Origin of the sequence: Catellatospora methionotrophica (assembly GCF_011297335.1) — a bacterium.
Classification (GTDB): Bacteria; Actinomycetota; Actinomycetes; order Mycobacteriales; family Micromonosporaceae; genus Catellatospora; species Catellatospora methionotrophica.
Map to the genome: position 1 here is coordinate 1 of NZ_JAAOTJ010000018.1, position 112,920 is coordinate 112,920.

The 112,920-nt window shown below is 72.0% G+C and carries 105 protein-coding genes (1 of these 105 only partly in view); 43 read left to right on the forward strand and 62 right to left on the reverse strand.

Annotated elements, in window-relative coordinates; translation table 11 throughout:
• The 3 genes from HAV40_RS29605 to HAV40_RS29615 form a co-directional block, all read right to left on the reverse strand.
• On the reverse strand, positions 1-398 hold a 398-nt coding region (locus HAV40_RS29605; protein ID WP_166387030.1), incomplete at its 3' end, for an ABC transporter permease family protein.
• Positions 395-1,396, reverse strand: a complete 1,002-nt coding sequence (locus HAV40_RS29610) for a carbohydrate ABC transporter permease (RefSeq protein ID WP_166387032.1) — start codon at positions 1,394-1,396, stop codon at positions 395-397. The genes HAV40_RS29610 and HAV40_RS29605, both read right to left, overlap by 4 nt.
• Before the next feature lie 49 nt (positions 1,397-1,445).
• On the reverse strand, positions 1,446-2,738 hold the full coding sequence (locus HAV40_RS29615; RefSeq protein WP_166387034.1) for an extracellular solute-binding protein: 1,293 nt from the start codon (positions 2,736-2,738) through the stop codon (positions 1,446-1,448).
• Between the two features lie 280 nt (positions 2,739-3,018).
• Here HAV40_RS29615 and HAV40_RS29620 point away from each other — a divergent pair, with 280 nt between their 5' ends.
• Positions 3,019-4,644: a glycoside hydrolase family 43 protein gene (locus HAV40_RS29620; RefSeq protein ID WP_166387036.1), complete on the forward strand. Its 1,626-nt coding sequence runs from the start codon at positions 3,019-3,021 to the stop codon at positions 4,642-4,644.
• Positions 4,645-4,656: 12 nt separating this feature from the next.
• Here the strand turns inward: HAV40_RS29620 and HAV40_RS29625 are convergent, their stop codons facing one another.
• Both HAV40_RS29625 and HAV40_RS29630 read right to left on the reverse strand, forming a co-directional pair.
• The gene (locus tag HAV40_RS29625; RefSeq protein WP_166387038.1) at positions 4,657-5,250 is read right to left on the reverse strand and encodes a pentapeptide repeat-containing protein; all 594 of its coding nucleotides are present in this window, start codon (positions 5,248-5,250) and stop codon (positions 4,657-4,659) included.
• A gap of 81 nt (positions 5,251-5,331) precedes the next feature.
• Positions 5,332-6,603 carry an MFS transporter gene (locus tag HAV40_RS29630; RefSeq protein ID WP_166387040.1) on the reverse strand — a complete coding sequence of 424 codons (1,272 nt, stop codon included), beginning with the start codon at positions 6,601-6,603 and terminating at the stop codon, positions 5,332-5,334.
• Positions 6,604-6,737: 134 nt separating this feature from the next.
• Between HAV40_RS29630 and HAV40_RS29635 the strand changes: the two genes are divergently transcribed.
• Positions 6,738-7,286 (forward strand): DUF4352 domain-containing protein, encoded by a 549-nt coding sequence (locus HAV40_RS29635; RefSeq protein WP_166387042.1) that lies wholly within the window; start codon positions 6,738-6,740, stop codon positions 7,284-7,286.
• On the opposite strand, the gene HAV40_RS29640 is transcribed toward HAV40_RS29635, so the two are convergent.
• Together HAV40_RS29640 and HAV40_RS29645 are read right to left on the reverse strand one after the other, a co-directional pair.
• A complete protein-coding gene (locus HAV40_RS29640; RefSeq protein WP_166387044.1) occupies positions 7,271-7,792 on the reverse strand; it encodes a pyridoxamine 5'-phosphate oxidase family protein in 522 nt (173 codons plus the stop codon). The two genes, HAV40_RS29635 and HAV40_RS29640, sit on opposite strands and share 16 nt — an antisense overlap.
• A gap of 78 nt (positions 7,793-7,870) precedes the next feature.
• Positions 7,871-8,470 carry a cadmium resistance transporter gene (locus tag HAV40_RS29645; protein ID WP_203672079.1) on the reverse strand — a complete coding sequence of 200 codons (600 nt, stop codon included), beginning with the start codon at positions 8,468-8,470 and terminating at the stop codon, positions 7,871-7,873.
• A 165-nt stretch (positions 8,471-8,635) separates the two neighbouring features.
• On the opposite strand from HAV40_RS29645, the gene HAV40_RS29650 reads away from it, so the two are divergent.
• Positions 8,636-10,552 (forward strand): M28 family peptidase, encoded by a 1,917-nt coding sequence (locus HAV40_RS29650; protein ID WP_239087018.1) that lies wholly within the window; start codon positions 8,636-8,638, stop codon positions 10,550-10,552.
• A gap of 172 nt (positions 10,553-10,724) precedes the next feature.
• Here HAV40_RS29650 and HAV40_RS29655 read toward each other — a convergent pair whose 3' ends face one another.
• The 6 genes from HAV40_RS29655 to HAV40_RS29680 form a co-directional block, all read right to left on the reverse strand.
• On the reverse strand, positions 10,725-11,312 hold the full coding sequence (locus HAV40_RS29655; RefSeq protein WP_166387046.1) for a GTP-binding protein: 588 nt from the start codon (positions 11,310-11,312) through the stop codon (positions 10,725-10,727).
• Positions 11,293-11,700, reverse strand: a complete 408-nt coding sequence (locus tag HAV40_RS29660; RefSeq protein WP_239087010.1) for a DUF742 domain-containing protein — start codon at positions 11,698-11,700, stop codon at positions 11,293-11,295. Before HAV40_RS29660 ends, HAV40_RS29655 begins: the two co-directional genes overlap by 20 nt.
• The gene (locus HAV40_RS29665) at positions 11,697-12,104 is read right to left on the reverse strand and encodes a roadblock/LC7 domain-containing protein (RefSeq protein WP_166387048.1); all 408 of its coding nucleotides are present in this window, start codon (positions 12,102-12,104) and stop codon (positions 11,697-11,699) included. Before HAV40_RS29665 ends, HAV40_RS29660 begins: the two co-directional genes overlap by 4 nt.
• A 2-nt stretch (positions 12,105-12,106) precedes the next feature.
• A complete protein-coding gene (locus HAV40_RS29670; RefSeq protein ID WP_166387050.1) occupies positions 12,107-14,863 on the reverse strand; it encodes a sensor histidine kinase in 2,757 nt (918 codons plus the stop codon).
• Positions 14,864-15,035: 172 nt separating this feature from the next.
• Positions 15,036-16,301 (reverse strand): M20 metallopeptidase family protein, encoded by a 1,266-nt coding sequence (locus tag HAV40_RS29675; protein WP_166387052.1) that lies wholly within the window; start codon positions 16,299-16,301, stop codon positions 15,036-15,038.
• A 53-nt stretch (positions 16,302-16,354) separates the two neighbouring features.
• Entirely contained in the window at positions 16,355-17,416 is a 1,062-nt protein-coding gene (locus HAV40_RS29680) for a saccharopine dehydrogenase NADP-binding domain-containing protein (protein ID WP_166387054.1), read from the reverse strand.
• 104 nt (positions 17,417-17,520) lie between these two features.
• Between HAV40_RS29680 and HAV40_RS29685 the strand changes: the two genes are divergently transcribed.
• The 3 genes from HAV40_RS29685 to HAV40_RS29695 all read left to right on the forward strand — a co-directional run bounded on the left by HAV40_RS29685 (position 17,521) and on the right by HAV40_RS29695 (position 20,307).
• The gene (locus HAV40_RS29685) at positions 17,521-18,477 is read left to right on the forward strand and encodes a helix-turn-helix domain-containing protein (protein ID WP_166387056.1); all 957 of its coding nucleotides are present in this window, start codon (positions 17,521-17,523) and stop codon (positions 18,475-18,477) included.
• An 85-nt stretch (positions 18,478-18,562) separates the two neighbouring features.
• Positions 18,563-19,045: a cation:proton antiporter regulatory subunit gene (locus HAV40_RS29690; RefSeq protein ID WP_166387058.1), complete on the forward strand. Its 483-nt coding sequence runs from the start codon at positions 18,563-18,565 to the stop codon at positions 19,043-19,045.
• 5 nt (positions 19,046-19,050) lie between these two features.
• Entirely contained in the window at positions 19,051-20,307 is a 1,257-nt protein-coding gene (locus HAV40_RS29695; protein WP_166387060.1) for a cation:proton antiporter, read from the forward strand.
• A gap of 151 nt (positions 20,308-20,458) precedes the next feature.
• On the opposite strand, the gene HAV40_RS29700 is transcribed toward HAV40_RS29695, so the two are convergent.
• From HAV40_RS29700 to HAV40_RS29720, 5 genes are all read right to left on the reverse strand, one after another.
• Positions 20,459-20,974, reverse strand: a complete 516-nt coding sequence (locus HAV40_RS29700) for a DinB family protein (protein ID WP_166387062.1) — start codon at positions 20,972-20,974, stop codon at positions 20,459-20,461.
• 19 nt (positions 20,975-20,993) lie between these two features.
• Positions 20,994-21,182, reverse strand: coding sequence for a LysM peptidoglycan-binding domain-containing protein (locus HAV40_RS29705; RefSeq protein ID WP_166387064.1), 189 nt, complete (start codon positions 21,180-21,182; stop codon positions 20,994-20,996).
• Between the two features lie 76 nt (positions 21,183-21,258).
• A complete protein-coding gene (locus HAV40_RS29710; protein ID WP_166387066.1) occupies positions 21,259-21,480 on the reverse strand; it encodes a hypothetical protein in 222 nt (73 codons plus the stop codon).
• The gene (locus HAV40_RS29715) at positions 21,480-21,803 is read right to left on the reverse strand and encodes an ArsR/SmtB family transcription factor (RefSeq protein WP_203672090.1); all 324 of its coding nucleotides are present in this window, start codon (positions 21,801-21,803) and stop codon (positions 21,480-21,482) included. The genes HAV40_RS29710 and HAV40_RS29715 overlap by 1 nt, the downstream gene beginning before the upstream one ends.
• 211 nt (positions 21,804-22,014) lie before the next feature.
• A complete protein-coding gene (locus tag HAV40_RS29720; protein WP_166387070.1) occupies positions 22,015-22,815 on the reverse strand; it encodes a helix-turn-helix domain-containing protein in 801 nt (266 codons plus the stop codon).
• 108 nt (positions 22,816-22,923) lie between these two features.
• On the opposite strand from HAV40_RS29720, the gene HAV40_RS29725 reads away from it, so the two are divergent.
• From HAV40_RS29725 to HAV40_RS29735, 3 genes are all read left to right on the forward strand, one after another.
• Positions 22,924-24,189, forward strand: coding sequence for an alpha-L-fucosidase (locus HAV40_RS29725; RefSeq protein WP_203672091.1), 1,266 nt, complete (start codon positions 22,924-22,926; stop codon positions 24,187-24,189).
• 140 nt (positions 24,190-24,329) lie between these two features.
• Positions 24,330-24,956, forward strand: a complete 627-nt coding sequence (locus HAV40_RS29730; RefSeq protein ID WP_166387072.1) for an aspartate/glutamate racemase family protein — start codon at positions 24,330-24,332, stop codon at positions 24,954-24,956.
• Positions 24,957-25,030: 74 nt separating this feature from the next.
• Complete coding sequence (locus HAV40_RS29735) at positions 25,031-25,258, forward strand: hypothetical protein (RefSeq protein WP_166387074.1); 228 nt, start codon at positions 25,031-25,033, stop codon at positions 25,256-25,258.
• On the opposite strand, the gene HAV40_RS29740 is transcribed toward HAV40_RS29735, so the two are convergent.
• Positions 25,249-26,061 (reverse strand): TIGR02452 family protein, encoded by an 813-nt coding sequence (locus HAV40_RS29740; RefSeq protein WP_166387076.1) that lies wholly within the window; start codon positions 26,059-26,061, stop codon positions 25,249-25,251. The two genes, HAV40_RS29735 and HAV40_RS29740, sit on opposite strands and share 10 nt — an antisense overlap.
• Positions 26,062-26,194: 133 nt before the next feature.
• Positions 26,195-27,193: an aldo/keto reductase gene (locus HAV40_RS29745; protein WP_166387078.1), complete on the reverse strand. Its 999-nt coding sequence runs from the start codon at positions 27,191-27,193 to the stop codon at positions 26,195-26,197.
• A gap of 52 nt (positions 27,194-27,245) precedes the next feature.
• Between HAV40_RS29745 and HAV40_RS29750 the strand changes: the two genes are divergently transcribed.
• Positions 27,246-27,617 carry a MerR family transcriptional regulator gene (locus HAV40_RS29750; RefSeq protein WP_166387080.1) on the forward strand — a complete coding sequence of 124 codons (372 nt, stop codon included), beginning with the start codon at positions 27,246-27,248 and terminating at the stop codon, positions 27,615-27,617.
• Between the two features lie 3 nt (positions 27,618-27,620).
• Here the strand turns inward: HAV40_RS29750 and HAV40_RS29755 are convergent, their stop codons facing one another.
• The 8 genes from HAV40_RS29755 to HAV40_RS29790 all read right to left on the reverse strand — a co-directional run bounded on the left by HAV40_RS29755 (position 27,621) and on the right by HAV40_RS29790 (position 37,734).
• Complete coding sequence (locus tag HAV40_RS29755; RefSeq protein WP_166387082.1) at positions 27,621-28,367, reverse strand: GntR family transcriptional regulator; 747 nt, start codon at positions 28,365-28,367, stop codon at positions 27,621-27,623.
• Positions 28,368-28,536: 169 nt separating this feature from the next.
• Positions 28,537-29,340 (reverse strand): tryptophan synthase subunit alpha, encoded by an 804-nt coding sequence (gene trpA, locus HAV40_RS29760; RefSeq protein WP_308441076.1) that lies wholly within the window; start codon positions 29,338-29,340, stop codon positions 28,537-28,539.
• The gene (gene trpB, locus HAV40_RS29765) at positions 29,337-30,494 is read right to left on the reverse strand and encodes a tryptophan synthase subunit beta (protein ID WP_166387288.1); all 1,158 of its coding nucleotides are present in this window, start codon (positions 30,492-30,494) and stop codon (positions 29,337-29,339) included. The genes trpA and trpB overlap by 4 nt, the downstream gene beginning before the upstream one ends.
• 144 nt (positions 30,495-30,638) lie before the next feature.
• Positions 30,639-33,785, reverse strand: coding sequence for an ATP-binding protein (locus HAV40_RS29770; RefSeq protein WP_166387084.1), 3,147 nt, complete (start codon positions 33,783-33,785; stop codon positions 30,639-30,641).
• The gene (locus HAV40_RS29775) at positions 33,782-34,444 is read right to left on the reverse strand and encodes a hypothetical protein (protein WP_166387086.1); all 663 of its coding nucleotides are present in this window, start codon (positions 34,442-34,444) and stop codon (positions 33,782-33,784) included. Before HAV40_RS29775 ends, HAV40_RS29770 begins: the two co-directional genes overlap by 4 nt.
• Positions 34,441-35,520, reverse strand: a complete 1,080-nt coding sequence (locus HAV40_RS29780) for an endonuclease domain-containing protein (RefSeq protein ID WP_166387088.1) — start codon at positions 35,518-35,520, stop codon at positions 34,441-34,443. Before HAV40_RS29780 ends, HAV40_RS29775 begins: the two co-directional genes overlap by 4 nt.
• Positions 35,521-36,160: 640 nt before the next feature.
• On the reverse strand, positions 36,161-36,859 hold the full coding sequence (locus HAV40_RS29785; protein WP_239087011.1) for a M23 family metallopeptidase: 699 nt from the start codon (positions 36,857-36,859) through the stop codon (positions 36,161-36,163).
• Positions 36,860-37,002: 143 nt separating this feature from the next.
• The gene (locus HAV40_RS29790; RefSeq protein ID WP_166387090.1) at positions 37,003-37,734 is read right to left on the reverse strand and encodes a hypothetical protein; all 732 of its coding nucleotides are present in this window, start codon (positions 37,732-37,734) and stop codon (positions 37,003-37,005) included.
• Positions 37,735-37,948: 214 nt separating this feature from the next.
• On the opposite strand from HAV40_RS29790, the gene HAV40_RS29795 reads away from it, so the two are divergent.
• The gene (locus tag HAV40_RS29795) at positions 37,949-38,320 is read left to right on the forward strand and encodes a TraR/DksA family transcriptional regulator (protein WP_166387092.1); all 372 of its coding nucleotides are present in this window, start codon (positions 37,949-37,951) and stop codon (positions 38,318-38,320) included.
• 52 nt (positions 38,321-38,372) lie between these two features.
• On the opposite strand, the gene HAV40_RS29800 is transcribed toward HAV40_RS29795, so the two are convergent.
• From HAV40_RS29800 to HAV40_RS29880, 16 genes are all read right to left on the reverse strand, one after another.
• The gene (locus HAV40_RS29800; protein WP_166387094.1) at positions 38,373-39,881 is read right to left on the reverse strand and encodes a sugar ABC transporter ATP-binding protein; all 1,509 of its coding nucleotides are present in this window, start codon (positions 39,879-39,881) and stop codon (positions 38,373-38,375) included.
• Positions 39,878-40,894, reverse strand: a complete 1,017-nt coding sequence (locus HAV40_RS29805; protein ID WP_166387096.1) for an ABC transporter permease — start codon at positions 40,892-40,894, stop codon at positions 39,878-39,880. Before HAV40_RS29805 ends, HAV40_RS29800 begins: the two co-directional genes overlap by 4 nt.
• Positions 40,891-41,934: an ABC transporter permease gene (locus HAV40_RS29810; RefSeq protein WP_166387098.1), complete on the reverse strand. Its 1,044-nt coding sequence runs from the start codon at positions 41,932-41,934 to the stop codon at positions 40,891-40,893. Before HAV40_RS29810 ends, HAV40_RS29805 begins: the two co-directional genes overlap by 4 nt.
• 97 nt (positions 41,935-42,031) lie before the next feature.
• Positions 42,032-43,081 carry a sugar ABC transporter substrate-binding protein gene (locus tag HAV40_RS29815; RefSeq protein WP_166387100.1) on the reverse strand — a complete coding sequence of 350 codons (1,050 nt, stop codon included), beginning with the start codon at positions 43,079-43,081 and terminating at the stop codon, positions 42,032-42,034.
• A 207-nt stretch (positions 43,082-43,288) separates the two neighbouring features.
• Entirely contained in the window at positions 43,289-44,788 is a 1,500-nt protein-coding gene (locus HAV40_RS29820) for a glycoside hydrolase family 99 protein (protein ID WP_203672082.1), read from the reverse strand.
• Positions 44,789-44,814: 26 nt separating this feature from the next.
• A complete protein-coding gene (locus HAV40_RS29825) occupies positions 44,815-47,643 on the reverse strand; it encodes a PQQ-dependent sugar dehydrogenase (RefSeq protein ID WP_166387102.1) in 2,829 nt (942 codons plus the stop codon).
• Positions 47,644-47,720: 77 nt separating this feature from the next.
• On the reverse strand, positions 47,721-49,835 hold the full coding sequence (locus HAV40_RS38700) for a ThuA domain-containing protein (protein WP_166387104.1): 2,115 nt from the start codon (positions 49,833-49,835) through the stop codon (positions 47,721-47,723).
• A gap of 64 nt (positions 49,836-49,899) precedes the next feature.
• A complete protein-coding gene (locus HAV40_RS29835) occupies positions 49,900-53,175 on the reverse strand; it encodes a discoidin domain-containing protein (protein WP_166387106.1) in 3,276 nt (1,091 codons plus the stop codon).
• Positions 53,176-53,499: 324 nt separating this feature from the next.
• Positions 53,500-56,643: a fascin domain-containing protein gene (locus HAV40_RS29845; RefSeq protein ID WP_239087012.1), complete on the reverse strand. Its 3,144-nt coding sequence runs from the start codon at positions 56,641-56,643 to the stop codon at positions 53,500-53,502.
• Between the two features lie 216 nt (positions 56,644-56,859).
• The gene (locus HAV40_RS29850; protein ID WP_166387108.1) at positions 56,860-57,942 is read right to left on the reverse strand and encodes a polyprenyl synthetase family protein; all 1,083 of its coding nucleotides are present in this window, start codon (positions 57,940-57,942) and stop codon (positions 56,860-56,862) included.
• Complete coding sequence (locus tag HAV40_RS29855; protein ID WP_166387110.1) at positions 57,939-59,312, reverse strand: alkaline phosphatase family protein; 1,374 nt, start codon at positions 59,310-59,312, stop codon at positions 57,939-57,941. Before HAV40_RS29855 ends, HAV40_RS29850 begins: the two co-directional genes overlap by 4 nt.
• Positions 59,309-60,427, reverse strand: a complete 1,119-nt coding sequence (eboE, locus tag HAV40_RS29860; protein WP_166387112.1) for a metabolite traffic protein EboE — start codon at positions 60,425-60,427, stop codon at positions 59,309-59,311. Before eboE ends, HAV40_RS29855 begins: the two co-directional genes overlap by 4 nt.
• Positions 60,427-61,275, reverse strand: a complete 849-nt coding sequence (locus HAV40_RS29865) for a TatD family hydrolase (protein ID WP_166387114.1) — start codon at positions 61,273-61,275, stop codon at positions 60,427-60,429. The genes eboE and HAV40_RS29865 overlap by 1 nt, the downstream gene beginning before the upstream one ends.
• Positions 61,275-62,579: a TIM barrel protein gene (locus HAV40_RS29870; protein WP_166387116.1), complete on the reverse strand. Its 1,305-nt coding sequence runs from the start codon at positions 62,577-62,579 to the stop codon at positions 61,275-61,277. The genes HAV40_RS29865 and HAV40_RS29870 overlap by 1 nt, the downstream gene beginning before the upstream one ends.
• A complete protein-coding gene (locus tag HAV40_RS29875) occupies positions 62,576-63,418 on the reverse strand; it encodes an SCO3242 family prenyltransferase (RefSeq protein ID WP_166387118.1) in 843 nt (280 codons plus the stop codon). The genes HAV40_RS29870 and HAV40_RS29875 overlap by 4 nt, the downstream gene beginning before the upstream one ends.
• On the reverse strand, positions 63,415-64,614 hold the full coding sequence (locus HAV40_RS29880; protein ID WP_166387120.1) for an inositol-3-phosphate synthase: 1,200 nt from the start codon (positions 64,612-64,614) through the stop codon (positions 63,415-63,417). Before HAV40_RS29880 ends, HAV40_RS29875 begins: the two co-directional genes overlap by 4 nt.
• 415 nt (positions 64,615-65,029) lie before the next feature.
• Between HAV40_RS29880 and HAV40_RS29885 the strand changes: the two genes are divergently transcribed.
• The 4 genes from HAV40_RS29885 (at position 65,030) to HAV40_RS29900 (ending at position 69,214) form a co-directional block, all read left to right on the forward strand.
• Positions 65,030-66,199 carry a ThuA domain-containing protein gene (locus HAV40_RS29885; RefSeq protein WP_166387122.1) on the forward strand — a complete coding sequence of 390 codons (1,170 nt, stop codon included), beginning with the start codon at positions 65,030-65,032 and terminating at the stop codon, positions 66,197-66,199.
• 46 nt (positions 66,200-66,245) lie between these two features.
• Positions 66,246-66,596: an STAS domain-containing protein gene (locus tag HAV40_RS29890; protein ID WP_239087019.1), complete on the forward strand. Its 351-nt coding sequence runs from the start codon at positions 66,246-66,248 to the stop codon at positions 66,594-66,596.
• A complete protein-coding gene (locus HAV40_RS29895; RefSeq protein ID WP_166387126.1) occupies positions 66,593-68,047 on the forward strand; it encodes a trehalose-6-phosphate synthase in 1,455 nt (484 codons plus the stop codon). The genes HAV40_RS29890 and HAV40_RS29895 overlap by 4 nt, the downstream gene beginning before the upstream one ends.
• 126 nt (positions 68,048-68,173) lie before the next feature.
• A complete protein-coding gene (locus tag HAV40_RS29900; protein WP_239087020.1) occupies positions 68,174-69,214 on the forward strand; it encodes an ADP-ribosylglycohydrolase family protein in 1,041 nt (346 codons plus the stop codon).
• On the opposite strand, the gene HAV40_RS29905 is transcribed toward HAV40_RS29900, so the two are convergent.
• A complete protein-coding gene (locus tag HAV40_RS29905; protein ID WP_166387130.1) occupies positions 69,180-69,638 on the reverse strand; it encodes a carboxymuconolactone decarboxylase family protein in 459 nt (152 codons plus the stop codon). The genes HAV40_RS29900 and HAV40_RS29905 overlap by 35 nt on opposite strands.
• 149 nt (positions 69,639-69,787) lie before the next feature.
• Between HAV40_RS29905 and HAV40_RS29910 the strand changes: the two genes are divergently transcribed.
• Complete coding sequence (locus HAV40_RS29910) at positions 69,788-70,666, forward strand: sigma-70 family RNA polymerase sigma factor (protein WP_166387132.1); 879 nt, start codon at positions 69,788-69,790, stop codon at positions 70,664-70,666.
• 14 nt (positions 70,667-70,680) lie between these two features.
• On the opposite strand, the gene HAV40_RS29915 is transcribed toward HAV40_RS29910, so the two are convergent.
• The 3 genes from HAV40_RS29915 to HAV40_RS29925 all read right to left on the reverse strand — a co-directional run bounded on the left by HAV40_RS29915 (position 70,681) and on the right by HAV40_RS29925 (position 72,772).
• Positions 70,681-71,904, reverse strand: a complete 1,224-nt coding sequence (locus tag HAV40_RS29915; RefSeq protein WP_166387134.1) for an RNA polymerase sigma factor — start codon at positions 71,902-71,904, stop codon at positions 70,681-70,683.
• A gap of 7 nt (positions 71,905-71,911) precedes the next feature.
• A complete protein-coding gene (locus HAV40_RS29920; protein WP_166387136.1) occupies positions 71,912-72,307 on the reverse strand; it encodes a YciI family protein in 396 nt (131 codons plus the stop codon).
• Between the two features lie 198 nt (positions 72,308-72,505).
• Complete coding sequence (locus HAV40_RS29925) at positions 72,506-72,772, reverse strand: DUF4235 domain-containing protein (protein WP_166387138.1); 267 nt, start codon at positions 72,770-72,772, stop codon at positions 72,506-72,508.
• A 255-nt stretch (positions 72,773-73,027) separates the two neighbouring features.
• Between HAV40_RS29925 and HAV40_RS29930 the strand changes: the two genes are divergently transcribed.
• The 4 genes from HAV40_RS29930 to HAV40_RS29945 all read left to right on the forward strand — a co-directional run bounded on the left by HAV40_RS29930 (position 73,028) and on the right by HAV40_RS29945 (position 77,517).
• The gene (locus tag HAV40_RS29930; protein WP_166387140.1) at positions 73,028-74,281 is read left to right on the forward strand and encodes a glycoside hydrolase family 16 protein; all 1,254 of its coding nucleotides are present in this window, start codon (positions 73,028-73,030) and stop codon (positions 74,279-74,281) included.
• Between the two features lie 754 nt (positions 74,282-75,035).
• Positions 75,036-76,202 carry a helix-turn-helix transcriptional regulator gene (locus tag HAV40_RS29935; RefSeq protein ID WP_166387142.1) on the forward strand — a complete coding sequence of 389 codons (1,167 nt, stop codon included), beginning with the start codon at positions 75,036-75,038 and terminating at the stop codon, positions 76,200-76,202.
• 11 nt (positions 76,203-76,213) lie between these two features.
• Positions 76,214-76,756: an NUDIX domain-containing protein gene (locus HAV40_RS29940; RefSeq protein WP_166387144.1), complete on the forward strand. Its 543-nt coding sequence runs from the start codon at positions 76,214-76,216 to the stop codon at positions 76,754-76,756.
• Positions 76,757-76,848: 92 nt separating this feature from the next.
• Complete coding sequence (locus tag HAV40_RS29945; protein WP_166387146.1) at positions 76,849-77,517, forward strand: hypothetical protein; 669 nt, start codon at positions 76,849-76,851, stop codon at positions 77,515-77,517.
• A 58-nt stretch (positions 77,518-77,575) separates the two neighbouring features.
• Here the strand turns inward: HAV40_RS29945 and HAV40_RS29950 are convergent, their stop codons facing one another.
• Complete coding sequence (locus tag HAV40_RS29950; protein ID WP_239087014.1) at positions 77,576-78,121, reverse strand: VapC50 family PIN domain-containing toxin; 546 nt, start codon at positions 78,119-78,121, stop codon at positions 77,576-77,578.
• A gap of 25 nt (positions 78,122-78,146) precedes the next feature.
• Positions 78,147-78,593: a helix-turn-helix domain-containing protein gene (locus HAV40_RS29955; RefSeq protein WP_166387150.1), complete on the reverse strand. Its 447-nt coding sequence runs from the start codon at positions 78,591-78,593 to the stop codon at positions 78,147-78,149.
• A gap of 96 nt (positions 78,594-78,689) precedes the next feature.
• Here HAV40_RS29955 and HAV40_RS29960 point away from each other — a divergent pair, with 96 nt between their 5' ends.
• The gene (locus HAV40_RS29960; protein WP_166387152.1) at positions 78,690-79,253 is read left to right on the forward strand and encodes a P-loop NTPase family protein; all 564 of its coding nucleotides are present in this window, start codon (positions 78,690-78,692) and stop codon (positions 79,251-79,253) included.
• On the opposite strand, the gene HAV40_RS29965 is transcribed toward HAV40_RS29960, so the two are convergent.
• The 3 genes from HAV40_RS29965 to HAV40_RS29975 form a co-directional block, all read right to left on the reverse strand.
• A complete protein-coding gene (locus HAV40_RS29965; protein ID WP_308441077.1) occupies positions 79,228-79,908 on the reverse strand; it encodes a GNAT family N-acetyltransferase in 681 nt (226 codons plus the stop codon). The two genes, HAV40_RS29960 and HAV40_RS29965, sit on opposite strands and share 26 nt — an antisense overlap.
• Positions 79,909-80,041: 133 nt before the next feature.
• Positions 80,042-80,503, reverse strand: a complete 462-nt coding sequence (locus tag HAV40_RS29970; protein ID WP_166387157.1) for a hypothetical protein — start codon at positions 80,501-80,503, stop codon at positions 80,042-80,044.
• 59 nt (positions 80,504-80,562) lie between these two features.
• Positions 80,563-81,132 (reverse strand): hypothetical protein, encoded by a 570-nt coding sequence (locus HAV40_RS29975; protein WP_166387159.1) that lies wholly within the window; start codon positions 81,130-81,132, stop codon positions 80,563-80,565.
• A gap of 406 nt (positions 81,133-81,538) precedes the next feature.
• Between HAV40_RS29975 and HAV40_RS29980 the strand changes: the two genes are divergently transcribed.
• Positions 81,539-83,161: a TROVE domain-containing protein gene (locus HAV40_RS29980; protein WP_166387161.1), complete on the forward strand. Its 1,623-nt coding sequence runs from the start codon at positions 81,539-81,541 to the stop codon at positions 83,159-83,161.
• Between the two features lie 114 nt (positions 83,162-83,275).
• Entirely contained in the window at positions 83,276-84,742 is a 1,467-nt protein-coding gene (locus tag HAV40_RS29985; protein ID WP_166387163.1) for a hypothetical protein, read from the forward strand.
• Positions 84,743-84,793: 51 nt separating this feature from the next.
• Here HAV40_RS29985 and HAV40_RS29990 read toward each other — a convergent pair whose 3' ends face one another.
• Complete coding sequence (locus HAV40_RS29990) at positions 84,794-85,267, reverse strand: SRPBCC family protein (protein ID WP_166387165.1); 474 nt, start codon at positions 85,265-85,267, stop codon at positions 84,794-84,796.
• Between the two features lies 1 nt (position 85,268).
• Complete coding sequence (locus tag HAV40_RS29995) at positions 85,269-85,607, reverse strand: ArsR/SmtB family transcription factor (RefSeq protein ID WP_166387167.1); 339 nt, start codon at positions 85,605-85,607, stop codon at positions 85,269-85,271.
• Between the two features lie 105 nt (positions 85,608-85,712).
• Here HAV40_RS29995 and HAV40_RS30000 point away from each other — a divergent pair, with 105 nt between their 5' ends.
• Both HAV40_RS30000 and HAV40_RS30005 read left to right on the forward strand, forming a co-directional pair.
• Positions 85,713-86,762: a suppressor of fused domain protein gene (locus HAV40_RS30000; RefSeq protein ID WP_166387169.1), complete on the forward strand. Its 1,050-nt coding sequence runs from the start codon at positions 85,713-85,715 to the stop codon at positions 86,760-86,762.
• A gap of 44 nt (positions 86,763-86,806) precedes the next feature.
• On the forward strand, positions 86,807-87,031 hold the full coding sequence (locus HAV40_RS30005; protein WP_166387171.1) for an MDR/zinc-dependent alcohol dehydrogenase-like family protein: 225 nt from the start codon (positions 86,807-86,809) through the stop codon (positions 87,029-87,031).
• Between the two features lie 72 nt (positions 87,032-87,103).
• Here HAV40_RS30005 and HAV40_RS38705 read toward each other — a convergent pair whose 3' ends face one another.
• Positions 87,104-89,032: a fibronectin type III domain-containing protein gene (locus HAV40_RS38705; RefSeq protein WP_166387173.1), complete on the reverse strand. Its 1,929-nt coding sequence runs from the start codon at positions 89,030-89,032 to the stop codon at positions 87,104-87,106.
• Between the two features lie 163 nt (positions 89,033-89,195).
• Positions 89,196-90,611: a coiled-coil domain-containing protein gene (locus tag HAV40_RS30015; RefSeq protein WP_166387175.1), complete on the reverse strand. Its 1,416-nt coding sequence runs from the start codon at positions 90,609-90,611 to the stop codon at positions 89,196-89,198.
• 252 nt (positions 90,612-90,863) lie between these two features.
• Between HAV40_RS30015 and HAV40_RS30020 the strand changes: the two genes are divergently transcribed.
• The 9 genes from HAV40_RS30020 to HAV40_RS30060 all read left to right on the forward strand — a co-directional run bounded on the left by HAV40_RS30020 (position 90,864) and on the right by HAV40_RS30060 (position 100,183).
• A complete protein-coding gene (locus HAV40_RS30020; RefSeq protein WP_166387177.1) occupies positions 90,864-91,385 on the forward strand; it encodes a toxin-antitoxin system HicB family antitoxin in 522 nt (173 codons plus the stop codon).
• A gap of 41 nt (positions 91,386-91,426) precedes the next feature.
• The gene (locus tag HAV40_RS30025) at positions 91,427-92,317 is read left to right on the forward strand and encodes a DUF4097 family beta strand repeat-containing protein (RefSeq protein WP_166387179.1); all 891 of its coding nucleotides are present in this window, start codon (positions 91,427-91,429) and stop codon (positions 92,315-92,317) included.
• A 12-nt stretch (positions 92,318-92,329) separates the two neighbouring features.
• Positions 92,330-93,292, forward strand: a complete 963-nt coding sequence (locus HAV40_RS30030; RefSeq protein ID WP_166387181.1) for an ATP-binding cassette domain-containing protein — start codon at positions 92,330-92,332, stop codon at positions 93,290-93,292.
• Complete coding sequence (locus HAV40_RS30035; protein WP_166387183.1) at positions 93,289-94,074, forward strand: ABC transporter permease; 786 nt, start codon at positions 93,289-93,291, stop codon at positions 94,072-94,074. The genes HAV40_RS30030 and HAV40_RS30035 overlap by 4 nt, the downstream gene beginning before the upstream one ends.
• A 364-nt stretch (positions 94,075-94,438) precedes the next feature.
• The gene (locus HAV40_RS30040; protein ID WP_166387185.1) at positions 94,439-95,710 is read left to right on the forward strand and encodes a hypothetical protein; all 1,272 of its coding nucleotides are present in this window, start codon (positions 94,439-94,441) and stop codon (positions 95,708-95,710) included.
• Positions 95,711-96,047: 337 nt separating this feature from the next.
• Entirely contained in the window at positions 96,048-97,364 is a 1,317-nt protein-coding gene (locus tag HAV40_RS30045) for a DUF1800 domain-containing protein (RefSeq protein WP_203672085.1), read from the forward strand.
• A 15-nt stretch (positions 97,365-97,379) separates the two neighbouring features.
• On the forward strand, positions 97,380-98,612 hold the full coding sequence (locus HAV40_RS30050) for a DUF1501 domain-containing protein (protein WP_166387187.1): 1,233 nt from the start codon (positions 97,380-97,382) through the stop codon (positions 98,610-98,612).
• 57 nt (positions 98,613-98,669) lie between these two features.
• Positions 98,670-99,344 (forward strand): copper resistance CopC family protein, encoded by a 675-nt coding sequence (locus HAV40_RS30055; RefSeq protein ID WP_166387189.1) that lies wholly within the window; start codon positions 98,670-98,672, stop codon positions 99,342-99,344.
• A 131-nt stretch (positions 99,345-99,475) separates the two neighbouring features.
• Positions 99,476-100,183: a pyridoxamine 5'-phosphate oxidase family protein gene (locus HAV40_RS30060; RefSeq protein ID WP_239087015.1), complete on the forward strand. Its 708-nt coding sequence runs from the start codon at positions 99,476-99,478 to the stop codon at positions 100,181-100,183.
• Here the strand turns inward: HAV40_RS30060 and HAV40_RS30065 are convergent.
• Complete coding sequence (locus HAV40_RS30065) at positions 100,167-100,823, reverse strand: response regulator (RefSeq protein ID WP_166387298.1); 657 nt, start codon at positions 100,821-100,823, stop codon at positions 100,167-100,169. The genes HAV40_RS30060 and HAV40_RS30065 overlap by 17 nt on opposite strands.
• On the reverse strand, positions 100,823-102,016 hold the full coding sequence (locus tag HAV40_RS30070) for a sensor histidine kinase (RefSeq protein ID WP_203672086.1): 1,194 nt from the start codon (positions 102,014-102,016) through the stop codon (positions 100,823-100,825). The genes HAV40_RS30065 and HAV40_RS30070 overlap by 1 nt, the downstream gene beginning before the upstream one ends.
• Before the next feature lie 132 nt (positions 102,017-102,148).
• Between HAV40_RS30070 and HAV40_RS30075 the strand changes: the two genes are divergently transcribed.
• From HAV40_RS30075 to HAV40_RS30105, 7 genes are all read left to right on the forward strand, one after another.
• Positions 102,149-103,054 carry an ABC transporter ATP-binding protein gene (locus HAV40_RS30075; RefSeq protein ID WP_166387191.1) on the forward strand — a complete coding sequence of 302 codons (906 nt, stop codon included), beginning with the start codon at positions 102,149-102,151 and terminating at the stop codon, positions 103,052-103,054.
• Positions 103,051-103,902, forward strand: a complete 852-nt coding sequence (locus tag HAV40_RS30080; RefSeq protein ID WP_166387193.1) for an ABC transporter permease — start codon at positions 103,051-103,053, stop codon at positions 103,900-103,902. The genes HAV40_RS30075 and HAV40_RS30080 overlap by 4 nt, the downstream gene beginning before the upstream one ends.
• Before the next feature lie 392 nt (positions 103,903-104,294).
• Positions 104,295-104,963 (forward strand): hypothetical protein, encoded by a 669-nt coding sequence (locus tag HAV40_RS30085; RefSeq protein WP_166387195.1) that lies wholly within the window; start codon positions 104,295-104,297, stop codon positions 104,961-104,963.
• Positions 104,964-104,977: 14 nt separating this feature from the next.
• On the forward strand, positions 104,978-105,949 hold the full coding sequence (locus tag HAV40_RS30090) for an ADP-ribosylglycohydrolase family protein (protein ID WP_166387197.1): 972 nt from the start codon (positions 104,978-104,980) through the stop codon (positions 105,947-105,949).
• 113 nt (positions 105,950-106,062) lie between these two features.
• A complete protein-coding gene (locus HAV40_RS30095; RefSeq protein WP_203672087.1) occupies positions 106,063-106,941 on the forward strand; it encodes an aldo/keto reductase in 879 nt (292 codons plus the stop codon).
• Between the two features lie 56 nt (positions 106,942-106,997).
• A complete protein-coding gene (locus HAV40_RS30100; protein ID WP_239087016.1) occupies positions 106,998-108,257 on the forward strand; it encodes an MFS transporter in 1,260 nt (419 codons plus the stop codon).
• Positions 108,258-108,511: 254 nt separating this feature from the next.
• Positions 108,512-109,813, forward strand: coding sequence for a carbohydrate-binding protein (locus HAV40_RS30105; RefSeq protein ID WP_203672102.1), 1,302 nt, complete (start codon positions 108,512-108,514; stop codon positions 109,811-109,813).
• A gap of 57 nt (positions 109,814-109,870) precedes the next feature.
• Here the strand turns inward: HAV40_RS30105 and HAV40_RS30110 are convergent, their stop codons facing one another.
• From HAV40_RS30110 to HAV40_RS30120, 3 genes are read right to left on the reverse strand one after another with little or no spacing between them, the layout of a single operon-like run.
• Positions 109,871-110,287 (reverse strand): GNAT family N-acetyltransferase, encoded by a 417-nt coding sequence (locus HAV40_RS30110; RefSeq protein ID WP_166387201.1) that lies wholly within the window; start codon positions 110,285-110,287, stop codon positions 109,871-109,873.
• 58 nt (positions 110,288-110,345) lie between these two features.
• Positions 110,346-111,002 carry a response regulator gene (locus HAV40_RS30115; protein WP_166387203.1) on the reverse strand — a complete coding sequence of 219 codons (657 nt, stop codon included), beginning with the start codon at positions 111,000-111,002 and terminating at the stop codon, positions 110,346-110,348.
• Positions 110,999-112,177 (reverse strand): histidine kinase, encoded by a 1,179-nt coding sequence (locus HAV40_RS30120; protein WP_203672088.1) that lies wholly within the window; start codon positions 112,175-112,177, stop codon positions 110,999-111,001. Before HAV40_RS30120 ends, HAV40_RS30115 begins: the two co-directional genes overlap by 4 nt.
• Positions 112,178-112,309: 132 nt before the next feature.
• Between HAV40_RS30120 and HAV40_RS30125 the strand changes: the two genes are divergently transcribed.
• Positions 112,310-112,873, forward strand: coding sequence for a hypothetical protein (locus HAV40_RS30125; protein ID WP_166387205.1), 564 nt, complete (start codon positions 112,310-112,312; stop codon positions 112,871-112,873).
• A gap of 31 nt (positions 112,874-112,904) precedes the next feature.
• A protein-coding gene (locus tag HAV40_RS30130; protein WP_166387207.1) for a serine/threonine-protein kinase crosses the window boundary here: on the forward strand, positions 112,905-112,920 show its 5' end (the start). The gene runs 1,421 nt beyond the window's last position; the window shows 16 of its 1,437 coding nt (coding positions 1-16); it begins with the start codon at positions 112,905-112,907; its stop codon lies beyond the right edge, outside the window.

Here is a 112,920-nt window from a genome sequence, read left to right on the forward strand (position 1 = left end):
AGGAGGATGAACAGGGGCAGGATGGCGACGGCGAAGGGGAACATGAGGCCGATGGCGAACAGGGTGAAGATGAGTTCGCGGCCTGCGAAGGCGAAGCGGGCGAAGATGTAGGCGGCCATGGCGGAGGTGGTGACGACGACGGCCGCGGTGGCCAGTGCGATGAGGGTGCTGTTGGCGAGTTGTCGCCAGAAGACGGTGTCGGCGAGGATGCTGGTGTAGTTGTCGGGTTGCCAGGGGTCGGGCCAGCCGAGCGGGTTGGTGGACAGTTGGCCGTTGTCTTTGAAGCCGCCGAGCACGCCGAACCCGACGGGCACCACGATCAGCGCACCGATCACGATCGAGATCAGGTGCAGCAGCGTGCGCCGGGCGCGGACGACGGCGGCGACAGGTCGGCTCATCGCTGGTCTCCCAGGGTGGTCAGCGCGCCCTCGGTGTCGCGGCGCAGCACGTAACGCTGGTAGAACAGCGCGAAGATGAGGCTGATCCCGAACATCACGATCGAGATGGCGCTGGCGTAGCCGACTTCGAAGCGGCGGAAGCCGCGGTCGAACATGGTGACGGCCATGGTCTCGGAGGCGTGGATGGGTCCGCCGCCGGTGAGGACCCAGACCATGTCGAACAGCTGGATGCTGCCGATGACCGACAGGAACACGCTGATCCGGATCGTCGGACCGAGCAGCGGCAGCGTGACGTGCCGGAACACCTGCCACGGCCCCGCCCCGTCGGTGGTGGCCGCCTCGGTCAGCTCCTGCGGGATGCCCTGACGGCCCGCCAGGTACAGGATCATGTGGAAACCGAAGTACTTCCAGGAGATCACGAAGAACAGCGCATACAGCACGGTGCCGGGGTCGGCGAAGACCGCGCCGTCGAGCGCCTCGATGCCGAGCCACCCGGCGATCTGCTGGCCGAGTCCCCGGTTCGGCGACAGCACCAGGGTGAACAGCACGGCGGTGGTGACCTCGGACAGCACGTACGGGGCGAAGAAGATGACGCGGTAGATGCTGCGGCCCTTGAGCTTCTGGTTGAGCAGCATCGCCAGGGCCATCGACACCGGGAGCTGGATCAGCAGCGACAGGCCGATCAGGACCAGGGTGTGCCACAGGTCCCCGAGGAACGTCGGATCGGTGAACGCGCGGGTGAAGTTGTCGACGCCGACGAAGTTCTCCGGCAGGCCGAAACCGTTCCACTTGTACAGGCTGGTGTAGCCCGCGACCACGATCGGGGTGACGACCAGTAGCAGGAACAGCACCAGCGCCGGGGTCAGGAACAGGGCGATCGTGACCAGTTGCTGCCACCGGGGCCGGCGGCCACGCCTGCGCGTGGCCGCCGGAACCTCTGCCGCGGAAAGCGTCTCCTGGTCACCCGGACGCTGTCCGGGCACCGTGGAAAGCTTCATCGTGCCTGCTCCCGTCGTAGGAGACGGCCTGCCATCCCGCGGCGGCCGGTCACTGGCTCTTCGCCACCTTGGTGATGTCCTTGACGATCTGCTCCGGGGTCTTCGAACCCGCCACCAGTTCGGCGACGCTGTCGTTGACCTGCTGCCCCACGGCGGGCGGGTACGCCTGGTCGAGGTAGAGCTGGAACCCCGTCGCGCTGGCCAGGCTGGTCGCCACGACCTTGCTGTTGGGGTCCTTGATCGCGTCCGCGGCGTCCTTGACCGTCGGCAGCACCGCACCCGTCGCCGCCGACTTACGCTGATTCGCCGCGTCCAGCAGCACCTTCAGGAAATCGGTCGTCGACGCCGGAGCGTCCTTACCGACCACGAACCCGTTACCACCACCGAACGCCTCCGCCACGGTCCCCTTGCCACCATCGACCGCAGGAAAAGCGAAGTAACCCAGCTTGTCCCCCAGGCCCTTCTTACTCGTCGACGACGACGCCTGCACCGACGGAGCCCACTGCCCCATCAGCTCCAGCGCCGCACCACCATTGCCCATCGTCGCGGCCTGACCATCCGGCGACCCGTACTCCGCCCCCAGGAAACCCTTCTGGAACGGCTGCAGATCCACCAACTCCTTCAACCGCTGACCAGCCGCGATGAAATCCGGCGTATCGAAATTGTTGTCCTTGGCAGCCTGCTGAAGCGCTCCCAGACCACCGATGCGCATAGCCAGGTACGCCCAGTAGAAGTGCCCCGGCCACTTCTCCTTGCCCGCCAGGGCGATCGGCACGATGCCCTTGCTCTTGATCGCCGACACCGTGGTCAGCAACTGCGCCCAACTCACCGGCAGGTCCGTGATACCCGCCTTGGCGAAAAGGTCCTTGTTGTACCAGAACCCGACCATGCCCACGTCGAACGGCACCCCGTAGATCTTCCCGTCGATCGTGAACGGCTGCACCGACGCGGGCAGCAGGCTGCCGATCCACGGCTGCACATCGGCCGTGATGTCCTTGACCAGTCCCGCGTCGACCTGCTGCTTGAGGACACCGCCACCCCAGGACTGGAACAGGTCGGGCGGGGACCCGGCCTGGGTCGCGGTGGTGAGTTTGGCCTTGAAGGCCTCGTTCTCCAGCGGCTGGATCACGACCTTGACGTTCGGGTGCGCGGTCTCGTACTCCTTGGCCATCGCCGCCCAGACCGGCAGCATCGGCTCCGTGTTCTGAATGTGCCACCAGTTGATGGTCTGCGGACCATCCGGATTGGTCGGCTCGTCGCTGCCGCAGGCGCTCAGCAGGTACGCGCCGGCGCCCGCACCGGCGATGCCCAGCAGCGTTCGGCGGGAGAGGTGCGCTGTCATGAGGCGTCCCTTCGCGATACGAATCAGGTGCTCGGGTGTGCCGAACGAGTCGGCGGGAGGTGCCCGGAGCCGGCCCGAAAGTTTCTGCCCGGGGGCCGGTATTTTCGCTTGATGGCGCGCACGTTACGACGTGTGAACGTGGTAGGTCAAGGGCTGTCGCATCTCTACACGAACAGATACCGTGGGCGAGAATCCCATCGCCGGTACACCTGTTCTTTCGGCCTGTTTCCGGAAGGTCGCGAGGTCGCCGGAGAGACCAGGCGTCGCAGAGGAGCCGAACATGTCGACCGAGATCGCAGACGTGGCCACCGCCGCCCGGTCGATCCGCAACCCCGTCCTGACCGGATTCCACCCCGACCCCTCGATCCTGCGCGTCGAAGACGACTACTACCTGGCCACCTCCACCTTCGAGTGGTACCCCGGCGTCCGCGTCCACCACTCCCGCGACCTCATCCACTGGCGACCCCTCGGCGGCATCGTCACCGAACGACGACTACTCGACCTACGCGGCTGCGGCGACTCCAACGGCATCTGGGCACCCGACCTCACCTGGCACGACGGCCAGTACCACCTCGTCTACAGCGACGTCGCCAGCTTCGCCAGCGGCTACTGGGACCCACAGAACCACCTCACCACCGCACCCGACATCACCGGCCCCTGGACAGACCCCGTACGGCTGCACGCCCACGGCTTCGACGCCTCGCTGTTCCACGACGACGACGGCACGACCTGGCTGCTCAACATGAGCGCCGACTGGCGGCCGGGGCGCAACCGGTTCGGCGGCATCGAGATCCAGCAGTACGACCGCAGCGCGAAGCGCCTGGTCGGCGAGCGGCGGATCATCTTCACCGGCACCGCGGCGGGACTGACCGAGGGCCCGCACCTGTACCGCCACGACGGCTGGTACTGGCTGGTCACCGCCGAAGGCGGGACGAGCTGGGATCACCAGGTGACCGTGGCGCGTTCCCGGGACCTGTTCGGGCCGTACGAGGTCGATCCGGCGGGGCCGCTGCTGACCTCGGCCGGGCGGCCGGACCTGGCGCTGCAGAAGGCCGGGCACGGCAGCCTGGTGCGCACCCAGCACGGCGGCTGGTACCTCGCGCATCTGGTCGGGCGGCCGTACACGCCGCTGGGCAACTGCGTGCTCGGCCGGGAAACCGCGATCCAGCAGGTCGACTGGCCGTCGGGCGGCTGGCCGAGCGTCCCCGGCGGCATCCCCGCCGACGAGATCAGCGCGCCCGGCCTGCCGGAGCACCCGTGGCCCGCCGAGGAGGTGACCGACCACTTCGAGGCACCGGAACTCGGCACGGCCTGGTCGACGCTGCGCCGCCCGGCGACGCCGGACTGGGTCGACCTGCGTTCCCGGCCGTCCCACCTGCGCGTCTACGGCGGGCAGTCACCGGTCGGTAAGCAGACCCCGAGCCTGGTCGCCCGCCGCGTCGGCGCGACGCGGTGCTCGCTGGAGACCGTCGTCGCGTTCGACCCGGCCGACCACCGGCAGCTGGCCGGGATCACCGGCTACTACAACACGCAGAACTGGTACTACGCCTACCTCACCCGGGCCGACGACGGCAGGCGCACGCTGGAGGTGCTCAGCTCGAACAGCGGCAAGCGCACCGCGCACCCGGCGCTGGCCGTCGACGTGACCGGGGTCGACCGGGTCGGGCTGCGGGTGGTGTTCGACGGGCCCGCGCTGCGGTTCGCGTACGACAGCGGCTCCGGCTGGCAGGAACTGCCGATGACGTTCGACGCGACGATCCTGTCCGACGAGCACGCCGCCCGAGAGGTCGACGGCGAACCCGCCGCGTGGGGCTTCACCGGCGCGTTCCTCGGCCTGTGGGTGCAGGACCTCGGCGCCGACGGCGCGTACGCCGACTTCGACCACGCCACCTACCTGGAAAGCTGACGCGCGGGCGGTTCAGCCGATGCGCAGGCCGAGGGCCTGGGCGATGACCAGCGCCTGGGTGGCGTCGATGACCGCGTCGCGGAACTCGACCTCGTTCGGCTGCACCGCGGTCAGGTCACTGCCGCGCAGGTCGCAGCGGTTGAACTTGGCGCGGGTCAGGTGCGCGCCGGACAGGTCCACGGCGCTGATCGTCGCGCCGTCGCAGAGCGCGGAGGTCAGGTCGGCCTCACGCATGCGTACGCCGGAGAAGGTGACGCCACGCAGGTCGGCGTCGGACAGGTTGACGAACGACCAGTCGCCGCCGGTCACCCGCAGCGGGCGCAGCGTGCACTGCTCGAACACGCTGCCGGTCAGCTTGCAGCCGGTGAACTCGGCCTCGAACAGGTTGCAGCGCAGGAACTGGCAGCGCAGGAACGCGCTGTCGGCGTGCCGGGAGGCGTTGAACTTGACGTTGCCGAACACGCACTCCTCGAACACGGCGTTGCGGCTGGACAGCTCGGTCATGTCGACGTCACGGAAGGTGCACCGCACGAAGTGCCGGTCGGCCAGCTCGTCGCCGTACCAGTCCTCGCCGGAGAAGCTCGCGTCCTCGGTCACCTCAGCCATCCCGCCACCCTACCCAGCCGACAGGCGCGGGCCGGACCGGCTGCCCGTGCCACCGCCGAGGGTCGGCGGTGGCACGGCTCGTCACACGGCGGCGGGCTGCGCCGCCGGGGCGGGGACCTGCTTCGCGGACGGGGCCGGGGCACGCAGGTGACGGACCGCCGGGATCGCCAGCAGGGCCAGCGCGGCGGGCACGCCCAGCAGCGTCATGCCGTACAGCGTCTCGCGCAGGCCGATCGCCTGCGCGACCGGACCGGCGACGGCCAGGCCCAGCGGCATCAGGCCCGCGGTCAGCAGGTAGTCGTAGGAGCTGACCCGCGACAGCGCGGCCTGCGGCACGTTGGCCTGCAACGACGTCTCCCACAGGGTGAACGCCAGCGACACCGCCACGCCGGTCACGGCTTCCAGGGCGGCGATCACCGGGATCGTCGGACCGGCCCCGATGATCAGCGCCTGGCAGGACGCCACGGCCAGCGCGGCCGCGGCGATCACCAGCGGGCGGCTGAACCGCACCCGCAGCGCGACCACGTCACCGACGATGGAGCCGACGCCGAACGCCGCCACCACCACCGACCAGGCCGCCGCGCCGCCGAACTCCCGCTCCGACAGCACCGGCCCGAGCACGAACACCGACGGCAGCACCACCACGTGGTATGCCGACAGCGCGCCGAGCATCGCCCATACCCAGGTGCGCGACCTGACCTCGGCGAAGCCCTCGCTCAGCTGCGCGAAGAAGCCGCCCTGCGGCGCGTCGGCGGGGTCCGCGGCGCGCGGGGTGAGCCGGGCCAGGAACGCGGCGCTGACCACGAAACTCAGCGCGTCGAGGGCGATCGCGCCGCCCGGCCCGAGCACCAGGATCAGGCCACCGGCCAGCGCCGGTCCGGCGACCAGGCCGGTCGACATGATCAGGCCGCGCAGCGCGTTGGCCTCCTGGAGCCGTTCGGGCCCGACGATCAGCGGCATCAACCCGGCAGCCGCGGGCGCGAAGAACGCGTCGGCGGTGCCGAACACGGCCATCAGCACGACCAGATGCCAGACCTGTGCGGACCCGGCCAGCAGCAGCGCCGCGACCAGCGCCTGGGTGACGAAGCGGACCAGGTCGGAGACGAGCATGACCCGCTGGCGGGGCAGCCGGTCGGCCCATACGCCACCGGCGAGCGCGAAGACCAGGAACGGCACCAGCGTCGCCGCGCCGACCAGGCCCACGTCGGCCGCGCCCGCGCCGTCGATGGACAGCACCGCGAACGGGATCACCACGAAGCTGATCCGGTCGCCGACCATGGACAGCGCCTGCCCGTAGAAGTAGCGGGCGAACTGGCGTTCCTCGCGCAGCACGGCCGGAATCAGCGACCCCATGACGACCCTCTTCTCCGCTTGCGAGGACGGGCGGATGCGGCCGCGTACCTGCTGGTGACAGCCCCAGGCTAGGAGTCCGCGGGGTTGTCCGGCAACGTATTTCCGCGCGCCGCCGGGCCGTCTACGATGCGACGATGGCCTCCCCGCGCCGCCACGTGGCGACCGTCACCCTGGTCCTGGCCGCCGCCGTCGCGCTGGCCTGCGGCGTCAAGCCGCAGCGCGCGGACGTCACCGGCAGCGCCGCCCCGTCGGCACCCGCCGCCTCCGTAGCGTCCGCACCGACGGCGAAGCTCGGCCAGAGCATCGAGACCAGCGGCGGGCTGGGCGACAACCGGGTCGCGTACACCGTCAGCAGGCTGGCCCGGCACACCGTCGCGCCGGACAGCGCGCTGGTGCGCCCGAGGAAGGGCGTGTTCGTCGCGATCACCGTCGAGGTGAAGGTGAGCGCGGGCAAGACGTACGCCTGCTTCTGCGACTTCGCGCTGGTCGCGGTGGACGGCACGCTGTTCGAGCCGGTGCTGCCGTTCGGTTTCGACGCCGGGATGCAGTCGGTGACCCTCAACGCCGGGGAGAAGGCGGGCGGGGTCGTCGTGTTCGACGTGCCCAAGGACGTCACCGACGGGGTACGCGTGCAGCTGCGCCCCGACATCACCAACGACGTACGCGGTTACTGGGCCGCCTGACGCCGCCAGAACTGGCGCGGGGCATAACCGTCGCGGCGCAGCCAGTGCTCGGTGTACACGATGCGCTCGGCCTCGACGAGCACCAGCGGCCCGGCGGGCGGCTCGTCCAGCGGCCGGGACCGCTCGACGTGGTCGCTCTGCCAGCGGAACGCCTCCCAGAAGTGGCCGAACTCCGCGTCGCCGGGCTCCAGCGACCGTGCCCGCCCGAACACCTGCGCGCCCCGGCTGCTGGCCTGCCCGACCAGCGGCGCGAACACGCCGATCGACACCCGTGGGTCGGCGGCGAGGTTGCGCATCTTCGGCGAGGTCGCCACCGCCGTGAACATCAGCGCGAAGTCCAGGTGGTAGTAGCGGACCGGGGTGGCCAGCGGGCCGTCGGGGCCGGTGGTCGCCAGCACGCACATGTTCTGCGAGGACAGCAGGTTGAGGATGCGCTCTTCCAGCCGTACGCGGGGCAGCCGTTTCGTGGGCGACGGTCCGGCCAGCCAGGGGTTCGTCACAGCCATGATCGAGTCTCGCACGGCCCCGGCCTGGCGGGGACACCGGTGCGCGGCGCAGCCGCCCCGCACAGGACGAGAGCGCGGTCAGCCGCCGGTGAGCAGCGGAGACTCCAGGATGATCAGTAAGCCGATGGCGATGAAGACGGCCGGCACGAGCCAGTGCCCGAAGCGCTCGATGAGCGGCACGACGCGCGGATGCGAGCCCAGCCACGCCGACGCGGCGCACCAGACGGCGACGAGGACGGCGAAGACCGCGACCGTGACGAGGCTGTCGGTCATGCCGACCGTGCGGAAGACGGGGGTGTAGACCGCGATGTTGTCCGCGCCGTTGGCGAGGGTCACCCCGGCCACGGCCAGCGCGCTGGTCGCGACGGTGGGCGGCGGGCCGCCGTCGCCACGGGAGCGGATCGACTGGACCAGGCCGCGCACGCCCAGTGCCAGCGGGATGAGGCCGAGCAGCCCGACCCAGCGGTCGGGGATCACTGTGAGCCCGGCGGCGGCCAGCGCGGACGCGGCGACCAGGACGGCGATCCCGGCGTACTGACCGGCCCAGATCTCCCAGCGGCGCGGACGGCCGGTGGCGCGGCTGCCCAGGAACAGCACGGTGAGCACGATCAGGTCGTCGACGTTGGTGCCCGCGAACAGCACGACCGCCGCGCCGACGGTTCCTGCCAGATGATCCACACCGGAAGCCTACGGCCACGGGCACCCAGCGTGTCGAGTTCCACCTATTCAAATCTATCTACATTACGTTCTATCCTCCTCAGGACCGGCAACCCCGGCGCACTCGATCCCGAGGAGTACGGCGTGAGAAGAAACCCCCTCGTCCGCGGCATGGTGGTCCTGGCCATGGCGCTGGCCGGAGCCGTGGCCATCCCGGCCGCCCCGGCCCTGGCCCTGGCCCCGCCCGACATCTCGCTCACCGACATCCGCACCCACCTGCAGCAGTTCCAGACGATCGCCAGCAGCAACGGCGGCAACCGCCGGTCCACCACGGCCGGTTACACCGCGTCGGTGAACTACGTCTTCAACGCGCTGAGCGCGGCGGGATACAGCGTCGTCAAGCAGCCCTGCACCTCGGGCTGCACCAGCGGCGCGGGGCCGAACGTGATCGCGGACTGGCCGGGCGGCGACGCCAACCAGGTGCTCATGCTGGGCGCGCACCTCGACAGCGTGTCCGCCGGTCCGGGCATCAACGACAACGCCTCGGGCTCCTCGATGCTGCTGGAGCTGGCGCTGACGCTGGCCGAGCAGAACCCGACGATGGTCAAGCACGTGCGGTTCGGCTGGTGGACCGACGAGGAGCAGGGCCTCAACGGCTCGGAGTTCTACGTCAACTCGCTGTCCTCGACCGAGCGCGCGAAGATCACCGGTTACCTGAACTTCGACATGGTCGCCTCCACCAACGGCGGCTACTTCATCAACCGGATCTCCTCCAGCCTCGGGCAGACCATCAAGGCCTATTACGACGCGAACTTCCCGGGGCTGAACCCGGAGGAGAACGTCGAGGGCGCGGGGCGCTCCGACGACGCGTCGTTCAACGCGGCGGGCATCCAGACCAGCGGCATCGCCGCCGGCGCGAGCGCGAACAAGACGTCGGCGCAGGTCACCAAGTGGGGCGGCACGACCGGGGACTACGACCCCTGCTACCACGCCTCGTGTGACACGTTCCCGTCCAACATCAGCGACACGGTGCTGAACCGGGCCGCCGACGCGTCCGCGTACGCGGTGTGGACCCTCGCCGTGGGCACGCCCGCGGGCAACGACTTCTCGATGGCCGCGAGCCCGGCCTCCGCCAGCACCACCGCCGGTGGTTCGGTGACCTCGACCATCGGCACCACGGTCACCAACGGCAGCGCACAGTCGGTCGCCCTGTCCGCGTCCGGCCTGCCCAGCGGGGCGACCGCGTCGTTCAGCCCGGCCACGATCACCTCGGGCGGCACCTCGACGCTGACGATCGCGACCAGCGCGAGCACGCCGGTCGGCACGTACCCGGTGACGGTCACCGGCACCGGCAGCGCGGCGACACGGACCACGACGTTCACGCTGACCGTCGCCGGGCCGCCGGGCTGCTCGGCGACCAACCCGACCGACGTCACGATCATCGACCAGGGCACCGTCGAGTCGTCGATCGCGATCACCGGCTGCACCGGCAACGCCGGGGCGGCCAGCACGGTCGAGGTGCACATCGTGCACACGTACGTCGGTGACCTGATCGTCAGCCTCGTCGCGCCGGACGGCAGCCTCTACACGCTGCGCAACAAGACCGGCGGCAGCGCCGACAACATCGACCAGACGTTCACCGTGAACCTGTCGAGCGAGGTCGCCAACGGCACCTGGAAGCTGCGCGTACAGGACGCCGGGCCGTCGGACGTGGGCTACGTCAACAGCTGGACGCTGAACCTGGGCGGCACCCTGCCGCCGGGCTGCAGTGGCACCAACGCCGCCGACGTGACCATCGTCGACAACGCGACCGTCAACAGCCCGATCACGATCGCGGGCTGCTCCGGCAACGCGTCGTCGACCTCGACCGCCGAGGTGCACATCGTGCACACGTACAAGGGCGACCTGGTGGTCACCCTGGTCGCGCCGGACGGCAGCACGTACGTGCTGCACAACCGGGCCGGTGGCAGCGCCGACAACATCGACCAGACGTTCACCGTGAACCTGTCGGCCGAGGTGCGCAACGGCACCTGGAACCTGCGGGTGCAGGACGCCGCGTCCGGCGACGTCGGCTACGTCAACAGCTGGACGCTCACCCTGTGACCGGCTGAGGAAACCCCGCTGCCCCGGGCCCGCACCGCCCGGGGCAGCGGCGCCCCCGATGGGGGCACGGCGGCACCCCCCAGGCGCCGCCGTGCCCCCACCACCGCGGGCACGTGCACGACCGCACCGGCGCGCCGCCCCTCCTGCGGCGCGCCGGATGGTCGCCCACTGCCTAGCCCGCGGCGTGCGCCCCCTGTGCCATCACCTGCTCCAGCAGGGTGACCAGGACGTCCTTGACCGACTCACGGCGGCGCGCGTCGCACAGCCGCACCGGCACGTGCGGATCGAGGTTGAGCGCCTGCTCCACCTCGTGCGACTGGTACACCCGCGCGCCCTCGAAGCAGTTCACCGCCACCACGAACGGGGTGCCGCGCTGCTCGAAGTAGTCGATCGAGCCGAACGCGTCCTCCAGGCGGCGGGTGTCGGCCAGCACCACCGCGCCGATCGCCCCGTACGCCAGCTCGTCCCAGACGAACATGAAGCGCTCCTGGCCGGGCGTGCCGAACAGGTACAGCACCAGGTCGTCGTTGATGGTGATCCGGCCGAAGTCGAGCGCGACGGTCGTGGTCGTCTTCGTCTCCACCCCGGCGGTGTCGTCGACGCCGATGCTCTCGTCGGTGAGCAGTTCCTCGGTCAGCAGCGGCGAGATCTCGCTGACCGCGCCGACCAGGGTGGTCTTGCCGACGCCGAACCCGCCCGCGACCAGGATCTTGAAGGCGGAGGGGATGCCGCCTTCGTCGTCATAGGGCTCGGATGCCATCGATGACCGCCTTGAGAATGTCCGGGCTGGGCAGCTGGTTGACGTTGACAGGGGCGCGCCGCCGGAGGAGGCGGCGTTCGAGCAGGTCGCTGAGCAGCACCCGGACCGTGCCCGCGGGCAGCCGGAGATACGAGGAGATCTCGGCCACCGACACGGGCCGCTGGCACACCGCCATGATCTCGGCGTACACGGTGCCCAGGCCGCCGTCGGAGGGCAGCGTGGGCCGGGTCGCCACGACGACCGCGATCAGGTCGAGGTCGCCGTGGCGGGGCCGGGTCCGGCCCGAGGTCATCGCGTACGGCCGGATCAGCGGTCCGGCCTCGTCGTCGACCCACAGCAGCCCGTCGCCGGGCAGGCCGTCCGGTTCGAGCGGCTGTGCCACGTTCACGGGTGGCTGCCGCGGGCCGGTGCGGTCAGATACTGGCCCACCCGCACCACGAGCATCGCCATCTCGTACGCCACCAGCCCGGCGTCGGCGTCCTTGCCCGCGACCACGGCCAGGCAGGCGCCGTTGCCCGCGGCCGTGACGAACAGGTAGCCGCCGTCCATCTCGATGATCGCCTGACGCGCCTTGCCCTTGCCGAACCGCCGCCCCGCCCCACGGGCCAGGCCGAACATGCTCGCGGCGACGGCGGCCAGGTGCTCGGCGTCCTCCCGGACCAGTTCCGCGGACGCGGCCATGAGCAGGCCGTCGGCGGACAGCACGATGGCCTTCTGGGCCTGCGCCACCCGCTCGACGAAATCGTCGGTGAGCCAGGCCAGGTCAGCCGCTGCTCTCGTCTTCTGCTCCACGGTCATTCCCCTTCGCCTTGCCCTTCCTCGTGCCGCGGCGCTGTGCGCGGGCTCGGCCGTCGCGGCAGTGCGGGCCGGTCCTCAGGCTCCGGCTCGGGCTCACCCGGGCCGCGGGGTTCGTCGGTGGCGAGCTGTTCGGCGGCGATCCGGCCGCGTCGGCTCCCCTGCTGGTACGCCGAGATCAGGCTGTACACCTGCGACGCGGGGCGGTCGCCGGGCACGGCGGCGATGTCGGCGACCGCCGGCACCGGCGAGGGCGCACCCGCGGTCAGCCGCAGTTCCACTCCCGGCGGGCCGTCCGGCGGTTCGTCGTCGGCGTAACCGGATGCGTGCTGGTCGGCCAGGGGCACCGGGGGCACCGCAGGGCGGGCGCGTACGGGCAGGCCCGACGGGGTGTAGACGGTGCCCTCGACCGGGTCACGCGGGCTGGGCACCAGAACGCCGCCGGTCAGCTCGGCGTCGGAGGCGGAGCCGTTGACCCGGGCGCCGGTCGCGGCGGCAACGGGGGCGGCGGCGGCGTCTGCGGTCGCGGCGACGGCGGTCGCGGGCGTGACGGCCGGGCCGGCCGGGGACGGCGCGGTATCGGCTCCCGGTTCGCCGGCGGAGACTGCGCCAGGCTCTGCCGCGCTGTCCGGGGTGGGCGGCGCGGTATCGGCTCCCGGTTCGTCGGCGAAGACTGCGGCAGGCTCTGCCGCGCTGTCCGGGGTGGGCGGTGCGGGGCGGCGGGGCGTACGGACGGGCAGGTCGTTGGTCGGCCGGGGCGAGGCCGCGGTGCCGACGCGCTGGGTGCCGTCCTGCTCGCGCACGGGCAGCGTCGGGGCCGGTGGCGCGGCAGGGGCGGCCAGGACGCGGTGCTCGCCGCTGTCGCCGGGCGTCGGCGACCACGCGTCGGAGACCAGGCTCGACGGGAGCAGCACGATCGCGGTGGTGCCGCCGCCCGGGGAGGCCTGCAGCCGCACTTTGATGTGGTGGCGCTCGGCGAGGCGGCCGACGACGTAAAGGCCGAGCCGCGGGGTGCCGGTGAGCAGGAACTCGGCGGGTTCGTGCAGCTGCGCATTGGCCTGTTCCAGGTCGGCGGCGGTCATCCCCAGGCCGTGGTCCTCGACCTCGATCACGTATCCGGCGCCGACCGCGGAGCCCCCGACGTTGACCAGGGTGTGCCGGGGCGAGAAGGCCAGCGCGTTCTCCATCAGCTCGGCCAGCAGGTGCACCACGTCGCCGACGGCGTGCCCGGCCAGCCCGGCTGCCTCGCTGGACAGCACGTTGACGCGGGGATACTCCTCGACCTCGGCGACCGCGGCGCGGATCACGTCGACGACCGGGATGGTGCGCCGCCAGCCCCGGCCGGGCACGGCTCCGGCCAGCACGATCAGGTTCTCGGCGTTGCGGCGCATCCGGGTGGCCAGGTGGTCGACCCGGAACAGCTCGTCGAGTTCGGCGGCGTCGGTGGCCCGGCGCTCCATCGCGTCGAGCATGGTCAGCTGGCGGTGCACCAGGGTCTGGCTGCGCCGGGCCAGGCTCAGGAACAGGTCCCGTACGCTGCGGCGCAGTTCGGCCTGCTCGACGGTGGCCCGGATGGCGGTCTCCTGTACGGCGTTGAACGCCTGGCCGACCTGGCCGATCTCGTCGTTGCCGAAGGCCAGCGGTGGCGCTTCGGCGACGACGTCGACCTCCTCCCCCGCCCGCAGCCGCCGCACGACCCCGGGCAGCCGGGAGGTGGCGAGTTCGTCGGCGGCGTCGCGCAGCAGCCGCAGCTGGGTCACGATGGCGCGGGCCGTGGTGATCGACAGCACGATCGAGGCGACGACGGCGATGAGGCCGAGGCCCGCGGCCAGGATCAGCCGCACGATGACCAGGATGGTCGGGCCCTTCGCGCGGACGATGGTCGCTTCGGCGAGGTCGATGTCGAGCTGCGCCAGCGCGCTCAGGGCCGGGTCGAACGCGGCCCGCCACTCGGCGGCGTCCACCGGGGGCGCCTCGTTGGCTCTGGCGCGCGCGACGACCAGGTCCTCGACCTGCTCCAGCCGGGTCAGCGCGGGCCCCTCCAGCACCGGCTGGTAGATCGCCTGGTCGTCGGGCAGCCCTTCCAGGCCGGTGGCGCGGATGTTGCGCTGCGCGCCGACGAGCCGGGCGAACTCGGCGGCGTCGGCGGCGGAGAAGCGGCCCGCGGCGAGCACGCCCGACATCAGCGCGTCCTCCTGCGACAGCAGCTCCCGGCCACGGGACATGATCAGCAGATGGCTGAGCTGGTCGTTGATGGCCTGGTCGTCGAAGCTGGCGATGGTCGCGAAGATGCGGTATCCGACGCCGATTGTCTTGGTGTAGTAGGCGACCGCGCCGGCCCGCTCGCCGGTGCGCTGGTCGACGTCGGCGCGCACCGGGCCGAGCCCGTCCAGCATCGCGCCCAGTTCGGCGATGTTGCGCTCGGCGACCGGGGTGGCCGCCCAGCCCGCCGTGGTGCCGCGGACCGATTCGCGGAAGCGGGCGGCGGCGGCGTCGGTGGTGGCGCGGGCGGTGGCCAGTTCGCTGCGCTGGGCGGTGTCCCCGGCGGCCAGGACCACGGCGGAGATGCGGCGTTCGGCCTGCAATGCGGCGACCAGCGAGTCGGTCGGCCGGCCGACCTCCTGGTCCAGGGTGCTGATCCAGAACAGGTTGAGGCCTTCACGCATGGTGACGAACGCGGCGAAGGCCCACAGTGCGGCGAGTGAGGCGAGCAGGAAGGCGATCTTCGCCCGCAGGTTCGAGGTCCGGGAGCTCATCACTTTCCCACCGACGCTAGAGGGTGCCGACCGCGACGGTCCGCGCCTGTCGGTGCTATGACCGCCACGCAAGGTGACTGACAACCAGCACTCAACACGACGCGGTCACCCCGCCGTCGCACCCCCTGTGCGACACCTCGGAAAGCCTGCGGACAGGTCCTAACGCGACGTCCTAACGCGACATACGTCGCCAGGCCAGCTCCGCCAGCAGCACCGCGCCGTCGGGTACCACCGCGTCGTCGTACCGGGCCTGGGCCGCGTGGTTGAGCGGCGCGGTCATCGGGTCCAGGCCGGGCGGGCACGCGCCGAGGTTGACGAACGCCCCGGGCACCTGCTCCAGCACGTACGACATGTCCTCGGCGCCCGCCTCCGGATTGGCCATCCAGGCGAAGCGGTCCGCACCGAACAGCTCCGCGGCGGTGGCCGCGGCGAACTCCGCCTCGCCGCCGTCGTTCACCGTCACCGGGTAGCCCGGCGTGTAGACGGCGTCGGCGGTGAGCCCGTGCGCGGCGGCGATGCCGTGCACGACGTCCAGCACGCCCTGGCGTACGCGGTCGCGGGTCTCCGGCGAGAACGAGCGCAGCGTCGCGGCGAACACGGCCTGCGCCGGGATGACGTTCTCGGCGGTGCCCGCGTGGAAGCTGCCCACCGTGATGACGGCCGGGTCGAAGATGTCGATGCGCCGGGTGACGAACGTCTGCAGCGCGGTCACCATCTCGCACGCGGCCGGGATCGGGTCCTTGGCGAACTGGGGCGCGCTGCCGTGCCCGCCCGCGCCGTGCACGGTCACCCGCAGCGTGTCCGCGGCCGCCAGCATCGGCCCGCGCCGGGTGGAGAAGCGCCCGAACGGCTCGATCGCCGACAGCACGTGGATGCAGTACGCCGCCGCCGGGTGCTCGCCCGCGGCCGCCAGCAGGCCTTCGGCGATCATCGGCTCGGCCCCGCCCGGCCCCTCCTCGCCCGGCTGGAACATGAAGATCACGCTGCCGGGCAGCCGGTCGCGCACCCCGCTCAGCAGCCGGGCCGCGCCGACCAGCATCGCCACGTGCAGGTCGTGCCCGCAGGCGTGCATGACCCCGTCGACCTCGGAGGCGTACTCCAGCCCGGTCAGCTCGGTCACCGGCAGCGCGTCCATGTCACCGCGCAGCAGCACCACCGGTCCGGGCAGGCCGCCGCGCAGCACGGCGACCACCGAGCTCAGCGAGCGACCTGTCGTGATCTCCAGCGGCAGCCCGTCGAGCGCCCGCAGCACCGCGTCCTGGGTCTGCGGCAGGTGCAGCCCGATCTCGGGCCGGCGGTGCACGGCCCGGCGCAGCGCGATCAGGTCGTCGGCGTGCTCGGTGACCGCGTCGCGGAACCCGGAGTCAGGGGTCGCGGGGCCGTCGTGGGCAGGGTCGGCGGTGGTGCCCGTGGCGGCGGGCGAGGCGAGGGTCGACATGGCGGCACGCTATCCGACCTCACCCGCCCGCGACAGGCCTCACGCCTGTCCGGTCAGGCTGGTCGCGGCACGCGGGAATCGTCGTGCCGTGCGATGTCCAGGTGCGTGGACAGGGCGCGCAGGAAGTCGGGCGCGTCGAAGATCTGCCCGGCCGAGGCGACGCCGGTCGCCGCCGTCCGGCCGTCGAGCAGGCGCTCGACCGCCTCGACGGCCAGCGGCGCGCTGACGGCGTAGATGTCGCGGCCGGTGGCCACGACGCGACGTCGGGTGTCGCCGGAGCGCACGACGACGTCGACGGTGAACGTCTGCGCGGACCGGCCGCGCTCGTCGACCGCCGCCGGGGCGGGCGTCTCGGGCGCGGCCAGGTCCCGGGCGGCGTCGGCGGTCATGTACGTGCGCACCTCGGGAATGGACAGGTGGCTGGGCACGGTGACCACGTCGGCCATGGTGAACCCGGCGAGCACGGTCCGGCGTCCGGTCGGTGCGGGGAAGTCCCACTCCACCGTCGGCAGGTCGCCGTCGGCGGCGTAGTACTCCAGCCGCCCGCCGGTGTGGCGCACGCGGCGGCCGTCGCGGCGCCGGTGGGACACGGTGCCGGAGACGCGGGTCCCGGCCGTCGGGTGCCAGCTGCTCAGCCCGTACGCGACGTGCGCCTCGTCGGCGGCCGTCCAGTCGCCCATCGCGGCCGTCACCAGCAGGTCGCCGAGTCCGCCGAAGAACGCCATCGCCGGGACCACCGCGACGCCCGCCGCGCGGGCCCGGTCGGCGTAGTGCGTGAACGTGTCCACGTTGGCTTCGATCTCGGCCGCCACGTCCACGTACGCGATCCCGGCGCGCAGCGCGGCCTCGATCACCGGACCGGCCGTCGCGGCGAACGGGCCGGCGGCGTTGACGACCGCGGCCGCCCCGGTCAGCCCCCGGTCGAGCGAGGCGGCGTCGTCGGCCGACGCCACCCGGTATGCCGTCGCCGGATGCGCCGCCGCCAGCTCGCGGAGCCTGTCCTCGTCCCGGCCGAGCAGCAGCGGGACGAACCCGCGAGAGCGCAGTTCGGTCACCACGAACCGTCCGGTGTGTCCGTATGCGCCGAACACCGCGACCGTCTGGCCGGTACCCATCAGTTGTTCCTCCGTACGCCTTGAAAGATCGACTGAGGAGATCCTGTCAGCGGCTGCCGGGCCCGGACAGTGTCTGGAACGCCACGTGCCATACAGTTTCGGACATGAGCACGATCGCGGTCGCCGCCACCGACGGGATGCTGCACTTCGAGCTCGCGATGGCCTGCGAGATCTTCGTCCGCGACCCCACCGGCCTGGCCGACCCCTGGTACGAGCTGGTGGTCTGCGGCGCGGGCCCGGTCCGGGCCGGGCGGTTCCACCTCGTGCCCGATCACGGCTGGGACCGGCTCGCCCGCGCCGACACCGTGATCATCCCGGCCGTGGCCGACGTCGACGCGCCCGTGCCCCCGGACCTGCTCGACGCCGTACGCGCCGCGCACGCCGCGGGCGCCCGGCTGGTCTCTCTCTGCACCGGCGCGTTCGTCCTGGCCGCCGCCGGGGTGCTGGACGGGCTGCGGGCGACCACGCACTGGGCGCACACCGCCGAACTGGCCGCCCGCCACCCCCTGGTCGACGTCGACCCGGATGTGCTCTACGTCGACAACGGCGACGTGCTGGCGTCGGCGGGCAAGGCCGCCGCGATCGACCTGTGCCTGCACCTGATCCGCCGTGACCACGGCTCCACGGTCGCCAACGCCGTCGCCCGCCGCCTGGTCGTGCCCCCGCACCGCGACGGCGGACAGGCCCAGTACGTCAGCACGCCGGTGCCCGCCCGCGACGGCCATCCCCTCGCCGACCTGTTCGGCTGGGCGATGCAGCGGCTGGACCGCCCGCTGACCGTCGAGGACCTGGCCCGCCGGGCGAACATGAGCTCGCGCCACCTGGCCCGGCACTTCCGGTCGGCGACCGGCACCACCCCGCTGCAGTGGCTGTCCGCCCAGCGCATCCGGCGGGCCCAGGAGCTGCTGGAGAACACCGACGACAGCATCGAGGCCATCGCGCGGGCGGCCGGCATGGGCACCGCCACGACCCTGCGCCGCCACTTCCACCAGAGCGTCGGCGTGCCGCCGGACGCCTATCGCCGCACCTTCCGCACCGCCTGGGTGGGGCCGGGGATCTGATGTAACGGCCTACCTGCTAGTAGACCAGTTACCTATCAGTTGGGTAGGGTTACCTCATTCGATCACGCCACAGGAGGTTTGAGCGTTGGACGTCGAGCGCACCGCGTTACCGGGCATCGGGTTGCGGCACGAGTTCCAGACCAAACGGGGACAGCACGCGGCGGTGGTGTCGCACGTCTCCGGCCGGAGGGACATCGTGATCTACCACCCTGATGATCCCGATACCGCCGTGGCGACGTTGTCGCTCAACACCGACGAGGCCAACGGCGTCGCCGAACTGCTGGGGACCTCCCGGATCGTGGAGCGCCTGGACGACCTGCGCCGCCAGGTCGTCGGCCTGCTCACGGTGCAGGTGCCGGTCATCGCCGGCTCGCCGTTCGACGGGCGCACCCTCGGCGACTCCCAGGCCCGTACACGCACCGGCGCGTCCATCGTCGCGATCATCCGCGCCGGTGAGATCATCGCCAGCCCCCGCCCCGACTTCGTGTTCCACCCCGGCGACCTCGCCGTCGCGGTGGGCACCGCCGAGGGCACCGCCGCGGTCACCGACATCCTCAACAACGGCTGACGCGTATGCACGGAGCCGTCGTACTGATCGAAATCGGCGCGGTCATCCTCGCCCTGGGCCTGCTCGGCGCGGTGTCGCTGCGGGTCGGCATCTCCCCCATCCCCCTCTACCTGCTCGCCGGGCTCGCCTTCGGCAAGGGCGGCCTGCTGCCCATCGACGAGGCGGGCGACTTCGCCGCCACCGGCGCGGAGATCGGCGTCATCCTGCTGCTGTTCACGATGGGCCTGGAGTACACCGCGCCCGAACTGGTCAGCACGCTGCGCCACAACGCCCCCGCCGGCCTGGTCGACCTGGTCCTGAACTCCGCGCCCGGCGTCATCGTCGCACTGGTCATGGGCTGGGGCCCGGTCGCGGCCGTCGCGCTGGGCGGCATCACCTACGTCACCTCGTCCGGCATCACCGCCAAGGTGCTCGCGGACCTGAACTGGCTGGGTAACCGCGAAGTGCCGATCGTGCTGTCGCTGCTGGTCTTCGAAGACCTGACCATGGCGATGTACCTGCCGATCCTGACGGCGATGCTGGCCGGGGCGAGCTTCGTGACCGGCCTGACCACGCTGGGCATCGCGGGCCTGACCATCACCGTCATCCTCGTCGTCGCGCTGAAGTTCGGCCGGTACGTGGAGAAGTTCGTCGCCTCGCCCAGCTCCGAGGTGCTGCTGCTCAAGGTGCTCGGCCTGACCGTGCTGGTCGCGGGCATCGCCCAGCAGCTGCAGGTGTCCGCCGCCGTCGGCGCGTTCCTGGTCGGCATCGCGCTGTCCGGGCCGCTGGCGCACACCGCGCGGGAGCTGCTCACGCCCCTGCGCGACGTGTTCGCGGCGGTCTTCTTCGTCTTCTTCGGCCTGCAGACCGACCCGACGGCGCTGCCGCCGGTCGCCGGGATCGCCATCCTGCTGGCAGTGGCGGGCATCGCCACGAAGATGGCCACCGGCTGGTGGGCGGCCAAACGGGCGCACATCAGCGTCGCGGGCCGCCTGCGGGCCGGAGTGGCGCTGCTGCCGCGCGGTGAGTTCAACATCGTCATCGCCGGTCTGGCCGTCGCCGCGGGCATCAACCCGCAGCTCGGCCCGCTGGCCGCGGCGTACGTGCTGATGCTGGCCGTGCTCGGCCCGCTGACCGCCCGCGGCGTCGAACCGCTGATCAACCGGATCAGCCGCCGCCGCCTCAACCGAGAACCCGCCGCGGCCCCGACCACCCCGTCCGAACCGGCCCACCTGCCCGGCCAGCGCGGCCCCGACCCCGACGCCTCCCCCGCCCAGGCCTGACCGCCCAGGCCCGGACCGGCCGGGCCGACCACACCCGCCTTACCACGACGTTGGCCTATCTGGATGAAGTCGATCTACAAAAAGTCATCCAGATAGGCCAACGTCTATTGCGAACGGGGTGGGCGCGCCAGCGGCACGGTTAGCGGGGTGGTCACTCCCAGAGGTAGGCGTGCCAGGGGCCGACCTCGGTGGTGTAGCGGGTGGCCAGGGCCTGGGTGATCTGGCCCAGGTGGACGTGGTCGTGGGTGGTCCAGGTGGTCAGGAGCTGGGCCAGGGTGACGGGGCCGAAGGCCGGGTGGGTGCCCTCGCGGTCCAGGTCGTCGGTGCTCAGGTCGAAGCCGCGCAGGGCGGCGACGTTCTCGGCGCGCAGGGTGCGGAACAGGTCGAGCAGTTCGGCGGTGCTGCGGTCGGCCGCGATCGCGACATGGCCGTCGCGGTCGAACGGGGTGAACGGCACCTTCGTGCCGTGGTCGAGGATGATCCGGGCGCGCGGGATCCAGTCGGTGCGCTCGCCGTGGATGAAGTGGCCGAGCACGTCGTGCGCGCTCCACTCGCCGTCGGCGGGCCGGTGCCGGGTCCAGCCGTCGCCGAGGTCACCGAGCAGCGCATCAAGAACATCGGGGGTACGGCTCAGCGCGGCGATCGCGTCCGGCAGCGGGAACGTCATGGCAGCCAGCCTAGCCAAGTCACCGGACCCGCAACTGCTGGTCGATCTGGGTCACATCCGGGTCGGTGACCACCGGGTTGAGCGCGACCAGTGCGGGCACCGTCATCCCGTAGCGCCCGGCGATGGCAGTGAGCGTGTCACCGGCCCGCACCGTCGCCGGTCGGCCCGGTGCGGACCGCCGACCATCGCCGCAGCGCCACCGCGACACCTCCCCGTGGTGCCGGGGACCGGCCGGGACCGGTCCCGCACGTCCCAGGGTAGGCGGCGCGGTGGCGGATGAGGCGTCAGTCGACCGAGGCCAGCACCTTCTCGATCTTCCCGACGCGGGCCTGGAGGTCGGCCAGCTGGGCCGAGATCGCGGTCAGCTGCTCCGTGCCGGGTGCCTGCGCCGCCTTCGCCTTCGCGTTCTGCTGGCGGTGCCACAGCACCATGCCGGTCACGGCGATGACCAGCATGCCGGCGGTCCAGATCACGCCCATGCTCATGGCCCATGACGAGTCGCCCATCAGCTCTGTCCTTCCTCGGTGGTGAGCGTGCGCGCGGCCAGCGCGATGCTCTGGGGGGTGAGTGTCACGGCGAACGGCACCGTGTCGTAGTACTTCATGGCCTTGCCGTCGTGGGACAGCTCGAACGCCGCGGTGACCAGGCCCGCCGCTTCCAGCTTGGCCAGGTGCAGTTGGAGCAGCGGCCGGCTGATGCCCAGTTCGCGGGCCAGCGCGCTCACGTAGTTGCGTCCGTGCGCCAGGGCGGCGATGACGCGCATCCGGTGCGGGTTGGCCAGTGTCGCCAGGATCCGTGCCAGTTCGTCGCCGCTGTGCGACGTCTCCATCAGGCCCCCTAGCGTCATCTTTCACCTGCAAGAAAAAACTAGCACGTGCCCGCAACCACTGTCGAGCGCAATAAACGACACTGGCCACCCGCGGCGTGATCGCTGTTTCGGGTCAGAACCTGGGGTCCAACCGCAGGTCCTGACCCGAAACGGCGATCATCGCTCCGACGGCGCAACCCCGAGGTCCGCGTACTCGGCGGCTCGGCGCGGGTCAGCGAGCGGCGCGCAGTGCGCGCGGGGACAGGCCGAACTCGCGTCGGCAGGCCTTGTTGAAAGCCTGGAGATCGGCGATGCCCACCGACGCGGCGACCGCCGGGATGGACAGGGTGGAGCGGCGCAGCAGGTGCTCGGCGCGCGACAGGCGACGGCGGCGCAGGTAGGCCACGACGGTGTCACCGGTCTCGGCCCGGAACAGCCGGGTCAGGTGGTTGTGCGAGACGCCCGCGTGCCGGGCGATCTCCGGCACCGACACCGGCTCGGCGAGCCTGGCTTCGAGGTATGCCATCGCGGCGGCGACCGCCGGATGCGGCTGCCCGGAACGGGTGTCCGGCACGGCGCGCGGAAGCCGGGCGACCCGCCACAGCACCGCCCACACCTCCGCGGCGGCCTGGCGCGGGTGGCGCGGGGCCGCCGCCACCGCCTGGCGCAGCATGCCCGACAGCGGTGCGGCCTGCGCTCCGGCGTCCTGCATCACCGACACCGGCAGTGGCGCGCCCACGCGCGGCAGCCGCAGGTGGGCGTACAGGTGCTCGGAGCGGCCCCGGTAGTCGAAACGCACCTCGGCCCCGGGCGGAACCAGGCTCACGTGTCCGGGGCGGATCGAGTGCGTCACGCCGCCGACGGTCAGTTCGCCGCAGTAGCCGTACAGGTGCAGTTGCCACAGCTCGGGGAGCAGGAACGACTCGCGGGCGACCGTGGTGCCGTGCACGCCGACGCCGATGTTGGCCACCTGCGGCGGGCCGTCCAGGTGCAGGCGCACGCTGCGGCCGCCGGGCTCCAGCAGCGCCGTCATGGTGAAAAAGTACCAGCAATGGTGAGCCTGACCCACGCGCTGCCAGGCGATCGAACCCTAGCCTTACCCATCGTCGACCAGAGACAGTCAAGGAGCAGCACCGTGGCGATGCAGCCCTGGTTCGCCGAGGCCAAACTCGGCATCTTCCTCCACTGGGGGATCTACGCCGTCGACGGCACCCTGGAGTCGTGGGCCTTCTACGCCGGAGAGGTCCCGCACGAGCAGTACATGCGCCAGCGCGACGGCTTCGCGGGCGAGCACTACGACCCGCAGGCCTGGGCGGAGCTGTTCGCCCGGGTCGGGGCGCGCTACGCGGTGCTGACCGCCCGCCACCACGACGGCGTCGCGCTGTGGGACTCGGCCCAGGGCGGCCTGAACGTCGTCGAGCACACCCCGGCCGGACGGGACCTGATCGGCCCGTACGCCCGGGCGCTGCGCGAGCGCGGCCTGAAGGTGGGCCTGTACTACTCGCACTCGGACTGGAACCACCCCGACTACCCGTCGGTGCGCAGCCAGGGCGAGGCGCAGCACGTCAACGACAGCCCGTGGGTCGCCCCGCAGGACGGCAGGCCCGACGACCCGCAGGCCTGGACCCGTTACCTGTCCTACCGCGACGGCCAGGTCGGCGAGCTGATCGACCGCTACCGCCCGGACCTGCTGTGGTTCGACGGCGAGTGGGAGCGCAGCGAGCAGCAGTGGCGGATGCGGGAACTGTCCGGCAAGATCCTGGACGCCGCTCCGCAGACCGTGCTCAACGCGCGGATGATGTCCTACGGCGACTACGCCACCCCCGAGCAGGGCATCCCGATGCAGGTCCCGGACGGGCCCTGGGAGCTGTGCCTGACCGTCAACGACTCGTGGGGATACCGCCACGGCGACACCAACCACAAGTCGGTCGGCCAGCTGGTGCGCTACTTCACCGAGACCATCGGCCTGGGCGGCAACCTGCTGCTCGACCTCGGCCCCAGGGCCGACGGCACGATCCCGGCCGAGCAGGTCGCGCGGCTGGAGGGCCTGGGGGCGTGGATCGCCCGGCACGAGGCCGCCGTCTTCGGCACCGTCGCCGGGCTGCCCGCTGGTCACCACTACGGCCCGAGCACGCTGGCCCCGGACCGCCGTACCCTGCACCTGGTCGTCTTCGGCGCCCCGGGCGAGACCATCGCGGTCAAGGGCCTGCGTACCCCGGTCAAGCGGGCGTACGTGCTGGGCTCCGGAGCCGAACTCGGCCACCGGGTGACCGGCGGGCTGGGCGAGGTGCCCGGCGTGACCTGGCTCGACGCCCCGGGCGCGGCCGACCTCGACGAGCACGCCACCGTCGTCACCGTCGAACTCGACGGCGAGCTGGACCTCTACCGCGGCACGGGCCGCGACTGACCCGCCGCGACACCGCCCGCGACCGGCGGCGTGCCGTTGTGACGGCTGTCTCCACGGGCCGTGACGGGACGTCCGAAGTGTCCGTCATGGTGCTACGGTGACCCGCCCTCGACCACCGACCGCACCGGAAACGAACGACGATGCTGGCTCTCCTGCACACCTCGCAGGCCCACGTGCTCACCTTCGACCGCCTCCGCAGCGAGGAAGCGCCGACGCTGACGCTTTACCACATCGTCGCCGAGCACCTGCTCGACGATGCCCGCCGCCTCGGCGTGCCCGCGGTCGCCGAGCAGGTCGCCCAGCAGGTCGGCCTGGCCGCCGAGGCGGGAGCGCGGGCCGTGCTGTGCACCTGTTCCACCATCGGCGCGCTCGCCGAGCAGGCCGCAGCCACAGCGGGCATCCCCGTGCTGCGCGTCGACCGGCCGATGGCCGCCGCAGCGGTCGCCGCCGGTCCCCGGATCACAGTGCTGGCCGCGCTGGCCAGCACGCTCGCGCCGACCACGGCGCTGATCGAGCAGGAGGCGGCCCGCGCGGGCCGCTCCGTGACGGTGTCCGCGCGGGTCATCTGCGGCGCGTGGGACCGTTTCGAGGCGGGCGACCTCGACGGTTACCTCGACCGGATCGCCGCCGCGCTCGGCGAGGTCACCGACGCCGACGTGATCGTGCTGGCCCAGGCGTCGATGGCGCCCGCCGCCGAACGCAACGCGACGACCGTGCCCGTGCTCGCCTCGCCGCGCCTGGGCCTGCGCGCCGCCGCCGCACTCTGACCAGGCGGTGGCGCGGGTGCCGACAATGGAGGGGCCCCGCCGCCCAGGTGGGCGACGCCACGGGAGGGCGACGTATGACGCAGCACGAGCAGCCTGAGACGTGTGCCCAGTGCGGGCATCCGTTCGATCCGCACGCGCTGGTCACCACGGCCGACGATCCGTCCGACGGCGGCATCATGCTGTGCCCGGTGCCCGGCTGCGAGTGCTTCTCCACCTGGGGCATGGAGGGCATGCCCACGGTCCGGGTCCCGGACCGGTTCGAGATCGCCTCGATCCGCGAGAAGATCCAGACTCAGGACTGAGCCGCGCCGCCGAACACCCGCGCGAACGCCGCGTGCACCGGGGTGCCGGACAGGTTGTCGTAGATCGCGAAGATGACGCGGTCGAAGCGGTCCACGACGCCCAGCGCGTCCGCGAAGGCTCGCGCGACCACCGCCGGATCGTTGCGGAACACTCCGCAGCCCCACGCGCCGAGCACGAGGGTGCGGTGCCCGTGCGCGGCGGCCACGGTCAGCACCCGCGTCGCCCGGCGCAGCAGCACGGCGGGCACGTCGGGCAGATCATCGGCCTGGTTCCGGGCGATCGCGCCGAAGTTGGGCGCGGCCGCGGTCAGGAACGACGTGCGGTATGCCTCGTCGAGCAGGTTGCCCTTGTCGTCGCGGAACACCGGCACACCTGGCGAGTAGACGACCCGGTCGCTGTAGCGCAGGTCGCGCTGCGCGCGGTGGTAGGCGTAGAAGTCCGGGGCGGCCAGCAGGCTCGGGTAGAGGGCCGACGCGCGGGCGATGCTCTCCTCCTGCGCCTTCGCGCCGCCGAGGAAGCCGCCACCGGGGTTCTTCGCCGAGGCGAACACCAGGCACGCCGCCGCCGGACCGGCCCGGCGGGCGGCGACCAGCGTCGACTCCCGGGTCACCTCGATCACCGGCTGCGCCTCGCGGGCTCCGCTCGGGGTGAGCGCTTCGTCCGGCTCGTGGTGCCGGGTGCCCGCCACGGCCGCGCGTACCGCCGCTCCGATCGCGACGGTCGTGCCCGCCTCGTTGCGGTAGTCGCCCCGCTCGGCGATCTCCACCGTCTGCCGTGCGATCTCCCGCAGCCGCCCGCTCACCCTGCCACCCCGTCCGTCTTCGCCACGACGGCAACGGTGACAGGGCCGCCGCCCGGCGGCAACCGCATTGTGGAAGGGGTTGCTCGTTTCCGGACGACAAAGCGTCCCGAAACGAGCAACCCCTTTCCCGACGTCAGCCGCGCAGGTCGGCGAGCAGTGATTCGACCTCGGCGAAGGCGTCGGCAGGCAGCGGGGTGCGGGCGAGCGGGGCGAAGTTCTCCTCGGCCTGGGCGACGGTGCGGCAGCCGGGGATGGGCAGGTTGTCGGGGCTGCGGGCGAGCAGCCAGCCGAGCGCGCCCTGGGTGAGGGTGCGCCCGTCGGCGGTGAGCGCGTCGCGGACCCGGTCGACGCGGTTCGCCCACTCCGGCGTCGGCACGCCGGCGGTGAACCAGCGCAGCCACTCCGGGTTCCTGCCGCGTACGTCGTCGCCGCCGAGCGCCCCGGTGGCCCCGTGGTACTTGCCGGTGAGCAGGCCCATCGCGAGCGGTCCGCGGTTGAGCCCGGCCAGGTTCCAGGTCGCCAGCACGTCGACCATCGCGGCGTTGTCGTTGAGCACCGAGGTGTCGTACTGCACCGCGGCGCAGTGCGCCCCGGCCTCGGCGAACGCGGTCGCCCGCGCCGGGTCGTCGGTGCTCCAGCCGTACGCCCGGATGCGGCCCTGAGCGACCAGGCCTTCGAGGGTCTCCACCAGGTCGAGGGCCTGATCGACGGGCAGGTGGCCCAGGTGCAGCTGGTAGAGGTCCAGGTGGTCGGTGCCGAGCCGGTCGAGGATGCCGTCGAGGCAGCTGACGGCGTACGCGGGCGAGGCGTCCTCGCCGGTGGCCAGGCGGGTGCGCTCCTGCACGGTGAAGCCGAACTTGCTGGCGATGACCGCGCTGTCCCGCCGTCCGGCCAGGGCCTTGCCGAGCACCCGCTCGCTGTGGCCCGCACCGTAGTTGCTGGAGGTGTCGAACAGGGTGATGCCGTGGTCGAGGGCCGCGTGCACGGTGCGGATCGACTCGTCGTCGTCGACCTCGCCCCAGCCGTACGGCTGCCCGTCGTCGCCCCAGAGCGGGCCGCCGATCGCCCAGCAGCCCATGCCCAGCGCGCTGACCTCGATCCCGCTGCGGCCCAGTGTCCGTGTCGTCGTCATGTGGATCAGCCTCACACCTGGAGCGCGCTCCAGGTCAAGCTATGGTGGCGCGATGAGCGCGTACACCCCCTCCGAGACGTCCCGGCGCAGCGGCTTCAGCCTGGACACGCTGCGCTACTACGAGCGCATCGGCCTGCTCAGCGAGATCGACCGCACCCCCGGCGGGCAGCGGGTGTTCTCCGACGACGACCTGGGCTGGCTCGGGCTGCTGCGCTGCCTGCGCGACACCGGGATGCCGATCAACCAGATGTGCCGCTTCGCGGAGCTGGCCCGCACCGGCGAGCAGAGCATCGCCGACCGGGTGGAGCTGCTGCGCGCCCACGCGGCGGCCGCCGAGGAGCAGATGGCGCTGCTGGAGCGGCAGTACGGGCACCTGCGCGAGAAGATCCGCTACTACGAGAGCGTGCTGGCCGAAACGCCCTAGCCGTCAGCGCGGCGGCGCGCCCCACCGCACGGACACCTGGTTGACGGTGCGCTCGGCGCGCACCTGCATCTGCCCGCCCGCGAGCACGGCCCGGTCGACCACGCCGACCGCGCCGTCGCGGGTGCGCGTCACGCGGTCGCTGACCAGGACCGGGCTGTCCGCGCTCTGGTGCAGCAGGGCGGCTCCGGCCTCGCCGAGGGTGGCGGCGGCGATGCGCTCGGACGCCGAGGCGATCTCCATCCCGGCGTCGGCGAGCGCCGCGTACAGGGCCGTGGCGGTGAAGTCGACGCCGCGCACCAGTGGCGCGTACGGCTGGTCCACCCAGGACACCTGGTGGATCGCGGGCACCCCGTCGAGCAGCCGGAGCCGTTCCAGCCGCAGCGCCTTGGCGGTGCCGTCGCGCTCGCCCCACAGCGCGCTGGCCCAGGCGGGCATGGCGCGCAGGGAGCTGGACACGACCTCGGTGGTGACCTGGTGTCCCTGGTCACGCAGGTCGTCGACGAAGCTGCGCAGCGTGTCCAGCCGGTATGCGGGCCGCGCGGGCGCGACGAAGGTGCCCCGCCCGGCCTCGACCACGATCAGCCCGTCGTCGATCAGGGCCTGCAGCGCCTGCCGTGCCGTCGCCAGCGCCACGTCGTACCGCGCGCTCAGTTCCCGCTGCGCGGGCAGCGCCGTGCCCGGCGGGTACTCCCCGGCGCGGATGCGCTCGGCGAGGTCGGCGGCGATGACCCGGTAGCGGGGCCCGGCCATGCGGTGGCTCCTGACGGTCGGCGGCGGGACCGCTCCAGTATCAGCGATCCCACCGCCACCGCGTCAGCCGCAGGTACGGCGTCGCGGCGCACGGGCCCGTTCCCGCCGCCCCCCGGTCGGCGGGGCAGCGCGTCCGGCACTGCCCTGACGGGCACGGCCCGCTGCCGGTTCAGCCGGAGGTCGCGTCCAGGGCGTCGCGCAGCGCGCGGACCTGCGCGCCCAACTCCTCGGGGGTCGCGCCGTCGAGCAGCCGACGCATCAGCGCCGAGGCGACCACGACGCCGTCGGCGGCGCGGGCTCCGGCGACCGCGTGCTCGGGGGTGGAGATGCCGAAGCCGAGCAGTACGGGCAGGTCGCCGTGCGGCTTGAGGCGGGCCGCGAACTCTCCGGCCGACGCGGGCAGCTCGGCCCGCTCGCCGGTGGTGACCATCGCGGTCATGGCGTAGACGAAGCCTCGGCTGCGGGCCGCGACCTCCCGCAGTCGCGACGGCGAGCCGCTGGGCGCGGCGACCAGGACCAGGTCGACCTCCGCTGCGGCGGCGGCCTGCTCCAGCTCGCCCAGTTCCTCCAGGGGCAGGTCGGGCACGATCAGCCCGCGCACCCCGGCCTCGGCCAGCGCGGCGCAGAACCGCGCGTGGCCCTCGCGGGCCACCAGGTGGTAGTAGGTCATCACGATGAGCGGCACGGGCAGGCTCACCTCGCGCAGGTCGGCGAGGATGCCGCGGACCGTCGCGCCCCGGTGCAGGGCCCGTTCGGAGGCCTCCTGCACGGTCGGCCCGTCGATCATCGGGTCGGAGAACGGCAGCCCGATCTCGATGGCGTCGGCACCGGCGTCGGCGTACGCCCGCAGGTGGTCGGTCCAGTCGGCGCTGATGCCGCCGGTCACGTAGGGCACTAGCAGTCCGCGCCCGGCGTCGCGGCGTTCCCGCAGGTGCGGGCCGACGGCCACGCCGCGGACGGTGGTGGTGGTCACGGGATCTCCATCAGGGTGTTGGTGTCCTTGTCGCCGCGGCCGGACAGGGTGATCAGCACGGTCGCGCCGGGGGGCAGTTCGCCGTCGCGGGCGGCGCGCAGCACCCAGGCGACGGCGTGCGCGGACTCCAGCGCGGGCAGGATGCCCTCGCTGCGGGCCAGCCGCCGTACCGCGTCGATGACCTCGCCGTCGGTGACGGTGACGTAGCGCGCCCGGCCGAGGTCGTGCAGGTGGGCGTGCTCGGGGCCGATGCCGGGGTAGTCCAGGCCCGCGGCGACGGACTCGGCTTCCAGGATCTGGCCGTGCTCGTCCTGGATCGCGTACGACCGGTGGCCGTGCAGGACCGCGACCTTGCCGCCGGAGATCGCCGCGCCGCCGGCGGCCTCGACGCCGATCAGCTTCGCCGGCGTGCCCGCGAACCCGGCGAAGGTGCCCGCGGCGTTGGAGCCGCCGCCGACGCAGGCCACGACGTAGTCGGGGATCGCGGCGGGCAGTTCGGCGGCACACTGGGCGCGGGCCTCGTCGCCGATGACCCGCTGGAACTCGCGCACCATCCACGGGTACGGGTGCGGGCCCATCACCGAGCCGAGGCAGTAGTAGGCCTCGTCGGCGCAGGTCACCCAGTGCCGCATCGCTTCGCTGGTGGCGTCCTTGAGCGTACGGCTGCCGCTGGTGACCTCGACCACCTCCGCGCCGAGCAGGCGCATCCGGTGCACGTTGAGCGCCTGGCGGGCCATGTCCTTGCCGCCCATGAACACGGTGGCCCGCAGCCCGAGCAGCGCGGCGGCCGTGGCGGTGGCCACGCCGTGCTGGCCCGCGCCGGTCTCGGCCAGCAGCCGGGTGCGTCCCATCCGGCGGGCCAGCAGCGCCTGACCGAGCACGTTGTTGATCTTGTGGGAGCCGGTGTGGGCCAGGTCCTCGCGCTTGAGCAGCACGGAGACGCCGAGTTCGGTGGACAGGTTCCAGGCCGGGGTGACCGGGGTCGGGCGGCCTGCGTACACGGTGAGCAGCCGGTCGAGGTCGCGGCGGAAGCCAGCGTCGGCCCACGCCTCGCGGAATGCCTCCTCGACCTCGGCGCAGGCCGGGATGAGCGCTTCGGGCACGTAACGGCCCCCGTACTCGCCGAACCGGCCGGCGGCGCCCGGGTCGTGCATCAGCCCTGCGGCGGGCAGCAGCGCGGGCAGGCCCGCGGCGGTGATGGCACCCACAGTTCCTCCAACTGTTCTAGAACTGTTGTCCATAGTGGCACAGCGAAGGGCCGCCCCGCCAGTCGCGGGACGGCCCTGTCACGGGGGTGCTCAGCGCTTGGCGCGCTCGACGACCTCCTCCGTGGTCAGCGGGCTCTTCGGGTGGTGGCTCAGGCACAGCGAGCCGCGCATCTTGCGGAACGCGAAGCCCTCCCCCGAGGCGTAGAACTCCCCGGTGCCCAGGCGCGAGATGTCCGGCACATCCACGCCCTTGGCCCGCGCCATCTCCCGCGCCGCCTCGATCTGCGCCGGGGCGTTGAGCAGCCCGAAGAACTGCGTCGCGGCGTTGCCCGCGATCCGGTTGTGCAGCCCCTTCGGGGCCTGCGTGGCGAAGACCAGGCCCAGGCCGTACTTACGGGCCTGCGAGGCCAGCGCCAGGGTGCTCTGCGTACACGCGGTCAGCGGGCCGGACGGGGCGAGGGTCTGCGCCTCGTCCATCACCAGCAGCCCGCCCAGCGGCCGGTCGCCCGCCGGGTTCTTCTTGATCCACGCGAACAGCGCCAGTTGCAGCTGGTTGACGAAGCTCTGCCGCTGCTGCTCCGAGGGCAGCCCGACCAGGCTGATCACCGACACCCGGGCGCGCTTGCCGGGCGCGGGCGTCAGCAGCAGGCCCGGATCGGCGGGCGCGCCACCACCGCCGAACAGGGCGTCGGTCACCATAGCCGCGGTCAGGTTCTGCGACAGCTCGAACGCGATCTTCTCGGCGTCCTCGAGCTGGCTCACCCCGTCCGGCAACGCGCTGAGCACCCCGACGAAGGCGCGGATGCCCTCGCCGCCGCTGCGGGCGAAGTGCCGCAGTGCCTCGTTGAGCACCGCCTGCCCGCGCAGTGCCTTGGCCGTGCTGCCGTCGACCTTGGCGCGCGGCGCGAGGCTGGCCACCGCCGCGTCGATGGCCGCCCCGAACTCGTCGGCGTCGTCGCGGATCGTCGCGAACTCCGGCAGCGGCTGGAACGTCAGCGGCCGCCCCGCCTCCCGCCGCGGCGTCCACACCACGACGTCGGTGTTGGCCAGGTACTCCGCCGAGCGGGCCGCGTCGCCGTCCGACCAGCCCGCGGGCGGCTCCGGCCAGGGATCGCCGAGCCGGGCCAGGTCGTTGTTCGGGTCCAGCACGATCGTGGACACGCCCTGCAGCGCGCACTCCTCGATCAGCCGCCGGATCAACACCGTCTTGCCCGACCCGCTGCCCGCGAAGATCGCGGTGTGCTTGCGCAGCGACTCCAGGTCCAGCCGCACCGGCTCGCCGTCGTCGAACCCGGCCCCCAGCGTGATCGTGTGCGCCGCCGCGACAGAGGGGGCCGCCGGCGCCCCGGCCCCGCCCGGCGTCGGCGTCAGGTGGACCGCGCGGCGGCGCTCTCCCGCCTCCGCCGCCATGGCGATCTCGGCCACGACCTCGCCGAGCACCGTACGCAGCAGCATCGTGCGGCCCGCCGGACGGCGCGCGGCCAGCCAGGCCGCCAGCCCGCTGTCGCGTTCGGACAGCAGCTGGCGCAGCGCGACGAACGTACGCAGGTCGTCCTCGCCGAGGCTCAGCCGGGCCCCGCCGTCCAGGGCGAACGCCTTCAGCGCCTCCTGGGTCTTCGCGCCCTTGTTCCAGTCGGCGTTACGCAGCAGGAACAGCTTGCGCTTGCCGATGCCCCGGCTCAGACCCGCGCTGGTCCGGGCCGCCTGCAGGCGCGACAGCGCGGCGATCGCGTTGGTGTGCGCGATGGCCCGGAACGACCAGTGCTGCTCGTCCTCGGTGGCCTCGTCGAGGCTGCGGCGCAGCCGGGCGTGCAGCGGCACCTTGCCGCCCTGCGGCGGATCCACCCGGAAAGCCCGCCCCGCCTCCCCGAGCTCCTCGATCCACGCGGCCAGCCCGGCGGTCAGCAGCTCCGGCATCTCGCCGTCCTCGGTCGCGCCGGTCAGCGCCGACACCACGTCAGCCGACTCGCGCAGCTCCGCGAAACGCCGGTCGAGCTTGTCGTCCAGCACCTCGTCGGCGGGCGGCAGGATCACCTGCTGCTCGGGGTCGCTGAAGCCGCCCAGCTCGCGTGCCGAACCCTCCCGCAGGCAGGCCTGCACGTGGTCGTTGATCCGGTTGATGAGCAGCCTCGGGGTGAACACCGTCGCCTCCGCGAACGCCGCCTCCCGCACCGGCCACGTCGGGTACGGCGGCACGAAGCCCTGCTCGGCGAAGCGCACCGCGAACCGCTTCGCGACGATGTCGCGAGCGATGTCGGCGCTGGCGATGCCCTTGAGCGTCACCGGCTCGCGGAACCGGTCGGCGACCGACTTGGTGGCCCGGGTGCGGATCAGCGTCCACGTCGACGGCAGGCAGGCCAGCACCGTCAGCGTGCGCCGGGTGCTCTGCCGCAGCGCCATCAGCCCATCCGCGATCTGGTTGATCAGCTGCGTCTGCTCGGCGCTCTCCTCGCCGGCCTCCTTGCCCACGGTGGAGTTCCACAGCTGGGCGACCAGCGTGTCGATCTGGTCGATGGCGACCACCGTGGGACCGGTCAGCGCCAGCAGCTGCGACATCTCCTGCATGACCAGCTGCGGCGGCTTCTGCACCGGATGGATGCCCCACTGCTGCCGCTCGCCGGGCTCCATCTCCTGCATCGACTGCAGGTACGTGTACCCGACGTCCTGCGCGGCCGGGTCACCCGCCGCACCGAGCAGCGCCAGCGCCCGCGCCGTGTGGTGACAGGCCATGCCGACGGGCCCGTCGAAACGGCGCAGCGCCGCGGCGAACTCGTCGAGATGCGCGCGGGTGAGCGGGGCACGGCCCGTGACGGCAGCCGTCGCCGCCTCGGGGACCTCCGCCGCCGTACACAGCCGGTCCAGGAACACCGACAGCTGGCTGCCCTGGCCGAGATGGTCGCGCTGCAGGCCGTTGATCACCGCGAGGGTGGCGCTGGACCAGAACGCGGCCCCGTCCAGCAGCCCGACGAGGAAGAAGTAGCCGCCGCCGAGCTGGGTCTGCTCGCGGATCCAGCCCAGCAGGTGGGTCTTGCCCGAGCCCGGCTGGCCCTGCATGGCGACACCGATCGGGCTGCCGTCGGGGCTGCGCCGGGCGTCGTCGAGCCCGTGCAGGATGTGCCGCACCACGTCGGCGTGCAGGGCCTCGACGTGGAAGGGCGAGCCGCGCCAGACGTCGTCGGGCACCGGCGCGACGTCGAACCGCAGGTTCGACAGCGCCCGGCGCTGGTCCGGGTTCACTGCGCCTCGATCGTCAACAGGTGCTTGTCCTCCCCGCCGATGTGGATCGCGGCGGCGCGGTCCTCGGCGGTGAGCGTCTTCTGGTTGTCCTCGGGGACCAGCACGATGGTGCGCGCCACCGCCATCTTCATCAGCGCCGCGTCGACCTCGGCGGCGGACACCCCGGACAGCTCCTTACGCAGGTCGGTGAGGCTGACCCAGGCCTGCGGCGCGTCGGCGAGCTTGTCGTACGCGACGCGCACCCGCTTCTCCAGCCCGCGCTTGACCACCGGCTTGACCTTGACGACCGGCTGCGGGACAGGCGGCGCGGTGCTGGCCGTGAACAGGTCGGGCAGGCTCAGCTCGGCCCGGCGCAGGTACCGGTCCACGGCCCCGAGCAGCGCGTGCAGCGCCGGGTACGCGGGTCCCGCGCCCTTGACGAAATCCGAGGTCAGTTCCTCCTTGCACTGCGCCCAGCCCTTGTCGGTCAGCTCGTGCACCAGCGCGCCCTTGACTCCCTTGCGCTTGGTGGCGAAGCCGTTCTCGACCAGGGCACGGCTGTCCGCCCCCTGGATCGAGAAGCCTTCATAGCGCTCCCGCAGCTCGGTGTTGGAGACTTCACGGGCCTCCGACATCAGCAGCAGCAGGCACGCCTTCTCCGAGGGCTTGAGCTTGGTCATCTGTTCTCCTTGTGCGCGTCGGTGCGTCGGGATCGGAGGTACTGCTCCAGGTGTGCCAGCACCTGGCCGCGTTCGTGGAGCACCTGGTCGTTGGTGAACCGCAGCACGGCGAAGCCGTCGAGCTGCAGCAGCACGTCGCGGCGGCGGTCGTGGGCGAACTTGTGGGGTCCCCGGTGCTCGTCGCCGTCGATCTCCACGGCGCACCGCTCGTCGGGCCAGACCAGGTCGATGACGTAGTGCGGACGGGCCGGGTAGCGGCGGTTCCAGCTCCGGCCGACGGCCCAGGCCGCCTCTACCAGGGCCGCCTCCAGCGCGGTCTCGGCGGCGCTGTCCGCTCGCGGGCGTCCTTCGACGGGCGGGAAGGTCAGCGTCGCCGGAGCCGGGCCGGGTCCAGCTCCGGGTCCCTCGGTGACGGTCGCGGCCAGCGCGGCGACGTGCTCGGGCAGCCGCACCGGGTGGACGGTGACCGGTCCCGCCGCGGGCAGCTCGCCGCCGGTCAGCCACACCGCGAAGCCGCCGTGCGCGGCCAGCCAGTCACCGGCGGCGGCCAGCGCCCGCTGCTGCGGGACCGCGAGCACGCCGGGCACCTCGACCAGCAGCGCCACGTACGGGCGCCGGTAGCTCTCCCCGAGCACCCGGGCCAGCCCGGTGGCCCGCACCTCGGGCGCGAACCGGCCCGCGATCGGCCGCCGCCGCGGCACCGGCCCGGCCTGGTCGTCCTCCGCCCACCCGTCCGGGCCGACCGAGGAGGTGGGGGTGACGGTGGTGGCCACGCGACGCCTGTCCGGTAGCGCGCGCAGCGCCTGCTCGGCCAGGTCGGCCAGGAACGGCCCGAAGTGGCGGGTCGTGGCCGCGACTTCGGCGGCCAGTGCCCGGACCGCGGGCACGCCCGCCCCGCCGGGTCCTTCGAGGTGCTCGGCCGTGGGCAGCCAGGCGGGGAACAGCCTGAGGGCGGCTGTCTCCAGCTCGTCCAGGGCGCACGCGACGACCTCGGCGGCGGCTGCCGAGACGGGCGGGCGGAAGGTCAGCACCGCGGGTGCGTCCTCGGGCAGCGGGCTCATTGCCAGCTCGATCATCTCCGTGGACGCGCCCCGCAGGCGGGTGACCCGGCCTGCGGATGACTGCGTCCAATGTGGCGTCATGCCCTGAGATCTCCCAGCTGCGACTCCTGGTGATTCTGTCGCTGCACTGGGTAGACGGCAACCGGACATTCGGCCCGAGACAACGCTGTCGGGCCGCGAAGACTGCCGGTTCGTCCTATCCCGATCCCCCGGACAGTTGCCCGATCAGGGTGCGCGACCACGACTCGGCCAGGGACGGCTCGCCGTTCATCGCACGTACCAGCGCCCGGCGGGTGCGCATCGAACGACCGAGGTCGACCAGCGCGAAGGCCTCGGCCAGTGCCTGGCGGGTCTGCTCGTCCCGCTGCGGGCCGGGCGTGTCGGCCAGCCAGTGCCGGGCCGGAACGTCCGGGTCAGCTTGACCTGTTCATTGCCGAGGAAGCACCAGACGTCGTTGTCGAGCGACACGTTGCACACCGCCCGCGCGGGCAGTTCGCGGGTCCACCGGCGTACCCCAGGGACGGCGGGGTGGGCCCGTCGATCAGGCAGCCGGCCAGTCGCAGGTGACCACATCCCAGCGGAAGGGCAGGTTCGGCGTGGACACGCCGGTCATCGCAGGGGGTGGCCGGGGCACCGCATCCGGTAATCCGGCGGCTCAGGAGCCGTAGACCTCTTCGAGTTCGAGTTCGAAGTCGACGCCGTGCTTCTTGAACCAGGTCATCGGGTCGTGTGCGACGCCGTCGACGTGGATCTCCAGGTGCAGGTGGGTGCCGTAGGAGTAGCCGGTGTTGCCGGTCAGGCCGATGACGTCCCCGGCCTGCACCCGGTCACCGGGCTTGACCAGCACCCGGCTGGAGTGCCCGTACAGGGTCTGCAGGCCGTGCCCGTGGTCGACCATGATCGAGTTGCCGTAGCCGCCGTTCCAGCCGGCCTGTACCACCACGCCCCCGCGCACCGCCATGTACGGCGTGCCCTCGGGCAGCCCGGCCAGGTCGAGCCCGCGGTGCGGCCGCCCCCAGCGCATGCCGTAGCGGGAGCTGAGCGTGTAGTCGTGCAGCGGCAGCACCCACGCGTCGGGGGCTCCCTGACTGAAGGACGTGCTGAGCTGGCGGTCGCCGCGGTTGGGGCGGGCGGCGATGTCACCGCGTGCGGACTCGGCGTACGCCGCCAGGTGGTCGCCGCCGGGGTCGGCCTTGGCGTCGGGCACGACGGCCGCCGCGCCGAAGGCGACGATCCCCGCACCGGCGGCAGCGGTGGCCAGCACCGTGACGTATCTGCTGCGCGACGGTGTGCCCGCACGACGCCGCCCGCAATAGCGGTCGGCCTCCCTGACCAGCTCTGGCCGATAGCGCACGACCACACCCTTCGGTCACGTCGGGCGCCGGTCGGTCCGGAGCCCCTTCTCGGCGAGTCGCCGGGGATGGCACTGCTGGACAACCTAACCAAATCGGGCACTAGACACAAGTCACTAAGTATGCCAAAAATGCTTCATAAACCCTAAAGCGACTCACGTTCCGCTGCTGCCCATCGATAACGCAGGCCCTTCGTCAGGTAGGCGCGCGGGTTCGGGTCGACGTGCCGAGCCCAGGCCGGTTTGCGCTCGCCGCGCAGCTGGGCGTACACCGCCAGCGCATAGCCGAAGGTCCGCTCGCTCAGGTAGCCCAGCGAACTGGTCCGCCAGCCACCCGCGTGGCCGGTGTACCGGAACGCGGCGTTGGCGTTGAAGATGCCCAGCCCGAAGTAGACGGTCAGCAGGTCGGTCAGCTGCTCCTCGTCGGCGCGCACCCCGATGCGGCCCTCGCCGATCAGCCGCTCGTGGCCGAGTTCGTGCGCGATGGTCGCGACCAGCGCCATCGGGTCGGCGGCCTGCGCCGCACTCACCGAGATGACCCCGCGCCCGTTGCGGCGCACGTACTCCCCCGCCGCCCCGGCGAAGCGCTGCCCGAACGCGGGCAGGCTCGCCAGGAGTTCCTGCTCCGCGGGGTCGGCCGCCTCGTACACGAAGTCGACGCGGGCCGGGTCGACACCCATGTGCGCGCACAGCATGCCGAACACCTGGCGCACATCGCTCTCGGTGCCCGCGTACGCGCCGGGAAAGAACTCGTCAGTGGGCAGAATCACCGGCCCGTGCAGACGATTCGCGCCGAACTCGGCGCCGAGCCAGCCCAGCGACGCCTCCACCCACTGGGCCGCTTCCGGATCGATCGGGCATTTCGGCTTGCCCCACATGGTCGATCGCCTCCTGTTCTCGGTGCGGCGCGCAGGATAGCGTGCCCGCGCCAGTCCCCGGGACCTCGTTCAGCGAAAGCACAGAAACCCGACGCACGATGGCCGCGCTTCACCCGAAACCGCAGAGCCCCGTCGCCGTTGTCTCGATTGATTACGGGGGTTTGGCCCGCGGTGGCATCGGGAAGCAACGATGCACCGAGACAGTGGAGGCATGATGGCAACGCTGGAAGGCACGCTCGACAAGGCACAGCTCGGCGTGCTGCTGAAGGCCCGCTACGACGAGACCGCCGAGCAGCTGCGAGTGCAGAGCGAGTCCGTCCGGCAGTTGCGGCGCTCCGGCGACCAGGGCCCCGGCGACGTCGCCGACGCGGGCACCATGGTCTCCGACACCGAGCAGCAGGACCTGCTCACCGCGGCCCTCGACGACCACATGCGCAAGCTGACCGACGCGCTCGCCCGGTTCGAGAGCGGCGCGCTGGGCACCTGCGACAGCTGCGGGCAGGAGATCCCGCTCGCACGCATGGAGATCATGCCCTGGTCGACCCACTGCGTGAAGTGCCAGGCGGCCGCCGAGCGCTGGCGCTGACCGCCCCCGACATGAAGGCCCGCCCCTCACCGGGGCGGGCCTTCGCCATCGGTCAGGCTGCGGCGGGCGCGGCGTGGATGAGCCGGATGACGCGCTGGCTGACCGTGTCGTAGTCGTGGTCGTTGGGCAGCTCGCCGCGTACGGCCGCCTCGCCCATCACCACGATCCGGTCGGCCAGCGTGACGACCTCGGGCAGGTCCGACGAGATGAGCAGGATGGCCATGCCCTGTCCGGCCAGCCGGGCGATCAGCTCGTGGAACGCGGCCTTGGTGCGCACGTCGATGCCGACGGTGGGCTCGTCGACGATGAGGATGTCGCAGCTGGCGGCCAGCCACTTGGCGAGGCTGACCTTCTGCTGGTTGCCGCCGGACAGCTGCCCGGCGAGCTGGGTCGGCGAGGCGGCGCGGATGCCGAGCAGCCTGGTGTACTCGGCGACGACGTCGCGTTCGGCCTTGTCGCCGATGAGGCCGAAGCGGGCCAGCCGCCGCCACACGGTCACCCCGACGTTGCGGGTGATCGGCTGCTCCAGGAACAGGCCCTCGCCCTTGCGGTCCTCGGGCACGTAGCCGATGCGGTGGCGGCGCAGCGCCTGCCCGACGTCGCGGATGCGCACCGGCACGCCGTGCACCCGGACCTCGCCGCCGGTGATCTCGTCCAGGCCGAGCAGCGCCTTGGCCAGCTCGGTGCGGCCCGCGCCGACCAGGCCGTACAGGCCGAGGATCTCGCCGCGGGCCACGCGCAGGCTGACGTCGCGGTGGCCGTGGCGGGTGCTGAGCCCGGCCAGCTCCAGCGCCGGGGTCGCGTCGCGGTCCACGGTGCGGGCGGCGAGTTCGACCGAGGCGTACGCCCGGCCGACCATCAGGTCCACGATCTCGTCGCGGGTGTATCCGGACAGCGGCTGCGCCTGCGCCACGCTGCGCCCGTCGCGCAGCACGGTGACCGTGTCGGCGACGGCGAACACCTCTTCGAGCTTGTGGCTGACCAGCACGACGGCGTGGCCGGTGGCGGTCAGTTTGCGCACGATGGCGTAGAGCCGGTCGGCCTCGTCGCCGGTCAGCGACGCCGTCGGCTCGTCGAGCAGCAGCACCCGGGTGTCCACCGACAGCGCCTTGGCGATCTCGACCAGTTGCGCCTGCGCCACCGACAGCTCCGCGACTTTCGTGTCCGGGTCCAGGTCGAGGTCGAGCAGGTCAAGGCACCGGCGGGACTGCTCGCGCATCCGGGCCCGGTCGACCATGCCCAGCCGGTTCGGCAGGTGCTGCAGGGCGATGTTCTCCGCGATGGAGAACTCGGGCACCAGGTTGCGTTCCTGGTGCACCACGCCGATGCCCGCGTGCAGCGCTTCGAGCGGGCTGGCGAAGTGCATGTCGCGGCCGTCGAGCACGACCCGCCCGGCGTCGGGGCGGTAGACCCCGGTCAGGAGCTTGACCAGGGTGCTCTTGCCCGCGCCGTTCTCGCCGAGCAGGGCGTGCACGCTGCCTGCGGCCAGTGTCAGGGTCGCGCCGTCGAGCGCGCGTACGCCCGGGAAGGATTTGGTCAGGCCCTCGGCCAGCAGCATCATGACGACCTCCGGGAGAGCTTGGCCCGGATCGCGCCGGACAGCACCACGCCGAGCACGACCGCGCCGACGATGAGGTCGACCCAGCGCCGGTTGATGGCGAACTGGGCCTGCGCGACGTCGACCAGGCGCACGATGAACGCGGCCAGGCAGGTGCCCAGCACGCTGACCACGCCGCCGGCCAGCGCGACGCCGCCGATGATCGGCGCGGCGAAGCTGGGCAGCAGTAGGTCGTCGCCGATGGTGGCGTTGACCGAGCCGGACTGGGCCAGGGTCAGCACCGCGGCGACCCCGGCCAGCAGCCCGGACAGGGCGTGCGCGAGCACGATGGACCGGTCGTTGGACACCCCCGACAGCCGGGCCGCGAACGGGCTGCCGCCGCTGGCCAGCAGGTGGCGTCCGGGCACGGTGCGGGCGAAGAAGAACCAGACCATGGCGGCGACCGCGCAGGCGATCAGGAACACCACCGGCAGCCCGAGCACCGAAGCCTGCCCGAGCTCGGCGAGCCCGGCGGAGTAGTCCTGGTAGGTGCCGGGGCCGTTGACGCCGTAGCGCAGCCCGTCGATGATCGTCATGGTCGCCAGGGTCACGATGAACGCGTTGATCCTGGTGAACACGACCAGCAGGCCGTTGCCCAGACCGACGGCCGCGCCGAGCAGCATCGCCCCGGCCACCGCGAGCGGGGCGGGCAGCCCGGCCTCCAGCATGGCCCAGGCGGCGACCATGGCGCAGAAGCCGGTGAGCACGCCGACCGACAGGTTCATCTGGCCGATGGCCAGCACCACCATCTGCGCCAACCCGATGATCATCGGTACGGCGAGGAAGCGGAAGAACGCCGCGAGGGTGCCCGCGGACAGCATGTTGCCGTCGGTGGTCAGCGTCAGCGCCACGAAGCCGATGACGGCGAGGGTGACCAGGGTGAACTCGGAGGTGCGCACGGTGCGCCGCAGCCTGCTCGGGGGTGCGGCGGGCGGGCCGGCGGGCCGGGTCGTGGTGGTCTCGACGGTGCTGGTCATGCCGGGACCCCCCGCCGCTCGGCGAGCACGTGCCGCACCCGGTCCAGCGACAGCGCGGCCAGCAGGACCAGGCCGATGTAGAGCTTGAGCTCGTCGACCTGGAACTGCAGCAGGTTCAGGCCCTTGTAGATGACCTGGGTGATGGCGGTGCCGAGCACCGTGCCGAGCACGCTGACCGCGCCGCCGACCAGCAGCGTGCCGCCGAGCACCGGGGCCAGGAACGACGGCAGCAGGAAGCCGTCGCCGACCCCGGCGGAGAAGGAGCCGTTGTTGGCCGACAGCAGGAACCCGGCGAGCCCGGCGAGCAGCCCGGACAGGGCGTGCGCCTGGATGGTGCGCAGCCGCACCGGGATGCCGGACAGCTGCGCGGCCTTGGCGTTGGAACCGGCCATCAGCACCTCGCGGCCGGTGCGCGACCACCGGAACAGCAGGCCCACCACCAGCACCGCGATGAGCGCGATCGGGGCGAGCAGCGGGATCTCCGGCCCGCACACGTCGCCGGCGCAGTAGTCGGCGAAGGTGTCGGTGCGCAGCGCGGACATGCCCGCGGGCAGGCCGTTGAAGGCGACGCCGTCGGTGAACGTGGCGTACAGCAGCGAGACCAGGCCGATCAGGGCGAAGTCCAGGGCCAGGGTGACCACGAACGAGTTGACCCCGGTGTGGGCGATGATGAGCCCGGCGAGCGCGCCGAGCAGCGCGCCCATGGCCAGTCCCCCGGCCAGCGCCAGGATCAGCGGGGCGTCGAGGCGGTCGTGCAGCAGTCCGGAGGCGAAGGCGCTCATCGCGGCCATGCGGCCCACGGCCATGTTCATGTGGCCCAGGGAGAGCACGGCGAGCTGGGAGAGCCCGACGACGGCGTACACGCTGATGTCGGCCTGCATGGGCACCAGCGTCAGCTGGGTGTTGAGGAAGGCGGGCCGCAGTGTGGTGAACAGCGCGATCAGCGCGATCAGCAGCACGACGAGCCCGATCCGGGGGTTGGCCCACAGCGGCAGGCGCGCGGGCGGCGGCTGCTCGGGGGTGGTGTCCTCTTGCTTCACTGCACTCTCCGGGGGTGGGGCGCGCCCCGGCCGCGTGGGGGTGGGGCCGGGGCGCGGAGCCGTCGGCCGGGGCCCGCTCGCCCCGGCCGACGGCCGTCTACTTGGCGCAGGTGAGGTACTTGCTGTCGAAGTCGGACTTGAGCGAGTCGGTCTTGGCCTGGCGGTCGGCGTCGTAGGTGGCGACGTTGGCCGTGGTGACCACGAACGAGCCGGAGTCGATGATGACACCGGGCGTGGCCATGGTGCAGCCCTCGGACAGCTTCACCAGCGCGTACGAACCGACGTAGGCCTGGCCGACCGGGTTCTGCAGCACGGTCGCGGCGACCTCGCCGGCCTTGATGCCCGCGATGATGGTCGGGTCGTCGTCGATGGCGATCACCTTGATCGGCAGCTTGGCCTGCTTGACGCCGCCCGCCGCGGCCACGGCCGGGTTGTAGGCGGTGGTGACGATCGCGTTGACCTGGCTGCCCTTGGCTGCCAGCAGGTCGGCGACGGCCTTCTGCGCGGTCTGCAGGTCCTTGTCGATGTCGGTGATGGTGTCCAGCAGCTTGACCTTGCCGCCGGTCTCGTCGACGGCTTTGCTCACTCCCGCGATGCGCCGCTGGGTGTTGGAGTCGACCTTGTTGCCGGTCAGGTGGACCAGGTTGCCCTGCCCGCCCATGGCCTCCACGGCCGCCTTGGCCGCCTTGTACGCCGCCTCCTGCACGTCGGTGGACAGGCAGAAGTCGGCCAGGTTCTTGTCACCGGCCGGGCAGGACGCCAGCGAGCCGACGTGGAAGCCCTGCTTCTTGAGGTTCTCGAAGGTGGAGTTGATGCTCTCCGGCGCGACGCCGAAGATGCCGAAGGCGTTGTAGCCCTGCGCGGCCAGCGAGGTGAGCACGTCGTTCTGCTTGGTCTGGTCCCAGCCCGCGGTCTCGTTGAAGGTGACGTCACCGAACGCGAAGTCGGTCTTGGCCTTGCCGCCGGCGTCCTTCCACGGCTGGAAGTACGGGTGCGCGCCGCCGGGGACCAGCGCCACCTTCACCTGGGCGGCGGTGAGCGCGCTCGCGCCGCCCGCCGGGGTCTCTTCCTTCTTGGTGCAGGCCGACGCCGCGATCACCAAAGCGAGCACGCCGACGGTGGAGCCCAGTCGAACAAACGGCCTCATGCCGAGTTCCTTCCCTAGTCAGGCACTTCGAGCTGTCGAAATCCTATAGGATATTTCCTAGATGTTTACTCGGTCACGTAGCGGCAGTCAAGCCCTGATCCGTAACGACCTGATCGAACATGGAAATACGAAAACGCTTCCTAGGCAACGCTTCGCCGCCCCCGCGAAACGTTCGCGGGGGCGGCGAAGTGGAGGAACGGCGCCGGGTCAGGCGGTGATGATGTCGAACTTCTCCCAGCCGCCGACAGCGGTGCGGTTGGCGACCAGGGCCGCCGCGCCCGCGTTCTCGGCCGCGACGTACCGGTTGTTGGCCGTGGCCAGCAGGCTGACGCTGCCGTCGCTGTTGGCCACGACCCGGAACGTCTCCCAGGCCCCGGACGACACCGCGTTGGCGATCAGCGGGGCGGTGTTGTCGGCGTGGGTGAACCGGCTGTTGATCCGGGCGCGCAGCGCGATGAGGCCGCCGCCCAGGTCGACCCGGTCGAACTGCTCCCACGGGCCGACCGCGGTGCGGTTGGCGATCAGCGGGGCCGCGCCCGCGTTGTCGGCCGCCACGTACCGGTTGTTGACGCGGGCGCGCAGGCTCACCACCGTCGAGGTCGTCGGCGGCGGCGGGCTGTAGCGGTCCACCCAGTACTTGGTGCGGGTGAGGTAGGCCGTCTCGGCCGCGGCCCCGGTGAGGCCGTACGCGCCCGAGTAGGTCTGGTAGCCGTTGCCGCCCGGCGGGGAGGCGCTGGCCGGTTCGATCACCGAGCCCTCGTGCCACTCGTTGAACGAGGTGATCGACACCCAGCTCGGCGGGCCCCCGTTGGCCGCGGACAGGACGTTGCCCCACTCGCGGTCGTAGGTCGCCCCGTTGTCGCGCCCGAGCGTGGGCGTGGTGTTGCCGGGCACGGCCCGGTCGTCGATGTAGCCGGGACCCACCGACGGAGCCCAGACCAGGCCGTTGGCCTTGCAGAAGGCGCTGGCGTCGGCCCAGCCCGGCGCGGTCGCCCCCGCGATCGCGTCGTAGGTGTACATGCCGCCGAACCCGGCCACCTTCGAGGTGTCCGTCGTCTGCGCCAGGATGATGTTGCCGCCGCGCAGCGGCGCGATCGGGGCCCAGTCGGTGACGCGCAGGCTCTCGAACACGTAGAACGCGGGCCGGTTGCCGTGCGCGGCGTCGCGGTAGTACGCCGGGTGCGAGCCGTAGCGGCTGTTGAGGTAGTTGACGTCGGTGACGGTGGACGCGGCGGTGCGCCCGGCGTAGGGCTCCATGTGCCAGGCGACCTTGACGCCGTACTGGTTCGCGGCGTTGAGCACGCCGGGGACCAGGCGGTCCTCGTAGGAGTTCTGGCCCCACCAGCTGTACACGATGACGCCGACCCCGGCCTGGGCGATCCAGGCCATGTGCTGGTTCACGGCCCCGGCGTAGTCACCGGAGTCGTACGCGCCGAGCTTCGGGTACAGGTTCGCCCCGATCGCGTTCGGCGGCGTGAACCCGCCCTGCTGCCAGTGCCGGTACGAGCCGTTCACGGCCGGGTTGCCGTACCAGGAGTAGTAGAAGATGTGCACGTTGGACGCCAGCGGCGCGGCCGCCGCCTGGGCGGCCGCGAGGACGGGTGCCGCCACCGGCGGGGGCGCTGACGCCGCGGGTGTCCCCGACAGCGCCAGCGCCAGCCCGACGGCCGGCAGCAGGACGGACCAGGTCCGCCTGTTGCGTTTCATGATCTTTCCCTTCCGGGGCGATCGGGTTACTGCGTGATCAGGTCGAACTTCTCCCAGGGACCGATGGCGGCACGGTTGGCGATCAGCGGCTCGGCGCCGTTGTTCTCGGCGACGACGTACATGCCGTTGACGGTCGCGCGCAGGCTCACGCTGCCGTCGGAGTTGTTGACCAGCGTGAACGTCTCCCACGACCCGGCCGAGGCCCGGTTGGCCAGCAGCGCGCCCGCCCCGGCGTTCTCCGCGCAGACGAACATGTTGTTGGCCTTCGAGCGCAGCGCGTAGTTGCCGCCGCCCAGGCTGACCAGGTCGTAGCGCTGCGTGGTGCCGACGGTGGCCGCGTTGGCGATCAGCGCGGTGGTGGCGTTGGCCGCCGTCACGTACTGGTTGTTGGCCCGTGCCCGCCACGCCACGACCGGGGTGCTCGGCGTGCCCGTGGTGAAGGTGAACGAGTCGACGTCGAACAGGTTGCCCGCGCCGCCCTTGAACACCAGGTACAGCGTCGTCGATCCCGACGGCGCGCCGGACAGGTTCGCGGTGACGTTGGTGAACGTCTCCCAACTGCCGGTCACCGGCACCGTGACGGTGCCGAGCAGGGTCCCGGTCGCCGAGCCGGTGCGCACCTCGATGGTGCCGCCCGCGCCCGCCGAGGAGACCCGCGCCGTGAACTGCGTCGCGTTGCCCACGATGTACGGGGTGTACGCGATCCAGTCGTTGTTCTCGATGAAGCCGGCGGTGCGCCCGCCCTCGGCCGCCGCGTGGTCGGCCGGCTGCACGCCCGAGGTCGTGCCGTAGTGCTCACCCTGGCGCTTCTTCGGCTGCAGGGTGCGGGTGCTGCGCGAGGTCAGCCCGCCGTTGTCGGTGTAGGCCGCGTCGATGACGCCGAAGATGTTCGCCGCGGCGTCGTGCTCGCCGTCGACCGGGATGGTGATGGTGCCCGAGCAGCCCGTCTTCGAGGTGATCTGGTGGGCGTGGCTGTCGTGGCCCAGCGAGTACGTCACCGTCACCCGGGCACAGTTGATCGTCCCGTCCTCGGGGTCGCTGACACTGACCGTGAACGGCACCGTGTCGCCGAAGCTGAACAGCTGGCCGTTGCCGGGCGTGGTCAGGTTGATCGTCGGGGCCGCGTTGCCGACCGTGACGACCAGGCTCGCCGTGCCGGACAGGCCGCCCGGATCGGTGACCTTCAGGGTCGGGCTGTACGTGCCGTTGGCGGTGTACGTCTTGGTCGGGTTGGCCGCCGTCGACGTGGTGCCGTCGCCGAACGTCCACAGGTAGCTCAGCGCCCCGCCCTCCGGGTCGGAGCTGCCCGCCGAGGAGAAGTTGACCGTCAGCGGGCTCGGCCCGGAGGTCTTGTCCGCCGCGGCCTTGGCGACCGGGCTGCGGTTGCCGCCGCCGATGTACTCGATGCGGAACAGGCCCTGGTTGTTGGAGCCGGTGCCGTAGTCGAGCACGTACAGCGCCCCGTCGGCGCCGAAGGCCATGTCCATGACCTGGGTGCCGGTCCACGGGAACGCCGAGATCTCACCGGGCGTGCCGTCGGCGTTGAGCGCGATCGCCTTGATCCAGCGGCGGCCGTACTCACCGGCGAAGTAGCGCCCGTCCAGCGACTGCGGGAACTTCACCGTCGAGGTCGACGACGCGTTGAACCGGTACACCGGACCGCCCATCGGCGACTCGGAGCCGCCGCCGAACTCAGCCGGGGTGCCCGCGTCACCGCCGTAGCGGATCCAGCTCGGGCGGGCGGCGGGCAGGGTGCCCTGGCCGGTGTTGCGGAACGAGTTGTTCGCCGGAGCGCCGCAGTTGTACTTCGGCCCGGTGGCGTTGGTGGAGAAGTTCCACTCGTTGTACGTCTCACTGGAGGTGTTCGTGCCGGTGCAGTACGGCCAGCCGTAGTTGCCCGCCGAGGTGATCCGGTTGAACTCGACCTGCCCGCTCGGGCCCCGGTTGGCGTCCGTGGTGCCCGAGTCCGGGCCGTAGTCGCCGAGGTAGACGACGCCGGTGGGCTTGTCGACGCTCATCCGGAACGGGTTGCGGAAGCCCATCGCGTAGATCTCGGGCCGGGTGTTGGCGGTGCCGGGCGCGAACAGGTTGCCCGACGGGATGGTGTAGCTGCCGTCGGCCTGCGGCTTGATACGCAGGAGCTTGCCGCGCAGGTCGTTGGTGTTGCCCGAGGACCGCTGCGCGTCGAACTGCGGGTTGCGGTTGGTCCGCTCGTCGATCGGGCTGTACCCGGCCGACTCGAACGGGTTCGTGTCGTCGCCGGTGGTCAGGTAGAGGTTCCCGGCGGCGTCGAAGTCGATGTCGCCGCCGACGTGGCAGCACTGGCCGCGGTCGTTGTCGACCTGCATGGTGATGCGCTCGCTGCCGGTGTTGACGGTGTCGTCGGCGTTGAGGGTGAACCGGGACAGCCGCAGGTGGCCTTTCCACGGCGCGAAGTCCGCGGCGGTGCCGGTGACCGGGGCGTCGCCGCCGGGGGTGCTCAGCGGCGGCGAGTAGTACACCCAGATGTAGCGGTTGCTGGCGAAGTTCGGGTCGACCGCGATGCCCTGCAGACCCTCCTCGTCATGGGTGTACACCGACAGCTTGGCGGCCTGCTTGGTGTTGCCGTTGACGTCGGTGACCCGGATCGTGCCGTCACGCGCCGTGTGGATCACCGAGCGGTTGGGCAGTACTGCCAGCGACATCGGCTCACCCAGCTCGGCCGAGCCGGTGGCCAGGGACACCTGCTGGTAGTCGGCGGCCGGGATCGGCGCGGCCTGGGCGGCGGGGGCTGCCGCCGTGACGGACACCGCGACGCTCGCGGTGAGGGTGGCGGCGGCGGTGAGCCACAGCCGCCAGCGAGGAATCTTCCTCATGGGTTTCCTTCCGGGGGTGGGGGTGCCCCTCGGCGCGCGGGGGCTTGCGCGCCGAGGGGGTGGAGCGGGAACTTCCGTCAACTTCCGTAGACGTCGAGCTCCCAGATCGAGTAGCCGTACTGGGTGAGGGCGCGCTGGGTGCCGTTGACGCGCACGTAGCGGCCGGTACCGGTGACGTTGACGTCGTCGACGCCGCCGTCGCTGGTGGTGGTGGAGTAGACGGTGGTCCAGGTGGCGTTGTCGGGCGAGGTCTGGATCTGGTACGCCTTGCCGTAGGCGGCCTCCCAGCTGATCCGGACCCGGCTGACGCTCTTGCTCGCGCCGAGGTCCACCGAGATCCACTGCGGGTCGGCGTAGGCGCTGCCCCAGCGGGTGCCGGTGTTGCCGTCGACGGCGTTCGCGCCGTTGTGCGCGCTGCCGGGCTCCACGCTGGAGACGGTCACCGGGCGGTTGCGCGACAGCAGGACCGGGCCGGTCCCGGCGGGGGTGCCGTAGACGTTGAAGTCCCACAGCGAGTAGCCCCACTGGGTGGCCCGCGCCGTGCCGTTCATGCGCACGTAGCGGCCGGTGCCGGTCAGGCTCACGTCGTCCACGCCGCCGTCGCCGGTGGTGGTGGAGTAGACCGTGGTCCAGGTGGCGTTGTCGGGCGAGGTCTGGAGCTGGTAGCCGCGCCCGTAGGCGGTCTCCCAGTTCAGCCGGACCCGGGTCAGGTTGTACGAGGCGCCCAGGTCCACGGTGATCGACTGCGGGTCGGTGTACAGGCTGCTCCACCGGCTGGCGGAGTTGCCGTCCACGGCGTTGGCGGCGACGTTGGCCCCGGCCTCGGTGCTGGAGGCGGTGACCGGCTTGCCCTGGGCGATGTCGGTGGCCGGCGGCTGGCTGCCGTCGGTCTTGATGCGGATGTTGCGGTAGTTGATGTCCGCGCCCGCGCCGTCGTTCTGCACGCCGATGTAGCCGGTCGCGATCGCCCGGGTGCTGTTGTAGTCGTTGATCTTCACGCCGTTGAGCCAGATCTCGACCCGCTGCCCGTGCAGCCCGATCTCATAGGTGTTCCACTGGCCGGGCGGGTTGAGCGCGGCGGCGCGGGCGGTGGTGTTGGGCGCCTGGAAGCTGTACACGCTGCCGGTGGTGCGGCTCGGGTCGGCGTCGGTGGCGTCGATCTGGATCTCGTGACCGGCGTTGACCGGCCCCCACGGGTCGTTGAGGGGGTCGGGGAAGCCGATGAACACCCCGCCGTTGTCGTCGCCCGGCATCATCCAGTCGAGCTTCAGGGAGTAGTTGCTGTAGGTGCGCACCGGGAACCACAGCAGGCCCATGCCGCCGAACGAGGTCAGCGTCTCGTTGGCAAGGGTGAACCCGCCGGGACCGGCCATCCGCCACTGGTTGAGGCTGGCCTGCGTGCCGTCGAAGATCGCCGTGTAGCCGGTCTCCGGGCGGCAGTCGGCGGGCTTGGACCCGGCCGCGATCTGGATGCCGCCGAGCAGCATGGTGCGGAAGTTCGCGTCGGCGTAGGTCTCCTCGGTGTGGCCGAGGCCGGTGTACCAGGAGCGCCCGCCGCCGTAGTTCTGGCACCAGGTGATCGGGTGGTCGCCCATGGTGCCGCCGCTGTACGACGACTCGACCAGGCTGGCCAGCACCTTCACGTTGGCCCGCGGGCTGGCGCGGTAGTTGTACCACTCGTCGGTGCGGGTCCAGGTCGGCGGCAGGTGCGAGGTGGAGATGTTCGACCGGTCCTCGACCCGGATGGTCGCCTGCTGGGTCGCCGGGTGCGACGAGAAGTACGCGCCGACCAGGCCGCCGTACCAGGCCCAGTCGTATTCGGTGTCGGCCGCCGCGTGCACGCCGACGTAGCCGCCGCCCGCGGCGATGTAGCTCTGGAACGCGGCCTCCTGGGTCGCGTTGAGCACGTCGCCGGTCGTCGACAGCCAGATGACCGCCTGGTACTGGGCCAGGTTGGCGGTGGTGAACTGGGCGGCGTCCTCGGTCGCGGTGACCGTGAAGCCGTTGGCCGTGCCCAGCGCCTGGATCGCGGCGATGCCGTTGGGGATGGCGGAGTGGCGGAAACCGGCCGTCTTGGAGAAGACCAGCACCTTGGTCAGCGGCGCGGCCTGCGCCGTGGCAGGCAGCGCCAGCGCCGCCGACCCGACCGCCAGGGCGAGGCCGGTGAGCAGGGACAGAAACCTTCTGCGCATCGTTGCTCCTTCGAGAGAGGGTGCGCCGGAGGCGACGGACGGCCGCCTCCGGCACGAATAGGGGTCAGGACCCGTAGACGTCGAACTCCCACAGCGAGTAGCCCCACTGGGTGGCCCGGGCCGTGCCGTTGATCCGCACGTAGCGGCCCGCGCCGGACACGGTCAGGTCGTCGACGCCGCCGTTGCCGGTGGTGGTGGACGAGACCGTGGTCCAGGTGCTGTTGTCGTTGGAGACCTGCACCTGGTAGGCCGTGGCGTACGCGGTCTCCCAGTTCAGGACCACGCGGCTGACGTTGCGGGTCTGGCCGAGGTCGACGGTGATCCACTGCGGGTCGGCGTAGAGGCTGCTCCACCGGGTGGTGGTGCTGCCGTCCACGACGTTGCCGGGCACGTTGGCCCCGGCCTCGGTGCTGGACGCCGTCACCGGCCGGTTGCGCGACAGCAGGGTCGCGCCGCTGGCCGGGGTCCCGTAGACGTTCAGGTCGAACAGCGAGTAGCCGTACTGGGTCAGGCCGCGCGCGGTGCCGTAGACGCGCACGTAGCGGCCGGTGCCGGTGACGTTGACGTCGTCGATGCCGCCGTCGCCGGTGGCCGTCGAGAACACCGACGTCCACGCGCTGTTGTCCGGCGATACCTCGACCCGGTAGGCCTTGCCGTACGCGGCCTCCCAGTTGATCCGGACCCGGTTGACGTTGTACGACGCGCCCAGGTCCACGGTGATCCACTGCGGGTCGGCGTACAGGCTGCTCCAGCGGGTGGCGGCGTTGCCGTCGACCGCGTTGGCGGCCACGTTCGCACCCGCCTCCGTGCTGGACGCCGTCACCAGGCGGCCCTGCGCCAGGTCCTGGCCGCCGGTCGGCGGGGTGCTGCCGACGCCGCTGCCGACGAACGTGTAGCTGTCCACGTCGTACAGCGCGCCGGTGCCCGACCCGGTGAACACCAGGTACAGGTCGTGCGTGCCGTCGTCGGGCTTCGTCACCGGGGCGGTGACCTCGGTGTAGTTGTCCCAGCCGCCGGTGCCGGGCACGGTGACCCGGGCGACCTCGGGACCGGTGACCGAGTCGTACCGGAAGGACAGCACGCCGCCCGCTCCGGCCGAGGAGACCCGCGCCTTGACGCTGGTGATGCCCTTCAGGCTGACGCCGTGGTGGCGTACGCTCTCGCCGTTCTGGATGTCGCCCAGCCGCTTGCCGCCCTCGGCGGCGGCCTGGTCGACCACCTTGGGACCGTTGAGGGTCACGTAGTGCTCGGCCTGCCACTGCTTGGGCCACAGGGTGAGCTGCTGCTCGCCGGTCAGCGGCACGGTGCCGGACGCGCCCCGGTCGGTGTAGCTGCCCCGGACGACGAAGAACTGCACCGCGTCGAGCCCGGCGTGGATCGGGCCGGTGTTGAAGGTGAAGCCGCAACCGGTGCCCTGGCCCTCCTCGTGCGCGTGTTCCTGGTGCCCGAGCGCGACCCGGACGACGACGTTGCCGCAGGCGATGGTGCCGTCCTGGGCGTCGGTCGACGCGGCGGTCGCGGTGACGTCGTCGCCCCAGCCGTAGATGCCGCCGTTGGGGATCGAGCCGACGGTGGTCACCGGCCGGTTGTTGCCGACCACGATGGGGATCTGGACGCTGCCCGACCGGCCGGTGCCGTCGTTGACCGTCAGCCGGGCCCGCTTGTCGCCGACCGTCGTGTACGTGTACGACGGGTTCGCCGCCGTGGAGTCGGTGGTGCCGTTGCTGTCGAAGTCCCAGGCGTAGGTCAGCGGGTCGCCGTCGGGGTCGCTGCTGCCCGCGCTGGAGAAGGTCACCGCGAGCGGCGCGAGGCCGTTGTCGCGGTTGGCCGTGGCCACGGCGATCGGCGAGCGCCCGCCCGCCACGTAGTTGATTTTGTACAGGCCCGCCGCGGCGTCGCCGGAGAAGTAGCCGTTGCCGTATTCGAGCAGGTAGAGCGACCCGTCGGGGCCGAACTCCATGTCGATCGGGTGCACCAGCTGCATGCCGGACACCACCGGCTCGATGACCGTCGGGTTGCCGGTGACCGGGTTGCCGTTGTCGAACTGGACCTCCTTGATCCAGTTGCGGCAGTACTCGGTGATGATCAGCTTGTTGTCGTAGTAGGCCGGCCACTTCACCGTGGAGTTCAGGTTCGGGTTGTAGTGGTAGACCTCGGCGTGGTTGGGCGAGCCGCAGCCGCCCGGGTTGTCCAGCGCGGGCCACTCGCGGCTGCCGCCGTGCTGCTCCCAGACCAGGGCGGGCTTGGTCGGCGGGAGCTGCTGCAGGCCGGTGTTGCGCGGGGAGTTGTTGACCGGGCCGGTGGCCCCGCCGCACGGGAACCAGCCGCGCGGGGCGTTGGCCGCGAAGTCCCAGTCGTTGTAGGCGACGTTCGGGCCGCCGCAGTAGGGCCAGCCGTAGTTGCCGGGGCCGGTGGCGCGGTTGTACTCGTCGTAGGCGGCCGGGCCCCGGTTGGCGACGGTCGCCCCGGCGTCCGGTCCGACCTCGCCCCAGTACAGGGTGTTGCCGGCCTGCTTGTCGACCCAGATCCGGTACGGGTTGCGGTTGCCCATGGTGTAGATCTCGGGCCGGGTGTTGGCCGTGCCCTGCGCGAACAGGTTCCCGGCCGGGATGGTGTACGTCCCGTTGCTCTCCGGGTGGATGCGGTTGATCTTCCCGCGCAGGTCGTTGGTGTTGCCCGAGGTGCGCTGGGCGTCGTACTGCGCGTCGCGCGAGGTGCGCTCGTCGATGGGGGCCATGCCCGCGGAGTCGCCGCCGGAGTTGGTGTTGTCACCCACCGCGAAGTACAGGTTGTTGTTGCTGTCCCAGGTCATCGAGCCCGCGGAATGGCAGCACAGCCGCCGCTCGGTCGGCCACTCGATGAGCTTGGTCTCGCTCGCCGCGTCCAGCACGTTGGTGGACGTGTTGAAGGTGAACCGGGAGATCCGGTTGACCAGCGGCGTGGCCACCGGGGAGTAGAACAGGTACACCCAGCGGTTGCTGGTGAACTGCGGGTGCAGCGTGATGCCGATCAGGCCGTCCTCGAACCGGGCGTCGAGCTGCAGTGTCAGCGCCACGGTGGTGGAGTTGGTGGCCGGGTTGTAGAGCCGGACCTGACCGCCGCCGGAGCTGGTGCCCCGGTTGATGTAGAGGACCTTGCCGTCGGGCAGCACGGACAGCTCGATCGGCTCGCCCATGGACAGTCCGCCGTCCAGCTTCACCTTCTCGAAGCTGGAGGTGGCGGGCGGCGCGGCGGCGGCCGGCGCGGGGATCGCGACGACGTTGACGACCGCGGCCGCCACGCTCGCGAGCATCATCAGGGCCAGGCCCGCGGCCAGGCGCGGGCGGGTACTTCGAGGCATGGGTCGCTCCGGATCAGTGGGGGTCGGCTGGTGCGGGACGGGGACCGAAGGGGTGCGCGACCGTCCCGGCGACCGGCCACTGATCTGGCGCGGAGCACGGTGGATCTCGGCGATGGGTGCCATGACGCGTTCCCTCGGGGTCGGGCGTCCGGGCGGTCCGTGACGTGCCGCCCGTGGAGGCGGAACGCCCGGTGCCGTCCGGGCCACCGGGTTCCCGCTGGGTGTGCGGGAACCCGGACGGTCGGCTCGGAGCCGGGTCGCCGAATGCTCGGCTCCGAAGTGGCGTATGCGCAGGGCCGGAGCTGGTCCGGCCCTGCGCGGGGCTCAGAGTGTGATCATTTCGAACTTCTCCCAGGGGCCGATGGACGCGCGGTTGGCGACGAGCGCCGCAGCGCCGCCGTTCTCGGCCACCACGTACTGGTTGTTGACGGTGGCGCGCAGGCTCACCGTGTTGTCGGCGTTGCGCACCAGGGCGAAGGTCTCCCAGGAGCCCGCTGAGGCCCGGTTGGCCAGCAGCGGGTTGGCTCCGGCGTTCTCCGCGCAGACGAACTGGCTGTTCGACCGGGCGCGCAGCGCGATGTTGCCGTTGCCGAGGTCGCTCACCTGGAACTGCTGCGCCGTGCCGACCGTGGCCGCGTTGGCGATCAGGGCCGTGGTGGCGTTGGCCGCGGTGACGTACTGCCCGTTGGCCTGGGCTTTCAGGGCGACGTAGCCGGTGGCGGGTGGGGTGCCGCCGGTGGTGATGCGCAGCGCGTCCACGATCGCGACGGCCGTGGCCTTGTTGACGATCCGGATGGTGTGCTGCCCGTTGCTCAGCCCGGTCTTCGACCAGACGACCGCCTGCGCCTGCCGGGCGCCGGAGACGTACAGGTTGACGTTGGCCTGGAGCACGTTGTCCAGGTACACGTCGACGTTGCCCATGTCGCCGTTGCGCTCGGACAGGTACTCGATCCCGGTGCCGGTGAACGTGTACGAGGCCGCGGCGTTGACGGTGTTGGTGTGGTGGGTGTCGTCGTTGTAGTCGCCGTAGCCCCGGGCGGTGGTGTGGTACCAGCCCGCGTCGTAGGTCAGGTCGGTGTCGTTGACGAGCCCGCCGCCACCGCCGCCGCCGGGAGTGCCCAGGCCCAGCGTCGAAGCCGTGTTGAGCAGTGACTTCTGGGCGTTGTTGGCGGTGCCGGTCAGCGTGGTGGCGCTGTAGGTCGACAGCGGCTTCGCGGTGCGCTCGACCACGTACACCGTGTTCGCGGCGGTGGCGAAGCTGACCTCGGCCGCCGAGGACGTGGTGATGATCGCGTTGTCGGACGTGCGGCGCACCTGGACCTGCTGGGTGCCCCACGGGTTGACGACGGTGGCGTTCTTGCCGAACTGGCTGCGCAGCCCGACGTACTTGACCTCACCGGCCTCGCGCTCCGAGCTGACCAGGAAGCCGTCCTTGGCCAGCAGGGTGAACTTGCCGACGAAGGAGGAGGCGGTGGGCGGCGCCGGGAACACCCTGATCTTGTCGTTGTAGCTCTGCAGCAGCGACTCGTTCATGGCGACCAGGTGGATGCCCAGGTACTCGAACACCCCGTTGGTGTTGTTGGTCATGCCGTTGGGGTAGTTCTGGTAGCGCTGCAGCATGGTCCGCATGCCGTTGAACGCCTGGTCGCCCAGGCCCAGGCGGGCCGCCTGCGCGTGGTCGTTGGCCCACACGTTGGCGTACGGGTTGGGCCGCACGTTCCACGTGTTGACCGCGGTGTTGTAGTCGGAGAAGCCGATGCCGGTGCGGTCGTAGGGCCAGATCAGCTCGGCCGACACGTTCTCACCGTTGCGGACCTGCGACGACGGCGGGTCGTGCGGCAGGTAGGCGTTGTTGCTCAGCTGGTACGGCCACAGGTTGTCGACCAGGTTCTGCCAGCCCGCGCGCAGCCCACTGTCCAGGCCGAGCTGCGTGCTGACCTGGATGGTCAGCGGGGCCAGCAGCCGCACCGCGGCCAGGTCGGTGATCGCGTTGCGCACGTCCCAGTAGGTCTCGTGGGCATTGCTGTTGACCATCTGGTACTTGCCGTTGATCAGCTGGAACCGGTTCTGGTAGAACCGCAGCGCGTCCTTCATGTACGGGTACACGGTGTTCTGCAGGTACGCGGTGTCGTTGGTGTACCGGTACTGCAGGTACATGTTGTACGCGACCTCGGTGCCGGTGGAGTAGATGTCGTTGACGTAGTCGCTGCCCACGGTGCCGCGGGCGTTGCCGTCCCAGCCCATCGTCTCGGGCACCCACAGCGAGTCGGTGCCGTACCTGGTCTGCGTGTACGCCTTGAGCGCGGTGTAGTTGCGGCTGTAGAGCCGGTTGAACACCGCCATCATGTCGGCGTGGTTGCTGGCCAGGAACGAGTTGTAGACGTCGCGCTGGTTCCAGTACCAGTAGCCGTTGCTCCACTTGGTCTGGTCGCCGGTGGCCCGGAACACGCCGTTGATGAAGTGCACCGGGTAGTTGCCGTACCCGCCCGCCGCGATCATGTACGTGGACAGGTAGTACACGTTCTCCAGGTAGTCGGCGTCGCCGGCGGCGTTCGAGTACTGCACGAACGACCTGCCCCAGAAGCTGTGCCACCAGTTCTTGTAGTTCGTGAACGTGGTGTTGTATCCCGTCGACTTGGCCGAGGCGAGCTGGTTCTTGGCTTGCGCGACCGAGTCCAGGCCGGGCGAGTTGATTCGGCTGGCCGCGGTGAACCAGATGGTGTAACTCGACGACGGCGTGATCGACAGCCGCACCCGGGTGCCGTTGACCACCGAGGCGCTGTAGGACGCGCCCTCGACGGTCGCGGCGAAGGTGTAGCCGAAGTTGTTCGGGTCGGCCTGGCCGCGGCTGAACCAGGCTGCCGACGAGTCGCTGCCGGTGGACACGGTGCGCCAGGTCGTCAGGTTGGGCACGTCGGCGCTGTTGGAGACCCCGTTCGGGTCCCACAGGCTCAGCTCCAGCGTCGCGGCCGACACCCCGCCACGGGTGTCGTCGACGTGGATGCCCATCACCTCGGAGTTGGGCGCACCCATGATCGTGACGGTGCGGTTGCTGTCGTACTTCGTGCTCAGCGTGCCGTCGTACAGCGACAGTCGCTGGGAGAAGGTGCTCGACCCGGCGTCCAGCGCGGGGCTGGTGTTGAAGTTGAGCTGGCCGGCCGCGAACGCCGACTGCTGCGACAGGTCGACGCCGGAGACCTGCGCGGTGATGCCGTTCTGGGACCAGACCATGGCCCCGGTGCGGCCGTTGCCGACGGTGAGCCCGTGCAGCGGGTTGGTGTTCTGGCGGTGGTAGACGAGGTCGTGCTTGGACAGGTAGCCGGCGTAGTTGACGTTGAGGGCGCCGGTGGCGGAGTTGAACGCGGCATCGGTCGGCGATGCCAGGGCGGGCGCGGCGGGGACGGCAGCGCCCAGGCCTGCGGCGACGACCGCCGCCAGGGCCAGGCGTAACGACTTGCTGAGGTTCATGGGGGAAAACCTCCGCGAAAAAGGGGGGCAGATTTCCGGCGTGTTACCGGACCGTGTATGAAATATCCTATAGGATAGATGAAGATCAGGTTAAGACATGTCGCTACTTGTATCGAAATTGGTGACCTCAGTGGAAATGTGAGCGATCCTGTTGTCTTGCACCGACTCTGGGCCGCCCGACCCGGTCACCGCAGCGCCTACGTCACCCGCGTCACCTCACACCGATCTGCTCGCCACGAAGTCGGCCAGCGCCCCCAGCGCCTGCCGCGACTCCTCCGCCACCTCCAGGAACTCCAGCGCCCGCAGCGACTCGGCGCGGGCCGCCTCGATCCGCTCCTCCACCGCCGCCAGCGCCCCCGACTCGGCCATCACGGCGCGTACCTGGGCAGCGCCCGCCTCGTCCAGACCCGCGTCGCCCACGTGTGCCGACAGCACCGCACGCGAACGCACATCCCCCCGCGCGAACGCCTCCGCCAGCAGCGTCGTCGGTTTGGCCTGGCGCAGGTCGTCCAGCACCGACTTGCCCGTGCGCGCCGGGTCGCCGAACACCCCGAGCACGTCGTCGCGCAGCTGGAACGCCTCGCCCAGCGGCTCCCCGAACGCCGCCAGCCCGTCCAGCACCGCGTCCGACGCCCCGGCCAGCACGGCGCCGATCTGCAGCGGCCGCACCACCGAGTACCGGGCCGTCTTCAGCTGCATCACCCGCGCCGCGCGCTGGCGCGCCCCGGACCCGAAGTCGCCCATGGCCTGCGCGACGACCTCCAGGTACTCCCCCGCCACGGCCTCGGCCCGCATCACCGCGAACAGCCGCTGCGCCTGCGCCAGCCGCACGGGCGTGGCCGGGCACCCGGCCAGCAGCTCCTCGGCCCACATGGCGCACAGGTCCCCGCACAGCAGCGCGGTGTTGCGCCCGAACGAGCGCGCGTCACCGCGCCAGCCGTGCGCGGCGTGCGCGGCGGCGAACTCCTCGTGCATCGAAGGCTGCCCCCGGCGGCGGCTGCCCGCGTCGATGATGTCGTCGTGGATCAGCGCGAAGCAGTGGAACAGCTCCAGCGCCGCCCCGGCCGTCACGGCGGCCTGGTCCTCGCCCCGCTCCTCAGGCGCGGCCACCCCGCGCCAGCCCCAGTAGCAGAATGCCGGCCGCAGCCGCTTGCCCCCGGTGAGGATGAACCGCCGCACCGTGTCCAGCATCGGCCGCAGATCATCGTCGGGCCACAGCAGCCGCTGCCCGTCCACGAACCCGGCCAGCACGGCGTCGATCCTGGCCGCCAACGGCGTAGGCGCGGGCGCGACCGTCACGGCGCACCACCCGCCAAACGCAGGAGCAGGGACTTGACGTCGGTGGCGAGGATCCGGTCGACGGCGGGGTCGGGGTCGGTGCACAGCAGGACCGGGGCGTCGTCGGCACCGGGCGGGAGCAGGCCGTGCGAGCCGCGGATCGCGTCCGCGCCCGCGTCCAGGCCGACCACGTTCATGCGGTATCGCATGCCGAGCTTCTTGCGCACCAGCGCCTTGGCCGCACGGCCCTTCGCCGCCCCCGGCCCGGCCGGGTCGAACAGCAGCTCAGCGGGGTCGTAGCCGGGCTTGCGGTGGATCTCCACGTGGGTGGCGAAGTCCGGCGCGCGGGCGTCGTCGAGCCAGTAGTAGTAGGTGAACCAGGAGTCCGGCTCGGCCAGCAGCACCAACTCACCGCTGCGCGCGTGGTCCAGGCCCTGGCCCGCCTTGCCGGACTCGTCGAGCACCTGCCCGACGCCGGGCAGCTCGGCGCACAGCTTCGCGACCGCGGCGACGTCGGCCGGGTCGCGCACGTACACGTGCGCGATCTGGTGGTCGGCGACCGCGAAGGCACGGGAGGTGTACGGATCCAGGTACTCCATGCCGTCCTGGGTGTGCACGGTGAGCAGCCCGGCGGCCCGCAGTGCCCGGTTGACGTGCACGGGGCGGGACACGTCGGTGATGCCGTACTCCGACAGCACGACCACGGTAGCCCCGCGGGCGGCGGCCGCGTCGAGCAGCGGGCCCAGCGTCGCGTCCAGCTCGGCGGCGGCCGCGGCGGCCTGCGGGGCGGACGGGCCGAAGCGCTGCAGGTCGTAGTCGAGGTGCGGGACGTATACCAGGGTCAGGTCCGGGTCGCGGGTCGCCATGACGTGCACGGCCGCCGCGGCGATCCAGGCCGACGACGCGATGCCCGCGCCCGGCCCCCAGTAGCTGAACAGCGGGAACGTCGGCAGTTCGTCGTGCAGCTCGGGCGGGACCGTGTAGCAGTCGGGCTCCTTGCGGCCGTCCGCGCGGTAGATCGGCCGGGGCGTGATCGTCCAGTCGACGTCCGCGCCCATGGCGTACCACCAGCAGATGTTGGCCACGGTGTAACCGGGCCGCTCGCGGCGCAGCGCGTCCCAGACCCGCTCGCCCTCGACCAGCGCGTGGCTCTGCCGCCACAGCAGCACCTCGCCGAGGTCACGGAAGTACCAGCCGTTGCCGACGATCCCGTGCCCGGCCGGGGCCTCACCGGTGAGGAACGTGGCCTGCACCGAGCAGGTGACGGCGGGCACGACCGGGTCGAGCCGGGCGGTGAACCCGCCGGAGAACGCGGCCCGCAGCCGCGGCATGTGCGCCAGCAGCCGGGGCGTCAGCCCGACGACGTTCAGCACGACGAGTGGTTTGTTCACGAGACCCCCAGGGCGGCGAACTGGTCGCGGGCGAAGGCCAGCTCGGCGGCGATGCCCTCGGCCAGCCCGGCGTCGTCGGTGGGACGGGCCGAGGCAGGCAGCACGTCCCAGGTGTACGTCTCGACCTCGAAGTGGTCGCAGTCGCTGTTGGTGAGCAGCGCCGCCAGCCCTTCGCGCAGCACGGTGGAGCTGGTGCGCAGCGGGTCGAGCGCGGCGGCGTGCAGCGGCGCGTGGAAGTGGATGCGCCACGGGCCGGGCGCGTCGGAGGCCAGGGCCTGCGGCAGGTCGTCGAAGCGCTCCCCGGCCGAGCTGCGGGTCTGGTGCAGGAAACGCGGCTCGGCGTACGCCGCCAGCACCTGCCGGGCCGCCACCGGGTCCTCGACCTCCAGCGCCTGCGACACCTGCACCTTGACCACGGACACCCCGGCCGCCTTGAGCTTGGCGACCGCGTCGACCGGGTCCTCCCAGCCGCAGGCCAGGTGCGCCAGGTCGACGCAGACGCCCAGGTGCTCGCTGGCCACCGCGGACAGCGCAGCGACGGCCTGGTCGGTGGACTCGACCACGCAGCCGGGTTCGGGCTCCAGCGCGACCCGGATCGGCCGCTCGCCCCGGGCCAGGCCCGCGGCCAGCTCGTCGAGCTGCGCCTTGGCGGCCCGGAACCGGCGGCGGTCCCACGGCTCGCGCCAGGCCAGCGGCAGCGTCGAGATCGAGCCGCGCGCGGCGTCGTCGGGCAGCAGCTCCGCCAGCACCAGCGCCAGATCCAGGGTGTAGCGCAGGCGGCGCGGGTCGGTCCAGTCGGGCAGGTACACGTCGTGCTTGACCACCGGGGCCTGGAACGCCTGGTACGGGAAGCCGTTGAGGGTCACCGTCTCCAGCCCGCGCGCGGTCAGCTCGCGGCGCAGTTTCGCGCGCAGCTCCGGCTGCTCGGCCAGGGCGCGGGCGACCGGGGCGGCCAGCCACAGGCCCAGGCCCAGCACGTCGACGCCGAGCCGTTCGCGCACCGGCACCGCGAAGCGGTCCAGCTGCGACAGCACCCCGTCGAAGTCCTCCGCGGCGTGCACGTTCGTGCAGTACGCCAGGTGCACCGTCGCACCGTCGGCGTCGCGCAGCCGCATCACGAACCCCCGCGCAGGATCGAGTTGCCCGCGAAGGTGGCCGCGGTGTCGGCCTCGTCGAGGTCGAGGCGGCCGGACTGGCCGTAGAACGCGACCGGGTTGCGCCACAGCACCCGGTCGACGTCGTCGTCGCTGAAACCGGCCGCCAGCATCGCCTCACCCGTGCGCAGCGTGAGCAGCGGATCGGACTTGCCCCAGTCGGCGGCGGAGTTGACCAGCATCCGCTCCAGGCCGTACTCGCGCAGGATGGCGACCATCCGGTCCGGCGACATCTTCGTGTCGGGGTAGATGGAGAAGCCCATCCAGCAGCCCGAACCGGCGACCTCCGCGACCGTCGGCTCGTTCAGGTGGTCCAGCACGACCAGACCGGGGTCGATGCCGGACTCCTTGACCACGTCGAGGCTGCGCCGGGTGCCGACGACCTTGTCCCGGTGCGGGGTGTGCACCAGCGCGGGGAGCCCGTGCTCGCGGGCCAGCTCCAGATGCGCCGCGAACACCTCGTCCTCCTCGGGCGTCATCGAGTCGTACCCGGTCTCGCCGACCGCCACGACCCGGTCCTTGTCCAGGTAGCGCGGCAGCAGGGCCAGCACCTCGCGGCAGCGCGGGTCGTTGGCCTCCTTCGGGTTCAGCGCGATGGTGCAGTGGTGCGCGATCCCGTACTGGCTGGCCCGGAAAGGCTCCCACCCGATGAGCGCGTCGAAGTAGTCGGTGAACGAGCCGGTGTTGGTGCGCGGCTGGCCGAGCCAGAAAGCCGGCTCGACCAGCGCTCGCACCCCGGCCGCCGCCATCCGCTCATAGTCGTCGGTGGTGCGCGAGGTCATGTGGATGTGCGGATCGAAGATGCGCATCAATGCAGCCTCTCCAGAAGGTCGACGGCGTCGTCGGGCATGGTGCGGCCGGCCGCCTCGCGCTCGCGGCGCAGCGCCGCGAGCATCCGGCCCAGCTCGGCGTCGGCCCGCTGCGGGAGTCCGTCGACGCCGGACAGCGGCAGGCCCATGAACACGCTCTTGAGCACGCCCTGGCGCCATTCGGCGTCGGGCAGGTCCCGGGCGGCGGGGCCGAGCGCGGCGGCCACCAGCCGGGTGTCGTTGCTGCGCAACGCGTCGCGGACCAGGTCCGGTTGCGGGCAGGCCAGCAGCACGGCCCGCTTCTCCTCGTTGTCGCCGTAGCGGTACAGCTCCGCGGCCTCGTCCGGGCTCAGGGTGACCGCGCCGAGCAGGCGCACCCGGACGTCCTCGGCGGCGGCCCGGCCGACCTTGCGGCGGGCCGCGCTCAGCAGCGTCGCGAGCGCCGCGGGCTCGCGTTCGAGCTGGTCGAGCGCGTCGCCGAGCCACTGCGCGGCGCGCAGGAAGGTCAGCGAGCGGGCGGCGACGTCGGGTGCGGCGTGGGAGTGCCGGGGCAGCTCGACGGCGACCAGGCCGCGGTAGCCGGTCTCGGCCAGCGCCCGCAGCACCGGCGGGAAGTCGATCTCGCCTTCGCCGAACTCCAGGTGCTCGTGCACGCCCCGGCGCATGTCGTCGATCTGGACGTTGACCAGGTGCGGTCCGGCGATCCGGACGCTCTCGGCGACACCCTGCGGCTCGTTGGCACGGCAGTGCCCGATGTCGAGGGTCAGTTTGAGGTCGGCCCCGACCAGGTCGCGCAGCCGCGCCCAGTCGGCCAGCGTCTCGACGAGCATGCCGGGCTCGGGCTCGAAGCCCGCCGCGACCCCGCGCTCGGCGGCGTAGGCAACGACCTCGGCGCAGCCCTCGGCCAGCAGCTGCCAGGCGACCTCGGCGGACACGTGCGCCGGACGCACCCCGGCCCAGAACGACACCGCCTCGGCGCCCAGCCCGGCGGCGATGTCGATCGCGCGTTTGAGGAAGTCGATCCGGCGCTCGGCGTCGTCGTGCAGGAACGTCGGCGCGTGCTTGCGCCGCGGGTCGAGCAGGTAACGCGCCCCGGTCTCCACGACCACGCCCAGCTCACGCTCGGCGAGCAGCCGCGCGGTCCGCGCGACCTGGTCTTTCACATCGGTGGCGTACGGGTCCAGGTGCGCGTGGTCGAGCGTCAGCGCGACGCCCGCGTAGCCCACCTCGGCGATGACGTCGAGCGCGTCGGCCAGCCGGTGGTTGGCGAATCCGTTGGTGCCGTAGCCGAAGCGCAGGCTCATGTCGCTGACACCTTCCTCGCGAGCTTGGCTGCGGCCGGGGCGGCGGTCGCAACCACGGCTCCGACCAGCGGTTTCCCGTCCCGTGCGATGAGTGCGCCCTGCAGCGCGGGCAGCGAGGTGATGCCCGCCCCGACCGCGGCGCGCACCCGTGCCGCGTCGGGGTGGCGCAGCACCTCGCGCTGGGCCTTGCCGAAGCGGGTGGCGTACCAGCCCGCCAGCACCGCGGGCAGCCAGCCGCCGCCCCGGCCCGCCGCGTGCGTGGCCACGGCGGCGGTCGCGGTCATGGTCAGCGCGGGCAGCACCCGGTCGGTCCCGCTGACCTCGCGCCGCGACAGCGCGGTCACCGCGTAGGTGTGCGCCGCGACGGCCAGCGCCGGGCGGGCGGCCTTGCGCAGGTCACCGGTGCTCGCGCCGAGCAGCACGTCCAGTCCCCGGCACAGCGCCATCCCGGCGGGCCCGGCCGGGGAGTTCTTCCACTTGATGTCGTACGCCCACACCGCCCCGGCGAGCAGGCCCGCAGTGGCCAGGGTCTTCTTGCCGCCACTGGCTGCGGCCAGGGCCAGCCCGGCGACGGTGAGGCCGCCCGCGATGGCCAGCGCGGTGTCGGGGCTGATCCGCCCGGACGGGATGGGCCGCTCGGGCCGCTCGACGGCGTCGAGTTCCCGGTCGGCCCAGTCGTTGGCGGCCATGCCGCCCCAGTACAGGCACACCGAGGCGGCGGCGATCCCGGCCGTGCGCGCGTCGAGAGTGCCTGCCGCGGTGGCGCCGGCGACGGCGTCGCCGGGCACCGACAGCGCGGCCGGTGCCCGGACCAGCTGCGCCAGGTCACGCAGCCTCATGACGGGTCTCCGCCGGGTTCGGCCCGGCGGGTGTCCGGGCCGTGCTGCTCGCCCGAGCCAACCGGCACGGCCCACCCCTGTACCCACTCGCACAGGTCGCGCCACTGCTCGGCCAGGCCGTGCGGCACGTCGCCGATCGGGTCCTTGAAGAAGAAGGCCAGCTGCGGCAGCGGCCCGGACAGGCCCTGGGCGTGGGCGGCGGCGGTGAGCCGGGCCAGGTCCAGGACCAGCGGGGCGGCCAGTGCGGAGTCGCAGCCGTGCCAGGTGAACTCCAGCCGCATCCGGCTGCCCAGGAAGCCGCTGAACGTGATCAGGTCCCAGGCCGTCTTCAGGTCGCCGATGTCGGGCACGTAGTCGATGCGGGTGTGCCCCTCGGGCTCGTAGCCCAGCGTCTCCCGCAGCACCCGCTGCTTGCTGGCGACCTTGGCCGCGTTGGCCTCCGGCCGGGCCAGCGTCGCGCCGTCGCCGCCGCCGAGCAGGTTCGTGCCCGACCAGGACCGGACCTGCAGGTTGCGCATCGCGAACATCGGCGCGAGCACCGACTTGAGCAGGGTCTCGCCGGTCTTGCCGTCGCTGCCCGCGTACGGCACGCCGTGCCGCGCCGCGAGCTGGTCGAGTGCGGGCAGCCGCGCCCCGGTCGACGGGGTGAAGTCGACATAGGAGCAGCCCGCGGTGAACGCCGCGTACGCGTACCGGGCGCTGGGCGGCAGCACCGGTTCGTGGTGCAGCGCCTCGGCCAGCGCGGCCACGTCGGCGTGCGCCGGATGCTCGGGTGGGATGGCTTCGGTCGAGGACACGTTGACCACGACGACGCGGGCGAGCCCGTGGCGTTCGCGGAAGTCGGCCAGATCGGCGGTGATCCGGGCGATCGTGTCGTGTTGGGTGGGCCCGTCCGGTGCTTGGCGCACGTCGGGTTCGATGGCCGCCAGTTCGTCGGCGACCGCGGCGACCAGCGCCGCGGGCAGCACGCCGGCCGCGACGAGCGAGTGCGCCTTCTTCACCAGGGCCACACAGGACACGTCGTGGCCGCCGAAGACCAGATCGGACAGGGCGGGCAGCGCCGGATGGCGCAGCGGGGGCAGTTCGGTGACGCAGCCGACCGGGTCGGCGAGCGAGGCCCGCACCGCCAGCGCGCCGACGATGCTGGTGACCGCGACCGATCCGCGGGCGCCGACGAGCCAGATACCAGTACGCACAGGGCCTCCTGTAACGCGTTCGTGGCGGCCATATTAAATCTAGATCTGCAAAAGTTTCTAGATAGAAACCCGTACTTTTTTCTGATCTAGCAAAAGTTGCGTGCGAGTATGCAAATCAGAGGCTCGCCGGGCGGAAAGTTGCCGTCGCAGTCTTCCGCCCGTTGATCGATTCCTATAGGATTCGACGTCGATAGATATCGGAACCGTGTTTCGGCGACCGGCTCCGGTTCGCGGGTGAGAACCCGGGAATGCCGTCAGCAGGGGCGTGCCCGCGCTCCCGAGACGCGTCATGTCTGGTCGCCGATCCCCCGCGTGGCTCGCGCCCGCGTGAACGGCCGTCCGGATCAGCGCGCCTCGCGGCGTCCGCCGGTCCGCACCCGCCCACCGCGCTACCCTCATCGAAGGAGCGAGCCACATGCGAAAACGCGTACTGTCCCTGGTCGCCGGCCTGGCAACGGTCCTGGCGACGACGCTGTTCGCCCCGGCGGCCCCAGCGTCGGCCGCCCCGCTGACCAAGGTGCTGGTCTTCTCCAAGACGGCCGGCTTCCGCCACTCGTCGATCCCCAACGGCATCGCCGCCATCCAGGCGCTCGGCAGCGCCAACGGCTTCACCGTCACCGCCACCGAGGACGCCGGCCAGTTCACCGCGGCCAACCTGGCCCAGTTCCAGGCCGTGATCTGGCTGTCGACGACCGGTGACGTGCTCAACGCGACCCAGCAGACCGCGTTCCAGAACTACGTCGCCGCGGGCGGCGGCTACGTCGGCGTGCACGCCGCGGCCGACACCGAGTACGACTGGCCCTGGTACGGCGGCCTGGTCGGGGCGTACTTCCACTCCCACCCCGCCATCCAGAACGCCCAGGTGCGGGTCGAGGCGCCGGTCAACGCCTCCACGGCGCACCTGCCGACGACCTGGACCCGCAGCGACGAGTGGTACAACTACCGCACCAACCCGCGCTCGGTCGCCCGCGTGCTGATGAATCTCAACGAGGGCAGCTACACCGGCGGCAACATGGGCGACCACCCGATCACCTGGTGCGCCAACTACGGCGGCGGCCGGGCCTGGTACACCGGCCTCGGCCACACCGAGGCCAGCTACACCGACAGCAACTTCACCCGCATGCTGCTGGGCGGCATCCAGATCGCCGCCGGGTCGGTCGCCGCCGACTGCTCCGTCGGCACGCCCCCGCCCTCCGGGATCAGCCTGCGCGCGCGGGCCAACAACAAGTTCGTCACCGCCCCGAGCGGCGGCGCGGGCGCGCTGATCGCCAGCGCCACCGCGGCGGGTGCCGCCGAACGGTTCGAGATGATCGACCGGGGTAGCGGCAACATCGCGCTGCGCGCGCTGGTCAACGCGCAGTACGTGTGCGCGGACAACGCAGGCGCGAACCCGCTGATCGCCAACCGGGCCGCGATCGGCGGCTGGGAGACCTTCGCGCTGATCCGCAACTCCAACGGTTCGGTGAGTTTGCGGGCCCAGGCGAACGGGAAGTATGTCGTCGCGGAGAACGCCGGGGCGGCGGCACTGATCGCCAACCGGACGGCGATCGGCCCGTGGGAACAGTTCGACCTGGTCAGCCCATAGTTCAGTGGGTCAGGCCACCCGGTAAGGAGGTACCCAGGTGGAAGACATGGTCCCGGCGACCGCGGCACAGGCAGTGCCGCTGGTCGAAGTGCAGGTGAAGGGCGATCTGAACGCACAGGCGGCACCCGCGGTGAACCGGCTTCTCGAACAGGCGCTGGCGCTGCGCCCCCAGCAGATCGTCGTCGACCTCGCCGACTGCGACACGATCGACGCGGCCGGCATCCTGCTGCTGATGGACGCCCACCGGCGCGCGGTGCGCGACGGCGGCACGGTCGCCCTGCGCTCCCCGTCCGAGCAGGCCCGCCGGGCACTGCGTTTGGCCAAGGTCGACCGGATCATGCAGCTGCTGCCGTATGCGAACGTGTCCCTGACCCCGGCCGGGCCGGTGGGCCGGTGACCGCGCGCTACGACCTGATCGTGGCCGGTGACCGGGTGCCCGCCCCCGACCCCGACGACAGCAACGACCACGTCGACGTCGCGCTGGCCTCGCTGCGCCCGTTCGTCGCCGCGCACGGCGGAGCGTGGGCGGCCGTGCCCGACGGCGCGCACCCGCCGGACGCCGACGTGCTGCACGTCGACATCGACGGCCAGGACGCCCGGCTGGGCGCGGGCCTGCTGCGGGCGCTTTACCACCACCAGTCGGCCGAGTTCCCGCCCGGCTGGTTCACGCCGTACGAGCAGGCCAACACCGCCATCGCCGACGCGGTGGCCGGATCCGCCGCGCTCGGCGGCACCGTCTGGGTGCACGGCCACCAGCTCCAGCTACTGCCCCGGCTGCTGCGCAAGCGCCGTCCCGACCTGGCCACCGCCGTGCACCTGCACAGCGCGTTCCCGCCCGCGGAGTCCTTCGCCCGGCTGCCCGAGCACCGCGAGCTGCTGGCGGGCCTGCTCGGCGCGGACGTCGTCGCGCTGCCCCACCGCCGCGCGGTGGACAACCTGCTCGACCTGGCAGGGCGCGTGCACGGACTGCCCGTACGCGACAACCAGATCGCGGTCGGCAACCACCGGGTGCGGGTGCTGGCCTGCGCGCTGCCCGCCGACACCGGCGGCATGCGGCGGCTGGCCCGGCTGCCCCGGGTGCGCGAGCGGGCCGCCGAGATCCGCGCCGCGCTGCGGGTCGGCGGACCGGTGCTGCTGTCGATCGCGGGCTGGGATCCCTCCGACGCCGTCGAGCAGCGGCTGCTGGCGTTCGAGCGCTTCCTCGCCGAGCGCCGCCCGGAGCCCTGCACGGTGGCGCTGCTGCACGTGGCGTACGGCGATCCGCGTACGCCTGACGAGCTCGACCAGCGGGAACGTGTCGACCGGCTGATCGCGAAGATCAACGGTACGCACGCCAACGTCGGCCAGGCCGTCGTGCACTACGTACGCGACAACCCCGACCGCCGCGAGCTGGCCGCCCTGTACCTGGCCTGCGACGGGCTGCTGGCCACCCCGGTGCACCACGGCACGGTCAACCCGGCGCACGAGTTCGTCGCGGCGCGCGGCGAGCAGGGCGCGACGGTCGTGCTGAGCGAGCTGACCAGCAACGCCGCCGAGGTGCCCGGCGCGATCGTGGTCAACCCGCACGACACCGCCGCGTACGCCGACGCGATCGCGCAGGCCGTGGGCCTGTACGGCCCGGTGCCGCAGGCCGGTCCCGGCTCGGCCGAGCTCGGCCTGGACAGCTGGGCGCAGCACGTGATCGCGGTGGTGCGTGCCCGCGCGGCGACGGTCCCGGTCCCGCCGGTCGTCCGGCCCCGCCGGGTACCCACCACTCCGGGCCACACCCGGCCCGCGGTCCCCGACCACCTGGTGCCCACTCCCGGCGGCACCACCGGCCGCACCGCCTCCCGCCCGGCCCGCCCGTGAGCCGCGCCCAGCCACCCCGGTAGTGCCGTCCGGGGCCGCGTGGTCCCGGACGGACGCGAGGTCCGCCGCCTGGCACGACAGGCGGCGGGCAGGAACCGGAAGGAAGACAGATCCGCTGTGACACCGATGCTCGACCATCCGCAGCTGCTGCGCCGGGCGCACGGCTGCATGCTCATGGCGGCCCGCGCCGACCTGGTGACCGCTCCCGTGCACGGCGCGACCGTGCCGGATCCGGCGCAGGTGGAGGCGGTGTTGCGCACGGCCCGCGCCGGGCGTGCCCGGCAGCCGCAGCCCAGCGCCGCCGCCACCCAGTTGCTGATCCTCGCCGAGCACCTGGGCCGCCACGCGGGCCGGGTGCATGACGACACCCTCGCGCTGGACCTGGCGATGGAGTGGCCCGACCAGCCAGACCTGGCCGAGACCGGCACCGCCCGGGTGCTGTCGGCGGTGCGCGCGGGCGCCCGCTGGTCCCAGGTCGCCCCGACCGTCCACGACGGGCAGGGCAGTTACGGCAGCGTCGCGGCGGTGCGGGCGGGCGCGGTCGGCCTGTTGCCCGACGCGGGGGTGGGAGCGGTCGCCGCGCTGGCCCGCCGTACCGCTGGGATCACGCACACCCATCCGCTGGCCCGGGACGCGGCCGCCGCGACCGCGACCGCGGTGGCGCTGGCGGCACGCGGGCAGCCACTGGCCCCGGCTGACAAGTACGACTTCCTCGACCTGGTCACCGCGCAGTTGCGGACCAGCGAGTTCCGGGCCGCGCTCGGCGAGGTGCAGACCCTGGTCCGCCATCGCAGCGCCCCGGCCGACGCGGCCGCGACCGTCGGCTCCGGACCGACCGCGCTGCGCTGCGTGCCCGCCGCGCTGACCGCGTTCCTGCGGCACCCGGACGATCCGGTAGCCGCCATCCGATACGCGATGATGATGGGTGGGCAGGTCAGGACCGTGGCGACGATCGTCGGCGCGGTCTGCGGGGCCCGCCACCCCGACCACAGCCTGGCCCTGGCGGCCCGGCCCGACGTCACCCGTGGGCTGCGCATCCAGGCCGCCGCTGCGGCGCTGGCCCGGCTGGCGACCGGCCGCCGGTCGGCGGGGCTGCGGCGGGGCCGGCCCGAGGGCGGCCCCGCACCGCGGCTCAGCCCCAGTTCTGCCCGGCGGGCTGGCGGGTGACCGCGTTGATCCGGTTGAAGAAGTTGGTCGTCGCGATCCACAGCACCAGCGCGGCGAGCTCGGCCTCGCCGAAGTGCTTGGCGGCCGCCTCCCAGACCGGGTCGGGGACCGCGTCGCCCCTGTCGGCCAGCCGGGTGGCGTGCTCGGCCAGCTCCAGCGCGGCCCGCTCGGCCTCGGTGAAGTAGTCGGTCTCCCGCCACGCCGCCACCGCGAACAGCCGCTCGTCGGTCTCGCCCGCCTGGCGCATGCCGCGCGCGCCGGAGTCGACGCAGGCGCTGCAGCCGTTGATCTGGCTGGCCCGCAGGTGCACCAGGTCCAGGGTGGACTTGGCCAGGCCCGCGGAGTGGGCGGCCTTGTAGATCAGGTTGATGCCCTTGACGGCGTCGGGGAGCAGGGCGGCGGGGTTGGTCATCCGGGACTGCATGGTCTCTCCTCCATTAGGATCTTGATGGCGCCGGGCCCTGTCACATCGGCCCGATCTCGTTCGTCATCGGTATGACGGGCCGCTTTCCGAGGATGTGACAGATGTGGCCTGGATCACAATTGATGACGATTCGGGGAGGTATGTGCGGCATGCACGAGCAGGACAGGCTGGCCGAGCGCTTCGAACAGGACCGGGGACGGCTGCGCGCGGTGGCGCTGCGCATGCTCGGCTCCTCGGCCGAGGCCGACGACGCCGTGCAGGAGGCCTGGCTGCGGCTGAGCCGCACCGACGCCGCCGAGGTAGGCAACCTCAGCGGCTGGCTGACCACCGTCGTCGGCCGCATCTGCCTGGACATGCTGCGCTCGCGCAGCACCCGGCGCGAGGACCTGCTCGACGACGCCGCCGACACCGACCTGCCGCCGCTCGGCGCGACCACCGCCGCGGCCGACCCCGAGCAGCAGGCGGTGCTGGCCGACTCCGTCGGGCTCGCGCTGCTCGTCGTGCTCGACACCCTCTCCCCCGCCGAGCGGCTGGCCTTCGTACTGCACGACATGTTCGCCGTGCCGTTCGACGAACTGGCCCCCGTCATCGGCAAGTCCCCCGACGCGGCCCGGCAGCTGGCCAGCCGCGCCCGCCGACGGGTACAGGGCCAGACCCCGACCGGAGACACCGACCAGTCCCGCCGCCGCCAGGTCGTCGAGGCGTTCCTGGCCGCGGCGCGCGAGGGCCGCTTCGAGGCACTGGTCACCATGCTCGACCCCGACGTGGTGATGCGCGCCGACGCGACCGCCGTGTCCTACGGCTCCACCGGCGCCAAGCACGGCGCGGCAGCCGTCGCCGGGTACTGGAACGGCCAGGCCGCCGAGGCGCGCACCGCGCTGCTCGACGGCGTCGTCAACGCGGTCTGGGCCCCGCGCGGCAAGGTGCGCGTCGCACTGGCGTTCACCATCGTCGACGACCGCATCGCCGCCATCGACCTCACCGCCGACCGCGACCGCCTCGCCGACCTGGACGTGGAACTGCTCTGACGAACGGGGACGGGTCAGCCCCCGTCGCGCAGGCGGCCGATCTCCGTCATCAGGTAGCGCAGCTCAGGGGCGCTGGACGTGGCGACCGCGGCGGCGCGTAGCTGCTCGATCGCCGCCGGCCGGTCACCTGCCATCTCCAGCAGGTGGCCGCGCACGGCGGCCAGCCGGTGGTGCCCGGACAGCGGCCCGTCGAGGGTCTCCAGCAGCTTCAGGCCCGCTCGCGGCCCGTCCACCATGGCCAGCGCCACGGCACGGTTGAGGGTGACCATCGGGTTGGGCTGGATGCGCTCCAGCACCCCGTACAGGGCGAGGATCTGCGGCCAGTCGGTCTCGGCCGCCTTGGCCGCCTCGTCGTGCACCGCGGCGACGGCCGCCTGCAGCTGGTACGGCCCGACGGCGCGCTGCCGCAGCGCCGCGCTGACCAGCGCGATCCCCTCGGTGATGGCCGCCCGGTCCCAGCGGGCGCGGTCCTGCTCGGGCAGCGGGATCAGCTCCCCGTGCGGTCCGGTGCGCGCGTCGCGGCGGGCGTCGTTGAGCAGCATCAGCGCCAGCAGCCCGGTGACCTCGGGCTCCCCGGGCAGCAGCCGGTGCACTGCACGGGCCAGCCGGATCGCCTCCTTGGACAGGTCGGTGCGCACCAGCTCGCCGCCACCGCTGCTGGCGTACCCCTCGCTGAAGATCAGGTAGAGCACGTGCAGCACGGCGTCGAGCCGGGCGCGCCAGTCCGCGCCCGACGGCAGCCGGAACGGCTCGCCGGAGGCCTGCACCCGCTGCTTGGCACGGCTGATCCGCTGGCCCATGGTGGCCTCCGGCACCAGGAACGCGGCGGCGATCTCGGCGGTGGTCAGGCCACCGACGGCCCGCAGCGTCAGCGCGATCGCCGAAGCGGGCGTCAGGGCGCTGTGCGTACACATGAACAGCAGCTGCAGCGTGTCGTCGCGGTCCCCGCCGGTCGCGTCGGCGGCGGCCCCGGCCACGGGCTCCCAGTCCTGCTCCTCCCGGCGGCGTCGGGCGTCGTCACCGCGCCACATATTGATCAGCCGTCGCGAGGCGGTCGCGATCAGCCACGCCTCGGGGCTGTCCGGCAGCCCTTCACCCGGCCAGTGCAGGTGCGCGGCGAGCAGCGCCTCCTGTACGGCGTCCTCGGCGGTGTCGAAGTCGCGGTACTTGCGCGCGACCACCGCGAGGACCCGCGGCGCGAGTTCGCGCAGCAGGTCCTCGATCGACCGGTCGGTCACCGCCGGGTCAGGCGTCGGTCGGCGGCGGGCCGACGATCGGGCGCACCTCGATCGGGATGCCGAGCGGCGCGCCGTCCTTGCCGGGCGCGGACGACGCCTTGGCGGCGATCTCGTACGCCCGCTCGGGGCTCGCGCAGTCGACGATCCAGAACCCGATCAGGAACTCCTTGGCCTCGGGGAACGGGCCGTCGGTGACCGCGGGCGCGCCCTTGCCGTCGTGGCGGACGATGCGGGCCTGGTCGGGGAAGGTCAGGCCCTCGTTGAAGACCATCTCGCCGGCCTCGCGCAGCTCGCGGTCGAAGTCGTGCTGGAAGGCGATGTGCCGCTTCACGTCCTGCTGGGACCAGTTCAGGATGCCCTCGGTCGCGTCCTGACCGGTGTGCATCATGATCATGTACTTCATGTCGTGCTCCTCCTGGCGATCCGTGGTGGCGGCGGCCGCCCGTCGGGCCTGTCCCGCCACCCTCTCACCGGGTAGACACCGCCGAGCACGGGCCTTCGACATCCGCGCCGCACTTTTCTCAACATTTTTTCCAGCAGCGCGTACGACATGGTCAGGGGCCCCGTCCAGCCGGACGGAGCCCCTGCGCGCGGGGGCGTCTCAGTCCGGCCAGCTGCCGGTGAGCGCCTTGACCCCGTGCGCGCCGCCGCGGTCGACCGCGGCCTTGACGAGCCCGAAGACCGCACCCTGCAGCGCCGCGGCGAGCAGGATCTCGGTCCACCCTTTCGTCGGATCGGTGGCGTGCGGCGCCTCGCGCTTGCCGGAGACGATCCGCCAGACCTGCTTGAACGCCACCCCGGCGACGACGCCGGCCACGGCGCCGCCCACCATCCCGATCGGCTTGTACACCACCTTCTGCGTGTTCATGCCAGGCGCATACCCGCTTCGGCCGACGCGTACCGCCAGCTCCGCGACGTTTGCGGCGGCGGGGCCCACGGCGTGCTCCCGGCTTGCCACGCACGTCCACATCGGACCAGGTTCGCGCTGATAGAGAGCGCTCTCTTGACGGCGGGGCGACGCCGCCTTAACGTGACGGTTGTCAATTTATTAACAGTGCTTACCAAAAGTGTCCTGCCCGGAACTCCTGGTAGCACGCCTCATACGCTCCTGGGAGGTAGTCCCATGCGCAGACCGACCCGACTGCTGGCCCGGCTGACCGTGGCCGCGCTCGCCGCCGCCGGCCTCACCGTGCCCGCCACCGTCATCACCGCCACCCCCGCCCTCGCCGTCGGCCCGCAGACCTGGTCCGACGAGTTCAACGCGGCCGCCGGCGCCCCCGTCAACGGCAGCAAGTGGAAGTTCGACATCGGCGGCGGCGGCTGGGGCAACAACGAGCTGCAGTACTACACCAACAGCACCAGCAACGCCGTGCACGACGGCGCGGGCAACCTCGTCATCACCGCCCGCCGCGAGAACCCCGCCGGCTACGGCTGCTGGTACGGCAGCTGCCAGTACACGTCCGCGCGCCTGCTCACCGCCGACAGGTTCACCCAGACCTACGGCCGGTTCGAGGCACGTATCAAGATCCCGCGCGGGCAGGGCATCTGGCCCGCGTTCTGGATGCTCGGCAGCGACATCGGCACGAACCCGTGGCCGAACAGCGGCGAGATCGACATCATGGAGAACATCGGCAAGGAGCCCGGCACGGTCCACGGCAGCCTGCACGGCCCCGGCTACTCCGGCTGCTGCTCGCTGACCGGCCAGTACACCCTGCCCGGTGGAGCCCGCCTCGCCGACGCCTTCCACACGTACGCCGTCGACTGGGCGCCCGACTCGGTGACCTGGTTCATCGACGGCATCCAGTACTCCCGCAAGACCCGCGCCGACGCGGGCAGCAACCGCTGGGTCTTCGACCACCCGTTCTTCATGCTGCTGAACGTGGCCGTCGGCGGCAACTGGCCCGGCAACCCCGACGGCAGCACCGTCTTCCCGCAGTCGATGGTCATCGACTACGTCCGGGTCTTCGCCCAGGACGGCGGCACCCCGCCAGCCGGGGCCACCCCGCTCATCGGGCAGAGCAGCAACCGCTGCATCGACATCCCGAACTCCAACACCGCCAACGCCACCCGGCTGCAGATCTGGGACTGCAACGGCTCCGGCGCGCAGCGCTGGTCCTTCGAGGCCGACGGCAGCCTGCGGGCGCTGGGCAAGTGCATGGACGTCGCGGCCGGCTCCTCGGCCGACGGCGCGGCCATCCAGCTCTACGACTGCAACGGCAGCGGGGCGCAGAAGTTCGTCCTCAGCGCAGCCGGTGACCTGGTCAACATCCAGGCCAACAAGTGCGTCGACGTGACCGCCAACGGCACCGGAAACGGTGTCAAACTCCAGCTCTACACCTGCAACGGCACCGGCGCCCAGAAATGGCGCAAGGGCTGACCCCTCCCCCACCCCGCCGCCTGCGGCCGGGCTGCAGTTTCGGGGAAGGTGCGGTATTCGGCCCGCCGATGCCGCGGTTTCCCCGAAACTCAACCACCTCGATGGGTGATGACCGCCCCGTTCCCCGGATGCGCCGAATCCGGGGGGCGGGGCACATTCGTCGTGTGGTGCGGGACTGCGACACCGGTCACCGAACCGAGCTGGACGCGGCCTACGCGAATGGCGCAACCTCCGCGACCGTGGCGATCACCCCACCCCACTGATCGCGACAGGCATACGACAAGCTCGCGTGAATGGTCCGATCGTCGTTGTCCCGCAGCACCGGACGACCGCAGTGGACGCACGGGGCCACACGCGGATAGGTGCGACCGGCAACACTCCGGGATATCGGTGCCTTTGGAACGTCATCGGGCGTAGCCGGCACGGCCTCTCCTCTCCAATCCGTGAGCAGTCCCTGGTCGGACGGGACACCCACGTCCCGTCCGACCAGGTCACGGTCTGGCACGTCAGCCGCGAGGCGATGGACCGCCGGGTGCGAGCGGGAGATCGGCTCACCTCCAGCAGACGATTCTGACCGGGCACCGAAATAAGCGGCCGCTCCGACTTCTGCGAAGCAACCCGGGTTCGGTACCGCCATGAATGTTCTACCTGTCGATCCACCAGTGACAGAGCGGCGATGACGCAGAAATGATGCAACGACCTTGCGAGCACGCCAATGATGTGCGTGGATGTCAATGGGATTGGAGGGTGTGCCATGGTGCGTGGCCGATTGGCGGAGCGCCGCAAAGCAGTCGGGCTCAGCCAGGAGGGACTCGCCGAGTCGCTGGGCGTTGACCGCTCGACGATAGTGCGCTGGGAACGAGGGACCGCCCGCCCACAACCCTGGCTACGGCCACGGCTGGCGAGCGCGCTTCACGTGTCGATCCGCGAGTTGGCGGATCTGCTGGACGACACCGCTGACGCCGCCGCGTCCGCCGAGGCTGCTCGGCAGTCTACGGCTCCGGCATGGGACGGAAGTGGCGTACAGACGATGCACCGCTTCCGGCACGCCGACCCGCGACTGGGCGGTGAGTTCCTGTACGACGACGTCTTGGCATACCTGCGACTGGCCGTCGCCCCCAGATTGTTCGACGTCGCCGACGGCGACACGGCACCGCTGTTCGCCGCCGCCGCAGGCTTGACCGAGATGGCGGGATGGATGGCCTACGACAGCGGATTGACGGTGCTCGCAGGCCGCCACTTCCACCGGGCGTTCGAGTTCGCAAGAACGAGCGGCAATCGCGACCTGGGTGCACACATCCTGGCAAGCCTCAGCCATCTCGCCCATCACGACCGGCAGCCGACAGAAGGCATCCGCTACGCCGAACGTGGGCTGAACCTCCTGCGCGGCGAACCCGCCGATGCGGGCGTGGACGCACGTCTGCACGCGATGCTCGCGCGTGGGCACGCGGCGCACCGGGACGCCGCACAGTGCGACGCGAGCATCGACACTGCCCAGCGGCTGCTACAGCAACCTCTCCGCGCGACGACATCGCCGTGGCCCAGCATGTTCGACCGGGGCTCGTTGGCCATCGAGAAGGCTCGCTGCTATCAACAGCTCGGGCGGTTGTCGCGCGCCCGAGCCGCAACCGCTTCGGCAATCGCCGCCCGTGCCCCCGACCGGATCCGCAGCCGGGCATTCGCACAGTTGACAGCCGTGTCGACCATGATCGAGGAAGGCAGCCTCGACGAGGCCTGTGCGATGGCCGGGGAGGTCGTCGACGTCACGAGGACGCTCGGATCTCAGCTGGTGCTCAGGCAGTTGGAAGGGCTGCTGCCACGGCTCGCCCCGTACGCTGACAATCGTGATGTCGCCGCATTCCTCGACCGCCTACGCGGCCGGTTGTCCCAACGGCACCGGCCACCCGAACGCTCTAGCTGACCGCCGTATCCATGAACGGTGAAAGTCCGCTCTATCAGCGCGATCCAGAAGCCTGGCAGGCGTATCTGGCCGAGGGCAACCGCGTCCAGCCTCGCAAGAGGGTCGGCGCGGACGTCCTGTTCCGCGATCAGACCGGCAACGTGCTGATCGTCGAGCCACAGTACAAGCCGGGGTGGGATCTTCCTGGTGGCATGGCGGAGGCCAACGAGGCCCCGGTGGCGGCAGCGGCGCGCGAGGTGGCCGAAGAACTCGGCCTGGCCTGGTCCGGGGGACGCCTGCTCGTGCTCGACTGGGTGCCACCGCACGGACCCTGGGACGACAGCCTCATGTTCGTCTTCGACGGAGGACTGCTCACCCTCTCCGAGCAGCAAGACATCACCCTCTCCAGCGATGAGCTGGCGTCGTATGCCTTCGTCCCGGCTGAGGAGGCTCCCGCGAAGGTCGGTCCACGACTTGCACGTCGTCTCGACGCGGCGCTGCGAGCGATGGCAGACGGTGTCACGGTGTACCTCCATGACGGCCGCACCGTCGAACCTGTCGTACCGCCTCGATAATCTGCCCCGGTGACCCGCCCCGGCGCGCCTGCCACGCCGTCATACTCCAGGCTGACGAGCCATGGCTGCTGGGCCATGGGCGTGTAACGGCCGTGACCGGACACGGGCTCAGACTTCCCACCGGCCTGACCCGACGCGCTCGGGCCTACCTGACCGCGTACGCGGTCCGGCGGGCGGTCTGGTCGCCCGAGCAGCACCGGCGGCACTGGCACCGGTCCGGCCTGCCCGACGCGGCGATCGAGCGGCTGGCCGCCTTCCAGGGCCGCTGGGGAGGACTGGAACTCCCGCCGACTCCCGAGTACGAGGGCGGCCCGCTGGTCCTCGACGCGGCCGATCCCGCCGTCACGGACGCCCTCGGTCCGCACTTCGAGGCCGGTAAGCCGCGCCAGACCGTGGCTTACCGGTTCACGGTCGATGGCACTGGGCGCTTCGGCATCCTCGCGCAGGACTCGTGGGTTGCGCTCCACGCATCGACCGAGGGCTGGGTGGAGTCCGCCGCACTCCGCCGCCTAGCCGACAGCCTGCCCGCCGAGGTACGCATGGCCACCGGGCCCAAAATCGACGGCCTGCCCGACCGGTACGGGCTGCGCCCGCTGCCGGAGGTGGCCGGCCTCGCCGACGGCTGGTGGCGCGGCAAGGACACGCTGCTGGCGATCTACCGCGGTGAGGCCCGGCTGTTCGGAAACCCGCAGTACCAGACCGCATACCTGTATCTCGGCATCGAGGATCTCACCGAGCACCTACGCCTTGGCGTCAGCTGACCCTGTAAGCAGCAACCTGTTGGTGCTGCGCCGTCGTCTTACGAGCAGCGGCAAGAACTCAGATGCCGATGCGGGCGACCGCCCGGATGAGACCGTCACGCTCAAGTTGCGCCAGAACATCGTGGGCCGTCAGCGGGCGCAACGTCCGGGCGTCGGCGATCTGCTGGATGCAGCTCCATACCACCGGCCTGGCGTCTTCGATCAGGGCGCAGACGAAATCGTCGGGCGTCTGCGCCCGCAGACCGTGTGCTGCGAGACGATCCGCCGGGAAGTCCCGCATGTTCCAGGTGATGATGGAATGAGCCTCGGCCGCGATTGCCGCGGCGACCACATGGCGATCGTCCTTGTCCGGCAGATCGATCGTGTCCGTCAGATCCTGGTAATCGGTGACCAGGCAGTCGCGTACGGCAGCGTTGATGAGCTCACGTAGACGCCGGATCTTGGCGGCGTCGATGTCTGGGCGGTTGCGCCGCAGTGCCTCGGTCACCTCATCGAGGATCTGGTCGGTCCAGCGCGCACGGACCACACCGGCTCGGGCGAGACGGATAAGCAGGTCGCGCAGCGTATTCGGATAGAGCACATTGGCGTCGTAAATGACGGTCATCGGCATCCGACTTCGCCCCCACTGGTCAGATTAAGCCGAGTTCCTCGTCAAGGGCACTGAGTTCGTTGGCCGCGCGCAACGAGCGTGCGTCATCGGCCCGCCGGTAGTCCAGCAGCGACTGAAGATCGACACGCCGGTGACTGCCCACCCTGCGATAGCGGATCTCACCGGACTCCAGCAGTCTGATCAGAAACGGCCGGGAGACGTGGAGCAGATCTGCTGCCTGCTGCGTGGTCAGCTCCGCATCCGCAGGCAGCACCGTCACCGCGTGTCCGTCGGCCAGATGCGACAGTGCCCGCGCGAGCACGATGACCGCCTCGCGCGGGACCGTCAGCTCAGCGCCTGGTTCATCGCTGACCTGCACTCTTACGTCCGCAGGGCCCTCTGGATGATCTCGAAGGTAGGAACGGATCCGATCCAGCGCGCGAGTGGCGAGCTCCACCACGTGCGCGCTTGGCGGTTCCGTGCTCATGGCACCGACACTCACCGCTCCACCTCCTCAGCTATTCGCAACAATCATACTATCCGCAATAACCGCAACCTGGTGGGCGCGCGCTAGGTTGAGCCGGTGACCGCGCGCAGCCATCTCCCACAGCGAATCCTGATCTACGGGGTGTATGGAGCGGGCAAGTCCACCCTCGCCCTGGAACTCTCCCGGCGGCTCGGGCTGCCCTGGCAGCCGGTCGACGAGCTGACCTGGGAGCCGGGCTGGAAGGAGGTCCCGATGCCGGTGCAGAGGGACCGGATCGCGGCGGTCTGCCGGAAGAAGTCCTGGATCCTCGACGGCGCGTACAAGGACTGGATGGACATCCCACTGGCTTCGGCGGACCTGGTCATCGGCCTGGACTTCGCGCGCGGGCTGACGCTGCGGCGGCTGCTGCGGCGCACCGCTCGCCTGGTCTCCACCGGTGAGGTCATCTGCAACGGCAACCGCGAGACGCTGGGCAGCGTGCTGTCCTCGGAGTCGATCATCCTCTGGCACTTCGCGTCGTTCGGGCGCAAGCGCCGCCGGATGCGCGGGTGGGCGGTGCACTCCCCCGGCCCGCAGGTGCTGCTGTTCAGCACTCCCGCCGAGCTGGACAGCTGGCTGGACACGCTCAGCCCGGTCAGTCCGGTGCGACCACCACGGTGAAGGTGAGCTGACGGCGTACGGCGAAGCCCATCGCCTCGTACAGCCGGATCGCGCCGGTGTTGTCGCTGGCCGCGTGCAGGTACGGGGTCTCGCCCCGACGCCGCACGCCCGCGGCGACCGCGCGGATCAGCCGGGTGGCAAGCCCCTGACCGCGGTAGGCCGGATCAGTGCAAACGGCGCTGATCTCGGTGAAGCCCGGTAGACGCATCCGTTCCCCGGCCATCGCGACGAGCTTGCCGTCCCGCCTGACGCCGAGGTAGGAACCCATCTCGACGGTGCGGGCGAGGAACGGACCGGGGCGGGTGCGCTCGACGAGGTCGAGCATTTCGGGCACGTCGGCTGCGCCCAGCGGCACGGCGGTGGGTTCGTCCGCGACCGCGACCGTGGCGTCGACCAGCTGCACGACGTCGTCCCGCCAGGTGATCTTCCAGCCCGCCGGAACCGGGTAGGCCCCGATCAGCACGGCTGTTCCGCCCGGTCCCACCAGCGCGGCCAGGTCGTCCCATGCCTCGGACCCGGCAACTGCGGGCAACGCGGCGAACAGGGTCACAGCGGGGTCGTAGCAGACCGCCTGCCCGTGCCGCCGGGCGAAGCCGCCGTGCGGGCCGGACAGCGCCGCCCCGGTCGGGTCGTCGAGCACGGCGGTGTCGATCACGTGCGCTCCGCCCATCAAAGATCACTCCCCCGCAGCGGCACCCTGACCAGCCATGGCCATGGTAATCACCGCAAAGGAGCACTGCCGCGGGCGGGACGGGTCAAGGGGGCTGCCGGGGTCGGTGTGTGCCGGGTCAGAACAGGAAGCGCTGCCCGGCGTGCCGGGCGATGTGGGCGGCGAGCCGGTCGCCTTCGGCCACCCGGAGGTCGTTGAACCGCACCTGCCCGCCGGGCACGTGCACGGTGAAGTCACGCCGGATGGTGGACGCGCCGCTGCTGGTGTTGAGGGTGACGCCCTCGATGTAGGCGATCTCGTGCCAGGTCACCACGTGCCGGACCCGGCCGAGTGCGCCGACTGTCACCAGGCCGCGCTCGTACACGTGGATCGCCTGGTTGCGGCGGATCAGCAGGGCCTGGCCCAGCAGGCCGAGGCTGAGCACGCCGACGGCGACCTGATAGCGCACGCCGCCGAAGCCCAGCACGTAGGTGGTGACGGCCACGATCGGGGCGATGAGCAGCTGGGCCACCGGCCGGGTGCGGTAGCGCCGCAGCTGGTTGCCGAGTCCGGCGTGGGCCGCCCGGTCCGGGACGCTCATACCGTGATTCATCGACGACCCTCCACATAAGACATACGGAGGGTACAGCAAAGTACACGTTAAGTTAAGGCGGGTCGGGCGGGCCACCTTCTCAGCCAGCGGTCGATGCGGCGCAACTGCCGCGGGGTCAGCCCGGCCTCCACCGGCGGCGCCAGCACCAGCGCCCGGTTGCCCCAGGGCTTCGTGTCGGCGGCTTGAAGCTGGTGGCGTACGTCGTCGTCGGTCCAGAGCAGCGGGCGGCCCTCGTCGAGCACCCGCTGCGCGGCGGGCAGCTTCCACCAGGTCCGCTTCCTGCTGACCAGCGGACTCGCCAGGACGGCGTCCATCGACACGAACTCGGGGCACTCCCGCACCGGCCAGGACGGCAGTCCCAGCGCCGCACCGACGTTGACGGCGTTGTGCTGCCAGGTGCTGTGCCACCAGATCTCGGCACGGCCCTGCTCGTGGACCCGGCGCAGGAAGTCCAGCACGGGCGTCGCGGCGAGGATGGGCCACACGATGTCCTCATTGCTGGCCGCGGCGGTCCGCACCCACTGGTGGCCCTGCCACACGCGGCGGTCCGGCACGTCGGTCACCGCGTTGATCACCCCGTCGATGTCCAGCAGCCAGATCGGCACACCCGTTGCCACCGGCCGTTTCCGCCGTATCAGCGCGATCACTCCCTGAACCCGTTCGACCCGTGTCGGCTCCATCATTTCGCCGTCCGGCGTGCGCGGCAAGGCCACGGCCAGCCCGGATCACGATCGGATAAATGCGTTGCGGGGCCGCGCGGGCGGCCGATAGCTTCGTCGGCACACCTCCCGGTGCGCTGGTGACGGCTACTTCATTCGACAACAAGCCTGCCGTCGCCGACCCGGTCTCGGGAGGTGCCATACACCGCGACTCCCGTCCGTGGGCGAACGCCCACCGGGCCGCGGGCCGCACGCCACCGGCGACGGCCCGAGCTACTCAGGCGACCGCGCTGCCGCGTCGCCGCCGATCTGATCCTGGTGTATGGCGCGCCGTGTCCTGACCGGCGCCGGACGGGGGACGTCTATGGCCCGTTTCAACTTCAAGCTGCGCGCGAACCGGCACGAACTCGACGACGTCGACGTGGTGCGCCGGCTCGACCCGCCGGTGCACGCCGAGCGGCTGCCGCGGCAGTGGATCGCCGAGGACCAGGTGATCCGCGAGTTCAGCACCGAGCAGGGCGCTCCGGCCTTCCCGCGCTCACCTCGCCTGGAGCTGTTCCTGCTGGCGGTGTCGCACATGGTCGGCAGCGACACCTTCTACGAGCGGGCCGATGAGCGCGCGGACCGGTTCCGCGACCTGGTGCGCACCGTCGCGGTGACGGAGGTGGACTGGTTCGCCCGGTTCGTGCCGTGGCTACGCACCGGGGCGATGCTGCGGTCGGCGTCGGTCGTCGCCGCGCTGGAGGGCGCGGCCGCGCAGGTCGAGGCCGGTATCCCGGGCTCGCGCGCGGTGGTGGACAGCGCCCTGCAGCGCGCCGACGAGCCCGGTGAGGCGGTGGCCTACTGGCTGGCCAGGCACGGGCGGCGGCTGCCCAAGCCGGTCAAGCGCGGCGTCGCCGACGCCGTACGCCGGCTGTACACGGAGCGCAGCCTGCTCAAGTACGACACGGACGCGGCCGCGGTGCGGTTCGGTGACGTCGTCGAGCTGACCCATCCGGTGGCGGTCGCACCGTGGCAGGGTGACCTGTTCCGGCACGCCGTGGACCGCCGCCACGGCCGCGACCGGCCGACGCCGGAGTCGCTGGCCATGGTGCGCGCCCGTGCGGAGCTGACCGCGCTGCCGGTGCGGCGGCGCCAGGAGGTCACCGACCCGGTCGTGCTGGGGCGGGCCGGGATGACCTGGGAGGCGCTGGCGGGGTGGCGGCAGTCCACCATGGACGCCGCGGCCTGGGAATCGGCCATCCCGAACATGGGCTACCTGGCGCTGCTGCGCAACCTGCGCAACTTCGACGCGGCCGGGATCGGTGACGGCGCGGCCGCCGCGGTGGCCGCCCGGCTGTCGGACCCGGGTGAGGTGGCGCGCTCGCGGGTGCTGCCGATGCGCTTCCTGTCGGCGTACCGCGCGGCACGCGACCCGCGCTGGGCGCACCCGCTGGAAACGGCGCTGCGGCACGCGCTGGGCAACGTGCCGGCGCTGGACGGGCGGGTGCTGGTCCTCATCGACACCTCGGGGTCGATGAGTGCCGGGTTCAGCAGGGACGGCACGCTGCGGTACTGGGACGCCGCCGCGATGTTCGGCCTGGCCCTGGCCGCGCGGGCGGCCGCGCCCACGGTGGTGTCGTTCTCCGTCGGCTCCCACGAGTTCCCGGCGGAGCCCGGCGAGCCGCTGCTGGCGGCGCTGCGCCGGTTCAGGGCCGGCTACTTCATCGACTCCGGCACCGAGACCGAGCAGGCCCTGCGTCGCCACTACGACGGCCACGACAGGGTGGTCATCCTGACCGACGAGCAGGCCGCCTTCCACGGGGCCCGCGACGTGGCCCGGTCGGTGCCGGCCCGGGTGCCGGTGTACACCTGGAACCTGGCCGGGTACCGGCTGGGCCATACGCCGGTCGCGGGTAACCGGCACACCTTCGGTGGGCTGAGCGACGCCGCCTTCGCGATGATCCCGCTGGTGGAGGCGGGCGACACCGACCGGTGGCCGTTCTAGGGCCGCGACCACGGGCAGGCCGCGCGCCGGTGCGGTCGTTGCCGACGGGTTGGGCAGGCGATAGTGTCCGCGACGCACGGCGGCCGCCCGCGCCCGGCGAAGGAGCGTTGCACGATGGCATCATCCGGGGTCGTCTTCCCCGTCAGCACCGGCACCGAGCGCAGCACGTCGGCGCTGGGACGCGCGGTGGTCGCCGACGCGTTGCGGCCGGTGGACCCGGTCGGGGCGCGCGCCGCCGAGCACGAGACGAACTGGCGCGCCGACTACCTGGTGCACTTCCGGCGGCTGGTCGAGGCCGGGCTGACCTCGGGCGACGCCGCGCGGGCCAGTGCGGCCGCGGGTCTGGCGTCGCTGCACGACCGGATGCGGGTGGTCACCGGGGACGGCGAGGTCGGCCTGCGCGAGGCGTTCGACCGGGCACCGGACGCGTCGGCCGAGCTGAGCACGGTGACCGTCGGCGGCGACGGGGACACCGACCGCGAGCTGTCGCTGCCGTACCGGGGCGAGCGGTTGCGCGGCGACGCGCTGTTCCGGCAGCTCGACGCGTGGGTGGGCGCCGGGGTCGTGGAGCCGTCCTGCGCTGAGGCGGTGCGCGCGGTGGCGGCGAACCCGGACTGGCTGGACCTGTCCGACGTACGGGTGGTGGCGCTGGGCGCGGGCGCGGAGATGGGCCCGACGCACTCGCTGCTGCGCTGGGGCGGCGAGGTCGTCGCCGTCGACCTGCCACGGCCGCAGCTGTGGCGCGACCTGCTGGAGACCGCCCGGCGCTACGGCGGCCGGCTGCGCGTCCCGGTGGCCGCCGCGCGCCGCGACCATGCCGACCTGGCCGAGGTCGCCGGGGCGGACCTGCTGCACCAGCTGCCCGCGGTCGCGGACTGGCTGCTCGGCGTCGACGGCAGGCTGGTGGTCGGCAACTACGTCTACGCCGACGGGGCGACCAACGTGCGGGTCTGTGCCGCGGTGGACGCGCTGACCGAGCATCTGCGCGGGCGGCGCCCGGACACGGCGATGGCGTTCCTGGCCACGCCTACGGACGTGTTCGCCGCCCCGGGCGAGGCGGTCGCGCAGGCCGACGAGAAGTACCGGCAGCCGTCGGCGCTGCGTACGCTGCGCGGGCCGGTGCGGATGCTGTCGGCGGGGCGGCTGCTGCGGCGCAACTACCCGCCCGCGGCCGATCCGGGTGTCTGCGACAGTCTCGTGGCGCAGCAGGGACCGAACTACGCCCTGGCCAAGCGGTTGCAGCGGTGGCGGGCGGCGGTGGCCCGGCACGAGGGCGCGACGGTGAGTTTCAAGGTCGCGCCGCCGACGCGGACCCGTTCGGTGGTGAAGAACCGGGTGCTGGCGGCGGCGTACGCGGGGGCGCCGGCGTTCGGCGTGGAGGTGTTCGAGCCTGCCACGTCGAACACGCTGATGGCCGCGCTGCTGGTGCACGACCTGCGTAATCGGCCGCCGGTGCGTGAGCACGTGTGGCAGGAGGAGGCGCAGGGGGCGGCGCACGGCGGGCTGTGGCGGATGCCGTACGCCCCGCGCAGTGCTCTTGGTCTGGCGGCGCTGCTGGGCCTGGGCGGCGCGCGCAACTGAGCACGGCGCGGCCCCACCGGCGGATCTCCGTCGGCGGGGCCGCCGCGCCGGTCAGGCCAGCGTCTTGAGGTAGGCGTCCAGGGCTCGGTAGGACTCGTTGGCGCCGCCCTCCATGCCGGAGGCGACCATGCCGTCGCGGTCCTCCTTGCTGGCGAACGTCGACGTGCCGGTCAGCGTGGTCTTGCCGTCCTTGTGCTCGAAGACGAGCCGCTCGACCGAGATGTGGCCAGGCAGGCCCTCCCACTCGAAGGTCTGCACGATCAGCTCCATCGGCACGATCTCGCGGACCTCGCCGCGGAAGGCCCACTGCTCGCCGTTGTCGCCGTGCTCGACGATGCGCCACTTGCCGCCGGGCCGGAAGTCGAGGTCGACGTCGGCCTGGTGGCCGCGCGCCCACCACTTGCTCAGGTGCTCGGCCTTGGTGTGCGCCTCCCAGACCAGCGCCAGCGGCGCGTCGAAGCTGCGCGTCATCACGATCTCCAGGTCGCCCTGCAGTTTGACGTCCAGGCTCTTGGTCTCGCCCATCTCACTTCTCCTCTGCTGTGGGACCCGGTTGCAGGGTCCGCAGGTAGTCGTCCAGCCGGTCGTAGCGCTCATCCCAGAAGCGGCGGTACTGGTCCGTCCAGGCCGAGATGTCGCGCAGCGGGGCCGCCTCCAGCCGGCAGGGCCGCCATTGCGCGTCCCGGCCGCGTGTGATCAGGCCCGCCTGCTCCAGCACCTTCAGGTGCTTGGAGACGGCCTGGAGGCTGATCGGAAACGGCTCGGCGAGCTGGTTCACGGTGGCGTCGCCGTCGGCCAGCCGGGTGAGGATCGCCCGTCGGGTCGGGTCGGCCAGCGCCGCGAAGACCAGGCTCAGTCGGTCCATGTCCGCCTCTCTATTCAACCCTCTGGTTAATCAACCGACAAGTTGAGTATGCACCTCACGACCCTGGCATGCAACCCATACCCGCAAGCCCTAAGGTCTCTGCCCATGACCGACACCGACACCGACGACGACTACCCGGGCTGGGACGCCATCGACGCCGCGCTCGCCGCGCTCTACCCCGGCGTCGCGCCGCAGCACTACGGCACGCTGATCAAATGGCGGCTGGGCGGCCCCGACCCGCTCGACGGCATGAGCTTCTACCGCCGCGACGACCACTGGCACCTGGTCAGCTACGGCATGTCGGAGCTGTACCGCAAGGAGTCCGACGTCGCGGAGGTGTCGGGCTGGGGATACGAGTTCACCTTCCGGGTCGCCCGGCAGGCCGGGGAGGACCAGCCGCCGCTGTGGGCAGCGAACTTCCTGCAGGCCCTGGCCCGGTACGTGTTCGGCTCCGGCAACAACTTCGGGCCCGGACAACATCTCGACCTCAACGGGCCCGTGTGCGCCGAGCGGCCGGACACCGCCATCCGGGCCGCGGCCTTCACCGACGACCCCGAACTCGGCGTCATCGACACCCCGCACGGGCAGGTGCGGTTCCTGCAGATCGTCGGCCTGACCCTGGAGGAGTACGCGGTCATCGTGCAGTGGGACGCCGAGCGCCTGCTGGACACGCTGCGAACCCGGCTGCCACTGCTGGTCACCGATCTCGACCGCGCCGACCTCACCGGCGACGCCGAGGTCGCGGCGGCGATCGCGCACGGAGTGCGCCACGACGGCTCCTCCACCGGCGCGCTGTTCGTGGCGGAGGCGAGCTGGCAGCAGCAGGACGGCGGCACCACGCTGACGGTCGGGGCGAACGCCGCCGCGCGGATCGGGCGGGTGCTCGCTTCACGGCTCCCCTTCGGCCGCGACCTGTACCTGGCCGCCGCCGAGAGCCAGGTGCGTGTCCAGCCCGGCACCCGGGTCGAGGTCCGCGCCGAGGCCGACGACCTGCTGGAGCTGCGGCTGACACCCGAGGCGCTGGCGGAGCTGACCGGCCTGCTGCGGCCGGTGGCGGGCACGCACCGCCTCGGCACGGTGCCGGAACTGACCCTCCAGATCGTCCGGTCCCAGATCCGCGACCAGAGCGGCGAGGTCGTCGCCGAGATCGGCTGAGCGGCCGCACCGCTTTCGCCTGATCAGCCCGGCCGTCGCTTACCGTGTACGCCGGGACGCGTGCCGCCCCGGCGGGCGGGCACCGCCTGGGCGCGGTACGCCGGGTGCTCGCGCCGGGCGGGGTCTACCTGTCGTCCGGCGGCGCGGGCGGCCGCCTCTCCCCCGTCATCGAACGCACCCTTCCCCTGTCCGAAACCCCCGACGTGCTGCGCGCCCTGGAAACCGACCACGCCCGCGCCAAGATCGTGCTCGTCGTCCCGGAGCACTGACCGGTCGGCGCTTGCTCGAAAGTGCACGAACGCCCCCGCGAGTGTGGTCGCGGGGGCGTTCGTGGGGTGGGGTTACGGCATCGAGACGAGGTGGTTGTGGACGGTGTTGGCGAAGTTGTAGCCGTTCGAGGCGTCCCAGTTGATGGACCAGGTCATCGCGCCACGGATGGTGGGCCAGCGGGTCGGGGGCACGAAGCTGCCGCAGTTGGTGCCGGCGGCCAGGCAGTTCAGCGCGTTGTTGACCACGGACGGGCTGACGTAGCCGCCGCCCGCGGCCTGGGTGGTGGCGGGCAGGCCGAGCGCGATCTGGTCGGGCCGCAGCGCCGACTGCAGCTGGATGCAGGCCAGCGCGGTGAGGAAGTTGACCGTGGCCTGCGAGTACGCGAACTGCTGGTCACAGCCGAGCATGCTGCCCGAGTTGTAGAACTGGGTGTGCACGATGGTCAGGATGTCGCGGATGTTGAGCGCGAGCGAGAAGTAGCCCGCCCCCGTCGACTGCATGTCGATCGTCTGCGGCGCCATCGTGATGATCAGGCCCGAGCCGACGCGGGAGCGCAGGTTGCGCAGCGCCTGCTCCATGTAGGTGGCGTTGAGGCCGTTCTCGAGGTCGATGTCGACGCCGTTGAACCCGTAGTCGGTGATCAGCGTGTAGAGGCTGTTGGCGAAGTTGGTCGCCGCCGCCGAGCTGCTGACCGACACCGAGCCGAGCTCGCCGCCGACGGACAGGATGACCTTCTGGTTGCGGCCCTTGAGGGTGGCGACGTCGGTGCGGAACTGGGCGTTGGTGTAGCCGCCCAGCGCCGAGGACAGCCCCGAGTCGACGTTGAAGGTGACCGCGCCAGGGGTGCCGGACACGGCGTCGGCGAAGGCGACCGCGACGATGTCGTAGGTGGTCGGCACCGACGACAGCCGCAGCGGGGTGGCCCCGTTGACGAAGTTCTGCCAGTAGCCGGTGAGCAGGTGCTTGGGCAGGGTGCCGGTGGTGCAGCCGGTGGTGGTGCCGGACGCGGACGCCGACGCCGAGGACTCGCCGGAGGCGTTGTAGGCGCGCACGGTGTAGGTGTGGCTGGAGCAGGTGGCCAGGCCGCCGATGGTGGTGCTGGTGCCGGTGACGGTGGCGCGTACGGTGCTGCCCTCGTACACCCGGTAGCCGGTGACGGTGCCCGACGAGGCGCTCCAGGACACGTTCAGCGACGTGTTGGTCGCACCGCCGACGGTGACGTTGCCGGGGGTGCCCGGCACGCCGGTGCCGCAGCCGGTGGTGGTGACGGTGACGGTGCCCGAGCGCGGTGACTCACCCGCGCTGTTGTACGCCGCGACCGCGTAGGTGTGCGCGCTGCACGCGGCCAGTCCGCTGATCGTGGTCGAGGTGCCGGTGACGGTGGCGCGTACGGTGCTGCCCTCGTACACCCGGTAGCCGGTGACCGTGCCCGACGACGCGCCCCAGTTCAGCGCGACGGAGGTGTTGGTGATCGAGCCCGCGGTCGGGGTGCCGGGCGTGCCGGGCACCGTCGGGTTGTTGCCGCCCTGGCCCTGCAGGGAGACGTCGTCGGCGAAGTAGGTGCCGGTGCCGTACCAGCCGTGCAGGTAGACCTGGATCGAGCTGCTGGCGGCGGTGAAGGTCAGGGTGAGCTGGGTCCAGTTGGTCGCGTTCGGGGTCCAGGTGGACGCGCCGCCGTTGACGCCGAGGTAGACGTAGCTGCCCCGGACCCAGGCCGACAGCGTGTACTGGGTGCCGGAGACGACCGACACGGTCTGGCTGCACTTGGCGTTGTCGGCCGCGCTGGCCGCGCCCTGCATCGCCTTGGTGCCGGTGCGCACCGGGGTGGACACGACGCTGCCGAGGTTGCCGGTGCAGGTCCACGGCGACAGGGAGCCGGTTTCGAGGCCGCCGTTGACGAGCACTTCGGCGGCGGAGGCGGGAGCGGGCAGCGCCGCCACCGCGAAGGTGGTGACCAGCGCGGCGGCCAGGGCTGCCGCTGCTGTTCGCAGTCTGTTCATCGAAGCTCCGATCTCAGGACACGGGGAGCCGTTCTCCTGGGATCGTCGCGGGTCGATAATTAACAGTCAATAAGCCTTACTATTAATTCCCACCAATTGAGACGGTACACAGGCGACAGGCCCGCTCGCCGGAAGCGAACGGGCCTGTGCTGCTGTTTCGTGACTACTCGGCGTCCGCGCCGACGCGCTCGGGCAGCGGCACCCGCTGCGCCGGGACAGCGATCTCGCCGTCGCGGCGGCCGTTGGCGTACTCGGCCAGCTCGGGGTCGCCCTCGTGGTGTCGCTGTCCCGCCTCGGCCTCGGCCTGCTCGGCGTCGGCCTCGACCTCGGCCTGCAGCTCCTCCGACAGCGCTTCCGCCTGCTGCGCCACCTCGACCAGCTCCGCCTGCACCTCGGGCATGTCGAACGCCTCGCGCTCCCCCGCCTCGGCGGCCGAGTGGCGGGGGTTCGGGCGCATCTGGACGCGCGGATACTCGCCGGTCTCCACACCGCCGACCGCAGCGGCCATGACGGCCGCGGCGGCCAGGTTGGCGACCCGCTCGGCCTCACGCTGCACGCGGGCCCGCACCGCCACCGCGTGACGCTCGGCGGACTCGGCCGCCCGGCGGGCCTCCTCCAGCCTGTGCAACTCGTGGCCGAGCTCCTGGGTGGTCTCGCTCAGGCGCTGCTGGAGCTGGGCCACGTCGCGCTCGGCGGTCGCGCCGTCCTGGCGCGACTGGACCAGACGCTGCTGGGCGATGTCCAGCTCGGCCTGCAACTGGGCCAGCGCCTGGCGCCGGGCCCGGATCTCCTGCTGCACGACGGTGAGCTGCTGCTGGTGGGCGGCGTTCTGGTCGTCGGCGCGGCGGCGCAGGTCGGTCGCGTGCTGCTGGGCCTCGGCGTGCAGCGCGGCGTTCTTCTGGTTCACCGCGGTGCGCTGACCGGCCAGCTCACGCTCGGCGGCGGCGCGCATCTCGACGAGCTCGCGCTCGACGTTGGCCTTCCACTGCGAGACCTCCTGCTGGGTCTGCGCACGACCGGCCTCGACCTCCTGCTGCACCCGCACCCGGGCGGCCTCGACCAGGGCGTCGGCCTCGGCGCGCGCGTGCTCGGCCTGCTGGGCGTTCTGGTCGTGCACGCGCTTGAGCTCCTGCTCGGCGCGCTCCAGGGCGGCCTCGCTCTCGGTGCGCAGCTGGTCGGCCCGCTCACGGGCCTCGGCGAGGATCTTCTCCGCCTCGTCCTTGTGGTGGGCCATCTGCTGGGCCGTGGTGGTGGTGATCGCCTCGGCCTGCTTCTCGGCCAGCTCCAGGATCTGGTCGACCATCGGGCCCAGGTGGCGGAAGGAGGCCCGCTCGACCTGCGCCGGGCGCTGGCGCAGCTCGGCCAGCTCGGACAGGTCGGTGTGCTGGCGCTTGAGCCGCTCGGTGAGGTCGCGGACCTGCCCGAGCGCCCGCTCGCGCTCGGCCGACAGCGACGACACCTCGGCGTTGATGCGCGCGATGTACTGCTCGACCTGCCGCTTGTCGTAACCGCGCAGCGTGACCTCGAAGTCGGGCCGTGCCGCCAGGTCGTCGCGCAGTACGTCCTCACTCTGAGACATACGTCTTCCTTCCACAGATCACGAACGCGTCGGCCGGCGGGAGCCGCGCCGCGGGGGATGCGGCGCGGTCGGCGTACCCGCCTGCGCATCCGCAGACGGTACCGGCGTCCCTATGTTCGCCGTCACCCCGCCCCTTCACCAGTCCACCGACCGTTCACGTTTGTGTCGGATCAGGGCCCGGCGGACACGCTGGCACCATCTCTGAGCCAAGATGACTTGCCTATGGCACCATCGTGGTGCCATAGTGATGCCATGGAACTGACGCCGTACGTGGAGAAGCTTCGCGCCGAACTGGCCGTCGCCGCCGAGACCGGCGGGGAGGAGGCACGGGCCCTGGCCGAGCGCCTCGCCGTGCCGCTGGAGTCGGCGATCCGGCTGACGCTGCTCGAAGCGATCTCGGCAGCCGCCGACGAGATCACCCGGGAACTCGCCCCCGGCTCGGTCGAGGTGCGCCTGCGCGGACTCAACCCCGCGTTCGTGGTGAACACCCGCCAGAGCCCGCCCGACGAGTACGCCCCCGCCCCCACCGCCGCCGCCCCGGCCTGGGACGAGGCCGCCGCCGGGGAGAAGGGCGCGACCTCGCGGATCAACCTGCGCCTGCCCGACGAGCTCAAAGCGCGCATCGACGAGGCCGCCGCCCGCGAGCGGCTGTCGGCCAACACCTGGCTGGTCCGGGCCGCCGCCGCCGCACTGGACGCGGCCGCCGCCCCGCGCCCCGCCGCCCGGCCCGGCGGCACCGACCTCGGGCAGCGCTACACCGGCTGGGCCCGCTGACCCGCCCACCGGCCACTACCAAGACCTGCGAGGAAACCGCCATGCCCACATTCGACACACCCGAGCCCATCGCCGTATCGCTGAGCGTCGTCGCGGCCGACGTCCGGATCGTCGCCGCCGACCGCACCGACACCGTGGTCGAGGTCCGCGCCGCCAACAACAGCACCAGGTCCGCCCGGCTGGTCGAGCAGACCCGCGTCGAGTACGCCGACGGCCGCCTGCTGGTCAAGACGCCCAAGCACCTCGGCACCCTGTTCGGCCGCACCGGCTCCATCGACGTCGAGATCCACCTGCCCGCCGGGTCCACCCTCGACGGCGACACCGGACTGGGCGACCTGCACGCCGACGGGCGGCTGGGCGACTGCCGGTTCAGCTCCGGCTACGGCCGGCTGCACTTCGCCCAGACCGCGAACCTGCGCGCCAGCACCGGCGCCGGCGAGATCAGCGCCGAGCAGGTGCTCGGCGACGCCGAACTGTCCACCGGGGCCGGCCGCACCCGGGTCGGGCACATCGCGGGCAACGCCGTCATCAAGAGCTCGACCGGCGGCTGCGAGGTCGGCACGATCACCGGCACCGGCCGCATCAACGGCGCGGACGGCCCCATCGTCGTCGGCCGGGCCGCAGCCGAGCTGACCGCGAAGACCGCCAACGGCGACGTCCGGGTCGACCGGGCCGAGGCCGGGCTCACCGCCAAGACCGCGTTCGGCGACATCCGCGTCGGCGCGGCCGTACGCGGCACGCACGTGCTGGAGACCTCCGCCGGGCGCATCGACGTCGGCATCCCCGAGGGCACCGCCGCCTGGCTGGACCTGCGCTCCACCAGCACGGTGCGCAACTCCCTGGACACCGTCCCCGGACCCGAGGAGGCCGACGAGCGCGTCGAGGTGCGCGCCCGGACCTCGTGGGGCGACATCACCATCCACCGCGCCTGAAAGGACATCCCCATGCCCACCCCCAGCAACGCCATCGAGGTCACCGGCCTGCGCAAGGCGTACGGCGACAAGACCGTCCTGGACGGCATCGACCTGCACGTGCCCGCCGGCACCATCTTCTCCCTGCTCGGCCCGAACGGCGCGGGCAAGACCACCGCCGTGAACATCATGTCCACCCTGCTGCGCCCCGACGCGGGCCGGATCCGCATCGCGGGCCACGACCCGGCCACCCACGCCGACGACGTCCGCGCCGCGATCGGCCTGACCGGCCAGTTCTCCGCCGTCGACAACTTCCTCACCGGCGGCGAGAACATGGCCCTGATGGCCGACCTGAACCACCTCGACCGCCGTGAAGGCCGCCGCCGCGTCGCCGACCTCCTGGAACGCTTCGACCTCACCGAGGCCGCCGGCAAGCACGCCACGACCTACTCCGGCGGCATGCGGCGACGCCTCGACCTGGCGATGACCCTGGTCGGCAACCCGCGCGTGGTGTTCCTCGACGAGCCGACCACCGGCCTGGACCCGCGCAGCCGCCGCACCATGTGGGACAGCATCCGCACCCTGGTCGCCGACGGCGTCACCATCTTCCTCACCACCCAGTATCTGGAAGAGGCCGACCAGCTCGCCGACCGGGTCGCGCTGCTCGACCACGGCCGCATCATCGCCGAGGGCACCCCCGCCGAACTCAAGCGCCTCATCCCGGGCGGCCACATCCGGCTGCGCTTCGCCGGGCTCGCCGAACTGGAGTCCGCCTCCCGCGTGTTCGGCGCGTCGACCCGTGACGACGACGCGCTCACCCTGCAGGTGCCCAGCGACGGCGGCGTCCGCTCGCTGCGCGAGGTCCTCGACCGGCTCGACGGCGCGGCCGTCGAGATCGCCGAGCTGACCGTGCACACCCCCGACCTCGACGACGTCTTCCTCACCCTGACCGGCCGCCCCGACACCGCCATCCTCGAAGGAGCGAACAACCGATGAGCACCAACGCGTACGCGCTGCGCGACTCGACCACCATGCTGCGCCGCTACCTGCTGCGGGCCCGCCGCTACCCGCTGATCGGCTTCCTCATCGGCATCCCGGTGATCATGCTGCTGCTGTTCGTGTACGTCTTCGGCGGCACGCTGGGCGACGGCATCGCCGCGGGCGGCGGCCGGGCCGCGTACGCCAACTACGTCACCCCCGGCATCCTGCTGCTGGCCATCGCCAGCGCGCCGCAGCTCACCTCGATCGGCGTCGCACAGGACATGGCCGAGGGCATCATCGCCCGGTTCCGCACCATGGCCATCTTCCGGCCCGCGGTGCTGACCGGCCACGTGCTGGGCAACCTCGTCCAGCTGGTCGTCGCGCTGGCCGTCGTCATCGGCGTCGCCGTGCTCGTCGGCTTCCGCCCGAACGCGACCCCGGTCGAGTGGCTGGCCGCGGCGGGCCTGCTGACCCTGGTCTCGTTCGCCGTCACCTGGTTCGGCGTGGCCTGCGGGCTGACCGCCCGTACCGTCGAGTCGGCCAGCAACCTGCCGATGCCGCTGATCCTGCTGCCGTTCCTGGGCAGCGGATTCGTCCCCACCGACTCCATGCCCGGGGCCGTCAGCTGGGCCGCCGAGTACCAGCCGTTCACCCCCGTCATGGAGACCCTGCGCGGCCTGCTGCTGGGCACCGGCATCGGCGACAGCGCCTGGCTGGCCGTCGCCTGGAGCGCCGCCATCACCGTCTTCTGCTACCTCTGGGCCAAGCGCCGCTTCAACCGCGACGGCGTCGCCTGATCCGTACCGCCGACCCAACCATGATCGTCCGATTTGCCAGGCACATGTCCGAATCATGGACGGGCTTTCGCCCACCTGCCTGGCAAGTCGGACGATCAACGCCGTCGTGGTCGACGCGCGGAACGCCCCGGCGCGCAGACGCGCGCACGCTGGCCGTGCCGCCGCCCAGCGGAACGCAAGCTCTCGCGGCGCTCGGAGCCGGGGAGCGCGGTAGGCCGGACGCGCCAGGGCAGCGGAGGTAGCGCGGTGACCAGGGCCGAGTCGGGCGGCCGGACCGCATGCGGTGCCGCGCAGGTGGTCGCGGTGATCAGAGCCGACTCGGGCGGCGGGAACGGATGCGCTGGAGCCGCGCTAGCCTGCCGGGATGAGCGATGCCGTCGCCGCAACACCTGAGCGCCGCGGATCGGCCGCCCTGGCGGCCCTGATCGGCGGGCTCGCGGGTGTGGCGGTGACCGCGTCCTGGGGTGCCTGGGCGATGGCGGGCGGGGCGGTCGCGGGCGCGCTGCTGCTCGGGCTCGTCGACGCGCTGGCCCGCGCCCGGCAGCGGCCGGGTGAGATCCCGGCGCTGTGGTCGCGCATCGTCATGAGCGCCGCGCTGGCCGCACCCTGCGGCTGGGCACTGGCCGCGCTGGGTGCGAACGCGCTGCTCGTCGGCGTCATCGCGGGTGGTGTCGCGGGGCTGCTAGGTGTCAGGCCGCACAAGGTGGTGCTCGGGCCGCTGGTCGGGGCGGCGCTCGGCTGGGCGATGGCGGGCGTGCCCGGTGCGATCGTCGCGGCGGTGACCGTCGCGGTCTTCCGGGTCCTGTCGGCGCTGCTGTTCCGCGAGCCGCAGGTCAGCCTGCTGGCCGAGCGGGTCGACGCGGCGCGGCTGCCGTTCGTGGTGCCACTGGCGGCCCGTACCCGCTATGTCGGCACCGGCTACGTCGCCGACCTCGCGGAGCGGATCGGCGGGCAGCACCGGCCCGACCATCCCGACATCGGCATCGTGGCGTCGCTGGACGAGCTGACCGGGCCCGGTTTCGACCCGGCGGGCACGGTCCCGCTGGTGCGCGAGTTCTACGAGCACACCACGCGGTTCACGCTGGACATCGAGCCGCGCTGGCGGGTCTGGGTCCGGCCCGGCTACCTGCTCTACCGCCACCTGCTGGCCCGGCCGCTGGGACAGGCGAACGTGCCGATGAACCAGCGCGAGACCCAGCGCGGCGTACGCAGCCGCATCGACACGGTCAGCGTCGACGGCGAGGTGACGGTCCGCGGCTGGATCCGCTCGTACGCCGACACCGACGAGCCGATCTACGTGGGCGTCTACACCACCTACCGGCACGAAGGGCGCGGCTACGTCAGCGTCGGCTTCCCGCTGCCGCAGGCGAGCTTCACCGCCACCCTGGAACCCCGTTCCCGGCCGGACGGCGGGCTGGCCCTGTCCAGCCGTAGCACGCTGGACCAGCCCGGCCACTACCTGAGTTTTGTCGACCCGGACGACGGGCGGCTGACCGCGGCCGCGGTGCACGGCTTCGCCGAGGACCTGGATGTATACGTACAGGATGGGCATCTGCGGGCGGAGCACGCATTCCGGGTGTTCGGCCTCCCGTTCCTGATCCTGCACTACCGCATCCACCGCAAACCCGCACCCTGACGGCAACCGATCCCCACTGCCGCAACCCCAGCCCGGCCCACCGACGACAAACCTCCCCAAATCGACGGCCCCACCCTGCAGTCCACGTTGAAGATCTGTTTTTGTGGACGCCAGGTGCCCCCATAGGGGCATCCAGCGTCCCCAAAAACAGATCTTGCGCATTGCCCGGACGGCAGCGACGGAGCATATTGGATAAAGCGGACACGAGGAGCGTGAGTCAGGTGTAGGGCGCGGGCGGTCCGACCGGTCCGTGGCCGGGTGGTCACTGCTCGTAGCCTTACCTTGCCCGTACACGCAGCGTGCGTGGATCGGATCAAGGCCTGCCTAGGATCGGGGCATGGCGGAACGTGAGAAGGTCGCGCACCTGCTGCGGAGGGCAACGTTCGGGCCCACCGCCGACGAGGTGGACCAAGCCGAACGGGCCGGATACCAGGCGACTGTCGAGCAACTGCTCACACCGGTCGGCGTCGACCGGGGCGCGGCCCGCACCGCGGCCCCGAAGTTCGGCGCCGACCCCTACACCGACCTGCCCAAGAAGCCGACCCGCGAGCAGCGGCAGAAGGCTCAGCAGGCGCGCAAGGAGCAGGTGCAGCAGCTCACGCACTGGTGGGTGGACCGCATGGTCGCCGCTGATCACCAGTTCACCGAGAAGCTGGTCTTCTTCTGGCACGGCCACTGGGCGACCAGCGTGCAGAAGGTCAAGTCGGCCGCGCTGATGGCGGCCCAGCAGGACACCTTCCGGCGCGACGGCCGGGGTGACTTCGGGGTGCTGGTGCGGGCGATGCTGCGCGACGGCGCGCTGATCCACTGGCTGGACGGGCAGCGCAACACCCGTAAGGCCCCGAACGAGAACCTGGCCCGCGAGCTGATGGAGCTGTTCACGCTCGGCATCGGCGCGTACACCGAAGCCGATGTGAAGGGCGCGGCCCGCGCGCTGACCGGCTGGACCGTGGACCGGGTCGACGGCACTGCCACGTTTCAGCAGGCCCGGCATGACAACGGCGCGAAGACCGTGCTCGGGCGCACCGGCCCGCTGGACGCAGACTCGCTCGCCGAGGTGATCCTGGCGCAGCCCGCCGCGAAGACGTTCCTGCCGGAGCGGCTGTGGTTCCGGTTCGCCTCCGGCGAGCCGATGCCGAAGGAGGCACGCGACCGGCTGTCGGCGGCCTTCGCCGGGCACGACGTGACCGCGCTGGTCCGGGCGATGCTGCTGGACGACCAGTTCGCGACCACCGGCGGGCAGCTGGTCAAGCAGCCGGTGGAGTGGCTGGTCGGCGCGGTGCGCCAGCTCGGCGCGGCGGGCAGCGCTGACGACAAGCAGCGCAAGCAGCTCTACCAGGGCCTGACCCGGCTCGACCAGGTGCCGTTCAAGCCGCCGAGCGTCGGCGGCTGGCCATCGGGCACAGCCTGGCTCAACACGTTCGCGACGCAGACGCGGGTGCAGCTGGCGCAGGCCCTGTCGGCCGCGGCGAGCCCGGCGTTCCTGGAGCGGCTGTCGGCCGCCCCGGTCAAGGGCCGCCCGGAGGCGCTGGCCCGGCTGCTGGTCGTGGACGCGTGGACGGACCGGACCCGGGCGGTGCTGGACGCCGCGGCCAAGGACGCCAAGAAGCTGACCGTGCTGGGGCTGATCAGCCCCGAGTACGCGGTGCACTGAGAAGGAGGACGCGCGATGGACACCACGACCCGGCGGAAGTTCCTGATCGCCAGCGGCGTCGTCGGCGGCGCGGCCCTGGCCGCGGGCGCGACGACGCTGGCCCTGACCGACATCCTCGACACCGCGGGCGACCGCCCCGAGGGTGCGAAGACCCTCGTCGTCATCACGCTGTACGGCGGCAACGACGGCCTGAACACCGTCATCCCGTACGCCGACACCGCCTACCAGGACGCCCGCCCCGAGCTGGCCTACGACGGCGGCGAGGTGCTCAAGCTCGACGACGCCACCGGCCTGAACCCGGCACTGAAGGGCCTGCACGAGCTGTTCGGCAACAAGAAGCTCGCCGTCGTACGCGGCGTCGGCTACCCCAAGCCCGACCGCAGCCACTTCCGCTCGATGGACATCTGGCAGACCGCCAACCCGGACCGGCCCGGCAACACGGGCTGGATCGGCCGCTGGCTCGACGGCGTGGGCGGCGACCCGCGGCTGGCCGTGTCGTTCGAGAAGGTGCTCCCGCCGCTGCTGGCAGGGCAGAAGAGCGCCGGTGCGGTGATCGGCGCGGCGGACGTGAAGCTGCCCAAGGCGGTCACCGCCGAGGCCCTGGCCGGATTCGCCGCGCCGTCGGCCGGGGAACCGCCGCTGCAGGCGCGCGCCGCGGCCTGCTTCGGTGACCTGGCCCGGGTGCGCGAGATGTCGCAGCAGGTCAAGGACGCCGACACCGACGCCGACGACGGTGACGACGAGAAGGTCCCGGCGACCGGCACCGGCGGCCTCGCCGGGCTGCAGGCGCAGCTGGACCTGGTCGCACAGTGCATCGAGGCCGGGGTGGCGACGCGGACGTTCTCGGTGTCGCTGGGCGGCTTCGACACCCACGCCGACGAGCGCAACCTGCAGGAGCAGCTGCTGTCCTACCTGGACAAGGGCGTGACCGCGTTCTACAAGCGGATCACGGCCCATCCGGCGGGCAAGGACGTGGTGGTGCTGGTCTACTCCGAGTTCGGGCGGCGGGTGAAGGCCAACGCCTCCGACGGCACCGACCACGGCACCGCGTCCAACGTGTTCGTGCTGGGCGAGTCGATCCCCGGTGGACTGTACGGCGAGCAGCCCAGCCTCACCGACCTAGACGACGGGGACCTGAAGTTCACCGTCGACTTCCGCGACGTGTACGCCAGCGCCCTGGACCGGGTCCTGCAGGCCGACCCGGGCGCGGCGCTGGACGGCTGGAAGGGCCGCCTGTCCTGGTGGTGACCGGCGGACGGGAAGCGGGGATGGTGCGCACGGCGGCGATGGCTTAGCTTCATCCGCATGTATCGAAAGATCGCCGCCGTTCTCGCCGCGGTGGCCCTGGCCGTGCTGCTGCCCTCCCCCGCGCAGGCGCACGGCCAGCTGGCCTTCTCCGACCCCGTCGACCGCAGCACGCTGACCGAGCCCCGCGAGAGCGTGCGGCTGGTGTTCACCGAGAAGGCCAACACGGCCGCGTACTTCACGGTGAAGGCCCCCGACGGCACCCGCGTGGACCACGGCTGGTCCGGCGGGGAGCCCAAGCCCCTGGCCAGCCCGGTGCAGGAGCTGACGCTGCGCGACGGCAACTGGGAGCCGCAGCTGTACAAGATCGGCTTCCCCACGGTCATCCCGGTGTCGCACTGGCCGCAGACCGGCGTCTACACCATCACCTACCAGTCGGTGGCCTCCGACGGCGACAAGGTCAGCGGCGAGGTCCGCTTCGACTACCAGGGGAAGATCACTGCTGCGCCCGCCGGGTGGCAGCCGCCGACCAACCAGCCCGACCCGATACTGCTCGGCCAGACCACCGCACCGCAGCAGCCCGCCGGCTCGGGCGGCGCGACCTCCGGAGCCGTCGCCGGCCCGGCCGCACCGGACTCGCCGACCTGGCCTTACTGGGCGCTCGCCGGGCTGGTGGCGGCGGTGGTCCTCGGCGGCGTACTGGTGCACCGGCGCGGCGCCCCGCGGCGGCGCTGACCGGTCGCGGGCACCGCATCAGGCGACTGAGCGCAGCCCGCGTCGCACGCGTTGTGCGACGCGGGCCGTCCGGCATCCGTGAATCTCGTTCGCAGGCGCACCCGCGGGGGCGCGGCGAAGGGGGAACGAAGATGACCCGGATCGTCGAGAAGATGCAGGGTTCGGCCGGCGAACGCCGCCTGCAGCAGGCACACGGCACGGCCGCGCGGGCGCAGCGCTTCTACGACCAGCAGCAGCTGGACCACCTCAACGAGCGCATGGCCGCGTTCGTACGGCGGCAGGAGATGATGTTCGTCGCGACCTCCGACGCCGCCGGGGAGTGCGACAACACGTTCCGGGCCGGGCCCGCGGGGTTCGTGCACGTACTCGACGCCACTCACCTGACCTGGCCGGAGTATCGCGGCAACGGGGTGATGGCGAGTCTGGGCAACATCACCGAGAACGGCCACGTGGGGCTGCTGTTCGTCGATTTCGTCGACGACGCGATCGGGCTGCACGTCAACGGGCGCGCCCGCGTGGTGGAGGACGACCTGGCCCGCGCGGCGTACCCGGATCTGCCGGTCGACCCGGTTCCCGGGCGGCGGGCCGAGCGCTGGGTGCTGGTCGAGGTGCAGGAGGCCTACATCCACTGTGCCAAGCACATCCCCCGGATGGCGAAGGCACCGCGCAAGCGCGAGTGGGGCACCGACGACGTGCGGCGCAAGGGCGGCGACTTCTTCGGCGCGGCCGCCGACACCGCCGCCCGCGCGGCCCTGCCCGCCGACGCCGTACAGCCTCCGCTGCTGCGGCGCTGGCTGCGGCGGCTGTCCCCGCGCCGCCGGGTCACCCCGGTGGCGTGACCAGGCCCAGCTCGTACGCGGTGATGACGAGCTGGACGCGGTCCCGGGCGGCCAGCTTGGTGAGCAGCCGTGCGACATGCGACTTCGCGGTGGCCGGGGAGATGAACAGCTCCTGGGCGATCTCACCGTTGGACAGCCCGCGCCCGATCAGGGTCAGCACCTCCCGTTCCCGGTCGGTGATCGGAGGATCGGGGCGTGGCGTACGCGCCGTGACCGGCCCGGCGGCGAAGTCGGCGATCAGGCGGCGGGTGACGCTCGGCGCGATCAGCGCGTCCCCGGCCGCGACGACCCGGATCGCGGCCAGGATGTCGTCCAGTGCCATGTCCTTGACCAGGAATCCGCTGGCCCCGGCCCGCAGCGCGCCGTAGACGTGCGCGTCCTCGTCGAACGTGGTCAGCATGAGCACCCGGGCCGGGCCGCCCGCGCCGGTGATCTGCCGGGTCGCCTCGATACCGTCCATGCCCGGCATCCGGATGTCCATGACGACGACGTCGGGCCGCACGTCGGCGGTCAGCCGGACCGCGTCGGCTCCGGTGCCCGCCTCCGCGACCACGGCCAGGTCGGGCGTCTCGTTGATCAGCACCCGTAGCCCGGACCTGACCAGCGGCTGGTCGTCGGCGAGCAGCACCCGCACCGTCATCACGCGGCCACCGTCGCGGCCACGTGCTCGGGCACGGGCAGGCGTGCGCTGACCAGCCAGCCGCCCTCGGGCCGGGGTCCGGCGGTGAGCTGCCCGCCGAGCAGGGCCACGCGTTCGCGCATACCCGTGATGCCGTAGCCGGTGCCGGGCCGGGCACCGCCCCGCCCGTCGTCGGCGACCTCCAGCAGCAGTTCGGCGTCGCGGTATTCGACGGTCACCGCGCAGCGTGGCGTTGCCGCGTGGCGGACCACGTTGGTGACGGCCTCCTGCACCACCCGGTACGCGGACAGTTCGATGTCGCCGGGCAGCGGCCGCCGGTCGCCACGCCAGTCGACGGTGACCCGCACCCCTGCGCCGGCCGTGGTGGCGGCGAGCCGGTCCAGGTCGGCGAGCACCGGCGCGGGGGCGGCCGGGGCGATCCCGGTGTCCTGGCGCAGCCCGACCAGCACCCGCCGCAGCCCGGCCAGGGTCTCGCGGCTGGTGTCCTCGATGGCCTGCAGCGCGTTGCGGGCCTCGGCTGGCTGGGTGTCGATGACGCGGCGGCCCATGCCCGCCTGGATGGCGATGACGCCGATGCTGTGCGCGACCATGTCGTGCAGCTCGCGCGCGATCCGCAGGCGTTCCTCGGTGGCGGCCTGGCTGGCGGCCTGTACTCCGATGGCCTGGGCGTGACGGCGGCGGGCCCGCACGGAGTTGCCGACGGTCCAGGTCAGCGCCATGGCCAGGGTGGGTACCTCGAACTCGAAAACGGGCACGCTCGTGCCGTTGCCGTAGCCCATGGCGACCTGGCCGAGCAGCGCGACGAAAGCCACGGCCGAGGAGACGGGCCGCGATCGGCTCGCCGTGATGACGGCCACGGCGAGGTCGACGGCGATGATCTGCAGGTAGCGCATGTCGGTGAGGTAGGCGACCTCCTCGGTGTTGATCGCGACGGTCGCGGCGGCCGAGCCGACCAGCAGCAGGCCCAGTGCGACGAACGGCCAACGGCGCAGCAGCGCGAACGGGAGCGCCAGCGCCAGGGCGGGCAGCAGGTGACGCATCGACAGCCACGGCACCAGGTCGAAGCTGCCGCCGCCCGCGCCGTCGGAGATCACGACGTACAGCAGCAACGGCGAGGCCAGCGCACCGGTCCACGCCAGCACGGCGCGCAGTTGCGCCGCGACGGTCCGGCGGCCAGGGGTGATGGGGTCCACCCGGTGAGAGTAGCCAGGTCAGCGCGGTGCGGGCATCGGCCCGTGGGCGTACGCCCGGAGGATGCACGCCGTCCCCTGACTGCCGTCCGTGGCCCGATGCCCGCCGCCGCCCGCCCCGGCAGGATCGATCCCATGATCGAAGTCATCGGCCTGACCAAGCGCTACGGCGGCAAGACCGCCGTCGACGACCTGTCCTTCACGGTGCGGCCCGGGCACGTCACCGGCTTCCTCGGCCCGAACGGCGCGGGCAAGACCACCACCCTGCGGGTGATCCTCGGCCTGGACGCGCCCACCGCCGGGGCCGTCACCGTCGACGGGGTCCCGTTCCGCACCCACCGCCGTGGCCTGCACCACGTCGGCGCGCTGCTCGACGCCCAGCAGGTGCACGGCGGGCGCAGTGCGCAAGCCCACCTGGCCGCGCTGGCCCGCAGCAACGGCATCGGGCGGCGGCGCGTCGGCGAGGTGCTGGCCGAGGTCGGGCTGGCCGATGCGGGACACCGCCGGATCGGCGGCTTCTCCCTCGGCATGAAGCAGCGGCTCGGCATCGCCGCCGCGCTGCTCGGCGACCCGCCGGTGCTCATGTTCGACGAGCCGATCAACGGTATGGACCCCGAGGGCGTGCGCTGGGTACGGCACCTGTTCCGGAGCCTGGCCGCGCAGGGCCGCACCGTGTTCCTGTCCAGCCATCTGATGACGGAGATGGAGCACACCGCAGACCACCTGGTCGTCATCGGCCAGGGCCGGCTCATCGCCGCCGAGCCGCTGCGCGCTTTCGCCGACCGGGGCACCCGCCAGCGGGTCACCGTACGCACCCCGCAGCCCGCGGTGCTCGCCGCCGCGCTGACCGCCGCCGGGGCGAGCGTCGACACCGCACCCGACCACCTGGCCGTACGCGGCCTGTCCGCCGAGCAGATCGGCGCGCTCGCCTTCGCCAACGCGGTCGAGCTGCACGAACTGGCCACCCACACCACCAGCCTGGAGGAAGCATTCATGGAGATCACCGCCGGTCACGCCGACCACCTGGCCGGGTCGCGATGACCACGTCCACGCTCACCGCCGCCGCCCCGCGCACCCGCGCGGCCGCGCCACCGGCCCGGTTCACCGACCTGGTCGCCGCCGAGTGGATCAAACTGTGGTCGCTGCGGTCCACCCCCTGGACGCTGGGCCTGGCCACCCTGTTCGTCATCGGCACGGCAGCGCTGGCCGCCAAGGCCGACTACGACAACTTCCCCTTCTACGACGCCGAGGTCCAGCGCGAACACATGTTCTCCCTCGGCGACGCGTTCCCGCAGGAGGGCTACCTGACCCTGATGCTGGTCGCGGCGAGCCTCGGCGCGCTGAGCATGGTCTCGGAGTACGGCAGCGGACTGATCCGCACCACCACGGCCGCGGTGCCCGCGCGCGGCGCGCTCGTGCTCGCCAAGGCGGTCGTGACGGCCGCGGTCTGGACCGCCACCGGCGCACTCATCGCCGTCGGCTCGTTCACGGTGTCGCAGGCCATCCTCTCCGGACGCGACGCCGCGGTGTCCATCACGGACCCGGCGTCGCTGCGCGCCGTCGCCGCCTCCGCCCTGCTCGCCCCCGTCTGCGCCCTGATCGGCCTCGGGCTCGGCGTGCTCATCCGCCACACCGCCGCCACGCTGGTCACCGCCACGTTCCTGCTGCTGATCCTGCCGAGCATGTTCTCCGCCGACAAACGCTGGTCGGCCGAGCTCAGCCACCTGATGCCCGGCATCGCATGGGGCCGCCTGGTCACCGACTGGATGCCCCCGCCCCACCCCGGCTACTACCCCGCCGCCATCCCCCAGTCCTGGCTCGTCCTGGCCCTCTGGCCCGTCCTGCTCCTGCTCCCCGCCCTCCTGCTCGCCCACCGCCGCGACGTCTGAAGGAAGGGCACCTTCTTATCGCATGCGTCGTAGAAGGTGCCCTTCCTCACGTTTACCGGCAGTTGATCAGGGCATCGAGCCGGAGCCTGGCGCGGCCGGGCGCGCCGAGCCGGGACGTGACGGCCTTGCGCTGTCGGGATGTACGCACAAAGACGCAGGTGCAGGCCGCGCGTCCCACGCGTCGGCGGAGCGGGTGACGCACCTTCCCCGCCAGCGGCGGGGCGACTACCATCGGCGCTGTTCTCGACGGTGCAGGCTGCGCGGGAACGTCGACCCGGGCCGACGGGAGTCGCGGCGACCGAACACTGGGGTGAGGAGATCCTGCGATGACCGACAACCGGTTGAAGGGTCGAGTGAAGGGCCTGTTCAGCGGCCCGGCGGAGAACGAACCTATGGAACAGCAGCACAACAGCAACGTGCTCGCCGACCCGGAGGCGGAGCGGCAGGCACTGCAGGTCCTGGTGCTGGCCCGGCGCACCGCCGACGAGCACGTCGCCAACGCTCAGGCCGAAGCCGACCGGATCAAGGGCGACGCCCGTGGCAAGGCCGACGACCTGGCCCGTGACGCGCGCGGCATCGTGGAGAGCGCCCGGCAGGAGGCCGCGCAGATCCAGGCCGCCGCGCAGGCCAGGGCCGTCGAGATCAGCCGCGAGGCGCAGTCGCACGCCGACAGCGCCCGCCGGGAGACCGAGCAGCTGGTCGCCGACGCGCGCAGCACCGCGACGAAGATCGTCGAAGCCGCGCAGGCGAAGTCCGACGAGCTGGAACGCGACGCCCTGCAGCAGTACGAGGACGTCGTCGGCAGCCTGGAGGGCAAGCGTTCGGTGCTGCAGCGGCGCATCGAGGCGCTGCAGAACTTCGACCGCGACTACCGGGCCCGGCTGCGCAAGTTCATGAACAGCCAGCTCGACGCGCTCGACCTGGACGAGCACCCGTCTCCTGAGGGCGACGACGAGGACGAGCACTTCGCCGAGGTGTCGGCCCCGGACCGCCAGCAGCCCACCGTCGTACGCCGCCAGCCGGCCGCCGTGGTGGTGCCGCAGGAGCGCCGCCGCCCCTGAGCGGCGGCCCGCCGATGGCGTCAGCGCCGGACAGCACCACCGGCAGGCCCGACCGGGTGGCCGGTGCGCTGCTCGGCGTGCACGCCGGTGACGCGCTCGGCGCGACCGTCGAGTTCGACTCCTGGGAGTACATCCGGTTCCGGTATCCCGGCGGCGTCCGGGAGATCATGGGCGGCGGCGTGTTCGAGTGGCCGCCCGGCCACGCGACCGACGACACGGACCTGACCCGTGCCGTCGCGCTGGCCTACCTGGACCCGGGCGACGATGTCGTGCTCGCCGCCGCCCGCCGGATGCTGAACTGGTACGAGGGCGACTGGCCCGGCCGGGCACCCGGCCGCCCGCCCGTCGACGTCGGCGGCGCGACCGAGGACGGGCTGCGCGCGTTCGCGCAGACCGGCGATCCCGGCGGCTCCGGCGCGGGGCCCGGCCGGGCCGGCAACGGCTCGCTTATGCGCTGCATCCCCACTGCGCTGGCCGTACGCGACCGTGACCGGCGAATCCGGGACTCGATGCGGATCTCCGCGGTGACCCACTCCGACGTGCGGTGCACGGTCGCCTGCGCGGCCTACAACGAGATCGTCGCCGCGCTGGTGGACGGCGTCGCGGCGAACGGGGCCGTGGCGGCCGGTGCGGCCGTCGCGCGCGAGCTGCACAACACCGACGTGCTCGCCGCTATCGCGCTCGGCGAGCGCCTGGACCTGGCCGAGCTGGCCCGGACCGGCGTGACGGGCCTGCCCGACGACGGCAACGGGTACGTGCTCGACTCGCTGGCGCTGGCGGTCGCCGCCGTGCTCGACCTCCGTGACCTGACCGACGTGCTCATCGACATCGTGGCCCTCGGCAACGACAGCGACACCAACGCGGCGATAGCGGGCGGGCTGCTGGGCGCGCGGGACGGAGCGTCATCCATTCCGGACGGCTGGCTGTCCCTGCTGCAGTTCCGGGTCGAGTTCACCGAGATCGCCGCGGTATTCGGTCGGCGCTGAACCCCGGTCGCGAACGTTCCCCTTACGCTAATGAAATTAGCAAGGATCCTGGCTTCGCACCATCGGGTACTCGAACGAGTGTGCAGGCCAGGGGCCGTGGCTATGGTCAGCCGATGCCTACTCCCCTGATCGATGCGACCTCGGCGGGCACCTTTACGCTCGGCGACCTGACCGTCAACCGGATCGGCTTCGGCGCGATGCGCCTGCCCGGCGGTGAGAACTACGGCTACGGCTCGGCCAGCGACCGCGACCGGGTCATCGGCGTGCTGCGGCAGGCCGTCGCGCTCGGCGTGAACCACATCGACACCGCCGCGTTCTACTTCTCGCCGCTGCGCTCGGCCAACGAGCTGATCAACCGGGCGCTGGCCCCGTACGCCGGCGGGCTCGTCATCGCCGCGAAGGTCGGGCCCGGCCGTGATCCGTCCGGCGACTGGCTGCCGCTGGCCCGGCCGGACCAGCTGCGCGGGCAGGTCGAGGAGAACCTGCGCCAGCTCGGCCGCGACCACCTGGACCTGGTGTACCTGCGCCAGCACGGCCTGGAGTCGGTCGCCGAGCACTTCGGCGCACTGGCCGAGCTGCGCGACGCCGGGCTGATCCGGCACCTGGGCCTGTCCAACATCCGCCCCCAGCACCTGGCCCAGGCGCAGGCCGTCGCACCGGTGGTGAGCGTGCAGAACCCGTACGGCGTCGACACCCGCCGGATGCACGACGGCCTCGTGCGGACCTGCGGCGAGCAGGGCGTCGCGTTCGTGCCGTTCTTCTCGGTCGCGGGCGAGGGCAGGGAGTCCGGCGGCGTCGCCCGCAACGACGCCGTGCAGGCCATAGCGCAGGCACACGGCGCGACGGCGGCGCAGGTGCGGATCGCATGGACGCTCAGCCGCGGGCCGCACACGCTGGCCATACCCGGCACCGGCAACCCGGACCACCTGGTGGAGAACATCGCCGCCGGAGCGCTGCGCCTGTCGGCGCAGGAGCTGGCGTCCCTGGAGTAGCGGCAATCCGGCCATCGTCCTGTTCGTTCATTCCACGGGGGAAGGAACCACATACCTTGACGACCATCACCCGCCCGCCCGCCGCCCCTGTCCCGAACCGATCCTGGCCGGTCGAGCGGGGGCTGATCCCGGCTCGCGGCCCGCAGCGCGTGATCGCGCTGGCGACCTTCGTCAACATGGTCGGCACCGGCGTCTTCATGACCAGCGCCGCACTGTTCTTCACCCGCTCGGTGGGGCTGCCGCTGACCAAGGTCGCCCTGGGCATGGGAGCCGCGGCACTGGTCGGCATGCTGGCCGGGATGCCGGTCGGGCACCTGGCCGACCGGCGCGGACCGCGCGAGATCTACCTGATCACCCTGATCGTGCGGGCCGTGTCCATGGCGTCGTTGGTCTTCGTGCACACGTTCTGGTTGTTCGTCGTGGTGGTCTGCCTGACCCAGCTGGCCAACTCCGCGGGCGGCGCGGCGCGCGGCCCGCTGGTGCGTGGGTTCGGCGGCACGAACCTGACCGAGTTCCGGTCGTACCTGCGCTCGGTCGCCAACCTCGCCGGGTGCTGCGGTGCGCTGGCGGCGGGCATGGCCGTGCAGCTGGACACACGTGGGGCGTACCTGGCGCTGGTGCTGGGCAACGCGCTGAGCTTCGTGGCCTGCGCGGCCGTCATCACACGGCTGCCCGCGCTGCCGCCGGTTCCGGCACCGGCTGAGGCGGGGCGCTGGGTCGTGCTCAGGGACCGGCCCTATCTCGTGGTCACCGCGCTCGACGCGGTCATGTCGATCCAGGGTCAGGTGCTGGTGTTCGCGCTGCCGTTGTGGATCACGTTGCACACCGACGCGCCGCGCTGGTTCATCGGCGTCGCCGTCGCGGTGAACACCGCCCTGGTGGCGGCGCTGCAGGTCAGGGCGAGCCGGGGCATCGACACCGGCCTGGCCGCCGGTCGTGCGCTGCGCCGCTCGGGGCTGGCGTTCCTGGTCGGCATGGCGTTGATGGCGGCGACGGCGGGCCTGCCCGGCTGGGTGGCCGTGGCGCTGCTGACGGTCGGGATCGCCGCGCACACCGTCGGCGAGCTGTGGCACGCGGCGGCTTCGCTGGAGCTGCAGTTCCGGCTCGCCCCGGCGCACGCCCAGGGTCAGTACACGGGCGTGTCGGGGTTCGGCACGGGGCTGGCGAACGTGGTCGCGCCGACGGTGCTCGGCCTGCTCTGCGTCACCTGGGGCGCACCCGGCTGGCTGCTCATGGGCGCGGTGTTCGTCGTGGTGGGACTGCTTTCGCCGCTGGTGGTGCGGTGGGCTGAGCGGACCAGGCTGTACGCCGTGTAGGACCTCGGCCGTGGCGGGTGGCCTGGTTACGTTCCAGGCCACCCGGCACGGTCTGACCTCGACCGGGAGTGGGCATCAGGGTCCACATCCGACGGACTGGGATATTGGCATCCGTCCACCCATAGACATTGACAGTAAACCTTCCTAATAATGACGCCATGCCGAACTCCTCTCGAACGCTGCGCCGCTCGGCGCGCTGGGCGGTCGCCATCGCCACCAGCGCCGCGGCCACCCTCGCGGTCGCGGTCGTGTCCATGCCGAGCGGCCAGGCCGCCCCGGCCCCGGCCGCCGCGCTCGCCGCCTGCTCCGCCCCGGCCTGGGCCGAGGGCAACACCTACACCGTCGGCACGCAGGTCACCTACAACGGGCGGCTGTACCGCGCCCTGGTGACCCACACCGCCCACGTGGGCGCCGGCTGGAACCCTGCCGCGACCCCCTCGCTCTGGACCGACCTGGGCGTCTGTGACGGCAACCCGCCGTCGCCGAGCGCGTCGGCCTCCCCGTCGCGCCCGCCGTCGCCGTCCGCGTCGCCCTCGCGGCCGCCGTCGCCGTCCCCGTCGGTGTCGCCCCCGCCGTCGCCGTCGACCTCCCCCGGCGGCACCACCTGCGCCGTGAAGTCCCGCCCGAGCGGCAAGGTGCTGCACGGGTACTGGGAGAACTGGGACGGCTCGTCCAACGGCGTGCACCCGCCGTTCGGCTGGACGCCGATCACCGACGCGCGCATCCGCCAGCACGGATACAACGTGATCAACGCGGCGTTCCCGGTCATCCGGTCCGACGGCACGGTGCTGTGGGAGGACGGCATGGACGCGGGCGTGAAGGTCGCCACTCCGGCGGAGATGTGCGCGGCCAAGGCCGCGGGCCTGACCATCCTGATGTCGATCGGCGGCGCGACCGCCGGTATCGACCTCAGCTCGTCGACGGTCGCCGACCGGTTCGTGGCCACGGTGGTGCCGCTGCTCAAGAAGTACAACTTCGACGGCATCGACATCGACATCGAGACCGGCCTCACCGGCAGCGGCAACATCAACACGCTGTCGACCTCGCAGGCCAACCTGATCCGCATCATCGACGGTGTGCTGGCGCAGATGCCGTCCAACTTCGGCCTGACGATGGCCCCGGAGACGGCGTACGTCACCGGCGGCAGCGTCGTCTACGGCTCGATCTGGGGCTCGTACCTGCCGATCATCAAGAAGTACGCCGACAACGGCCGCCTGTGGTGGCTGAACATGCAGTACTACAACGGCAGCATGTACGGCTGCTCCGGTGACTCGTACTCGGCCGGCACCGTGCAGGGCTTCGTCGCGCAGACGACCTGCCTCAACAACGGCCTGGTCATCCAAGGCACGACCATCCGGGTGCCGTACGACAAGCAGGTCCCGGGTCTGCCCGCGCAGGTCGGCGCGGGCGGCGGCTACATGTCGACGTCGCTGGTGTCGCAGTCGTGGAACAGCTTCAACGGCCAGCTCAAGGGCCTGATGACCTGGTCTATCAACTGGGACGGGTCGAAGAACTGGACCTTCGGCGACAACGTGAAGTCGCTGCAGGGCCGCTGACCTCACCCGATCCAGGGCTCCGTCCCCGCGGCACCGCGGCGGGGACGGGGCCCTCCGTCATCCCCGGTACGGCCCGACCCGGTACATGCCGGTCATCGCCGGGTCCCTGCGGTAGCCGAACGTCTTGTACAGCCGCGTCGAGTCCCCCGCCGCGAACAGGCCCACGAACGAGCGCGGCCCCGCCTGCGTGGCGATCCACCGCTCCAGCGCCGTGACGATGGCCCGGCCGACCCCCCGTCCCTGGTGCGCGGGCAGCACGGCGATGTCGTGCAGGTAGAAGTAGATCGCGCCGTCGCCCAGCACCCGCCCGACCCCGACGACCTCGCCGCCGTGCACCGCGACGACGGCGTGCCGGGTGCGTTCCAGCGACAGCGGCAAAGCGTCCAGGTCGTACGCGTGCTGCCAGCCCACCGCGCTGGTCACCGCGATGAACTCGGCGAGCGTCGGCAGCCGGTCGATCACTTCATAGGACACGGGCCGCGACTCTAGCCGACATATGCGTACATAACAGGTCGCCACTCCGCGGCAGCGCTCACCCCGGCGGGCGCAGCCCGTGCTCGCGGGCCAGGATCGCGGCCTGCACCCGGCTGCGCAGCCCGAGCTTGGCCAGGATGCGGCTGACGTGGGTCTTCACCGTCGCCTCGGCCATGGCCAGCGCCTGGGCCGCCTCGACGTTGGACATGCCCGCACCCAGGCAGCCGAGCACCTCCTGCTCCCGACCGGTCAGGGTGTCCAGGTCCGGGGCGGCGGCCGGGTCGGTCCACTGCGGCGCGGCCAGGAACCGGTCCAGCAGCCGCCGTGTCGCGGCGGGCGCGATGATCGCGTCACCGCGCGCGACCGTACGCACCGCGTCGGCCAGCGCCCCCGCCTCGATGTCCTTGAGCAGGAACCCGGCCGCCCCGGCCCGCAGGCCGCCGAAGACGTACTCGTCGAGGTCGAACGTCGTCAGGATCAGCACCTGGGCCAGCCGCTGCGCGACGATCTGCCGGGTCGCGGCGATGCCGTCGAGCACCGGCATGCGCACGTCGAGCAGGGCCACGTCGGGGCGCTCGCGGCGGCACAGCTCGACGGCCTGCGCGCCGTCGGCCGCCTGGCCGACGACCTCGATGTCGGGATGCGTACGCAGGATCAGCACGATGCCCGAGCGCACCGCGGGCTGGTCGTCGGCGACCACCACCCGGATCGTCATACGCCAGCCTCCTCGGTGTGGCGCACGGGCAGCGACGCGCGCAGCCGCCAGCGACCGTCCTCGGCCCCGGCGGTCAGTGTGCCGTCCAGCAGCGCCGCGCGTTCCCGCATGCCGATCAGGCCGTGCCCGCTGCCGGTGCTCGCCGCGTCGGGCCGCAGCGCGTTGTCGGTCTCGATCAGGACCCGGTCGCCGTCGACGTCGACGTTCAGCACGACCGCACCCGTCCCGTGCTTCCAGGCGTTGGTCAGGCTCTCCCGCACGATCCGGTGCGCGGCGAAGTCGACACTGACCGGCAGCACCCGGTCGAGGCCGGCGGTGTGCAGGTCGACGGCGAGCCCGTCGGCCCGCGCCTGCGCGACCAGCTGCGGCAGCGACGCCAGCCCCGGGCGGGTGGCCGGATCGTCGCTGCCGCCGTCCTCGCGCAGCAGGCCGATCATCTGCCGCATCTCGGCCAGCCCCGACACGCTGCTCTGCCGGATCTGCTCGACGGCTTGGCGTACCAGCTGGGGGCTGGGATCGGGCGCCGACAGCACCGCGGTGGCGTGGATGGCGATGGCGCTGAGCTGGTTGGCGACCACGTCGTGCAGCTCGCGGGCCATCCGGGCGCGCTCGTCGGCGACGGCCTGGCGGCGTTCCCATGCGGCCAGCCGGGCCGTCTGTTCGGCCCGCAGCCGCTGCACGCGCGCCTGGTCGCGGTACTGCCGCACGCTGATGCCGGTGAGCGTCGGCAGTACCGCGACCAGCGCCACCACCAGGCCGAGCACCACACCGCGCCAGTCGCCGGCCGCGACCACGCCCACCGCCGCGGCCAGCACCGAGGCGGCCACCGAGCCGATCAGGTTCGCCCGCCACAGCCACGGCCTGCCGTAGACGCACGCGTCGTAGACGACCTGTGTGAAGATCAGCGCGGTGCCGAGCGAGCCGCCCAGCAGCGTGTCGGCGGCCAGCGCGACCAGGCCGATCGCCTCGCCGGTGCCCGGCGCGACCCGCCGCAGCAGGCAGCAGCCCGCCATCACCGCCAGCGGCACCAGCAGCACCCAGTGCGGCACGCCGGACCACAGGCTCGCGCCGAGGAACATGCGCCAGCCGCCGGCCGCGTACAGGACCAGCCCGCCCAGGAACGAGACCAGGCTGATGACCAGGTCGGTGCGCCAGGAGGGCCAGCGTGCGGTCACCCCATGATCACAGCACACCGGGACGGCCGCGCACGACCGGCCGGTGGCGGAGGCCGCCTACATCCTTCGGCGTACGCCGGGTTCGTGCCGCGCGCCGAGGCGGGCCGCCCCGGGGCCGGACATGATCGGATCATGTTGCTGGTCGTCATCGCCGCCTGCGAGGTCGGTTTCTGGGTCATCCTCGGCGCCGGGCTCGCCGCCCGCTACCTGCTGCGCTGGCAGCGCGTGTCGACGGTGCTGCTGGTCGGGGTGCCGGTCACCGACCTGGTCCTGCTCGGCGCGACCGCCCTCGACCTGTCGCGCGGAGCGACGGCCACCTGGGCGCACGGGCTCGCCGCGGCCTACCTGGGCTTCTCGGTGGCGTTCGGCCCGTCGATGGTCCGCTGGGCCGACGTACGTTTCGCCCACCGCTTCGCGGGCGGCCCCGCGCCGGTGCCCGCACCTCGCTACGGCGCGGCCCGCACCCGCCACGAGTGGCGCGAATGGGTCAAGGCCCTGATCGCGTGGGCCATCGCGGTGGCCCTGCTCGGCGCGGCGATCCTGGTCGTCGGCGACGCCGCGCGCACCGCGGAGCTGCAGGGCTGGATCGGGCGGCTCAGCATCGTCCTCGGCGTCTGGCTGGTCGGCTGGCCCGTCTACTACACCGTGTTCCCCAAACGCGACCCGGCTCTGCGCGACGGCAGCGCCGTGTCCTAGCCCGACAACCGGGTTCGGTTTAATGGCAGCCATGACCACGACCCAGC

Excerpts from the sequence above, each read along its gene's own strand:
- HAV40_RS29800 (WP_166387094.1), bottom strand. The coding sequence starts at position 39,881 with ATGATGCTGCTGGCCGAGGGCCTGACCAAATCCTTCCCGGGCGTACGC.
- HAV40_RS29745 (WP_166387078.1), bottom strand. The coding sequence starts at position 27,193 with ATGACGACGACACGGACACTGGGCCGCAGCGGGATCGAGGTCAGCGCG.
- HAV40_RS29670 (WP_166387050.1), bottom strand. The coding sequence starts at position 14,863 with ATGAGCTCCCGGACCTCGAACCTGCGGGCGAAGATCGCCTTCCTGCTC.
- HAV40_RS30045 (WP_203672085.1), top strand. The coding sequence starts at position 96,048 with ATGGCGGAACGTGAGAAGGTCGCGCACCTGCTGCGGAGGGCAACGTTC.
- HAV40_RS29795 (WP_166387092.1), top strand. The coding sequence starts at position 37,949 with ATGGCAACGCTGGAAGGCACGCTCGACAAGGCACAGCTCGGCGTGCTG.
- HAV40_RS29655 (WP_166387046.1), bottom strand. The coding sequence starts at position 11,312 with ATGGCATCCGAGCCCTATGACGACGAAGGCGGCATCCCCTCCGCCTTC.
- HAV40_RS29700 (WP_166387062.1), bottom strand. The coding sequence starts at position 20,974 with ATGACGTTCCCGCTGCCGGACGCGATCGCCGCGCTGAGCCGTACCCCC.
- HAV40_RS29695 (WP_166387060.1), top strand. The coding sequence starts at position 19,051 with ATGCACGGAGCCGTCGTACTGATCGAAATCGGCGCGGTCATCCTCGCC.
- HAV40_RS29875 (WP_166387118.1), bottom strand. The coding sequence starts at position 63,418 with ATGAGGCTGCGTGACCTGGCGCAGCTGGTCCGGGCACCGGCCGCGCTG.
- HAV40_RS29730 (WP_166387072.1), top strand. The coding sequence starts at position 24,330 with ATGCTGGCTCTCCTGCACACCTCGCAGGCCCACGTGCTCACCTTCGAC.
- HAV40_RS29685 (WP_166387056.1), top strand. The coding sequence starts at position 17,521 with ATGAGCACGATCGCGGTCGCCGCCACCGACGGGATGCTGCACTTCGAG.
- HAV40_RS30050 (WP_166387187.1), top strand. The coding sequence starts at position 97,380 with ATGGACACCACGACCCGGCGGAAGTTCCTGATCGCCAGCGGCGTCGTC.
- HAV40_RS30105 (WP_203672102.1), top strand. The coding sequence starts at position 108,512 with ATGCCGAGCGGCCAGGCCGCCCCGGCCCCGGCCGCCGCGCTCGCCGCC.
- HAV40_RS29715 (WP_203672090.1), bottom strand. The coding sequence starts at position 21,803 with ATGGAGACGTCGCACAGCGGCGACGAACTGGCACGGATCCTGGCGACA.
- HAV40_RS30055 (WP_166387189.1), top strand. The coding sequence starts at position 98,670 with ATGTATCGAAAGATCGCCGCCGTTCTCGCCGCGGTGGCCCTGGCCGTG.
- HAV40_RS29780 (WP_166387088.1), bottom strand. The coding sequence starts at position 35,520 with ATGATCGAGCTGGCAATGAGCCCGCTGCCCGAGGACGCACCCGCGGTG.
- HAV40_RS29980 (WP_166387161.1), top strand. The coding sequence starts at position 81,539 with ATGGCCCGTTTCAACTTCAAGCTGCGCGCGAACCGGCACGAACTCGAC.
- HAV40_RS30000 (WP_166387169.1), top strand. The coding sequence starts at position 85,713 with ATGACCGACACCGACACCGACGACGACTACCCGGGCTGGGACGCCATC.
- HAV40_RS30080 (WP_166387193.1), top strand. The coding sequence starts at position 103,051 with ATGACCACGTCCACGCTCACCGCCGCCGCCCCGCGCACCCGCGCGGCC.
- HAV40_RS29925 (WP_166387138.1), bottom strand. The coding sequence starts at position 72,772 with ATGAACACGCAGAAGGTGGTGTACAAGCCGATCGGGATGGTGGGCGGC.
- HAV40_RS29815 (WP_166387100.1), bottom strand. The coding sequence starts at position 43,081 with ATGAGGCCGTTTGTTCGACTGGGCTCCACCGTCGGCGTGCTCGCTTTG.
- HAV40_RS29935 (WP_166387142.1), top strand. The coding sequence starts at position 75,036 with ATGGTGCGTGGCCGATTGGCGGAGCGCCGCAAAGCAGTCGGGCTCAGC.
- HAV40_RS30090 (WP_166387197.1), top strand. The coding sequence starts at position 104,978 with ATGGCGTCAGCGCCGGACAGCACCACCGGCAGGCCCGACCGGGTGGCC.
- HAV40_RS29725 (WP_203672091.1), top strand. The coding sequence starts at position 22,924 with ATGCAGCCCTGGTTCGCCGAGGCCAAACTCGGCATCTTCCTCCACTGG.
- HAV40_RS29805 (WP_166387096.1), bottom strand. The coding sequence starts at position 40,894 with ATGACCAGCACCGTCGAGACCACCACGACCCGGCCCGCCGGCCCGCCC.
- HAV40_RS29680 (WP_166387054.1), bottom strand. The coding sequence starts at position 17,416 with ATGGGTACCGGCCAGACGGTCGCGGTGTTCGGCGCATACGGACACACC.
- HAV40_RS38700 (WP_166387104.1), bottom strand. The coding sequence starts at position 49,835 with ATGCGCAGAAGGTTTCTGTCCCTGCTCACCGGCCTCGCCCTGGCGGTC.
- HAV40_RS29640 (WP_166387044.1), bottom strand. The coding sequence starts at position 7,792 with ATGGCTGTGACGAACCCCTGGCTGGCCGGACCGTCGCCCACGAAACGG.
- HAV40_RS29630 (WP_166387040.1), bottom strand. The coding sequence starts at position 6,603 with ATGGGGTCGCTGATTCCGGCCGTGCTGCGCGAGGAACGCCAGTTCGCC.
- HAV40_RS30020 (WP_166387177.1), top strand. The coding sequence starts at position 90,864 with ATGGAACTGACGCCGTACGTGGAGAAGCTTCGCGCCGAACTGGCCGTC.
- HAV40_RS29930 (WP_166387140.1), top strand. The coding sequence starts at position 73,028 with ATGCGCAGACCGACCCGACTGCTGGCCCGGCTGACCGTGGCCGCGCTC.
- HAV40_RS29755 (WP_166387082.1), bottom strand. The coding sequence starts at position 28,367 with ATGGCCGGGCCCCGCTACCGGGTCATCGCCGCCGACCTCGCCGAGCGC.
- HAV40_RS29820 (WP_203672082.1), bottom strand. The coding sequence starts at position 44,788 with ATGAAACGCAACAGGCGGACCTGGTCCGTCCTGCTGCCGGCCGTCGGG.
- HAV40_RS30060 (WP_239087015.1), top strand. The coding sequence starts at position 99,476 with ATGACCCGGATCGTCGAGAAGATGCAGGGTTCGGCCGGCGAACGCCGC.
- HAV40_RS29940 (WP_166387144.1), top strand. The coding sequence starts at position 76,214 with ATGAACGGTGAAAGTCCGCTCTATCAGCGCGATCCAGAAGCCTGGCAG.
- HAV40_RS29625 (WP_166387038.1), bottom strand. The coding sequence starts at position 5,250 with ATGGCTGAGGTGACCGAGGACGCGAGCTTCTCCGGCGAGGACTGGTAC.
- HAV40_RS29990 (WP_166387165.1), bottom strand. The coding sequence starts at position 85,267 with ATGGGCGAGACCAAGAGCCTGGACGTCAAACTGCAGGGCGACCTGGAG.
- HAV40_RS29910 (WP_166387132.1), top strand. The coding sequence starts at position 69,788 with ATGCACGAGCAGGACAGGCTGGCCGAGCGCTTCGAACAGGACCGGGGA.
- HAV40_RS29735 (WP_166387074.1), top strand. The coding sequence starts at position 25,031 with ATGACGCAGCACGAGCAGCCTGAGACGTGTGCCCAGTGCGGGCATCCG.
- HAV40_RS30035 (WP_166387183.1), top strand. The coding sequence starts at position 93,289 with ATGAGCACCAACGCGTACGCGCTGCGCGACTCGACCACCATGCTGCGC.
- HAV40_RS29890 (WP_239087019.1), top strand. The coding sequence starts at position 66,246 with ATGGTCCCGGCGACCGCGGCACAGGCAGTGCCGCTGGTCGAAGTGCAG.
- HAV40_RS29720 (WP_166387070.1), bottom strand. The coding sequence starts at position 22,815 with ATGACGGCGCTGCTGGAGCCCGGCGGCCGCAGCGTGCGCCTGCACCTG.
- HAV40_RS29905 (WP_166387130.1), bottom strand. The coding sequence starts at position 69,638 with ATGCAGTCCCGGATGACCAACCCCGCCGCCCTGCTCCCCGACGCCGTC.
- HAV40_RS29620 (WP_166387036.1), top strand. The coding sequence starts at position 3,019 with ATGTCGACCGAGATCGCAGACGTGGCCACCGCCGCCCGGTCGATCCGC.
- HAV40_RS30025 (WP_166387179.1), top strand. The coding sequence starts at position 91,427 with ATGCCCACATTCGACACACCCGAGCCCATCGCCGTATCGCTGAGCGTC.
- HAV40_RS29615 (WP_166387034.1), bottom strand. The coding sequence starts at position 2,738 with ATGACAGCGCACCTCTCCCGCCGAACGCTGCTGGGCATCGCCGGTGCG.
- HAV40_RS29790 (WP_166387090.1), bottom strand. The coding sequence starts at position 37,734 with ATGTGGGGCAAGCCGAAATGCCCGATCGATCCGGAAGCGGCCCAGTGG.
- HAV40_RS29845 (WP_239087012.1), bottom strand. The coding sequence starts at position 56,643 with ATGAACCTCAGCAAGTCGTTACGCCTGGCCCTGGCGGCGGTCGTCGCC.
- HAV40_RS29920 (WP_166387136.1), bottom strand. The coding sequence starts at position 72,307 with ATGAAGTACATGATCATGATGCACACCGGTCAGGACGCGACCGAGGGC.
- HAV40_RS29775 (WP_166387086.1), bottom strand. The coding sequence starts at position 34,444 with ATGACCAAGCTCAAGCCCTCGGAGAAGGCGTGCCTGCTGCTGCTGATG.
- HAV40_RS30085 (WP_166387195.1), top strand. The coding sequence starts at position 104,295 with ATGGAACAGCAGCACAACAGCAACGTGCTCGCCGACCCGGAGGCGGAG.
- HAV40_RS38705 (WP_166387173.1), bottom strand. The coding sequence starts at position 89,032 with ATGAACAGACTGCGAACAGCAGCGGCAGCCCTGGCCGCCGCGCTGGTC.
- HAV40_RS29610 (WP_166387032.1), bottom strand. The coding sequence starts at position 1,396 with ATGAAGCTTTCCACGGTGCCCGGACAGCGTCCGGGTGACCAGGAGACG.
- HAV40_RS29635 (WP_166387042.1), top strand. The coding sequence starts at position 6,738 with ATGGCCTCCCCGCGCCGCCACGTGGCGACCGTCACCCTGGTCCTGGCC.
- HAV40_RS30015 (WP_166387175.1), bottom strand. The coding sequence starts at position 90,611 with ATGTCTCAGAGTGAGGACGTACTGCGCGACGACCTGGCGGCACGGCCC.
- HAV40_RS29985 (WP_166387163.1), top strand. The coding sequence starts at position 83,276 with ATGGCATCATCCGGGGTCGTCTTCCCCGTCAGCACCGGCACCGAGCGC.
- HAV40_RS29835 (WP_166387106.1), bottom strand. The coding sequence starts at position 53,175 with ATGCCTCGAAGTACCCGCCCGCGCCTGGCCGCGGGCCTGGCCCTGATG.
- HAV40_RS30030 (WP_166387181.1), top strand. The coding sequence starts at position 92,330 with ATGCCCACCCCCAGCAACGCCATCGAGGTCACCGGCCTGCGCAAGGCG.
- HAV40_RS29955 (WP_166387150.1), bottom strand. The coding sequence starts at position 78,593 with ATGAGCACGGAACCGCCAAGCGCGCACGTGGTGGAGCTCGCCACTCGC.
- HAV40_RS30115 (WP_166387203.1), bottom strand. The coding sequence starts at position 111,002 with ATGACGATCCGGGTGGTGGTCGCCGACGACCAGCCCGCGGTGCGCTCG.
- HAV40_RS30040 (WP_166387185.1), top strand. The coding sequence starts at position 94,439 with ATGAGCGATGCCGTCGCCGCAACACCTGAGCGCCGCGGATCGGCCGCC.
- HAV40_RS29675 (WP_166387052.1), bottom strand. The coding sequence starts at position 16,301 with ATGTCGACCCTCGCCTCGCCCGCCGCCACGGGCACCACCGCCGACCCT.
- HAV40_RS29650 (WP_239087018.1), top strand. The coding sequence starts at position 8,636 with ATGGCGCTGGCCGGAGCCGTGGCCATCCCGGCCGCCCCGGCCCTGGCC.
- HAV40_RS29970 (WP_166387157.1), bottom strand. The coding sequence starts at position 80,503 with ATGAGCGTCCCGGACCGGGCGGCCCACGCCGGACTCGGCAACCAGCTG.
- eboE (WP_166387112.1), bottom strand. The coding sequence starts at position 60,427 with ATGCGGCTGCGCGACGCCGACGGTGCGACGGTGCACCTGGCGTACTGC.
- HAV40_RS29825 (WP_166387102.1), bottom strand. The coding sequence starts at position 47,643 with ATGAGGAAGATTCCTCGCTGGCGGCTGTGGCTCACCGCCGCCGCCACC.
- HAV40_RS30095 (WP_203672087.1), top strand. The coding sequence starts at position 106,063 with ATGCCTACTCCCCTGATCGATGCGACCTCGGCGGGCACCTTTACGCTC.
- HAV40_RS29900 (WP_239087020.1), top strand. The coding sequence starts at position 68,174 with ATGCTCGACCATCCGCAGCTGCTGCGCCGGGCGCACGGCTGCATGCTC.
- HAV40_RS29950 (WP_239087014.1), bottom strand. The coding sequence starts at position 78,121 with ATGACCGTCATTTACGACGCCAATGTGCTCTATCCGAATACGCTGCGC.
- HAV40_RS29885 (WP_166387122.1), top strand. The coding sequence starts at position 65,030 with ATGCGAAAACGCGTACTGTCCCTGGTCGCCGGCCTGGCAACGGTCCTG.
- HAV40_RS29710 (WP_166387066.1), bottom strand. The coding sequence starts at position 21,480 with ATGGGCGACTCGTCATGGGCCATGAGCATGGGCGTGATCTGGACCGCC.
- HAV40_RS29995 (WP_166387167.1), bottom strand. The coding sequence starts at position 85,607 with ATGGACCGACTGAGCCTGGTCTTCGCGGCGCTGGCCGACCCGACCCGA.
- HAV40_RS30125 (WP_166387205.1), top strand. The coding sequence starts at position 112,310 with ATGTTGCTGGTCGTCATCGCCGCCTGCGAGGTCGGTTTCTGGGTCATC.
- HAV40_RS29865 (WP_166387114.1), bottom strand. The coding sequence starts at position 61,275 with ATGCGCATCTTCGATCCGCACATCCACATGACCTCGCGCACCACCGAC.
- HAV40_RS30075 (WP_166387191.1), top strand. The coding sequence starts at position 102,149 with ATGATCGAAGTCATCGGCCTGACCAAGCGCTACGGCGGCAAGACCGCC.
- trpB (WP_166387288.1), bottom strand. The coding sequence starts at position 30,494 with ATGCACGACCCGGGCGCCGCCGGCCGGTTCGGCGAGTACGGGGGCCGT.
- HAV40_RS29750 (WP_166387080.1), top strand. The coding sequence starts at position 27,246 with ATGAGCGCGTACACCCCCTCCGAGACGTCCCGGCGCAGCGGCTTCAGC.
- HAV40_RS30065 (WP_166387298.1), bottom strand. The coding sequence starts at position 100,823 with ATGACGGTGCGGGTGCTGCTCGCCGACGACCAGCCGCTGGTCAGGTCC.
- HAV40_RS29870 (WP_166387116.1), bottom strand. The coding sequence starts at position 62,579 with ATGAGCCTGCGCTTCGGCTACGGCACCAACGGATTCGCCAACCACCGG.